The organism is Lentzea kristufekii, assembly GCF_033949925.1.
In the GTDB taxonomy this organism is placed as follows: Bacteria; Actinomycetota; Actinomycetes; order Mycobacteriales; family Pseudonocardiaceae; genus Lentzea; species Lentzea kristufekii.
The window spans coordinates 282076-378264 of record NZ_JAXAVV010000008.1; the positions used below are offsets into that span (position 1 = coordinate 282076).

The 96189-nt window shown below is 68.7% G+C and carries 94 protein-coding genes, 1 tRNA gene and 2 pseudogenes (1 of these 97 only partly in view); 39 read left to right on the top strand and 58 right to left on the bottom strand.

Annotated features, from left to right (window positions below):
- Positions 1-1760, top strand: partial view of a DEAD/DEAH box helicase gene (locus SK571_RS18720; protein WP_319985352.1) — the 3' portion only. 538 nt of this gene lie to the left of the window's left edge; only the last 1760 of its 2298 coding nucleotides appear in the window; the start codon falls outside the window, past its left edge; it ends in the stop codon at positions 1758-1760.
- A gap of 145 nt (positions 1761-1905) precedes the next feature.
- Positions 1906-2679 carry an aminoglycoside adenylyltransferase domain-containing protein gene (locus SK571_RS18725; RefSeq protein ID WP_319985353.1) on the top strand — a complete coding sequence of 258 codons (774 nt, stop codon included), beginning with the start codon at positions 1906-1908 and terminating at the stop codon, positions 2677-2679.
- 457 nt (positions 2680-3136) lie between these two features.
- Here the strand turns inward: SK571_RS18725 and SK571_RS18730 are convergent, their stop codons facing one another.
- From SK571_RS18730 to ssd, 8 genes are all read right to left on the bottom strand, one after another.
- Positions 3137-3757, bottom strand: a complete 621-nt coding sequence (locus SK571_RS18730) for a bifunctional DNA primase/polymerase (RefSeq protein WP_090069862.1) — start codon at positions 3755-3757, stop codon at positions 3137-3139.
- 197 nt (positions 3758-3954) lie between these two features.
- The gene (locus SK571_RS18735; RefSeq protein ID WP_319985354.1) at positions 3955-4380 is read right to left on the bottom strand and encodes an Rv3654c family TadE-like protein; all 426 of its coding nucleotides are present in this window, start codon (positions 4378-4380) and stop codon (positions 3955-3957) included.
- Complete coding sequence (locus SK571_RS18740; protein ID WP_319985355.1) at positions 4377-4676, bottom strand: TadE family type IV pilus minor pilin; 300 nt, start codon at positions 4674-4676, stop codon at positions 4377-4379. The genes SK571_RS18735 and SK571_RS18740 overlap by 4 nt, the downstream gene beginning before the upstream one ends.
- 10 nt (positions 4677-4686) lie before the next feature.
- Entirely contained in the window at positions 4687-4848 is a 162-nt protein-coding gene (locus SK571_RS18745) for a DUF4244 domain-containing protein (RefSeq protein ID WP_084402016.1), read from the bottom strand.
- Positions 4849-4857: 9 nt separating this feature from the next.
- On the bottom strand, positions 4858-5385 hold the full coding sequence (locus SK571_RS18750) for a type II secretion system F family protein (RefSeq protein WP_319985356.1): 528 nt from the start codon (positions 5383-5385) through the stop codon (positions 4858-4860).
- Positions 5382-6149, bottom strand: a complete 768-nt coding sequence (locus SK571_RS18755) for a type II secretion system F family protein (RefSeq protein WP_319985357.1) — start codon at positions 6147-6149, stop codon at positions 5382-5384. Before SK571_RS18755 ends, SK571_RS18750 begins: the two co-directional genes overlap by 4 nt.
- Complete coding sequence (locus SK571_RS18760) at positions 6146-7255, bottom strand: TadA family conjugal transfer-associated ATPase (RefSeq protein ID WP_319985358.1); 1110 nt, start codon at positions 7253-7255, stop codon at positions 6146-6148. The genes SK571_RS18755 and SK571_RS18760 overlap by 4 nt, the downstream gene beginning before the upstream one ends.
- A gap of 698 nt (positions 7256-7953) precedes the next feature.
- A complete protein-coding gene (gene ssd / locus SK571_RS18765; RefSeq protein WP_319985359.1) occupies positions 7954-8988 on the bottom strand; it encodes a septum site-determining protein Ssd in 1035 nt (344 codons plus the stop codon).
- A 447-nt stretch (positions 8989-9435) separates the two neighbouring features.
- Between ssd and SK571_RS18770 the strand changes: the two genes are divergently transcribed.
- The 4 genes from SK571_RS18770 to SK571_RS18785 all read left to right on the top strand — a co-directional run bounded on the left by SK571_RS18770 (position 9436) and on the right by SK571_RS18785 (position 15248).
- Positions 9436-10230, top strand: a complete 795-nt coding sequence (locus SK571_RS18770; protein WP_319985360.1) for an HAD-IB family hydrolase — start codon at positions 9436-9438, stop codon at positions 10228-10230.
- A gap of 629 nt (positions 10231-10859) precedes the next feature.
- The gene (locus SK571_RS18775) at positions 10860-12515 is read left to right on the top strand and encodes a glycoside hydrolase family 3 protein (RefSeq protein ID WP_319985447.1); all 1656 of its coding nucleotides are present in this window, start codon (positions 10860-10862) and stop codon (positions 12513-12515) included.
- Positions 12512-13717: an exo-beta-N-acetylmuramidase NamZ family protein gene (locus SK571_RS18780; RefSeq protein ID WP_319985361.1), complete on the top strand. Its 1206-nt coding sequence runs from the start codon at positions 12512-12514 to the stop codon at positions 13715-13717. The genes SK571_RS18775 and SK571_RS18780 overlap by 4 nt, the downstream gene beginning before the upstream one ends.
- Before the next feature lie 7 nt (positions 13718-13724).
- Positions 13725-15248 carry a serine hydrolase domain-containing protein gene (locus SK571_RS18785; protein WP_319985362.1) on the top strand — a complete coding sequence of 508 codons (1524 nt, stop codon included), beginning with the start codon at positions 13725-13727 and terminating at the stop codon, positions 15246-15248.
- Here SK571_RS18785 and pdxR read toward each other — a convergent pair.
- A complete protein-coding gene (gene pdxR / locus SK571_RS18790; RefSeq protein ID WP_319985363.1) occupies positions 15231-16568 on the bottom strand; it encodes a MocR-like pyridoxine biosynthesis transcription factor PdxR in 1338 nt (445 codons plus the stop codon). The two genes, SK571_RS18785 and pdxR, sit on opposite strands and share 18 nt — an antisense overlap.
- Before the next feature lie 49 nt (positions 16569-16617).
- Here pdxR and SK571_RS18795 point away from each other — a divergent pair, with 49 nt between their 5' ends.
- The 3 genes from SK571_RS18795 (at position 16618) to SK571_RS18805 (ending at position 18963) form a co-directional block, all read left to right on the top strand.
- Positions 16618-17064 carry a carboxymuconolactone decarboxylase family protein gene (locus SK571_RS18795; RefSeq protein ID WP_319985364.1) on the top strand — a complete coding sequence of 149 codons (447 nt, stop codon included), beginning with the start codon at positions 16618-16620 and terminating at the stop codon, positions 17062-17064.
- Between the two features lie 70 nt (positions 17065-17134).
- Complete coding sequence (locus SK571_RS18800) at positions 17135-18055, top strand: MurR/RpiR family transcriptional regulator (RefSeq protein ID WP_319985365.1); 921 nt, start codon at positions 17135-17137, stop codon at positions 18053-18055.
- A complete protein-coding gene (locus SK571_RS18805; RefSeq protein WP_319985366.1) occupies positions 18052-18963 on the top strand; it encodes an N-acetylmuramic acid 6-phosphate etherase in 912 nt (303 codons plus the stop codon). The genes SK571_RS18800 and SK571_RS18805 overlap by 4 nt, the downstream gene beginning before the upstream one ends.
- Here the strand turns inward: SK571_RS18805 and SK571_RS18810 are convergent.
- Together SK571_RS18810 and SK571_RS18815 are read right to left on the bottom strand one after the other, a co-directional pair.
- Complete coding sequence (locus SK571_RS18810) at positions 18952-20076, bottom strand: globin domain-containing protein (RefSeq protein WP_319985367.1); 1125 nt, start codon at positions 20074-20076, stop codon at positions 18952-18954. The genes SK571_RS18805 and SK571_RS18810 overlap by 12 nt on opposite strands.
- Before the next feature lie 95 nt (positions 20077-20171).
- Positions 20172-20612: an Lrp/AsnC family transcriptional regulator gene (locus tag SK571_RS18815; protein WP_229905139.1), complete on the bottom strand. Its 441-nt coding sequence runs from the start codon at positions 20610-20612 to the stop codon at positions 20172-20174.
- Between the two features lie 105 nt (positions 20613-20717).
- Between SK571_RS18815 and SK571_RS18820 the strand changes: the two genes are divergently transcribed.
- Complete coding sequence (locus SK571_RS18820) at positions 20718-21533, top strand: tryptophan 2,3-dioxygenase (RefSeq protein WP_319985368.1); 816 nt, start codon at positions 20718-20720, stop codon at positions 21531-21533.
- On the top strand, positions 21530-22630 hold the full coding sequence (gene kynU / locus SK571_RS18825) for a kynureninase (protein ID WP_319985369.1): 1101 nt from the start codon (positions 21530-21532) through the stop codon (positions 22628-22630). Before SK571_RS18820 ends, kynU begins: the two co-directional genes overlap by 4 nt.
- Here kynU and SK571_RS18830 read toward each other — a convergent pair.
- Positions 22620-23348 (bottom strand): oxidoreductase, encoded by a 729-nt coding sequence (locus SK571_RS18830; RefSeq protein WP_319985370.1) that lies wholly within the window; start codon positions 23346-23348, stop codon positions 22620-22622. The two genes, kynU and SK571_RS18830, sit on opposite strands and share 11 nt — an antisense overlap.
- A 259-nt stretch (positions 23349-23607) precedes the next feature.
- Here SK571_RS18830 and acs point away from each other — a divergent pair, with 259 nt between their 5' ends.
- From acs to SK571_RS18850, 4 genes are all read left to right on the top strand, one after another.
- On the top strand, positions 23608-25590 hold the full coding sequence (gene acs / locus SK571_RS18835) for an acetate--CoA ligase (RefSeq protein ID WP_319985371.1): 1983 nt from the start codon (positions 23608-23610) through the stop codon (positions 25588-25590).
- 150 nt (positions 25591-25740) lie between these two features.
- Entirely contained in the window at positions 25741-26907 is a 1167-nt protein-coding gene (nhaA, locus tag SK571_RS18840) for a Na+/H+ antiporter NhaA (protein ID WP_319985372.1), read from the top strand.
- Positions 26904-27344, top strand: a complete 441-nt coding sequence (locus SK571_RS18845; protein WP_319985373.1) for a phage holin family protein — start codon at positions 26904-26906, stop codon at positions 27342-27344. The genes nhaA and SK571_RS18845 overlap by 4 nt, the downstream gene beginning before the upstream one ends.
- Entirely contained in the window at positions 27341-28258 is a 918-nt protein-coding gene (locus SK571_RS18850) for an alpha/beta fold hydrolase (RefSeq protein WP_319985448.1), read from the top strand. Before SK571_RS18845 ends, SK571_RS18850 begins: the two co-directional genes overlap by 4 nt.
- Here SK571_RS18850 and SK571_RS18855 read toward each other — a convergent pair.
- Positions 28230-29714, bottom strand: coding sequence for an FAD-dependent oxidoreductase (locus tag SK571_RS18855; RefSeq protein WP_319985374.1), 1485 nt, complete (start codon positions 29712-29714; stop codon positions 28230-28232). The two genes, SK571_RS18850 and SK571_RS18855, sit on opposite strands and share 29 nt — an antisense overlap.
- Positions 29715-29785: 71 nt before the next feature.
- On the opposite strand from SK571_RS18855, the gene SK571_RS18860 reads away from it, so the two are divergent.
- Complete coding sequence (locus SK571_RS18860; RefSeq protein WP_319985375.1) at positions 29786-30481, top strand: TetR/AcrR family transcriptional regulator; 696 nt, start codon at positions 29786-29788, stop codon at positions 30479-30481.
- Between the two features lie 424 nt (positions 30482-30905).
- Here the strand turns inward: SK571_RS18860 and SK571_RS18865 are convergent, their stop codons facing one another.
- From SK571_RS18865 to nth, 4 genes are read right to left on the bottom strand one after another with little or no spacing between them, the layout of a single operon-like run.
- A complete protein-coding gene (locus SK571_RS18865; protein WP_319985376.1) occupies positions 30906-32093 on the bottom strand; it encodes a MarP family serine protease in 1188 nt (395 codons plus the stop codon).
- Between the two features lie 15 nt (positions 32094-32108).
- On the bottom strand, positions 32109-32768 hold the full coding sequence (locus SK571_RS18870) for an NUDIX hydrolase (protein ID WP_319985377.1): 660 nt from the start codon (positions 32766-32768) through the stop codon (positions 32109-32111).
- Complete coding sequence (locus SK571_RS18875; protein WP_319985378.1) at positions 32765-33328, bottom strand: TlpA family protein disulfide reductase; 564 nt, start codon at positions 33326-33328, stop codon at positions 32765-32767. The genes SK571_RS18870 and SK571_RS18875 overlap by 4 nt, the downstream gene beginning before the upstream one ends.
- On the bottom strand, positions 33325-34089 hold the full coding sequence (nth, locus tag SK571_RS18880) for an endonuclease III (RefSeq protein ID WP_319985379.1): 765 nt from the start codon (positions 34087-34089) through the stop codon (positions 33325-33327). Before nth ends, SK571_RS18875 begins: the two co-directional genes overlap by 4 nt.
- A gap of 79 nt (positions 34090-34168) precedes the next feature.
- On the opposite strand from nth, the gene SK571_RS18885 reads away from it, so the two are divergent.
- The 3 genes from SK571_RS18885 to SK571_RS18895 all read left to right on the top strand — a co-directional run bounded on the left by SK571_RS18885 (position 34169) and on the right by SK571_RS18895 (position 37345).
- Positions 34169-34408 (top strand): hypothetical protein, encoded by a 240-nt coding sequence (locus SK571_RS18885; RefSeq protein WP_030477588.1) that lies wholly within the window; start codon positions 34169-34171, stop codon positions 34406-34408.
- Positions 34409-34620: 212 nt separating this feature from the next.
- On the top strand, positions 34621-35295 hold the full coding sequence (locus SK571_RS18890) for a Crp/Fnr family transcriptional regulator (protein WP_030477589.1): 675 nt from the start codon (positions 34621-34623) through the stop codon (positions 35293-35295).
- Between the two features lie 802 nt (positions 35296-36097).
- Positions 36098-37345, top strand: a complete 1248-nt coding sequence (locus SK571_RS18895; protein ID WP_319985380.1) for an MFS transporter — start codon at positions 36098-36100, stop codon at positions 37343-37345.
- A gap of 47 nt (positions 37346-37392) precedes the next feature.
- Here SK571_RS18895 and dnaN read toward each other — a convergent pair whose 3' ends face one another.
- The 3 genes from dnaN to SK571_RS18910 are packed head-to-tail and all read right to left on the bottom strand — an operon-like array spanning position 37393 to position 39806.
- Positions 37393-38484: a DNA polymerase III subunit beta gene (gene dnaN / locus SK571_RS18900; protein ID WP_319985381.1), complete on the bottom strand. Its 1092-nt coding sequence runs from the start codon at positions 38482-38484 to the stop codon at positions 37393-37395.
- A 60-nt stretch (positions 38485-38544) separates the two neighbouring features.
- Positions 38545-39435, bottom strand: coding sequence for a Gfo/Idh/MocA family protein (locus tag SK571_RS18905; RefSeq protein WP_319985382.1), 891 nt, complete (start codon positions 39433-39435; stop codon positions 38545-38547).
- 14 nt (positions 39436-39449) lie between these two features.
- Positions 39450-39806: a hypothetical protein gene (locus tag SK571_RS18910; RefSeq protein ID WP_319985383.1), complete on the bottom strand. Its 357-nt coding sequence runs from the start codon at positions 39804-39806 to the stop codon at positions 39450-39452.
- Between the two features lie 39 nt (positions 39807-39845).
- On the opposite strand from SK571_RS18910, the gene SK571_RS18915 reads away from it, so the two are divergent.
- Entirely contained in the window at positions 39846-40640 is a 795-nt protein-coding gene (locus SK571_RS18915; protein ID WP_406602002.1) for an NUDIX hydrolase, read from the top strand.
- Complete coding sequence (locus SK571_RS18920) at positions 40637-41446, top strand: MBL fold metallo-hydrolase (protein ID WP_319985384.1); 810 nt, start codon at positions 40637-40639, stop codon at positions 41444-41446. The genes SK571_RS18915 and SK571_RS18920 overlap by 4 nt, the downstream gene beginning before the upstream one ends.
- On the opposite strand, the gene SK571_RS18925 is transcribed toward SK571_RS18920, so the two are convergent.
- From SK571_RS18925 to SK571_RS18940, 4 genes are read right to left on the bottom strand one after another with little or no spacing between them, the layout of a single operon-like run.
- On the bottom strand, positions 41440-42567 hold the full coding sequence (locus SK571_RS18925) for a hypothetical protein (protein ID WP_319985385.1): 1128 nt from the start codon (positions 42565-42567) through the stop codon (positions 41440-41442). The genes SK571_RS18920 and SK571_RS18925 overlap by 7 nt on opposite strands.
- An 11-nt stretch (positions 42568-42578) precedes the next feature.
- Positions 42579-43181, bottom strand: coding sequence for a hypothetical protein (locus SK571_RS18930; RefSeq protein ID WP_319985386.1), 603 nt, complete (start codon positions 43179-43181; stop codon positions 42579-42581).
- 40 nt (positions 43182-43221) lie between these two features.
- Positions 43222-43677 carry a RidA family protein gene (locus SK571_RS18935; protein ID WP_266041203.1) on the bottom strand — a complete coding sequence of 152 codons (456 nt, stop codon included), beginning with the start codon at positions 43675-43677 and terminating at the stop codon, positions 43222-43224.
- Complete coding sequence (locus SK571_RS18940; RefSeq protein WP_266041202.1) at positions 43674-43829, bottom strand: DUF4177 domain-containing protein; 156 nt, start codon at positions 43827-43829, stop codon at positions 43674-43676. Before SK571_RS18940 ends, SK571_RS18935 begins: the two co-directional genes overlap by 4 nt.
- Before the next feature lie 68 nt (positions 43830-43897).
- On the opposite strand from SK571_RS18940, the gene SK571_RS18945 reads away from it, so the two are divergent.
- Genes SK571_RS18945 through SK571_RS18955 form a run of 3 tightly spaced genes read left to right on the top strand, consistent with a single transcriptional unit; the run spans position 43898 to position 46307 of the window.
- Positions 43898-44149, top strand: coding sequence for a hypothetical protein (locus SK571_RS18945; protein WP_090069795.1), 252 nt, complete (start codon positions 43898-43900; stop codon positions 44147-44149).
- A gap of 44 nt (positions 44150-44193) precedes the next feature.
- Positions 44194-45186 carry an ArsA-related P-loop ATPase gene (locus SK571_RS18950; protein ID WP_319985387.1) on the top strand — a complete coding sequence of 331 codons (993 nt, stop codon included), beginning with the start codon at positions 44194-44196 and terminating at the stop codon, positions 45184-45186.
- Positions 45183-46307, top strand: coding sequence for an ArsA family ATPase (locus SK571_RS18955; RefSeq protein ID WP_319985388.1), 1125 nt, complete (start codon positions 45183-45185; stop codon positions 46305-46307). The genes SK571_RS18950 and SK571_RS18955 overlap by 4 nt, the downstream gene beginning before the upstream one ends.
- 13 nt (positions 46308-46320) lie before the next feature.
- Here the strand turns inward: SK571_RS18955 and SK571_RS18960 are convergent, their stop codons facing one another.
- Positions 46321-46611 (bottom strand): WhiB family transcriptional regulator, encoded by a 291-nt coding sequence (locus SK571_RS18960; protein WP_266041199.1) that lies wholly within the window; start codon positions 46609-46611, stop codon positions 46321-46323.
- A 237-nt stretch (positions 46612-46848) separates the two neighbouring features.
- On the opposite strand from SK571_RS18960, the gene SK571_RS18965 reads away from it, so the two are divergent.
- A complete protein-coding gene (locus tag SK571_RS18965; RefSeq protein WP_319985389.1) occupies positions 46849-49275 on the top strand; it encodes a transglycosylase domain-containing protein in 2427 nt (808 codons plus the stop codon).
- A gap of 3 nt (positions 49276-49278) precedes the next feature.
- Here SK571_RS18965 and SK571_RS18970 read toward each other — a convergent pair whose 3' ends face one another.
- Entirely contained in the window at positions 49279-49929 is a 651-nt protein-coding gene (locus SK571_RS18970; RefSeq protein WP_319985390.1) for a GntR family transcriptional regulator, read from the bottom strand.
- Between the two features lie 53 nt (positions 49930-49982).
- On the opposite strand from SK571_RS18970, the gene SK571_RS18975 reads away from it, so the two are divergent.
- The gene (locus tag SK571_RS18975) at positions 49983-50696 is read left to right on the top strand and encodes a haloacid dehalogenase type II (protein ID WP_319985391.1); all 714 of its coding nucleotides are present in this window, start codon (positions 49983-49985) and stop codon (positions 50694-50696) included.
- A 42-nt stretch (positions 50697-50738) separates the two neighbouring features.
- Here SK571_RS18975 and SK571_RS18980 read toward each other — a convergent pair whose 3' ends face one another.
- Positions 50739-51209, bottom strand: coding sequence for a GatB/YqeY domain-containing protein (locus tag SK571_RS18980; RefSeq protein ID WP_319985392.1), 471 nt, complete (start codon positions 51207-51209; stop codon positions 50739-50741).
- 68 nt (positions 51210-51277) lie between these two features.
- On the opposite strand from SK571_RS18980, the gene SK571_RS18985 reads away from it, so the two are divergent.
- Together SK571_RS18985 and SK571_RS18990 are read left to right on the top strand one after the other, a co-directional pair.
- Entirely contained in the window at positions 51278-52231 is a 954-nt protein-coding gene (locus SK571_RS18985) for a metallophosphoesterase (RefSeq protein WP_319985393.1), read from the top strand.
- 19 nt (positions 52232-52250) lie between these two features.
- Positions 52251-52324 (top strand) — tRNA-Pro (locus SK571_RS18990).
- Positions 52325-52574: 250 nt separating this feature from the next.
- Here SK571_RS18990 and SK571_RS18995 read toward each other — a convergent pair.
- The 4 genes from SK571_RS18995 to SK571_RS19010 form a co-directional block, all read right to left on the bottom strand.
- Complete coding sequence (locus SK571_RS18995) at positions 52575-53027, bottom strand: type II toxin-antitoxin system VapC family toxin (protein WP_319985394.1); 453 nt, start codon at positions 53025-53027, stop codon at positions 52575-52577.
- Positions 53028-53043: 16 nt separating this feature from the next.
- The gene (locus SK571_RS19000) at positions 53044-53772 is read right to left on the bottom strand and encodes a hypothetical protein (RefSeq protein ID WP_319985395.1); all 729 of its coding nucleotides are present in this window, start codon (positions 53770-53772) and stop codon (positions 53044-53046) included.
- 889 nt (positions 53773-54661) lie between these two features.
- On the bottom strand, positions 54662-55021 hold the full coding sequence (locus SK571_RS19005; protein ID WP_319985450.1) for a hypothetical protein: 360 nt from the start codon (positions 55019-55021) through the stop codon (positions 54662-54664).
- Positions 55022-55275: 254 nt separating this feature from the next.
- On the bottom strand, positions 55276-56169 hold the full coding sequence (locus SK571_RS19010) for an IS982 family transposase (RefSeq protein ID WP_319985396.1): 894 nt from the start codon (positions 56167-56169) through the stop codon (positions 55276-55278).
- 100 nt (positions 56170-56269) lie between these two features.
- Here SK571_RS19010 and SK571_RS19015 point away from each other — a divergent pair, with 100 nt between their 5' ends.
- From SK571_RS19015 to SK571_RS19025, 3 genes are all read left to right on the top strand, one after another.
- On the top strand, positions 56270-57424 hold the full coding sequence (locus tag SK571_RS19015) for a pentapeptide repeat-containing protein (protein ID WP_319985397.1): 1155 nt from the start codon (positions 56270-56272) through the stop codon (positions 57422-57424).
- Positions 57425-58121: 697 nt separating this feature from the next.
- A complete protein-coding gene (locus SK571_RS19020) occupies positions 58122-58253 on the top strand; it encodes a hypothetical protein (RefSeq protein ID WP_319985398.1) in 132 nt (43 codons plus the stop codon).
- 10 nt (positions 58254-58263) lie between these two features.
- The gene (locus SK571_RS19025; protein ID WP_319985399.1) at positions 58264-58560 is read left to right on the top strand and encodes an antibiotic biosynthesis monooxygenase family protein; all 297 of its coding nucleotides are present in this window, start codon (positions 58264-58266) and stop codon (positions 58558-58560) included.
- 1 nt (position 58561) lies between these two features.
- Here SK571_RS19025 and SK571_RS19030 read toward each other — a convergent pair whose 3' ends face one another.
- Both SK571_RS19030 and SK571_RS19035 read right to left on the bottom strand, forming a co-directional pair.
- Positions 58562-59041: a GAF domain-containing protein gene (locus tag SK571_RS19030; RefSeq protein ID WP_319985400.1), complete on the bottom strand. Its 480-nt coding sequence runs from the start codon at positions 59039-59041 to the stop codon at positions 58562-58564.
- Between the two features lie 59 nt (positions 59042-59100).
- Positions 59101-59814, bottom strand: a complete 714-nt coding sequence (locus tag SK571_RS19035) for a hypothetical protein (RefSeq protein ID WP_319985401.1) — start codon at positions 59812-59814, stop codon at positions 59101-59103.
- A gap of 43 nt (positions 59815-59857) precedes the next feature.
- Here SK571_RS19035 and SK571_RS19040 point away from each other — a divergent pair, with 43 nt between their 5' ends.
- Positions 59858-61669, top strand: a complete 1812-nt coding sequence (locus SK571_RS19040) for a prolyl oligopeptidase family serine peptidase (protein ID WP_319985402.1) — start codon at positions 59858-59860, stop codon at positions 61667-61669.
- 189 nt (positions 61670-61858) lie between these two features.
- Positions 61859-62812: a DUF4872 domain-containing protein gene (locus tag SK571_RS19045; protein WP_319985403.1), complete on the top strand. Its 954-nt coding sequence runs from the start codon at positions 61859-61861 to the stop codon at positions 62810-62812.
- Here SK571_RS19045 and SK571_RS19050 read toward each other — a convergent pair.
- From SK571_RS19050 to SK571_RS19060, 3 genes are all read right to left on the bottom strand, one after another.
- Complete coding sequence (locus tag SK571_RS19050) at positions 62809-63285, bottom strand: Dps family protein (protein WP_266041187.1); 477 nt, start codon at positions 63283-63285, stop codon at positions 62809-62811. The genes SK571_RS19045 and SK571_RS19050 overlap by 4 nt on opposite strands.
- A gap of 16 nt (positions 63286-63301) precedes the next feature.
- Positions 63302-63724 (bottom strand): organic hydroperoxide resistance protein, encoded by a 423-nt coding sequence (locus tag SK571_RS19055; RefSeq protein ID WP_319985404.1) that lies wholly within the window; start codon positions 63722-63724, stop codon positions 63302-63304.
- An 81-nt stretch (positions 63725-63805) separates the two neighbouring features.
- A complete protein-coding gene (locus tag SK571_RS19060) occupies positions 63806-64378 on the bottom strand; it encodes an NADPH-dependent FMN reductase (RefSeq protein ID WP_319985405.1) in 573 nt (190 codons plus the stop codon).
- A 65-nt stretch (positions 64379-64443) separates the two neighbouring features.
- Here SK571_RS19060 and SK571_RS19065 point away from each other — a divergent pair, with 65 nt between their 5' ends.
- A complete protein-coding gene (locus SK571_RS19065) occupies positions 64444-65496 on the top strand; it encodes an alpha/beta hydrolase (protein ID WP_319985406.1) in 1053 nt (350 codons plus the stop codon).
- Here SK571_RS19065 and SK571_RS19070 read toward each other — a convergent pair.
- The 8 genes from SK571_RS19070 to SK571_RS19105 form a co-directional block, all read right to left on the bottom strand.
- Positions 65472-66647, bottom strand: coding sequence for an MFS transporter (locus SK571_RS19070; RefSeq protein ID WP_319985407.1), 1176 nt, complete (start codon positions 66645-66647; stop codon positions 65472-65474). The genes SK571_RS19065 and SK571_RS19070 overlap by 25 nt on opposite strands.
- Entirely contained in the window at positions 66644-67834 is a 1191-nt protein-coding gene (locus tag SK571_RS19075; protein WP_319985408.1) for an MFS transporter, read from the bottom strand. Before SK571_RS19075 ends, SK571_RS19070 begins: the two co-directional genes overlap by 4 nt.
- Positions 67835-67872: 38 nt before the next feature.
- Positions 67873-69279: a gluconokinase gene (locus tag SK571_RS19080; RefSeq protein WP_319985409.1), complete on the bottom strand. Its 1407-nt coding sequence runs from the start codon at positions 69277-69279 to the stop codon at positions 67873-67875.
- Complete coding sequence (locus SK571_RS19085) at positions 69276-70013, bottom strand: class I SAM-dependent methyltransferase (protein ID WP_319985410.1); 738 nt, start codon at positions 70011-70013, stop codon at positions 69276-69278. The genes SK571_RS19080 and SK571_RS19085 overlap by 4 nt, the downstream gene beginning before the upstream one ends.
- 177 nt (positions 70014-70190) lie before the next feature.
- Positions 70191-71663, bottom strand: coding sequence for an ADP-ribosylglycohydrolase family protein (locus tag SK571_RS19090; protein ID WP_319985411.1), 1473 nt, complete (start codon positions 71661-71663; stop codon positions 70191-70193).
- Entirely contained in the window at positions 71660-72223 is a 564-nt protein-coding gene (locus SK571_RS19095) for a hypothetical protein (protein WP_319985412.1), read from the bottom strand. The genes SK571_RS19090 and SK571_RS19095 overlap by 4 nt, the downstream gene beginning before the upstream one ends.
- A gap of 43 nt (positions 72224-72266) precedes the next feature.
- On the bottom strand, positions 72267-73331 hold the full coding sequence (locus SK571_RS19100) for an aspartate-semialdehyde dehydrogenase (protein WP_319985413.1): 1065 nt from the start codon (positions 73329-73331) through the stop codon (positions 72267-72269).
- Positions 73328-74593, bottom strand: a complete 1266-nt coding sequence (locus SK571_RS19105) for an aspartate kinase (RefSeq protein ID WP_319985414.1) — start codon at positions 74591-74593, stop codon at positions 73328-73330. Before SK571_RS19105 ends, SK571_RS19100 begins: the two co-directional genes overlap by 4 nt.
- Before the next feature lie 104 nt (positions 74594-74697).
- Here SK571_RS19105 and SK571_RS19110 point away from each other — a divergent pair, with 104 nt between their 5' ends.
- Both SK571_RS19110 and SK571_RS19115 read left to right on the top strand, forming a co-directional pair.
- A complete protein-coding gene (locus SK571_RS19110) occupies positions 74698-75921 on the top strand; it encodes a hypothetical protein (RefSeq protein WP_319985415.1) in 1224 nt (407 codons plus the stop codon).
- Complete coding sequence (locus SK571_RS19115; protein WP_319985416.1) at positions 75921-76481, top strand: nitroreductase family protein; 561 nt, start codon at positions 75921-75923, stop codon at positions 76479-76481. Before SK571_RS19110 ends, SK571_RS19115 begins: the two co-directional genes overlap by 1 nt.
- Here SK571_RS19115 and SK571_RS19120 read toward each other — a convergent pair.
- The 3 genes from SK571_RS19120 to SK571_RS19130 are packed head-to-tail and all read right to left on the bottom strand — an operon-like array spanning position 76467 to position 77580.
- Positions 76467-76967, bottom strand: a complete 501-nt coding sequence (locus tag SK571_RS19120) for an NUDIX domain-containing protein (RefSeq protein WP_319985417.1) — start codon at positions 76965-76967, stop codon at positions 76467-76469. The genes SK571_RS19115 and SK571_RS19120 overlap by 15 nt on opposite strands.
- Positions 76968-76977: 10 nt before the next feature.
- A complete protein-coding gene (locus SK571_RS19125; RefSeq protein WP_319985418.1) occupies positions 76978-77265 on the bottom strand; it encodes a hypothetical protein in 288 nt (95 codons plus the stop codon).
- A gap of 18 nt (positions 77266-77283) precedes the next feature.
- The gene (locus SK571_RS19130) at positions 77284-77580 is read right to left on the bottom strand and encodes a hypothetical protein (protein ID WP_319985419.1); all 297 of its coding nucleotides are present in this window, start codon (positions 77578-77580) and stop codon (positions 77284-77286) included.
- A gap of 379 nt (positions 77581-77959) precedes the next feature.
- Here SK571_RS19130 and leuA point away from each other — a divergent pair, with 379 nt between their 5' ends.
- The gene (gene leuA, locus SK571_RS19135; RefSeq protein ID WP_319985420.1) at positions 77960-79783 is read left to right on the top strand and encodes a 2-isopropylmalate synthase; all 1824 of its coding nucleotides are present in this window, start codon (positions 77960-77962) and stop codon (positions 79781-79783) included.
- Between the two features lie 873 nt (positions 79784-80656).
- On the opposite strand, the pseudogene SK571_RS19145 reads toward leuA, so the two are convergent.
- Together SK571_RS19145 and SK571_RS19150 are read right to left on the bottom strand one after the other, a co-directional pair.
- Positions 80657-81861, bottom strand: a pseudogene (locus SK571_RS19145) (MFS transporter); the annotation flags it as partial.
- A gap of 29 nt (positions 81862-81890) precedes the next feature.
- Complete coding sequence (locus tag SK571_RS19150) at positions 81891-83459, bottom strand: discoidin domain-containing protein (protein ID WP_319985422.1); 1569 nt, start codon at positions 83457-83459, stop codon at positions 81891-81893.
- 431 nt (positions 83460-83890) lie between these two features.
- Between SK571_RS19150 and SK571_RS19155 the strand changes: the two are divergent.
- Positions 83891-84310, top strand: a pseudogene (locus tag SK571_RS19155) (DedA family protein); the annotation flags it as partial.
- A gap of 20 nt (positions 84311-84330) precedes the next feature.
- On the opposite strand, the gene SK571_RS19160 reads toward SK571_RS19155, so the two are convergent.
- The 6 genes from SK571_RS19160 to SK571_RS19185 all read right to left on the bottom strand — a co-directional run bounded on the left by SK571_RS19160 (position 84331) and on the right by SK571_RS19185 (position 90755).
- On the bottom strand, positions 84331-84912 hold the full coding sequence (locus tag SK571_RS19160) for a TetR/AcrR family transcriptional regulator (protein ID WP_319985423.1): 582 nt from the start codon (positions 84910-84912) through the stop codon (positions 84331-84333).
- A 79-nt stretch (positions 84913-84991) separates the two neighbouring features.
- Complete coding sequence (locus SK571_RS19165; RefSeq protein WP_319985424.1) at positions 84992-86098, bottom strand: ABC transporter ATP-binding protein; 1107 nt, start codon at positions 86096-86098, stop codon at positions 84992-84994.
- On the bottom strand, positions 86095-87093 hold the full coding sequence (locus SK571_RS19170; RefSeq protein ID WP_319985425.1) for an ABC transporter ATP-binding protein: 999 nt from the start codon (positions 87091-87093) through the stop codon (positions 86095-86097). The genes SK571_RS19165 and SK571_RS19170 overlap by 4 nt, the downstream gene beginning before the upstream one ends.
- Before the next feature lie 6 nt (positions 87094-87099).
- The gene (locus SK571_RS19175; RefSeq protein WP_319985426.1) at positions 87100-88023 is read right to left on the bottom strand and encodes an ABC transporter permease; all 924 of its coding nucleotides are present in this window, start codon (positions 88021-88023) and stop codon (positions 87100-87102) included.
- A gap of 5 nt (positions 88024-88028) precedes the next feature.
- The gene (locus SK571_RS19180; protein ID WP_319985427.1) at positions 88029-89033 is read right to left on the bottom strand and encodes an ABC transporter permease; all 1005 of its coding nucleotides are present in this window, start codon (positions 89031-89033) and stop codon (positions 88029-88031) included.
- A gap of 42 nt (positions 89034-89075) precedes the next feature.
- The gene (locus SK571_RS19185) at positions 89076-90755 is read right to left on the bottom strand and encodes an ABC transporter substrate-binding protein (protein ID WP_319985428.1); all 1680 of its coding nucleotides are present in this window, start codon (positions 90753-90755) and stop codon (positions 89076-89078) included.
- A 216-nt stretch (positions 90756-90971) separates the two neighbouring features.
- Between SK571_RS19185 and SK571_RS19190 the strand changes: the two genes are divergently transcribed.
- Positions 90972-94247 (top strand): AfsR/SARP family transcriptional regulator, encoded by a 3276-nt coding sequence (locus tag SK571_RS19190; protein ID WP_319985429.1) that lies wholly within the window; start codon positions 90972-90974, stop codon positions 94245-94247.
- Here SK571_RS19190 and SK571_RS19195 read toward each other — a convergent pair.
- The 3 genes from SK571_RS19195 to SK571_RS19205 are packed head-to-tail and all read right to left on the bottom strand — an operon-like array spanning position 94223 to position 95657.
- Positions 94223-94699 carry a uridine kinase family protein gene (locus tag SK571_RS19195; protein ID WP_319985430.1) on the bottom strand — a complete coding sequence of 159 codons (477 nt, stop codon included), beginning with the start codon at positions 94697-94699 and terminating at the stop codon, positions 94223-94225. The two genes, SK571_RS19190 and SK571_RS19195, sit on opposite strands and share 25 nt — an antisense overlap.
- 41 nt (positions 94700-94740) lie before the next feature.
- Positions 94741-95349 (bottom strand): recombination mediator RecR, encoded by a 609-nt coding sequence (gene recR / locus SK571_RS19200; protein ID WP_319985431.1) that lies wholly within the window; start codon positions 95347-95349, stop codon positions 94741-94743.
- A gap of 5 nt (positions 95350-95354) precedes the next feature.
- Positions 95355-95657, bottom strand: coding sequence for a YbaB/EbfC family nucleoid-associated protein (locus SK571_RS19205; RefSeq protein ID WP_258947624.1), 303 nt, complete (start codon positions 95655-95657; stop codon positions 95355-95357).
- Positions 95658-96189: the final 532 nt, after the last annotated feature.

Genomic DNA, 96189 nt, shown 5'->3' on the forward strand with positions numbered 1-96189 from the left:
TGAAGTACGTGGTGATCGACGAGTGCCATTCCTACCGAGGCGTTTTCGGCTCGCACGTGGCGTTGTTGATGCGACGGCTGAGGAGGGTCGCGCGGAAATACGGCGCGGATCCGATCTTCGTTTTGGCATCGGCCACTGTGGCTGATCCTTCTGGATCCGCGCAGCGATTGCTGGGCGTCCCCGTTTCCGCTGTCGTGGAGGACTTTTCGCCGCGTGCGTCGCGCACGGTCGCGTTGTGGGAGCCGCCACTGACCTCTCTGGAGGGTGAGAACGGCGCACCCGTCCGCCGCTCGGCGGGCGCGGAGACGTCGCGCATCCTGGCCGACCTGGTCGTCGAGGGCGCACGGTCGCTCGCCTTCGTGCGCTCGCGCCGCGGCGCCGAGCTGACGGCGCTGGGCACCCAGCGGATTCTGTCCGAAGTGGACGATGAGCTGCCTCCCCGCGTGGCCGCGTACCGGGGCGGGTTCCTGCCGGAGGAGCGGCGGGCGCTGGAGAAGGCGTTGTCCACGGGCGACCTGCTCGGCGTCGCGACCACGAACGCGCTGGAGCTCGGCGTCGACATCGCCGGGCTGGACGCCGTGGTGGTCGCCGGCTTCCCCGGCACCCTGGCGTCGTTCTGGCAGCAGGCGGGCCGTGCGGGCAGGTCAGGCGACAGTGCTCTGGTCGTGTTCGTCGCGCGCGACGACCCGTTGGACACGTACCTGGTGCACAACCCGGCCGCGGTGCTGGACAGACCGGTCGAGGCGACGGTGCTGGACCCGCTGAACCCGTACGTGCTGGGTCCTCAGCTGGCGTGCGCGGCGTCCGAGATGCCGTTGACGCCGGCCTGCCTGGACGACTTCGGCGGACCTCTCGCCGAGGCCGTTCTCGCCGAGCTGGTGGCGGAGAAACTGCTGCGCAAGCGCCCTGCCGGGTGGTACTGGGCGTCGCACGACCGGCCGCACGCAGGCGTCGACATCCGCGGTTCCGGCAGTGATCAGGTGGCCGTCGTGGAGTCGGACTCGGGCCGGATGCTCGGCACGGTCGACCCGGGATCCGCCTGCTGGCAGGTGCATCCCGGCGCCGTGTACCTGCACCAGGGGCGGGCGTACGTCGTCGACGAGCTCGACCTCGACAGCGGTCTCGCGATGGTCCACCGCGAGGACCCGGAGTGGACGACGCAGCCGCGTGACTGCGTGGACATCACCGTCGTGCACGAGGTCGAACGCACCGACTTCGGCGGGGTGTCGGTCTGCCTGGGCGAGGTGGAGGTGACGACCCAGGTCGTCGGTTATCTGCGCCGGCTGCCGTCCGGCGTGGTGCTCGACCAGATCCCGCTCGACCTGCCGGAACAGTCGCTGCGGACCCGCGCCGTCTGGTACACCGTCGACGAGTCGCTGCTGTTCGACGCCGGTGTGGAGGCGAAGCGCGTCCCCGGTGCCCTGCACGCCGCCGAGCACGCGGCGATCGGTCTGCTGCCGCTGTTCGCGACGTGCGACAGGTGGGACATCGGTGGCGTGTCGACGGCCGCCCACCCGGACACGGGGATGCCGACGGTGTTCGTGCACGACGGCCACCCCGGCGGGGCGGGCTTCGCTGATCGAGGTCACTCGGCTCTGCGGGCCTGGCTGTCGGCGACCCGGGCCGCGATCAGTGCCTGCGGGTGCCCGATGGGCTGCCCGTCGTGCGTGCAGTCCCCCAAGTGCGGCAACGGCAACGACCCGCTGGACAAGGCCGGAGCGGTGCTCGTGCTGGACGTGGTGCTGGGCAAAATCGCCTGACCGGGTGACTGCTCCTTGGCTACCGTGGCGCTGTGAACGCCTGCAGCTGCAACGCCACTGACCGGACCCGTCGCGCCTAGGCGCGGCTGGGTCCGATGCTCCGCCGCGCCGGTCCTACCTGGTCACGGGTTCATGGGAGTCGGCCTTGTTCACCCCTTTTGCTGATCTGAACGCACTTCTCGCCGACCTCGTCGCGTCCGTGCGCGAGATCCTCGGCCCCACCTACGTCGGCACGTACGTGCAGGGCTCGTTCGCCCTGGGCGCCGGTGACATCCACAGCGACTGCGACTTCATCGTCGCCTGCACCGAGCTGCCGTCCGGTGATCGCGAAGCCGGGCTTCGCGCGCTGCACAACGAGATCCCGACCCGTCCCGGCCACTGGTCGACGGAGATCGAGGGTTCGTACGCCGACGTGGAGTCACTGCGCTCAGTGGCGGGCCTCGGAGTTCCGTGGCTGTTCAACGACCACGGCACGCGGACCCTGAAGTGGGACCTGCACTGCAACAACCCGCACGCCCGCTGGATCCTGCGCCACCACGGCATCGTGCTGGACGGCCCGCCGATCACCTCGCTCGTCGACGAGGTACCGGCTTCCGTGTTGCGCGCGTCGATGCTGGCCGAGCTGCCGCACGTGCTCGACGGCATTCGCGAGTGGGCGCCGATGGGCAACGCGTGGTCGCAGCGCTACATCGTCTCGACCTACTGCCGCACGCTCTACACCATCCACACGGGAGAGGTGGAGTCCAAGCGCGGCGCCTTGGTGTGGGCAAAGAAAATGCTCGATCAGCGGTGGCACCCGCTGATCGAGCAGGTCTTGCAGGACCGGAACCTCGGCTGGGACGCCGACGCGGTTCCGCGGCCCGGATCCATGGAGGAGACCTTCGCTTTCGCTTCCTACGCGGAAACTCTCCAGCTCTAGGTCTACCACTTTTCCGTAGGGCGCGGCGGGGGCTCACGGGTACCCCCGCCGCGCTCTCCACGTGCCGAACACTGTTTTCCCGCCTGCTACCGCTTCGTGACCGGATCCCTTGGAACATCGGTGGAATCTGGTTCGTTCGTCTCGACAGGACACGCGGGAGGCGACGGTGTCGACTGTCTTCTGACGAACTCCGGGGAGGAGCCGGCTTCACCGACCGCGGCAGAGCTGGTGCTCTGCCACTAACGTTCCTCGGCCCGGTCACTGGTGCGGGAGGCTGTCCTTCGGGGTGCGTGTTCGGCTTTTTCGCCCGTTCCTCTGCCGGCCCCCGACGTGCGGGGTGCGGAGGCCGATCATCGAACCGGGCTTGGTGGAACGGCCGTGCAGGGCATCGCCTTCGGGGTTGTCGGGGAGAGTCCACGACGACACCCAGCACGGCCGGGCTTCGGATTCAGTTGTGTCAGACGGCTTCGAGCTCGTAGCGCGCCGGGGCGTGCACGGCCTCGACGAGCGCGTCCTGCACGACGTGTGCGTCCGGCAGGTTCCAGCCGCAGACCTGCGGCTTGACCCGCCAGTGCACGACACCGTGCGCCATGGTGGTGGGCGGCAGCGGGATGTACTCCCCCTTGCCGTAGAGGTGCACGTCCGGGTTGTTGGCCAGCTCGGCGTTGAGCGTCGAGCCGGACTTCACGAGGAACATCCAGCGGCCGGACGGGGTCGCGGCGATCGGCACGGGGACGCCGATCGACCGCAGTGCGACGGCCGCGCGACGGCCGAGGCCGGTGCCGACCTCGATCGCGTCCACGACGTGACCGGTGGCGACGAGAAGGCTGTACGAGCGGCCCGCCCACCACGTGGCGACCTGGTCGGGACTGGTCCCGACGCGGTCCACCCAGTCGCGGTGCACGGGGATCGGGCCGTGGAGCTCGAGGCCGCTGCGGCCCGCCCACTTCGTGACGCCGTCCTCCGTACCGGCCGGATAGGTGCCGGGCAGTACGGGCCAACCGCGGTACGCGAGGCTCACGGCCTCGGCACGCAGTTCGATGCGGAAGGCCCCGCGCCAGCTATCCGACCAATCCATCTTCCGTCGCCTTCTTCCTAGGTTCTGACTCGACATCGGCAAGGTGTCGGTGTTCGTAGGGACACCGCGTCGGTGCCGCCACTACAACTAACGACACCGGCACCGGCCTCCGTAACCCCCGCGCGACAACTGGTAGCTACGGGACGGCGAACGTCCTTTGCTTGACCGGGCAACTGAACTCCGCGCGTTTGGTTCGATCACCGTTCAGCATGTCCGGGCGGCAGTGTGAGTCCGCTCACCGCTGTGAGCCGACCGCTCGTCGTGCTCCAAACGGCCCGATCTTCGGCCGGACCTGCCCTGGCTCGTGCGCTCGCCGGGCCGAACGGCGTAGTCGCGGACACCTCCACAACCACCTCCCATCCGTTCACCGCGCAGCTCGTCAGCTCGGCCCGGTTTTCCGAAGCCACGCGTTTTGCCTGCTCACAAGCACTTTCGTCGCCGTCCACCAGACGAGTGGCCGCCGCGAGCGCCGCCAGATCGGCCGCACCGGTCACCCGGTGCCGGGCGACGACCGCCGAACCGACCCACGCACCTGCCACCACGACGATGATCAGCGACAACATCGCCACCACGCCGCTCACCGCAGCCGCACCTCGCTCGCAGCCGGACCGTTCGCCGTTCATCGCGGCTCCGGCACGGCGAACGCCCGTGCGCTGAGCGGCAGGCCCAACGGTCCGCGCTTGCTGACCACTACCTTGATCGCGTCGCCTTGGCTGTCGATCAAGACGTTGGCATTGGCCACGATCCGCCCGGCCGCTTCTTCGCCGCGCTGCCGTTCGCCCCGCGCGGTGAGCCGCGCCGCCTCTCTCGCCGCGTCGGTGCACCGCATCTGTTCGGTGACCGCGGTCAGCCCGTTCGCTCCCAGCCACATGGCCACCAGCAACGCGGACACGGCGATCGCCGCCTCGACCGTGACCATGCCCCGGTCGTCAGACCGAAGACAGCGCACGCTGTATCAGCCCTTCCATCAGTTTTCGCATGAAGTCGCTGGTGAGCAGCACGTACAGCAGGCCGCCGAACGCGGCCGCCGCGAGCGTCCCGATCGCGTACTCCACCGTGCTCATACCGCTGTCGTCCTTCAGCAGTTCCATCTGCTTCTCCTAGTTGAGGAATTGATCGGCCAGTCCCAGCACCACCGGCGCGACGCCGAGGCACAGGAACGCCGGGAGGAAACACAGTGCGAGCGGCGCCGCGACCGCGACCGCGGCCTGCTGCGCCTTGGCCTCGGCGTCGTCACGTGCCTCGGCCCTGGTCCGTTCGGCGAGTTCGGTGGTCTGCCGGGCCAGTGCCGCACCGGACCGCGCGGTCCGCCGCGCAGCCCTGGCGAGCTGTGCCGTCGCGGGCTGGTCGAGCGCGGACGCCCACGCCGTGACCGGATCAGCGCCGAGCCTGAGCAACTCGGCGACCTGGCCCAGTTCCTTCATCTCGACCGCCTGGATCGCCGTGGGTACCGGCAACCCGGCTTTCAGGCACGCGGCCAGCAGATCCCAGCGCGCAGCCCGTTCGAACGGACCGTCCGGCTTCGTCGTGCCGTGCGGCGGGTCGTGGGCCCTGGGCTTCAAACGATCAATCGATCGTCGTGGCGCCGGAGCCAGCAGGACTGCCAGCGCGAGCAGGAGGAACGTCACGGCTTCACCTCCGTGATCCGCTGTGTCCACCACACCCCTGCCGCCCCGAGCACCGCACCCAGCGCCAGCAGGAACTGCCCCGCCGTCGTGCTCGTGAGGACGTGGAACGGTCTGGCACCGCTGAACTCGCCCAGCAGCACTCCCACCACCGGCAGCACCGCCAGCACCATCGCGCTGGCCCGCGGCCCGGCCATCCGCGCGTGCACCTGCCGTGCGAACGCCGCCCGCTGATCGAGATCGCGCCTGGTCGCGTCGAGCACGTCCGCCAACGCCACACCGTGTTTCGCCGACACGTGCCACGCCTTGGCCAGCTGGTCCACGGCCTTGCCGAGCAACGGCTGCTTCATCTCGCGCAACGTCCGCTCCACATCGCCACCCAGCCTCGACGCGGCCGCCGCCGCTTTCAGCACTTCCTTCGCCGGAGCCGGGGTGTCCTCCGCCGCGTTCTCGGCCGCCTGGGCCGGGTGTGCGCCAGCCCGCAGCTCGTCGATCACGCCGCCCAGGCCGTTGCTCAACGCTTCCGCGGCTTGCCGGAGCGCCTTGTTCCGCCTGCTCTGCTTGAGGATTCGCCGACCGGTCACCGCCAGCACCGCTCCGGCGACCAGTCCGCCGACGCCCGCCACGAGGTAGGTGACCATCGCCGCGACCGCCAGCCAGATGTACGGCGGCACAACGACTTCTCGCTTGCCGCGCGGCCTGAGTCTTCGGATCGGCTTGAGCTGCGGCCAGACGATCAGTGCCGTTGCCAGCAGAAGCAGGCTCACCACAGCAGCTCCTTCGCCAGCCACCCGCTTTCGCGCGTCCAGACCGGACGGACCGCGAGCTCCGGTTTCCGCTCGAACACCCCGATCTCGTTGAGGTACCTGCTGTTGCCGGCCCGGCGCATGTGCAGCACTACCCGGACCGCCGCCGCGGCCTGACTGCGCAACGCTTCGGGCGACAGCCCGCCCAACGCACCCAGCGCTTCGAGCCGCGCGGGCACCTCCGCCGGAGAGTTGGCGTGCAACGTCCCGGCGCCACCTTCGTGCCCGGTGTTGAGCGAGGTCAGCAACTCCCTCACCTCGGCGCCGCGCACCTCCCCGACCACGATCCGGTCGGGCCGCATCCGCAAGGCCTCCCGCACCAGTTGCCTGGTGGTGACCTCACCGGCCCCCTCGACGTTCGCCGGCCGGGCGGTGAGCCGCACGAACTGCGGATGGTCAGGACTCAGCTCGCCCGCATCTTCAACACACACGATGCGTTCCACCGGCGACACACACCCCAGCAGCGCCGACAACAACGACGTCTTGCCCGACCCGGTCCCACCGATCACCAGGAACGCCAGGCGCCGCTGGACGATCGTCCGCAACGCCTCCGCGATCTCCGCGTCGAACGTCCCGAGCTCCTGCAACGCCGGCAGGTCGTGCGTCGCGGGCCTGAGGACGCGCAGCGACAGACACGTGCGATCCGCGATGGGCGGCAACACCGCGTGCAGCCGGACCCCGCTGCCCGGCAGCCACCCGTCGACGCACGGCGAGGCGTCGTCGAGCCGCCGGCCCGCCGCCACCGCCAGCCGTTGGGCGAGGCGCCGCACGGAGTCCTCGTCGGGGAAGGTGACGCCGGTCCGGCGCAGGCCCGTCGTGCCGTCGACCCACACCTGGTCCGGAGCGGTGACGAGGACGTCGGTGGTGCCGGGATCGTCCAGCAGCGGGTCGAGAGGGCCGGCACCGCTGAACTCCTGGCGGAGCACCTGGAGTGCTTCGAGGACGTCCGAGTCGGCCAGGACGCCGCCGGCCTCGGAGCGGACCGCGTGGGCCACGACGGCCGCGGTCATCTCCATGTCGGTGCCGGCGAGGCGGTGGCGGACCCGGTCGATCAGGGCAGAGGTCATGTCGCTGCCTCCGGGCGGTGGGCGTGGCGGCCATAGGTGATCTCGCGGCCCGTGAGGCGGAGCCAGGTTTCCTGGCACCAGATGAGGAAGCGGTTCACTTCGGCTCCTCCTTGAAGATGTAGCGGGGCGGGTAGAGGCGGCCGTAAACGACGAGGTTGCGCAGCATCCGGCCGAGGATGCGGAGGAGGGTCACGGCTGGAACTCCTTCGGTGGCAACGAGATCCGAGGGCTGAGGACCGGCGGGACGGTCACCCGGCAGAGGTCTCCTGGCGGAGGCTGCGAAGCGGCGGAGGGCGTCGCAGTGGCCGTGCGCCCGCAAGATCAGGGGCGGGTGGCGACGGCTGCGGACTTCGAGGCGGAGGCGGTGAGTCCCGCAGGGACAGGAACGTGGAGCGAAAGCTGCGGAACGGCCGCAGACGGTGACGCAGAGGCGGTGCGTCTCATCGGGACTGGGGCAAGTGGTGGAGGCGCGCTCGCCTGAGCCAGAACCCCCTCTTCCGCAAGGAAGTGGCCGGGAGGACGGGGGTGCGGGACCTTCGCCTCGTCCCCGCGCAGAACCGGGATGCACCCGCATCCGAAGGAGTCTGCCGACGCGATCTCGACGTCTCCCACGGCAAGCGCGACGTACTCGGCCTCATCGGCCACCGCGGCATCCGCGGTGACGGCCGGCGCGACGTCCGCAGCGACCTGCGGGGCGCTCACGGGCGGAGCTCCTTCAGCACCACGCGGGCGGTGGTGGCGAGAGGACCCTTGGGGTTGCGGGGGAAGCGGCCCCGTTCCAGCACCTCGGCCAGGCCCGGCTCCGGGCGCATCGACGTCAGGAGGGGGACGCCGATCACGTCGGCCATCTCGGCCGGTTGGAGGTTGCCCGGGGACGGGCCGCGGACCACCAGGCGGAGGTTGCGGCCGTGGGTCAGGAGGGTGGTGGCCACTCGGCTGGCGGCCGCGGTGGCGCGGACTTCGGCCGGGACGACGAGGATCGTCAGGTCGGTGCGGTCCAGGGCTGCCGAGGCCGCGGCCGTCGGGAAGCGCGGGAGGTCGCAGATCACCGTGCAGCCCGCTCTGCGGCCCGCGTCCAGGACCGCCGCCACCGCTGCCGGTTCCGGGTCGGGTGCCGATCGGTCGCATGCCAGGACGCTCAGGTTGCCCGTCGCCGGCAGGGCGGCTCGCAGGGCCGACATCGGGACCCTTCCGCCGGTGGCGTGCACGCCCGGCCAGCGGGCGCCCTGATCGGATTCGGTGCCCAGGGCCAGGTCTATGCCTCCGCCCAGGGGGTCGCAGTCGACGAGCATCGCTTCGCCGCCCAGGGCCACCGCCTCGCGGCCGCAGGCTATGGCGAGGGTCGAGGCTCCCGCGCCTCCTCGGCCGCCGATGAACGACACCACGCGGCCCCGGTCCGAGGGCGGGCCCTCACCCAGGTCGGTCAGCGCCGTCACCAGGGAGCGGCCCTCCACCGGCAGTTCCAGGACTCCGTCCGCGCCCAGGGCCACGGCCGGGGCCCACGGCGGGTCGCCTCCGTGGACCACGAGGACGCCGGTGCGGCGGGGGAGGCCCGCGTCCAGGCAGGCGGAGACCGCGGCGGGGTCGAGCAGGACCAAGGGGGCGGTGTGCCACTGCGAGCGCAACGACGTGATGTCGGGGGCGCAGGAGAGCGGGCAGTCGGCCGCGGCGGCCACGCGGAGGACCTCGTCGAGGAGGTCCTGGTCCGTGAGCAGGGCGATGGGGTGGGTCATGGGTTCGACCGTGGCCGGTCGTGATGAACGACACAACGGGTGAAGATCCACCTGTGGACAGAACAGCGGCTGTGGACAAGTCGCGATCTTGGATGCCTTGCCGGGCCTGAACTGTCGGGCCCGTGTGCGACGCTGGAGGGTTGGGCACACGGCGCTCGGACAAGAGCGGCAGAGGTCCAGTCGCACTCAGGCGGAAACGGGTCCGGATATGGGACGACCCCCGCCAGGGGGGAGGGACGGGGGTCGTCAATGGTTCAGTCCCGGGGGGTCGGACTGAACCCGTCCGTCGAACCGGACTCTCCTACTGTATCCCCATGCGCCAGTGCTGCGCGCAACTTCCGCAACAGCTGAGGGCCAAGTTTCGGTAACCGTGGTGCACAAGGATTTCGTACACGAACGAAATGCCGCCCGAACGGCCTACTGACGAGTACACCTAAGCTGAGCCACATGAGCCGGATCGCCGCCTTCTTCGACCTCGACAAGACCGTGATCGCGAAGTCGAGCACGCTGGCGTTCAGCCGGCCCTTCTTCCAGGAAGGTCTGATCAACCGCCGCGCGGTGCTGAAGAGCGCTTATGCGCAATTCGTGTTCATGCTCGCCGGCGCGGACGCGGATCAAATGGACCGCATGCGCGCGCACATCACGGCGCTCGCCGCCGGCTGGGACGTCGAGCAGATCCGCGGCATCGTCAACGAGACGCTGCACGACATCGTCGATCCACTCGTCTACAAAGAAGCGACGCAGTTGATCGCCGACCACAAGGCGGAAGGCCACGACGTGGTCATCGTCAGCGCGTCCGGCGAGGAACTGGTCGCCCCCATCGCCCAGATGATCGGGGCGGACTACAGCGTCGGCACGAGGATGGTGGTCCACGACGGCCGCTACACCGGCGCCGTCGACTTCTACTGCGCCGCCGACAACAAGGCGGTCGCGATCAAGCAGCTGGCCGCCGAGCACGGGTACGACCTGACGAAGAGCTACGCGTACTCGGACAGCGTCACGGACCTGCCGATGCTGGAGGTCGTCGGCCACCCGACGGTCGTGAACCCCGACCGGGGCCTGCGCCGCATCGCCGTCGAGAAGGACTGGCCGGTGCAGCAGTTCGTCGACCCGGTGAGCCTGCGCTCCCGCATCCCCACCCCCTCGGGCAGGGCGGTCGCGGTCACCGCCATCGGCATCGGTGCGGTCGCGGCGGCCGGAGCGGCCTGGTACGGCCTGCGCCGCAAGCGGTCCCGCGACTGAAGTCAAGCCCCGGCGGCCACAATGCACCGAGAAGAGACGGGTACCGGCCAGTAGCGGCAACGCGCCGCACACGTGGTGCCCCGGTGAGTGCACGGCACCGCCCTCCCGGCGGTACCCGAACACGAACAAAACCTCACAAATCCAGAAACCCCAGGGCTTTCACTACTGAACGTGGCTTGACCGGTGCACCCGTCCGAGCCCTTGCTGTGACCGGGCCCACGCACTTAAATGGGTGGTGCGGACCTCGGGTCGGCCAGGGGCCAGACGAAGAGAAGTCAGGATCCACCCCGGCCAAGCTCCGTGCGCGGACTTCGAGTACCCACGCGCAGCACGCCGCGGGAGGCTTGTCGTCTAGGGCCTGCGTACCGGGACGCCGGACGCCGAGGCCAGGGTTGTACGACTGGAGTTGCACGCTTGGTAACTCGCAAGCCCGCGCTGAAGACGGGGCACCCTTTCGGGGGTGCCCCGTCTGCTTGTGCGTGAAAAGTTGGCACCGAACGGCAGAATGTGCGCCCGTTGACCCACCACGTCCTCGTGAGTAACTTGCGAAATACGCCAGTTACCTGTGGGAACATCACCGGGAGGCACGGACAGTGCGGAAGTTCGCCGCGTTGACGCTGGTCACAGCCATGGTCGCCCTCACGCCGGTGGCGAGAGCGGACGCCTCGGTGACCACACTGCGCGGGATGTCGCTGGAACAGAAGGTCGGCCAGCTCTTCGTCACGTACGTCAACGGCCAGGCCGCCGACGTCCCGCACCCCAAGAACCAGACCGACTTCGGAGTGGCGACGGCCGCGGACATGGTGCGCAAGTACCAGCCCGGCGGTGTCATCTACTTCAACAACTCGAGCCGCGACAACGTCGACACGCCCAAGCAGATCGCGCAGCTCTCCAACGGTCTGCAGAAGGCCAGCAAGGTCCCGCTGCTCATCTCGATCGACCAGGAGATGGGCGTCGTCACGCGAATCGGCCCGCCGGCCACCCAGCTGCCGGGCAACATGGCCCTCGGCGCGGGCCGCAGCACCAAGGACGCCGAAGAGGCCGCGCGCATCACGGGCCAGGAGCTCCGCGCGATGGGCATCAACCAGAACTTCGCGCCGGACGCCGACGTCAACTCCAACCCGGCGAACCCCATCATCGGCGTGCGCAGCTTCTCGAGCGACCCGAAGCTCGCCGCCGACATGGTCGCCGCCCAGGTGCAGGGCTACGAGGGCCGCCGCTGGTTCGACATGACCTCGGTGACCTCGACCGCCAAGCACTTCCCCGGCCACGGCGACACGTCCGAGGACAGCCACACCGCCCTGCCGGTCTCGAACCGCAGCCTCGACCAGTGGCGCCAGATCGACGCGCCGCCGTTCTCCGCCGCCATCGCCGCCAAGATCGACTCGATCATGACCGCGCACATCCAGGTGCCGCAGATCGACCCGTCGGGCAACCCGGCCACGCTCAGCCCGAAGATCATCACCGGGCTGCTGCGCGACGAGCTGAAGTACGACGGCGTGGTCGTCACCGACTCGCTGGAGATGGCGGGCGTCCGCAAGCTGCACTCCGACGCCGAGATCCCGGTGCTGGCCATCAAGGCGGGCGTCGACCAGCTGCTGATGCCGCCGAACCTCGGTGCCGCGATCGACAGCGTCGTCAAGGCCGTCCGCAGCGGTGAGATCACCGAGCAGCGCATCGACCAGAGCGTCCTGCGCATCCTGAAGATGAAGCTCCTGCGCGGTGTCATGCTCACCTCCGAGGTCGACGTGAACAAGGTCGACCAGATCGTCGGTTCCAGCACGCAGCAGGCCCAGGCCATCGCCGACCGCAGCATCACGGTCGTCCGCAACGACGGCCAGGCGATCCCGCTGAACGCCACCGCTCCCCTGGTCGTCGGCACCAGCGACGCGACCACCTCACCGCTCGCGACCAGGCTCAAGGGCACCAAGTTCGTCACCGCGACGAGCCCCACGGCCGCGCAGATCCAGCAGGCGGTGGCAGCGGCGGCAGGCGCGGACAAGATCGTGGTGCTGACCAACAACGCGAGCACCAGGCCAGCCCAGGTCGACCTGATCAACCAGCTCGTCGCCACCGGCAAGCCCGTCGTCGCGGTCGCCACCGCCAACCCGTACGACGTCGCCCACAGCGGCGCCAAGACGTGGCTCGCCACCTACTCGACCACGACGGTCTCGATGGAGGCGCTGGCCAGGGTTCTGCTCGGCGAGGTCAAGCCGCAGGGCAAGCTCCCGGTCGACGTGCCGGGCCCGACCCCCTACCCGTTCGGACACGGAGTGACCTGGTGAGAAGGCGGAGCTTCCTCGCGGCGAGCGCCCTGTCCGTCCCCCTCGTCAGCACCGCGACCGCCGACGCGACCCCGAAGCTCGCCACCGCGGCCGAACAGCTCGCGCAGGACGGCTGGCGCAAGCTCAAAGGCCGCAAGGTCGGCGTGCTGACGAACCCGACGGGCGTCCTCAGGGACCAGACCCACATCGTCGACTCGATGGTCGCCCACGGCGCCAAGCCGACTGCCGTCTTCGGACCGGAACACGGCTTCCGCGGCACGGCGCAGGCAGGCGGCTCTGAAGGCGACTACGCGGACCCGCGCACCGGTATCCCGGTGTACGACACGTATCAAGCCAGCCCCACGAAGATCCAGGCGATGTTCACGAAGGCGGGCATCGACACGGTCGTGTTCGACATCGCGGACGTGGGCGCGCGCTTCTACACCTACATCTGGTCGCTGTACCAGGCGATGGAAGCGGCCGAGGACCTGGACTTCATCGTCCTGGACCGCCCGAACCCCATCGGCGGCACCGCGAACGGCCCGCAGCTCGACCCCGCCTACGCGACCTTCGTCGGGCTGAAACCGATCGTGCAGCAACACGGCATGACGGTCGGCGAACTGGCGCGCTACTTCAAGGGCGAGTTCGGCCTGGCCACCAAGCTCGACGTGGTCAACGTCCGGGGCTGGCGCAGGAACCAGCTCGACACGGGCCTGCCGTGGGTCCCGCCGAGCCCGAACATGCCCACCCAGGACACCGCGCTGGTCTACCCCGGCACGTGCCTGTTCGAGGGCACGGTCCTGTCCGAGGGCCGCGGCACCACCCGCCCGTTCGAGACCGTCGGCGCGCCCGGCATCGACTGGCGGTGGGCCGAGGCGCTGAACGCCCTGGACCTCGGGGGCGTCCGGTTCCGCGAGACCTACTTCTCGCCCACGTTCAACAAGTTCCAGGGCAAGACCTGCGGCGGTGTCACCCTGCACGTCACCGACCCGCGGAGGTTCGACGCCATCAGGGCCGCCGTGGCCATGCTGATCACCGCGAAGTCGTTGTACCCCGGCGTGTTCGCGTGGCGCCCGGACAACTGGATCGACAAGCTCAGCGGCTCCGACCGGCTGCGCAGGATGATCGACGCCCAGGCACCCCTGGCCGAGGTCGTCGGCGCGTGGCAGCAGGAGCTCCAGCAGTTCCGCCGCACCCGCCTGCCCTACCTGCGCTACCGGTGAGGACGCCATGCTCATCCCTGCCCTGGCCACCGCACTCGTGACGACCCTGGTCCCCGGCCACTACGACCAGCCCCAGGACGGCTTCGCGCACCAGTGGACGACGCTGCGCGAGTCGAACCCGTTCTGGGCCGGTCTCGACCCGGAGCCGGTCAACACGGCCCTGCGCCAGCTCCGCGACTTCACGAAACCCCAGGCCAACGGCAAGCCGCTGTACGCCGGGGCGGTCACGATGTACGTGCACGACGGCAAGATCGTCACGCACGACCGCACGGGCTACGCGGTCCTCTACAAGGACCAGCAGACCCAGCTGCCAGAAGCCGAACGCGTCCAGATGAAGAAGGACACGATCTTCGACTTCGCCTCCATCTCCAAGCTGTTCACGTCGATCGCGGTGATCCAGCAGGTCGAGCAGGGCCGGGTGAGCATCGACGAGAAGGTCGCCACCTACCTGCCCGAGTTCGGCGTGAACGGCAAGGAGAACATCACCGTCAAGCAGCTCCTCACCCACACGAGCGGCCTCGAACCGTTCATCCCGTTGTGGCAGAGGTACCCGGACATCCCGTCACGCCTCAAAGCCGTGATGGACGTGAAGCCGAAGTCCACGCCCGGCACCACGTACGTCTACTCCGACCTGAACCTGATCACGCTCGGCGAGCTGGTCTTCAAGGTCAGCGGCAAGAAGCTCGACCAGGCGGTGAGCGACGGCATCACCAAGCCGCTCAACATGAAGGACACCGGCTACAACCCGAAGGCCAAGGACCGCACGGCCGCGACGGAGTTCCAGTCGACACCGCCACGCGGCATCGTCCGCGGCGAGGTGCACGACGAGAACGCGTGGTCCTTCGGAGGAGTAGCAGGCCACGCCGGTGTGTTCGGCACGGCCAAAGACCTCGCCGTCCTCGGCCAGACGATCCTCAACGGCGGCACCTACCAAGGCCGCCGGATCCTCAGCGAGCACTCCGTCGAGCTGATGCTGACGAACTTCAACCAGCAGTTCCCGGACAACGCCCACGGCCTCGGCTTCGAGCTCGACCAACGCTGGTACATGGGTGCCCTGAGCGGCCAGGGAGCCGCGGGGCACACCGGCTACACCGGCACGTCATTCGTGATCGACAAGGCCTCGCGCTCGATCGCGATCCTGCTGACCAACCGCGTGCACCCGAGCCGTGACTGGGGCAGCGTCAACCCGGCCCGCCGCGCCGCCGCCGACGGCCTGGCCGGCGCTCTCGCCGTCAAGTCACACGGAAAGCAGTGGCGCGCAACGACTTCCGGCGGCACTCTCACCGCAGAGCGTCCGGTCGAGGTCTTCGTGGACGTCGACAAGGGCGACAAGCTGACCGTCCAGCACTGGAACGGCACGGACTGGCAGGACGCGCGCACCATCACGACGACCGGTCGCCGTTGGGTGTCAACGGAATCCGTGAAGACCAGGTTCGTCTACACCAAGGCGGGCCAGTACAACGGCCGCGGCGCCTACGTGCACGCACGCGGCGACGTCACGGCCGAAGGCTGGTCAGTGGCACGCCGCTAGAACCTGGGTGAACAGCGGGAGCGCCCGTGGGAACGCGGGCGCTCCGAAGCTCAGCACGATCCCCGTGCGGTCGTCGTCGCTCAGCTCGTGCCGGAACCACGAGAGAGGGCTGACCTCGATCCCGCGTTCACGCGCGGTCCGCACGATCTCCGCTTCGTGAGGCGTGTCGAGCACCGCGTGCATCCCGGCCGCGATGCCGGACACCGACGCGTACGGCGAGACAGCCTCCACCAGCCGGTCACGGCGCCGTTGGTACTTCAACCGCATCCGGCGCACGTGGCTGTCGTAAGCCCCGGACTCCAGGAAGTCCGCCAGCGTCAGCTGGTCGAGCATGCTGATGTGCTGTTCGCGATCGGTCTTCAACGCCAGCACGGGGTCCACGAACCGGTCCGGCAGCACCATCCACGCGATCCGCAGCGCCGGTGACAACGCCTTGCTGGACGTGCCCAGGTACACGACGTGCTCGGGATCGAGCCCCTGCACAGCGCCGACGGGCTGCCGGTCGTAGCGGAACTCCCCGTCGTAGTCGTCTTCCAGCACGAGGCCGTCCACGCGCCGTGCCCACTCCACGGCCGACGCACGCCGCCGTGGGTGCAACGGGCCGCCCAACGGGAACTGGTGCGCGGGAGTCAGCACACACGTCCGCAGGTCGTCCGGCAGTTGCTCGGTGTTCGCGCCGTGGTCGTCCACCGCCAACGGCACCGTCGAGGTCCACATTGACCGGTGGAAGCCCAGCCCGTACTCCTCGACGACGACCGGCGGTGTCAGCAGCCGGTCGAACATCTGCACCGCACCACCGAAACCCGAGCACACCACGATCCGCTCGGGATCGGCACGCACTCCCCGCGCCCGCGCCAGGTACTCGGCCAGCGCCGTCCGCAGTTCGATCCGGCCCTGCGGATCTCCCGGCCCGAACGCCTCCGAGGGCGCCGCCGTCAGCGCCCGCCGCGTCGAGCGGATCCACTCCGCGCGCGGGAACTCGGTGACGTCCGGCGTGGAGACCCTGAGGTCGAAGCGCACCTCGGCGTCCACGGTCCGGCGGGTGACCGGAGGAGGAGGCGCGACTCTTTGCGCGACAACGGTTCCCGACCCTTGACGCGCCGTCAGCCAGCCCTCCGCGACCAGTTCCGCATAGGCCTCGGCGACGGTGTTGCGCGCGATCCCGAGGTCGAGCGCGAGCGACCGCGAGGCCGGCAGGCGAGTGCCGGGTGGCAACCGCGCCGACCGGACCGCCTCCCGCAACGACGCCGTCAACCGGTGCCGCAGACCACCCGGCCCGGACAGGTCCAGGTGGAAGTCAAGATTGGCCCACGATTCCACGATCAGATTGCACCATGCCCAGGTCCAATCAGCGCCATAGGTTTTAGCCATGACGAACCGCATCGACCTCGCCAAGAAGGCACCGAAGGTCTACCGCGCCATGATCGCCCTCGACGCCGCCGCCCGTGAGGGTCTCGACGAGCAGCTCGCCGAGCTCGTGCGCATCCGCGCCTCCCAGCTCAACCACTGCGCCTACTGCCTCAACATGCACACGGTCGACGCCCGGAAGGGTGGTGAGTCCGAGGCCCGCATCTACCTGCTCAACGCGTGGGAGGAGGCCGGCGACCTCTACACCGAGAAGGAGCGGGCGGCGCTGCGGCTCACCGAGGCCATCACCGTCCTGAGCAGCCACGAGTACGTCAGCGACGAGGTCTACGAGCAGGCCGCGGAGCACTTCGGCGACGAGGAGCTCGCGCAGCTCATCGCGTTGATCTTCACCATCAACTCGTGGAACCGGATCGCCGTCTCCACCCGGAAGGTGCCTGACGTCCACTAGAACCTGCCGACAGAGTGACTTTCGGACACACTCCGTTGACCCTCGCAGTGGCGGTTAGTAAGTTTCCCACGTGTCCACTGAAAGCACTGCCGAGTCCAGTCCACTGGTGAAGATCCGGTCGTTGCTGCCCGGTCTCGCGCGCGCCGAGCAGCGCGTCGCGAAGGTGGTGCTGGAGAACCCGGGAACCGTCGCTCACCGCAGCATCACCGAGGTCGCCGAACAGGCGGGCACCAGTGAGACGACGGTGACGCGGTTCTGCAAGGCGATCGGCGTCGGTGGCTACCCGGAGCTGCGCATCGCGCTCGCCGCCGACACGGCCCGCAGCCAGGCCAGGGCCAACCACGACATGGGTGGCGACATCGGACCGGGCGACGACCTCAAGCAGGTCGTCGGCAAGGTCGCGTTCGCCGACGCCCGCGCCGTCGAGGAGACCGCGGAGCAGCTCGACATCGAGTCGCTCGACAAGGTCGTCCAAGCGGTCGCGGGCGCCCGCCGTGTGGACGTCTACGGCTTCGGCGCTTCGGCGTTCGTCGCGTTCGACCTGCAGCAGAAGCTGCACCGCATAGGGCTCACCTGCTTCGCGTGGAACGACACGCACATCGCGCTGACGTCGGCCGCCGTGCTGACCGGCGCGGACGTCGCCGTGGGCATCTCGCACACCGGCTCGACCGCGGAGACCGTCGAGGCCCTGCGCGTCGCCCGCGAGACCGGCGCCACCACCGTCGCGCTGACGAACTTCCCGCGCTCGCCCATCACCGAGATCGCCGACCACGTGCTGACCACGGCCGCACGCGAGACCACGTTCCGGTCCGGCGCGATGGCGAGCCGCATCGCCCAGCTCACGGTGATCGACTGCCTGTTCATCGGCGTCGCCCAGCACCACGTGGACACGGCGAAGACGGCGCTGGAGGCGACCTACGAAGCCGTGTCCGGCCATCGGCTCGGTGCCAGACCAGATGGCCGGCGACGGCCGCGGGAGACGACTAAATGATCTCCCCCCGGAACGGTGTGGTGGTGCACGTGGAATCTCCGACCGAGCAACGGAACCCCCGCACCACGGACATCGACCGGGTATCCACGATCGACGTGCTGCGCATGATCAACGAGGAGGACCGCACGGTCCCCGCCGCGGTCGCGCAGGCACTGCCGGAACTGGCCGTCGCCGTCGACCTCGGCGTCGCGGCGATCATGTCCGGCGGCCGGGTGCACTACGTCGGCGCGGGCACCTCAGGACGTCTGGCAACGCTGGACGCGGCTGAGCTCGTACCGACGTTCAACGCACCGGCGGACTGGTTCGTCGCCCACCACGCCGGCGGTTCGGAAGCCCTCGTCCGCGCCGTCGAAGAGGTGGAGGACCACTCGGGCGCCGCCCAGATCCGCCGCCACGCCACCGCGAAAGACCTGGTCGTGGGCGTGACGGCGTCCGGGCGCACGCCGTTCGTGATCGGCGCGCTGCAGGAGGCGCAAGCGCTTGGCGCCCACACCGTGCTGGTGTCGAACAACGCGTCCGTGCCGTTCACGCCCGACGTCCTCGTCGCGCTGAACACCGGCCCAGAAGCCATCGCCGGCTCCACGCGGATGAAGGCGGGATCGGCCCAGAAACTGGTCCTGACGTCGTTCTCCACGGCGGTGATGATCAAGCTCGGCCGCACCTACTCGAACCTGATGATCAGCATGCGCGCCACCAACGCGAAGTTGCGCGGCCGGACGATCCGGATCCTGCACGAGGCCACCGGGCAGCCGGAGAACGCGTGCGAGCGGGCGCTGGCGGACGCGGACGGCGACCTCAAGGTGGCGCTGGTCCACCTGCTGTCCGGCGCACCGACCGATCGTGCGGCCGCCGCTCTGGAGGACACCAAGGGCCATGTCCGCAACGCCCTGGACCGGCTAGCCGGCTGACACGACGTCCGGCCCGAACACCTCGTAGTGGATGTCGGTGACGCCCGCGGCGAGCAGCTGGGCCCGCATCGCGCGCAGGAACGGCACCGGCCCGCAGAGGTACGCGGTGGTGTTCGCGGGAACGGGAACGCCGCGGAGGTCGGCCAGCCCGGTCCGCCCGGCCGGCCACTCGCCGACGGGCAGCTCGTAGAAGACGTGCGCCTGCGCGTCCTCGATCTTGGCCACGAGCTGGGCGAGCTCGGCGCGGAACGGGTGGCTGAACTGGTCGCGGTCACCGTGCACCACGATGACCTGACGCGGTGAGCCGATGGCGGCGAGCTCGGCGAGCATCGAGATCATCGGCGTGCAGCCGATCCCCGCCGACGCGAACAGCACAGGGCCGTCACCGGGCCGCAGGGTCACGTCCCCGGCCGGACGGCTGAGCCTCAGCGTGCTGCCCACCGGCGCGCAGTCGTGCAGGTACCGGGACACCTCGCCGTCGCGCTTCACCGAGAACTGCAGTGCGTCGTCGGTCCGCCCGGACAGGCTGTACTGGCGGATCTGCCGGGCGCCGTCGGACAGCGGGACCTGCACCGACACGTACTGGCCGGGCGTGTTCAGCGGCACCGGGCCGGTGACCGGCCTGACGACGAACGTCACCACGTCCTCCGTCTCCTGGAACCGGGCGATCACCTTGTAGTCCTGCTGTCCCCTGGGCAGGAACCGCTCCAGTCCGATCAGCGTGTCGGCCATCAGCCAGTAGACCTCGCTCCAGGCCGCCGCGATCTCCGGCGTGACGTGCAGAACGTCGCCGACAGCGGCGAGCAGGTGCTCGTGCACGACCGCGTACTGCCCGGCCGTGACGCCGACCGAGACGTGCTTGTGCGCGATGCGGCGCAGCATCGCGTCGGGCTGCTGCCCCGCGAGCAGTCCGGACGCGAAGGCCGCGACCGAGCCGGCCAGCGCCCTGGCCTGCGTGCCGTCGGCCTGGTTGCCGCGGTTGAACAGGACCCGCAGCAGGACCGGGTGCTCGGCGAACAGGCGCTGGTAGAACAGCCGGCTGATCTCGCCGATGGCGGCCCCCACAGCGGGCAGCGTCGCCTCGACCAGCTCAGCGGACTTCGGGGACAGCATCGAAGGCTCCTCGGGTCAGCACCGGCCTGAGCACCGGAGCAGTGGTTGAGCGATGAGGTCCCCGACGGACAACGGATCCAAATGAGGCCCAGAGGCTATCCCGGTAGCACCGGACGCCACGGGATCGGTGTCGACAGCACCATCGCGCTGGACGTCTCCCCGTGCGCGGCCAGCCGGACCAGCAGCCGTTCCAGCTCGATGATGGACGTGGTGACGACCTTCACGACCGAGCAGATGTCTCCGGTCAGCCGGACGACCTCGACCACCTCGGGGAGGTCGTCGAGCAGCTCGGGGTGCACGGTGATGCACCGCGGGCCGTAGCACTTCATGCGCACCAACGCGACGACCGGACGCCCGACGACGGTGGGATCGACCACGGCGCGATAGCCGGTGATCGCGCCCATGTTCTCGAGCCGGCGGACCCGCTGGGCGACCGTCGGCGGTGAGACGTGGACCCGGCGGGCCAGCTCGTTGTACGACAGCCGCGCATCCTCTTGGAGCGCCTCCAACAGGGCCTTGTCCACCTCGTCCAACATGAACGCAAAGCTACTCGGCGATCTGTTTTGCGATCAGAAGAAGTTCGAGCCGAACGCCTTTCATCGCCCATTCAGGTGACGGGCCGTTCCGGCGACGATTGACCCATGAGCTGCCCCGTGTCCCCCAAGCTGGATTTCGGCGGCACCACGCCGTACGAGGACTACGTGCACGCGTCGGTGCTGCACACCCTTCAACAGCAGTGGTCCAAAGATCCCCGTGAGATGTCGTTCCTGGTCATCACGCAGGTGATGGAGCTGTACTTCGGCCTGCTCTGCTTCGAGTGGCGGCAGGCCCAGACCGAACTGCGCGCCGACGACCTCCGCGCGGCCGTGCGCACGCTGCGGCGTTCCGACCTGCACCTCCAGGCGCTGTCCGCGGCCTGGAGGCCGATCGCGCGCATGACGCCGACCGAGTTCAACTCGTTCCGCGACGCGCTCGGCGAGGGCTCCGGGTTCCAGTCGGGCATGTACCGCGAGATGGAGTTCCTGCTCGGCGAGAAGTCCAGGTCGATGCTCGTGCCGCACCGCGCCGTGCCCGCGATGCACGACCAGCTGGAGAAGTCGCTGGGCGAGCCGTCGCTCTACGACGACGTGCTGGCCGCGTTGCAGCGCAGGGGTTTCGACATCCCGCAGAGCGTGCTGGACCGCGACCTGACCAAGGCCTACGAGCCGTCGGCCGAGGTCGAGCAGGTGTGGGCGGCGATCTACCGCGGCAACGACCGCGACCTGCTGGAACTGGGCGAGGCGCTGACCGACATCGCCGAGGAGTTCGCCCGCTGGCGCTACGACCACCTGCTGGCGACCCGGCGTTCGATGGGCTCGAAGGTCGGCACCGGCGGCTCCGCTGGTGTCGCGTGGCTCGAGAAGCGCACCCAGCGAGCCGTGTTCCCCGAGCTGTGGACCGCGAGGAGTTACGTGTGAGGCGCGAGCTGTTCGACGTTCCCGAAGGGATCATCTACCTCGACGGCAACTCGCTCGGCGCACCTCCGAAGCACGTGGCCGAACGCGTGCAGGAGGTCGTGAAGCACCAGTGGGGCACACGGCTGATCAGGTCGTGGAGCGAAGGCTGGTGGGAGGCGCCGCAACGGATCGGCGACCGGATCGGCCGGCTGATCGGGGCGGCTCCCGGTCAGGTGGTGGTGGGCGACTCGACGTCGGTCAACGTCTACAAGGCGTTGATGGGCGCGGTGAAGGGCACCGAACGCACCGAGATCGTGTGCGACGAGTCGACGTTCCCGACCGACGGCTACATCGCGCAGTCGGTGGCTTCGCTGACGGGGCTGAAGATCCGTGCCGCACATCCGTCCTCTTTGGACCTGAGCGAGGACACCGCCGTGGTGCTGCTCAACCAGGTCGACTACCGGACCGGTGCGCTGCACGACATGAAGGCGCTCACCGAGCAGGCCCATGCCGTCGGCGCGCAGGTGGTCTGGGACCTCTGCCACAGCGCCGGCGTGCTGCCCATCGAGCTGGACGCCCTCGGAGTCGACTTCGCGGTCGGCTGCACCTACAAGTTCCTCAACGGCGGACCGGGCTCGCCGGCGTTCATCTACGTGCCGAAGCACCGGCAGGCGACGTTCGAGAACCCGCTGTCGGGCTGGAACGGCCACCGCGAGCCGTTCGGCATGAAGCCGTCCTACGAGCCCGATCCCGGCATCATGCGCGCACGGGTCGGCACGCCGGACATCCTGTCCATGCTCGCGCTCGACGCGTCGCTGGACGTGTGGGACGACGTCGACCTGGCCGAGCTGAGGCAGCGCGGCCTGGCGCTGACCGCGTTGTTCCGCGAGCACGTCGAGAAGCTCACGAGCCTCGAAGTGATCACGCCGGAGCGGCGGGGCAACCAGATCTCGGTGCGCTGCCCGGACGCCAAGGCCGTGATGGACGAGCTGATCGCGCGCGGAGTCATCGGCGACCACCGGCCGCCGGACATCCTCCGCTTCGGCTTCGCCCCGCTCTACGTGACCGACGAGGACGCCGTCAGGGCCGCCGAGGTCCTGGCGGACATCACCCGGTGAGTGCGGCGTCCGCGATGCTCTTCGCCTCGCGGGCGCCCGCCTCCAGCGCCGAGCAGACGAACAGGATCCACTGGGCGAGGCCCTCCAGGGACCCCGACGCGAACGCCACGGACGCGGCCTCGTACTCCGCCGAACGACGCAGGCACGCCACCTCCGGCACGCCGAGGCCCTTCGGGTCCAGGCCGGTGGAGATCGACGTCATCCGCGCGGCCGCACGGGCGACCACCCCGTTGGCGACGTCGAACGGCGCCAGCCCGAGCAGTTCGCCGTGCACCACCGCGACGACGATCGGCGCCGGCACGGACGTGCCGCCGGTGACCAGCGAGCCGAGCATGTCGAGCCGCTGCGACACGTCCTCGGAGACGCGAGGCCGTCCGACGTCGGTCGTGAGGTCGGCGGCGGCGAGAACGTGCAACCGCGCGAGGGCCTGCAACGGCGCGCGCTGCCACGTGGCGACGAGCCCGCCCAGCGCCTCCGCGATCCGCAGAGACCCCGCCAGCACGGGGTCGGAGACCTCGCCGGACTCCGGGATCTCGGTCGGACCGCCTTCCAGAGCCGCCGACGCACGGGCCGCGCGAACGGACGCTTCCGCCGCCGTCGTGGCCCAGCCGCGCAGGTTCACCCGATGGCGGTGGACCTGGAAGACGGCGTCCTTGGCGGCGTTCGCGGCGTCTGCCACGCCGGGCAAGGAAAGCAGCGGTGCGAGAGGATCGGTCACGGTCGCGCAGAGTACCTGACCAGGTGAAACGGGTGACCCAGCTCACTGGCTCAACCGTTGAGCGCGCAACTGCGCCCGTTCAACGCGCCACACGTGCCTGGACCAGACAAAACGGGTTACACAATGACAGCCGTGTAACCGACCTCCCCAGATTGGTCTGAACCTTTTTGGGGAGGAACCTGTTGGAAGTGAACTGGCTCGCACTACGGTCAGTACCCGCATCCCCAACCGGTCTGGACTTTCCAGGAGGTCTCGCACCATGACGCAGTCGCCAGGCCAGGGCAACGCTCTGGACAACCTGCTCACGGAGAGCAGGACGTTCCCGCCTTCCGACGAGTTCGCAGCACAGGCGAACGCACAGCCCGCGCTGTACGAGGAGGCGAAGGCCGACCGCGAGGCGTTCTGGGCGAAGCAGGCGGAACGGCTGCACTGGGAAACCAAGTGGGACCAGGTGCTCGACTGGTCGGACGCCCCCTTCGCCAAGTGGTTCGTCGGCGGCAAGCTCAACGTCGCCTACAACTGCGTGGACCGCCACGTCGAGTCGGGTCACGGCGACCAGGTCGCCATCCACTGGGAGGGCGAGCCCGGCGACTCCCGCGCCATCACCTACGCCGAGCTGCAGCGCGAGGTCTCCAAGGCCGCGAACGCGTTGACCTCGCTGGGGATCGGCGCCGAGGACCGCGTCGCGATCTACATGCCGATGGTCCCCGAGGCGATCTTCGCGATGCTGGCGTGCGCCCGCGTCGGCGCGATGCACAGCGTCGTGTTCGGCGGGTTCTCCGCCGAGGCGCTGCGCACCCGCATCGAGGACTCCGCGTGCCGCCTCGTGATCACGACCGACGGCCAGTACCGCCGCGGCAACCCGGCTCCGCTCAAGCCCGCCGTGGACGAGGCCGTCGCCGGCGCGCCGTCCGTGGAGAAGGTCATCGTCGTCAAGCGCACCGACACCGAGGTCGCGTGGACGGACAAGGACGTGTGGTGGCACGAGCTGGTGGACTCGCAGTCCGACCAGCACACCCCCGAGGCGTTCGACTCGGAGCACCCGCTCTTCATCCTCTACACCTCGGGCACCACGGGTAAGCCGAAGGGCATCCTGCACACGTCCGGCGGCTACCTCACGCAGGCGTCGTACACGCACAACTACGTGTTCGACCTCAAGCCGGACACCGACGTGTACTGGTGCACCGCGGACATCGGCTGGGTCACCGGCCACAGCTACATCGTCTACGGCCCGCTGTCGAACCGCGTGACGCAGGTCGTCTACGAAGGCACGCCGAACACCCCGCACGAGGGCCGCCACTGGGAGATCGTGCAGAAGTACGGCGTCTCGATCTACTACACGGCGCCGACGCTGATCCGCACCTTCATGAAGTGGGGCGCGGACATCCCGGCCAAGTACGACCTCAGCTCGTTGCGCGTGCTGGGTTCGGTCGGCGAGCCGATCAACCCCGAGGCGTGGATCTGGTACCGCGAGAACGTCGGCGGCGGCAAGGCCCCGATCGTCGACACGTGGTGGCAGACCGAGACCGGCGCGATCATGATCTCGCCGCTGCCCGGTGTCATCTCGACCAAGCCCGGCTCGGCGCAGCGCCCGCTGCCCGGCATCGGCGCGAAGGTGGTCAACGACGAGGGCGTCGAGGTCGAGCACGGCGGCGGTGGCTACCTCGTGCTGGACGAGCCGTGGCCGTCGATGCTGCGCGGCATCTGGGGCGACGAGGAGCGCTACCGCGACACGTACTGGTCGCGCTTCGGCGAGCAGGGCTTCTACTTCGCCGGTGACGGCGCCAAGTACGACGCCGACGGCGACATCTGGCTGCTCGGCCGCGTCGACGACGTGATGAACGTGTCCGGTCACCGCATCTCGACCACCGAGGTCGAGTCGGCGCTCGTGTCGCACCCGACCGTGGCCGAGGCCGCCGTCGTCGGCGCGTCCGACGACACGACCGGCCAGGGCATCGTGGCATTCGTGATCCTCCGCGGTGGCGCGGGTGCGGACGCCGGTGGCGCGGAGGCGATCAAGGCGCTGCGCGACCACGTGGCCAAGGAGATCGGCCCGATCGCGAAGCCGCGGCAGATCATGGTCGTGCCGGAGCTGCCGAAGACGCGTTCGGGCAAGATCATGCGCCGCCTGCTGCGCGACGTGGCGGAGAACCGCACGGTCGGCGACGTGACGACGCTGGCCGACTCGTCGGTCATGGACCTGATCTCGGCGGGTCTGCAGTCGGGCAAGGCCGAGGACTGATCTGCTCCAAACGTGACGGGCGTCCTCTGAGGAGGGCGCCCGTTCGCGTTAAGATCGCGGAAAGTGCTGTGTCGCCACAGCACTCGGTGAGCCGGGAAGTCTGGTCGGCACGAGTATTCGTGTACCTGCTGATCCGCCCTGGGAGCCGTTTTGTCGCGCAAGAAGGCCGCAGTCGCCGAGTTCGCCCGCTACCTCCGCACGGAAACCGTCGGCGGCATGGTGCTGCTCGGAGCCACGGCCATAGCGCTGATCTGGGCCAATTCACCGCTGTCCCCCGCCTACTTCGGGCTGCGGGACCTCCACCTGGGACCGCTGTCGGTCGGTGACTGGGCGAAGGACGGCCTGCTCGCGATCTTCTTCTTCGTCGCCGGGCTCGAGCTGAAGCGCGAGCTCGTCGTCGGGGAGCTGTCGAACTTCAAGGCCGCCGTTCTGCCCATCGTCGCGGCGATCGGCGGGATGATCGTGCCCGCGCTGGTCGCGCTGGCGATCGGCTGGGGAGAGCCGGGGATCGAGAAGGCGTGGGCGATTCCCGTCGCGACGGACATCGCGTTCGCGCTCGGAGTGCTGGCGCTGACGGCATCGGGGCTGCCGTCGAGTCTGCGGGTGTTCCTGCTGTCGTTGGCCGTTGTGGACGACCTGGGCGCGATCATCGTGATCGCGATCCTGTTCACGGCGAAGTTCAACCTGCTCGCCGCGGGTGCGGTCGTGCTGCTGCTGGCGCTGTACTGGTTCCTGCAGCACAAGAGGATCACCAGCCCCTGGATCTACGTGCCGATCGCGCTGGCGACGTGGTGGTTCATGCACGAGTCGGGCATCCACGCCACGATCGCGGGCGTCGCGCTGGCGTTGCTGACGCGGGTGCGGCGCGACCCGTACGAGCAGGAGGCGCCGGCGGTGCGGCTGGAGCACCGGCTGCAGCCGTGGTCGGCCGGGGTGGCCGTGCCGGTGTTCGCGCTGTTCGCGGCGGGTGTGCCGGTGGGCGCGGAGGCGTTGGGGAAGCTCTTCGAGGACAAGATCGCGATCGGCGTGATGGCAGGGCTGATCGTCGGCAAGGTGGTCGGCATCGTGGGGGCCTCGGCGCTCGCGGTGTGGTTCAAGGCGGCGGTGTGGCCGTCCGGCGCGGGGCCGCGGGACGTCATCGCGGTGGCCGTGCTCGGCGGCGTCGGGTTCACGGTCAGTCTCCTGATCGCGGACCTCTCACTCGACGAGCCGGAGACCGCGAAGGCCGCTGTGTTGATCGCCTCGATGATCGCGTCGCTGCTCGCCGCGGTGTTGCTCATTCGTCGCAGCCGGGCTCATGGCACCATGTCCGAGTGACCACCAGGGAGCACATCGCGTCGATTCCGCTGACCGCAGACGACCCGACGGCCGAGGCGTCGATCGGCGGTCTTGTCCGTGATGCGACGGCCCACGTGTCGACTTTGGTCAGAGCAGAGGTCGAGCTCGCCAAGGGCGAGATCACGGCCGAGATCAAGAAGGGCGTGAAGGGCAGCGTCTTCTTCATCGTCGCCCTGACGATCCTCTGCTTCAGCCTGTTCTTCCTGTTCATGGCGCTCGGCTTCGGTTTCGCGCACTGGTTCGGCTGGCCCACTTGGGCGGGCTTCGGGCTCGTGTTCCTCGTGATGCTGCTGTCCGCCGTCGCCTTCGCCTTCCTCGGCTACCGCAAGGTCAAGAAGATCAGGGCGCCGGAGAAGTCGATCGCGGCCGCGAAGGACACCGTCGCGGCCCTCACGCGCAGGGGCGACGACAACTGAGCCGCAAACCCGACCCGTCCGTTGTGCGGGTCGCGGGTCCGTGGACGCACCGCGACGTCTCGGCCAACGGCATCCGCCTGCACGTCGCCGAACTCGGCGACGGCCCGCTCGTGCTGCTGCTGCACGGGTTCCCCGAGTTCTGGTGGGCGTGGCGGCACCAGCTGACCGCACTGGCCGAGGCCGGCTATCGCGCCGTGGCCGTGGACCTGCGCGGCTACGGCGACTCGGACAAACCTCCGCGCGGCTACGACGGTTTCACCCTCGCGGGTGACATCGCGGGACTGGTCAAGGCGCTCGGTGCCCCGCGCGCGCACCTCGTGGGTCACGCGTGGGGCGGCGCCACGGCGTGGACGGTCGGCGCCATGCACCCGCGCGTGGTCTCGTCGATCTCCGTGCTGTCCGCACCGCACCCCCTGGTGACGCGCCGGACGTTCCGCAGGCATCCCCGGACGAACTCGCACGTGCTGCGCTTCCAGCTGCCGATCCACCCGGAACGCTGGCTGACCGCCGAGAACGGGCTGCAGGTCGCCAAGCTGCTGTCCGCGTGGTCCGGCCCGAAGTGGCGGTCGGCGCCCGAGTTCGACGAGGTCATCCGCCGCTGCCGGCAGGCCATGACGGTGCCGGGCGTGGCCCACAGCGCGTTGGAGTACTACCGCTGGGCGGTGCGCTCGCAGCTGCGCAGCGACGGCCGCCGGTTCGCCGAGGCCGTCGACAAGCCGGTGCAGGTGCCGGTGCTGCAGATCCACGGCGCGCTGGACCCGATCGTCCTGGAGTCCTCCGCGCGCGACTCGCTGCCGTGGCTCGGGCCCGAGTCGGAGTTCCGCTACCTGCCGGAGGTGGGGCACTTCCCGAACCAGGAGGCACCCCACACCACGAGCAGGCTGATCACCGAGTTCCTGCAGAAGCTGAGCTGAACGCGGTCGCGAGTTCCGCGGCCGGGTCGTCCGGCAGGTCCACCGACCGCCATGCGACGTAGCCGTCGGGCCTGACCAGCGACGCCCCCTTGGCCGACAGCCCGAACACGTCCAGCCGCTCGACTCGTTCGTACCGGACGGCCAGGCCCACCGCGGCCTCCTCCCACTGCGGGTGGTCGGCGACGAGCACCCAGCCGCGCCCGAACAGGTCCACAGTGGACCTGCCCGGCTCGATCCACGCGTGCGGTGCCCTGGTGCCCGGCTGGCCGTTCCACTGCTCGGGGAGCTGGGCAGGCGGGAGCTCCGGGCCCGCGCCGAGCACCGCGTCCGAGCGGTACAGGACGCCGAAGTGCATGGCGTTGTTGTCGTACAGCGGCGCGTCGTCCGGCTCTCCGTCGCGGTTGTGGCCGTCGTTGCGCGCGAAGATCTGCTGGTGGCAGAGGGTCGCGACCGGACGCCGTTCCGCGTCGTAGGTGTCCAGGAGGGACGGTCGCGACTCGCCGTTCAGCACCGCGGCGATCTTCCACGCGAGGTTGTGCGCGTCCTCGATGCCGACGTTCGCCCCGAACCCGCCGCGGCTCGGCGGCAACGTGTGCGCGGCGTCGCCCGCCAGGAAGATCCGGCCCTGGGAGAACCGGTCGGCGACGGCCGCGCTGATCGTCCAGCGACCGGTGGTGATGATCTCGACGTCGAGGTCGTCGCGGCCGATGGCCTCGAAGATCTTCTGCCGCAGCTCGGGCTCGTCGTACTCGCGGTCGTCGAGCATCAGGACCCAGCGGCCGTCGCCGTAGGTGGTCAGGAAGCCCACGCCGTCGATGACGAACTGGCCGATCCCGTCCTTCAGGTACTCCTGCAGCGGCGCGCGGAACAGCACGCTGCGGGAGGTGTGCATGTACCCGCGTCCGGTGCGGCCGATGCCGAGCTGTTCACGGATCGGGCTGCGGTGGCCGTCGGCCGCGATCAGGTAGTCGGCGCGGATCTCGTACGGCTCGCCGTCGCCCTGGACGATCGCGGTGACGCCCTCGTCGTCCTGCGTGAACTCCAGCATCCTGGTGCTCATGCGGATGTCCGCGCCGAGTTCGCGGGCCTTGTCACGCAGGATCGGCTCCATCCGGTCCTGCGCCACACCGACGCCCGCGGCCGGCGAGTGCTCGACGTCGGAGAGCTCGGCCGGCGGTGACCAGAACGTCTCGTCGAACTTCTTCCCGACCAGGCTCTCGGCCCTGACCCGCCGGACGCCGAAGCCCTTCGCCATCCTGCTCGGCGGCAGCTCGTCCTCCAGCCCGACCGCCCGCAGCAACTCGCCCACCCGAGCGTTGAAACCGACCGCTCGCGGGTGCGCCGAACTGCCCGGATGCTTCTCCACCAACGTCACGGGCACCCCGCGCCACGCGAGGAACAACGCGGCCGACGTTCCCGCCAGGCCTCCCCCGACCACCAACACCGAAGTCTTCACGACATCCCCTCTCGATACGCTGTATCGCTCAATACACTGTATCGCGATGAGACGCTGTATTGTCCAGCCCGATGTCGAACGAACCCGTGTGGGACCGCCCAGAGCCGCCCAGCAAGCCCTCACCGACCCCGTTGAGCAGGGAACTGATCGTGAACGCCGCGATCAGGCTCGCCGACGAGGGCGGGCTCGACGACGTGTCGTTCCGCAAGGTGGCCGCCGCGCTGAACGCGGGCCCGATGCGCCTGTACGGCTACGTCGAGACCAAGGACGAGCTGCTGGACCTGATGGTCGACGAGGTCTACGGCGAGATCACGCCGCCACCGGCGAAGTCGGGCTGGCGCTCCGGGCTGAAGCACGTCGCGCACGAGATGCGGGACGCGGCGAAGCGGCACGAGTGGTTCATCGACCTGCTCAGCGGCCGCCCGCACCAGGGCCCGCACTCGCTCGCGCACATCGAGTCGACACTCGCCACGGTCCGGCTCGCGGACATCGACCAGGTGCTCGGCGTGGTCAGCGCCGTGATGGCCTACGTGTTCGGCGCGGTCCGCAGCGAGATCACGGAGCTGCGCGCCGAACGAGCCACCGGCATGACCGAGGAGCAGTGGCAGCGGGCGTCCGGCCCGTACATGGCACGGATGCTCGCCACCGGCCGCTTCCCGCTGCTGGGCAGGGTCATGCACGAGTCCACCGACCGCGACCACGCCGAGGTCTTCGACACCGGTCTCGACTACGTCCTGGACGGCATCGCCGTCCGGCATGGTCTCTAGTAGAGCGTCGCGGCTTAGCTGTGCTGCGTTGAGTCGCGCACGGGGCTGGGCGGCCTGGTCGGTCGTTACCGAAGCCCGGATGGTCGCGCGCTCACGCACGTCGCCGCCGAGTTGGCGGCAGAAAACTGCCGGCGCAAACGTTTGCTGATCACCCCAACTACCGCCAACCGCGCAGGTGACAGCCATGAGAGCGCGATCTTCATGATCGAAAATCAGCAACCTGCCGCCATCGCTATCCCAAGAGATAGCCGCGACGCTCTACTAGTGGTGTGGCCCAGAAAGTTGCCGGGCGAATTCGCGGTCAGACGGGCGCATCGCGGCGCCGCCCCCACGTCCTCGTACTGGTTGTACGGGGGCGTGGGGGCGGCGTCGTGAGGTGTCCTGCTGAGCGTGAATTACCCAGCCGACGTTCTGGGCCACGCCACTAGCTGGCGCAGCCCTGGGTCGAGGCGCGCTTGGTCAGCGTCGGCGCCTTCTGCACCATCGCCTGCACCTGCTGGGCGGTGAGCACGAAGCCCGTCTCCGGGTCGTCGACCGCGGCGCCGAAGACCACGCCCATCACCCGGCCGTTCGGGTCGACCAGCGGGCCGCCGGAGTTGCCGGAGCGGACCTCGGCACGAACCGTGTAGACGTCGCGCGTGACCGTCTGGGCGTCGTAGATGTCCGGGCCGCGCAGCAGCGGGATCCGCTCCCGCACACGGGCCGGCGAGGCCTTGTACGGACCGTCGAGCGGGTAGCCGAGCACGATGCCGTCCTCGCCCGGCTGGACCTCGTCCGAGCGGAACTGCAGCGGCGTGGCCTCCAGGTCCGGCACCGCGAGCACGGCGATGTCCGTGCGCGGGTCGTAGGAGACGACCGTCGCGTCGAACTGGCCGCGACCGACCTCGACCGTCACCTCGTTCGTGCCGGCGACCACGTGCGCGTTGGTCATGACGCGTTCCGGCGCGATGACGAAGCCGGTGCCCTCCAGCGCACGGGAGCACGACGGCGCACGGCCGCGGACCTTGAGCACGGACGCCTTCAGCCTGCCCGCCACCGGCGAGCTCGCCAGCTGGTTGTCCGGCGGTTCGACGTCCTTGAGCGGCGTGCGGTTGAACGGGTCCATCGCCTGCGGGAAGCCCGAGACGTCGAAGAGCTTCTGCAGGTCGCCGGACAGCACGCGGGCGGCCTGCGGCATGGTCTGGTCGACCTTGCCGAGGATCACCGACTGCTTGAGCGACGAGGTGAGGTCCGGCAGGCCGACGACCGAGGTCAGCGGCAGCGCGATCATCCAGGCCACGATGAAGACGACGAAGCCCTGCACGATCGCGCCCAGCGCGTTGTCCGCGCCGCGCAACGGCGACGCGTTGACCCGCGCCTTGATCGTCCGGCCGATGTAGACGCCGATCGTCTCGCCCAGCGCCACGAGCAGCACGACGATGCCGACCGCGAACACGACCTTGGTGACGACGTTCTCGAACTGGGAGACCAGCAGCGGTGCGATCTGTGTGCCGAGGATCAGGCCGACGAGCACGCCGACGAAAGCGGGCAGCGCGACGACCATGCCTTGCCTGGCCCCGGAGACCGCGGCGATCGCGGCAAGGCCCAGCACGAGCAGGTCAACCCAGTTCAACCCGAAACCTCCGCCTCACTGTGTAGCGCGCAACGCTAGTTCAAGGTCACGCACATCGGTCGCATCCCACGGCTGTTCCCAGCCGCCGAGTGCGATCAGGCCGTTGATCAACCCCGCGGTGAAACCCCACACCAGCATGCCCGGCGCGGAGAAGGCCGCTCCGACGTAACCCGCGGGGTGACGCACCCGGAACCTGTTGGCAGGATCGGCGAGGTGCGCGACCGGCACCCGCGCGACCGCGGCGGTCTCCGCCGGGTCGACAGGTGCGACGGGGCTCGGCTGTTCCCAGTAGGCGAGCACGGGCGTGACCACGAACCCGGACACCGGCACGTACAGCTCCGGCAGCGTCGCCAGTGGTCTCACTCCTGACTCAAGTACACCTGTCTCCTCGTAAGCCTCGCGTAATGCCGTGCCCACCGGCCCGTCGTCGATCTCGTCGGACGCACCGCCGGGGAACGCGACCTGGCCGGGATGCGAGCCCAGCGTGTCCGAACGGCGCAGCAGCAGCACGTCCGGCCCGTGCTCCTCGGACTCGCCGAACAGCATGAGCACGGCCGCCTTGCGCACGCCCTGCTCCGGCGCCCGCGGGACCCGCATGAACGTCTGCGCGTCGATCTCCTCGGTGGCCTTGGCCAGGCGCTGCATCCAGTCGGGTGGCTCTGTCGCCTCCGTCATCGAACCGCCTTCTCCACCTGTTCCGGAGCCTTGAAGTACGGCGGATCGGTGATCTGCCGGACCTGACCGTCCGCTGCTACGTAATACGTGGCGGGAAGCGTCATCGGCGCCTTGAATTGCTTGCGCAGCTGATCCGCCTCGTCGTGGACCGAGGGCAGCCGCACGCCGAGCCGGGCGAGCAACTCCAGGCCGTCCGCCTCCCTGCTCTCCACGAGAACTGGGACGACCGGGACGGCACCTGGTTGCTTCGCGTACGTGTCCAGCACCGGCAGCTCCTCCTGGCACGGCTGGCACCAGGTCGCCCAAAAGTTGATCAGGAGCGGGCCTTTGAGCGCGAGGGCCGTCCGAGTGCCGTCGCCCAGGCACGTCACGCCGACGCCGCCCTCCGCCCCCGGCACGCACGGCCGGAGCTGGGCCTGCGCGCGCAACGCGGCCATGTCCTGGGTGGGGCGGGTGGACGTGGGCTGCGGCCCCGGCGCTTCGTCACGGGGCCACAACGCCACGACACCCGCCACACCGAGGACGAGCACCACGACGAGCCAGCGCGTGCGGTTGTTCACGCTCCTAGCTTCTCACCGGCCCGTACCCGCTCGGCGAGCTCGATCAGGTGTGGCTTCTCGTCGCCCTTCACGAGCTTGGCCGCCTTGTCCGGGTCTTCCGGACCGAGGCCGTACGACGGGCAGTCGTTCATCAGCAGGCAGGCGCCGCACGCCGGCGTTTTGGCGTGGCAGACGCGGCGGCCGTGGAAGACGATCCAGTGCGAGGCCATCGTCCAGTCGCGCTTCTCGATCAGCTCGCCGATGGCGTGCTCGACCTTGACCGCGTCCTCCAGGTCGGTCCAGCCCCAGCGGCGCACGAGACGCCCGAAGTGGGTGTCGACTGTGAGCCCGGGCACATCGAACGCGTTGCCGAGAACCACGTTGGCCGTCTTGCGTCCTACACCAGGGAGCTTGACCAGCTCCTCCATGTTGCCCGGCACCACACCGTCGTGCTGCTCCACAAGAGCGGCACCGAGACCCAGCAGAGACGTCGCCTTGTTCCGGAAGAAACCGGTGGGGCGGAGCATCTCTTCGAGTTCCGCCCGGTCGGCACCGGCGTAGTCGGCGGCCGTCGGGTACTTCGCGAAGAGCGCGGGAGTGACCTCGTTGACCTTCTTGTCGGTGCACTGCGCGGACAGGATGACCGCCACGACGAGCTCGAGCGGAGTGGTGAAGTCCAGCTCGCAGTGCGCGTCCGGGTATCCCTGGGCCAGCACGCGCACCATCCGGTGGGCCCTGCGGGTCAGGCCGAGTTTGGTTTCCGGTTTCTTGGTTGCGGGCACTGATCCAGAGTAGTCAACACGCCGGAACCCACCCCTAGATCCGCACTCGAATCCCTCATGCGCCACACTTCGGAGCATCATGACTGCCTGGCTTGTGATCGTCGTTCCGATCGTGATCATGTTCTTCGCGCTCTTCATGGAGCGCGTCGAAGCGAAGCTCCGGCACGTTGCCGTGCAGGAGAACGAGGTCGAGGAGTTCCTGGAGTCCGCCAGGCCTGAAGAGGTCAAGGCGCTCTACGGACACGGCATCGGTCGCGCCCTTGACATGTTCCGGCTCCGTCGCCGTGGCCGCGGGGGTGCGCGCAAGCGCGTCCGTTAGGACCCAGGGCCCTGCGTTGACCGGCACCCGAATGGCGTAGACTGGTTCGTTGGGCTCTGGATCGAGTCAGTCTTGTTCTGCCTAGTAAGACGGCGAGCCGAGCGGCGATCCACAAGAGAGCCCTTAGACTGCAACGCAGTGATCGGCGGCACGGCGCTGACTCCACCAAAGATGGTGGTAGGCGTGCCGTCGCGTCGATTAGGAGGGACGAGGTGGACGAGACCCTGGCGCGAGCGGGCATCTTCCAGGGGGTGGACCCGGCGGCCGCAGAGGCGCTGGCGACGACCCTGGAAACGGTGGAGTTCCCGCGTGGCCATGTGATCTTCGCGGAGGGTGAGCCGGGCGATCGCCTGTACATCATCCAGTCCGGCAAGGTGAAGATCGGCCGCAAGTCGCCGGACGGCCGCGAGAACCTGTTGGGGATCTTCGGGCCCTCCGACATGTTCGGCGAACTGTCCATTTTCGATCCCGGCCCCCGCACGTCGACTGCGACGACGGTGACCGAGGTGCGCGCGGTGTCCATGGACCGCCCCGCGCTCCGTCAGTGGATCACCAACCGGCCGGAGATCGCCGAGCAGCTGCTGAGGGCCCTGGCCCGCAGGCTGCGCAGGACGAACTCGATGCTGGCCGACCTGATCTTCACGGACGTGCCCGGCCGCGTCGCCAAGGCGTTGCTGCAGCTCGCACAGCGCTTCGGCTCGCAGGAGGCCGGCCTGCTCCGCGTCACGCACGACTTGACGCAGGAGGAGATCGCGCAGTTCGTCGGCGCGTCCCGCGAGACCGTGAACAAGGCCCTGGCCGACTTCGCGCACCGCGGCTGGCTACGACTCGAAGGCAAGAGCGTGCTGATCCTGGACCCGGAGCGCCTGGCGCGCCGAGCCCGCTAATTCAGAACGCAAAGCACCAACGCAGCGGAGCCCCGGGCACTCGACGGGGCTCCGTTGCGTTGAGGCCCGAGCAAGCGACCGACCTCGGGCTCAGCACGGCAGGCATCCCGAGCCCGCAACAGAGCTCCAGCCAGCACGGCAGGCATCCCGAGTCCGCAACAGAGCTCCAGCCAGCACGGCAGGCTTCCCGAGTCCGCAACAGAGCTCCAGCCAGCACGGCAGGCATCCCGAGCCCGCAACAGAGCTCCAGCCAGCACGGCAGGCATCCCGAGTCCGCGGCAACACTCCGACCGACACGGCAAGCATCGCGAGTCCGCGGCGGCGCTCCGACCGGGCGAGGAGTTTCGCGAGTTCGCGCTGGTCATCCGTTCGCCTCTTCGTCTCGATTCGGCGAAGCCCAATCGGGGCGAAGCGGCGGACGGATGACCAGCTTCCCGGCGAACTCGCCGCCGCGCCGGAGGCGCGGCCAACAAGCACAGCAAACACAAAGGACCGGGCGCCACCCCCGACGTGGCGCACCGGTCCTTTGTGTTCGCGCGGCCCATCCCCCGACGAACCACGCCTTCCATCCTCTGGCGCGCAGGCCCCGACCCTCTGGCCAGAGGTTGGTCTCGGTCGGCGAGTCAACTTTCGCACGTCGACACCCCGACCGCTCAAGCCCTTTCACCCTCAAGGACCTCGTGTGTGGCCGATTCGTTGCATGTTTCACCCGGTCATCCCATTCCTGTGACCCAATCGCAACCACCGTGACCCTGCGCACCCGATCTGGTACATCCGTACCAACTTTGGCATACTGGTACACATGTCCCACTCCGCCCGTCTCTCCGACTACCGCGCTGCCCTGACGACCCCCGGCATGCGCGGCCCCGTGGTCGCGTCTCTGCTCGCCCGCCTGCCCATCGCGATGGTCGGGCTCTCGCTGCTGCTCTACGTCGAGCGCGCGACGGGATCGTTCGCGGTCGCCGGCCTGGTCTCGGCAGCGGCGCTGACGGGTGTGGCACTCGGTTCCGTCGTCCAGGGCCGGCTGATGGACCGCTTCGGCCCCACCCGCCCCCTGCTCTGGGTGACCGGGATGTTCGCCGTCTTCGTCACCGTCTCCGTGCTCGCCGTCGAGGCGGCCGCGTCGGTGTTCGTGCTGGTCCCGCTGGCCCTCGGCGTCGGCGCGACCGAGCCGATGGTGGGCTCGGCGTCGCGTGCGCTGTGGGAGCGGATGGTTCCTGCCGGCCCGACGCGGATGGCGGGTTACGCCTACGAGGCGATCAGCATGGAGGTCTTCTTCATCCTCGGACCGGGTCTCGCCGGTCTGCTGCTGGCCGCGCCGTGGGCGGGCACCGGTGTCGTCGTCGGCGCCGTGCTGATGGTCGTCGGCGCGCTGTGGTTCGCGTTCAACCCCGTCGTGCGCGCCTGGGGCCCCGTCAAGCAGGCACCGCGCCCGTTGCTCGGCGCGTTCGCCTACCCCGGTATGCGCACGGTGGCGCTGGCCGCGCTGGGCTTCGGTGTGACCATCGGCTTCGTCGAGGTGGCCGTGCCGGCGTTCGCGAAGGCCGCGGGTCACGCCTCGATGGGTGGTCTGATGCTGTCGCTGTGGTCGATCAGCTCGGTGGTCTTCGGCGTGCTCTACGGCATGCGCCCGTGGCCGCGCCCGATGCACCTGCGCCTGCCGGTGCTGCTGGGCGGCTTCGCGCTGCTGACGTTCCTGCTCTCGATCCCGGCGACGCTGATCGGTCTCGGGATCGCGCTGTTCCTGGTCGGCACGCTGATCACGCCTCAGTCGACCGCGCACTCCGCGGCGATCGAGCAGGTCACGCCGAACGGCATGGCCGCAGAGGCGTTCGGCTGGGTGATCACCTCGGTGACCGTCGGCCTCGCCATCGGGCAGGGCCTGTCCGGCCAGCTGATCGAGCACTTCGGCACCCGGCCGGCGTTCGTCGCGGCGGGTGTCGCCGGCCTGCTGATCGCGCTGGCGGTCTGGCTGCTGCGCGCCACCGTGCAGCGCGGCGTGCCCGCGGAGGTGCCGGCCCGCTCCGACATGGAACTCGCCTCGCGCTGATCGGTACTCGGAAGGCCGGCCCGGATCGGGCCGGCCTTCTGCGTTCGTCAGGCCACCGAACGCATCGGCACCACGAGGTAGGTGAGCTCGACGCCGTCTTCACCGGGCGGCGACGTCAGCACCGTGGAGCGCAGGCCGTCCTGGATCTTCAGCTCGATCCGGCGGCCGGCGAACGCCTTCAGCGCGTCCGCGAGGTAGCGGGCCTGGAACGTCTTGGTCAGCCGGTCGCCCTCGACCGTCGCCTTGACGAACTCCTCCGACTCGCCCTGCTGCGGGTCGCTGCCCTTGACCCTGACCTCCGAGTCCTCGACCTGGATGGTCACGGCCTGGTGAGGGCCGCCGTAGGGCGTGGCTCTGCGGACGGCGCGCGCCAGCGCGTCGGCGTCCACGAGCACCGTGCTGTCGATGACTGCCTCCAGGAGTCGGCGCGCCCGGTCGTCCGGGAACGGAGCGGCCAAGAGCGCGGTGGAGATCGAGTTGTTGCCCCAGGCGAGGCCGATGCGGTCCTGGTTCGCGTGCAGGGCGACCTCGCCCGTCGCTTGCCGGGCCGCCTCGACGATGGCCTTCGCAGGTACCAACAGGTCGAGTTGACCTTGTTGTTCCCACGGCAGTGTGGCGTAGGCCATGCGATAGCGGTCCGTGGCCATGAAGTGCAGCTTGTGGGCGTCCGACTGGATCCGGATGCCCGTGAAGATCGGCAACGCGTCGTCCTTGCTCGCCGCGCCCGCCACGGCCGCGATGATCCTGAGCTTGGCCGCGTCGATGTGGCCCTGGAGCTCCGGCAGCGCCGGAACACCGGGGTGGTGGGCGAGGTCGAGCAGCGGGAGCGCGAACCTGGACGTGGGCGTGCGGATGGCCAGCCGCTGCCCCTCGACCTTGAGCCGCACCTGCGGCTCGTCGAGCGCCTGCAGCGTCGCGGCCAGCGGCTTCGCGGGCACGAGCACCTCGCCCTCGGTGTGCACCGTCGCGTAGACGCTCAGGCGCACGCCGTGCTCCTGGTCGCTGCCCGCGACCTCCACGTCCGTGCCGGCCTTCAGGCGGAGCCCGGCCAGCACCGGGTCGAGCACGCGGGTCGGCAGCAGCCGCGCCACCTCGGCGGCGGCACCGGCGAGCTCGGCTGTGGTGGCGGTGAGGTCCATGGTTCAGGACGCTAGCGGGCACCCCTGACAATTTCGGGCGCCCTGGTTCCGGCTGGGATCTCAGGCACCGGCCTTGCGGCGCGCCAGGTCGATGATCCGCTGCAGGTGCAGGCCCCGCCGCACGTCGCACTCGTGCGTGGTGGTGCCGCTGTCCACCATCGCCACGAAGTCGTCGAGCAGGTTCGTGAAGCACTCCAGCGCGGGTGTGTCCCGGTTCGTCAGGGTGCGGTGGCCCTCGGTGCCGAAGACGGTGAAGTCCGCGAACGGCGGCTGCATCGGCAGGGAGAGGCACAGCGAGACGGTGCTGGTGGCGCCGCCGGCGTGCTGGAGGATCAGCTGCCACAGGCCGGTGTCCGTGACGTTCGCGGCCAGGACGTCGGTGATCTCGCCCAGGGCGGCGTCGAGCAGGTCGAACGCGTGCGGGCCCACGTCGTCCAGGGCGCCCTTGTCGTGGCGCCACGGGGAGTTCGAGAACGGGCCGTCGAGCAGTGCGCCGGAGATCCAGCGGCTGTCGGCGCCGGTCCAGCCGCCGGTGCGGTGCAGCTGGGCCAGCATCTGCTTGGTCTCGGGGGCGTAGCGGCGGGTCAGCACGACCAGGGACGCGACGCCCGCCTCCTCCACGGCCGCCACGAGCTCCGCGGCCACCTCGGCGGATTCCGCGATCGGCTTCTCCAGGACGAGGTGCTTGCCCGCCTTCGCCGCTTCGATCGCCATCGGGCCCTGCACGCCCGGCGGCACGCAGAACGCCACGGCGTCCACAGTGGACAGCATTGCGGTGTAGTCCTCGAACGGTTCCGCGCCAAGGGAACCGGCGAGCTCGCGCGCCGCTTCCGGACGGCGCGCCCACACGCCGGTCAGCGTGGTGCCGGGGTGGTTCGCGATTCCAGGGCCGTGGATCATCTGGGCCCACGGGCCCGCACCGACAAGTCCTACGCGCAGCTGTTCGTCCACTCGCACATCCTGCCTCAGGAGTAACTGGCCTTGGGGACGAAGATCTCCCCGCCGTTGCCGAACTTCAGGCGCACGCCGTCCTGGCCGGCCTCCCGCTTCGGCTCATGACCCCAGCCGCCGGGCACGGTCACCACGTAACCGCGATCCGCTGACGGCCCGAGCCAGATCTCGTAGTGGTCGCCGCCGACGAGCCGTTCGATCTTCTTCACGTACATGCCTGGCGCGTCGGGGGTCGGTTCGACGCTGCTCATGGTCGTGCTGTCCGGCACGAACATCACCACGCCCGCCACCGCGGTGAGGCCTGTGCCCATCACCGCGCCCAGCAGGAACAGCAGGACCTTCACCAGGCAGCCGGAGACGTTCGTCGCCATCACACCATCCTCGAGTAAGCGCGGTCGTACGCTCGGAGGATGCCCGACGACATGACCTTGCCGGGAAACCTGGTACCCCGAACGCCGGTTTCCCAACCCGCCGAGGCACGGGACGCCGTCACCGTGGTCCTGCTCCGCGACGGCGCCGAGGGCCTCGAGGCCTTCCTGCTGCGCCGCGTGAAGGGCATGGCGTTCGCGGGCGGCATGACCGTCTTCCCCGGTGGGGGTGTGGATCAACGCGACGCCGACACGTCCGTCGCGTGGACCGGTCCGCCGCCGGAGTGGTGGGGCGAGATCTTCGGCGTCGACGCGGCGACGGCCCGTGCGTTCGTGTGCGCGGCCGTGCGCGAGATGTTCGAGGAGTCCGGCGTGCTGCTCGCGGGGCCCGACGCCACGTCGGTCGTCGCGGACACGAAGGACTACGCACAGGCCCGGCAGCAGCTCGTCGACCGAGAGCTCTCCCTCGCGCAGTTCCTGGCGGCCAACAACCTGGTCCTGCGCGCGGATCTCCTGCGACCGTGGGCGAACTGGGTGACCCCGTACGAGGAGCCCCGCCGCTACGACACCCGCTTCTTCGTCGCCGCGCTGCCGTCGGGCCAGAAGGCCGACGGCGAGACGACCGAGGCCTCCGACGCGGCGTGGCAGACCCCCGCCGCCGCCATCCAGGACGCCCAGGAGGGTCGCCGCATGCTCATGCCGCCCACCTGGCGCACCCTCGACGAGGTGGGCGCTCTCGGCAGCGTCGAGAAGGTCATGGCCGAGGAACGCAGCGTCGAGAAGATCATCCCGAAGCTGATCCGCGACGGCGACGTCATCCGGGTGGTGTTCCAGTGAGCGGCTCCCCGCTGATCGGCGCCCGCGCGCAGCACCCCCGGTACGGCGAACTCCGCCAGGTCACCGGACACGCCGCCGTGCTGCTGGCCGACAACCCGTCCCCGATGACGCTCGACGGCACGAACACGTGGCTGCTCAAGGCCCCGGACGCGACGTCGTACGTGGTCGTCGACCCCGGCCCGCTCGACGACGCGCACCTGAAGCGCATCGCGGAGATCGGCCCGGTCGCCGAGATCCTGCTGACCCACGGCCATCCCGACCACTCCGAGGGCGCACGGGAGTTCGCGGAGCTCGTGAAGGCCCCGGTGCGCGCGCTCGACCCGACGTTCACCTACGGGTCAGAGGGCCTCACCGACGGCGATGTGATCACCAGCGCGGGCCTGGAGCTCCGCGTTCTGGGTACGCCCGGCCACACCAGCGACTCGCTGTGCTTCGTGATCGAGGGCGAGGCCGTGCTGACCGGCGACACCGTCCTGGGCCGCGGCACGACGATCGTCGCCCACCCGGACGGCAGGCTCGGCGACTACTTCGAGTCGCTCAAGCTGCTGGCCGAACTGCCGGAGAACACCGCTGTCCTGCCCGGCCACGGCCCGGAGCTCGCGGACGCGGGGGAAGCGGCGCGGATGTACCTCGCCCACCGCGCGCAACGCCTGGAACAGGTCCGCAAGGCCGTCCAGGAACTCGGCGGCGCGCCGACCCCGCGCCAGGTCGTCGAGGTCGTCTACGCGGACGTCGACCGGGTGCTGTGGCCCGCCGCCGAATGGTCGGTGCGGGCCCAGCTGGAGTACCTGCGGACCGGTTACTGAGGCTGGTGGCCGTTGTTCGTGGCCCCGAACGCCGACTGACGCGACGAGGACCGGTCGATCTGCCAGCGGCCGCTGTCGGTGGCCGGCGACCCGGTCTGCTCCCGCTGCGCCAGCTCCTCGTGCAGCTGCTGCAGCAGGGCCCGCTCGCGCTCGCTGAGGTTCGCGTCCACCGACGACGGCTCGGCGGGCTCCGCTAAAGCCGCCTGCAGGGCCGCCAGCTCGTCGGGCTTGAGCTCGGTGGTGATCTCGGCCCGGTTGATCGGCACGGGCTCCGGGAGCGCCTCGATCTCGGGCTCCACGGAGGCCCTCGGGATGCGCTTCACGGGCTTGGGCGGGAAGGGCTGCGAGCCCTCGACCGCCGGCGGTGTGGAACGTGTGCGTCGTGAGCCGGTCTCTTCCAGTTGCTCCGGCGCCGGTGTCGGCTCGGCCACCGGCGCCGGAGCGGGAAGCTCCTCGGCGGGCTGGTCGAACCAGGCTTGCTGTTGCTGCGAGACGTGGTCGGCCATAGGGGCCGGGGCACCGGAGATCGGCACCGCGAGAGACGACGTGACCGCGGCGGCGTGGTACTCGCTGACCTGCACACCGGTCGTCAGGACCTCGACGGCGGCGCGGACGCCCGCCTTGCGCAGCACCGAGTCGACCCGGTAGGCGGTCGCCGGCGCGAAGCCCTGCGGACCGATGTCCACCAGCACCACGCGCTGCGGCAACGGGCCCGGCGTGGAGCCCGTCGGCGAGGAACGCCAGACGCACCGCACCGAGCGGACGTCCGGCAGCACCGACACCGCGCGGGCCAGGTCGCCGGCGATGTCCGAGGCCGGGTCGGTCTCGGAGGTGAAGCGGTGCCTGATGAACGGCAGCATCTCGACCACCGGCAGGCGGTCGGTCAGCGACGCGTCCGAGCGGACCTCGTGGAGGATCCACGTGATGGCGGCGCGCTCGTCCGGCAGCACCGGGATGCTGCCCGCGACGAGCGTGCCGACGAGCAGCTCGATCGATCGGTCCAGTTCTCCGACCGCGAGGAACTCGCGGGCCTGCGACAGAGCGGCGTCGTCCACGCGCCCGGCCATCGACAACAGGAGATCGTGGAGACGGACCGGCAGGCCGACACCGTCGTTCGTCACGTCAACTCTCCTTAGCTGAGCACCAGGTGCTCATCGGACTCGGCGCCGGCGCACACCAGCTCGGATGCCGCCAACGCCGCCCGGTGATAGGGCGGAAGGTCCATTCCGGACGACATGACCTCTACGCACGGGTCGTGCTCGCCCAACGCCCGCAGAACGCGCTGCAACTCACCGGTCAGCCGGGCGTGGCCGGTCGTGGCCGCCACCAGCAGGACGCGGTTGATCCCGGAGGGACCGATGCGCCAGCAGGAGCGAACCTCACCGACCCCGTGCCGGCCTCGCAGCGTGGCACCGAGAACGACGGTCGCGGAATCACCCATCGGCACCCGATCGGGTGATTCCGGGGAAAAGGTGTAGTCGGTGGCGGGCACTTCGTCCAGTCCTTTGACCGAACTGAGGGCACCGGGTTCCGCCCCGTAGGGCACCAGCGCGTCCTGCAAAAGGCGCAGTTCGTGATCGGTCAGAGGGATGCGTCCGTGCAGAAGGGTGCGCGGCAGCGACCGCGCGAGCACCGCGTACGCGTCCGAGGCGGCCCAGTCCCGGTACCGCCACAGCAGGTCGTCCGGGAGGCGCCCGGCGAGCCGCAGCAGCAGTTCGTGGCACGTGTCCGACATGTCACACCCTTCAGCAGAACCCGTAACTCGAACCGGGAACTCAGACCTCGACGATCAGTTCGATCTCCACCGGAGCGCCGATCGGCAGCTCGGCCACGCCCACGGCGGACCGGGCGTGCTTGCCCTCGTCACCGAAGATCTCGCCGAGCAGCTCGGAGGCGCCGTTGATGACACCCGGCTGACCGGTGAAGCCCTCGGCGGAGGCCACGAACCCGACAACTTTCACGACTCGCTTGATCGAGTCAATCCCCACGAGCGCGTGCACGGCCGCGAGAGCGTTGAGGATGCACGTCGCGGAGTACTGCTTGGCCTCCTCCGGGGAGACCTCGGCGCCGACCTTGCCGGTGGCCGGCAGCTTGCCGTCGACGAACGGCAGCTGGCCGGACGTGAACACCCACGAGCCGCTCTGCGTGGCGGGCACGTACGCGGCGAGCGGGGCGGCGACGCCGGGCAGCTCGATGCCGAGCTCCTTCAGGCGGTTGCTCCAGGTGCTCACGGCTTCACCCGCTTCAGGTACGCGACGTGCTGCTCACCGGTCGGATTCGTCAGCACGGTGACCAGCTCCCAGCCGTCCTCGCCCCACTGGTCGAGGATCTGCTTCGTGGCGTGGATCAACAACGGCACGGTCGCGTACTCCCACTTCGTCATGCGCGGAGCCTAACTTGCCACCCGAGCGGGGCCTGCGCGGTCGGCGCGGTTGGAGCTACCTTGATCACATGGAGACCTGGCGGATCATCGCCACCGGCCTGTTCGCGGTGGGCGGGCTGGTGTTGGTTCTCGTCGCCATGGCACAGGTGCGTGACCGCAAGCACAGCCAGCGCGTCGCGGTCGTCCAGGCCGGTCTGATCGGACTGGTGGTCGTGGTCGTCATCACGGCCAGCATCGCGCTGTGGCTGCCGTCGGTCGTGGCCTGGGCCTTGGTCGCCGCCACCGCCATGGCCGTTCTCTTCCTCACCATGGTCGATTGACCGACCGGTCCACGTTCGACCGATTTCACACATAGTCTGGACGTGTGACGTCGTGGACCGAGGAGCTGACCCGAGCCCGTCTGCACGTGGTCTCCGGCAAGGGCGGCACGGGCAAGACGACGGTGGCGGCCGCGCTGGCGCTGGCGCTGGCCACTGGCGGGCGCCGGGTGCTGCTGGTCGAGGTCGAGGGCAGGCAGGGCATCGCCCAGCTCTTCGACCGGGCCCCGCTGCCCTACTCCGAGGAACGGATCGCGTCCGCGCCGGGCGGCGGTGAGGTGCACGCGCTCGCGGTCGACGCGGAGGCCGCGCTCCTCGAGTACCTGGCGATGTTCTACAACCTCGGCTTCGCGGGCCGCACGCTGCGCAAGATGGGCGCGATCGAGTTCGCGACCACGCTCGCCCCCGGCCTGCGCGACGTCCTGCTGACCGGCAAGGTCAAGGAGTGCGTGAACCGCACCGGGCCGGACGGCCGCCACCTCTACGACGCCGTCGTGCTGGACGCGCCGCCCACCGGGCGCGTGGTCAAGTTCCTCGACGTCACCAAGGCCATGGCCGACCTCGCCAAGGTCGGGCCGATCAAGGGGCAGAGCGAGGGCGTCGTGCGGCTGCTGCACTCCGGCGACACGGCGGTGCACCTGGTGGCGCTGCTGGAGGAGATGCCGGTGCGCGAGACCCTGGACGCCGTCGCCGACCTGGACGGCGCCGACCTGCGTCCGGGCGCGGTGCTGGTGAACCGGGTCCAGCCGGTCCGGCTGCCCGCGCGGTCGCTGCCGGTCGCCGCCGAGGGCCGGCTCGACGAGGCACGGGTGCGCGCGGGGCTGCAGACCGCCGGGCTCGACCTCGACGAGTTCACGCTCGAAGGTTTGGTCGACGAGACCGTGGAGCACGCCATCCGGGTGCAGTCACAACAAGAGGCCAAGGAACTGCTCGGCGAGTCGGACCTGCCGACGCTGGAGCTGCCGGACCTGACGGACGGGGTGGACGTGGCCGCGCTCTACGAGCTGGCCGAGGCGCTGGTCGCGGCAGGAGTCCGATGAACAAGCTCGAATTCGACCCGCTGCTCGACGACCTGGGGACGCGCGTCCTCGTGTGCTGCGGCTCCGGCGGCGTGGGCAAGACGACGACGGCGGCGGCGCTGGCGTTGCGCGCGGCCGAACGCGGCAGGCGCGTGGTCGTGCTGACGATCGACCCGGCACGGCGCCTGGCGCAGTCGCTGGGCCTGCGGGAGCTGGACAACCACCCGCGCGAGGTCGTCGTGGAGGGCTTCGAGCCCAAGGGCGAGCTGTTCGCGATGATGCTCGACATGCGTCGCACGTTCGACGACATGGTGTTGACCCACGCGGGCCGCGACCGGGCCGACCAGATCCTGTCGAACCCCTTCTACCAGACCATTTCCTCGTCGTTCTCCGGCACGCAGGAGTACATGGCGATGGAGAAGCTGGGCCAGCTGGTGGCGCAGGACGAGTGGGACCTGATCATCGTCGACACCCCGCCGAGCCGGTCGGCGCTCGACTTCCTGGACGCGCCGCAGCGGCTGTCGACGGTGCTCGACGGCAGGTTCATCCGGATGCTGTCGGCTCCGGCACGGGCGAGCGGGCGCGGTCTGCTCAAGATCGTTGGAACCGGTTTCAGCCTTTTCACGCGCGCCGTGTCGACGATCGTCGGCGGCCAGCTGTTGCAGGACGCGTCAACTTTTGTTCAGGCTTTCGACAGCATGTTCGGAGGATTCCGCGAGCGCGCCCAGCGCACGTACGAACTGCTCCGCTCGCCAGGAACCGGTTTCGTCGTGGTCGCGGCGGCAGAGCCCGACGCATTGCGCGAAGCGAGCTATTTCGTGGAGCGGCTCAGCGCCGAGAACATGCCGTTGTGCGGACTCGTCGCGAACAGGACGCATCCCGTGCTCGCGACCGATCTGCCCGCGGCGAAGGCGGTCGCCGCAGCGGACGACCTCGACCGCTCCGGTGACGCGCCGCTCGCCGCGGCAGTGCTCCGGCTGCACGCGGACCGGGTGGCAGTCGCCGATCGTGAGAAGCGGCTGCTGGCCCGGTTCACGCGTGCCCACCCCGGCGTTTCGCTGGTCGGCGTGCCCGCATTGCCTGCTGACGTGCACGACCTCGACGGCCTACGGGAGATAGGTCGCCGGCTCGCCGGCGAGTAGACGCCGGCTGCGCTCAGCCGACCCTCGTGTCCTCGACGTGTTCCTGACGTGCGTTGTCGAGAAGTTCGAGCCATGAGTCGACATCCGGACGGCGGCGCAGCAGAGCGCGGCGTTCGCGCTCGGTCATGCCTCCCCAGACCCCGAACTCGATCTTGTTGTCCAGCGCTTCGGCCAGGCATTCCATGCGCACCGGGCAACCCAGGCACACGAGCTTCGCCTTGCGCTGCTCCGCACCTCGGACGAAGAGCTGATCCGGCTCCTCGTCACGGCACGAAGCGTTGATACGCCAATCCCCCTGGTTCATATCCCCCACTCCTCAGTGCTGTCCAAATGTGGAAATCCGCCACACCCCTGCCACGGATGCCGTAGCGTTCGAGCCACGGCTGCATTCCTTGGACGTTGACGGACTGTAGTGCCGTTCGGTTCCCTCTCCAAGCCTGGGTCACCCGACTGTTACCTGTCTTGCGTATGTCTACTCATGCTGAGTAACGGCACTTACTGATCACCTTCACCCGTTCGTGTACGGCGTACGCTGACCTGCGTGCGAGTCAGGAATGGCGTGCTCAAGATGCTCGGCCTGTGCCTGCTGGCTGGGGTTCTCCTCGCCGGCATGCTGTTCCCAGTCGTGGGTGCGACAGGTCTCGTCTCGAACAGAGCCAGCGACACGGTGGACAGCATCTCGGCAGACCTGGTGACGACGGATCCTCCGTTGATCACCACGGTCACGGACAAGGACGGGGCCCCGATCGCCTACCTGTTCGACCAGTACAGAGTGCTGACACCTCCCGAGAAGATCTCGCCGACCATGAAGGCGGCGCTGATCTCGGTCGAGGACCGCCGGTTCTACGAGCACCAGGGCGTCGACTGGAAGGGCACGATCCGTGCCGGTCTGACGAACCAGGTCAGCGGCTCGGTCTCGCAGGGCGCGTCCACGCTGACCCAGCAGTACGTCAAGAACTACCTGGTCCACGTCGTGGCGCGGAACAACAAGCTGGAGCAGGCCAAGGCCCAGGAGCAGACCATCGCGCGCAAGATGCGCGAGGCCCGGATCTCGTTGCAGCTGGAGCGCAAGCTCGGCAAGGAGGAGATCCTCGCCCGCTACCTGAACGTCGTTCCTTTTGGTTCGACCATTTACGGCATCGCGGCGGCGGCTCAGGCTTACTTCAACACGACTCCCGACAAGTTGACGGTTCCACAAGCCGCGATGCTCGCGGGAATGGTGAACAGTCCGTCAGCACTCGACCCCGAAGCGTATCCGGACAAAGCTTTGGACCGGCGCAACAAAGTGATCGACAGGATGGTCGAGAACGACAAGCTGTCGCGCGACGCGGGTGAGGCGGCGAAGAAGGAAGGCCTGGGTCTCGCGACTCCGGTGCGCACCCCGCCGAACGGTTGTGTCGGCGCCGGTCCGGAAAACGGTTTCTTCTGCTCGTACGTCGTGAACTACTTGCAGCGCGCGGGTTTCAGCGAGGAACAGCTGCGCACCGGCGGCTACACCATTCAGACCACTTTGGACAGAGCAGCCACCTCGCAGGCGAAGGCCGCGGCGGAGGCCGGCGTTCCCAAGGGCACCGAGGGCATCGCGAACACGATGGCGATCGTGAAGCCCGGCAAGGAACGCCACGACGTGCTCGCGCTGGTCGCGAACCGCGACTACGGGCTGAAGTCCGACCTGCGCCAGACCACGTACGACCTGCCCAGCGGCGTGGAGAACAAGTTCGGCGCCGGCTCGATCTACAAGGTGTTCACGGCCGCGGCGGCGCTGGAGAAGGGTCTCGGCATCGAGAACGTCATCCCGACGCCGACGTCGCACACCTCCAGGGTCTTCAAGGGCGGCGCCCAGCGCTGCCCGAGCACCGGTGAGCCCGGTACGCGCTGGTACTGCCTGTCGAACTTCGACTCGAGCTACCCGTCCTCGATGACGCTGCAGCAGGCCCTCGCGACGTCGCCGAACACCGGCTTCGTGATCCTGGAGGAGCAGACGGGCATGGACGCGGTCGTCGACATGGCCTCGCGGCTGGGCATGCGCGAGACGATGGCGACGAACCTGCAGGGCACCAGGCCCGACCCGAAGGCCAAGGACAAGCAGAACCGCATCTCGCAGACGGAGTTCTACAAGCAGAACGGCGGCAACGCGTCGTTCACGCTCTCCCCTGCGCCGGTGTCCACTCTGGAGCTCGCGAACGTCGTCGCGACCATCGTGAGCGGCGGCAAGTGGTGCCCGCCCACGCCGATCGCGAAGGTCCTGGACCGCAACGGCAAGGCCGTCCCCGTCAACGAGGCCCCGTGCGAGCAGGTCGTCGCCGAGGGTCTCGCGAACGGCCTGGCCGTCGGCATGAGCAAGGACGACGTCGGCAACGGCACCGCCGCGGCCGCCGCCCGTGCCGCCAAGTGGTCCCGTCCGATGATCGCCAAGACGGGCACCACCGAGGAGTACAAGTCGGCGGCGTTCATCGGCGCGACCCCGGACTTCGCGGGCGCCGTGCAGACGTTCAACGACGGCACCAACCCGCGTCCGATCTGCATCGGCGCCGCACCGCGGTTGTGCGGCAACGGCAACATCTTCGGCGGCACGATCCCGGCCAAGACGTGGTTCGAGACGATGACGAAGGTGCACGGCTCGATCCCGGCGTCGCCGCTGCCGCAGGTGGAGCAGCGCTACCTCAAGGGCGGCCGCGAGATCCAGATCCCCGACGTGGTGGGCAAGCAGATCAACGACGCCACGCGGATCCTGGACCAGGCCGGCTACAAGGTGAGCCAGCAGTCGGTGAACTCCGAGCAGCCGAAGGGCACGGTCGTCAGCCAGACGCCGCGTGGCAACGCGTTGCGCGGCACGGTGATCACGCTGTCGGTGAGCTCGGGGTACGTGCCACCGCCGGTGGCCACGGAGCCGTCGCAGCCGCCGCCCAGCCCGGGCAACCCGAACGAGCCGCCACCGATCACGCTGCCGACCGAACCGGGCAGGTAGCTCTCAGCCGAGCAGCTGCTTGAGCTGCTGCACGCTCACGTCGATGTGCGCCCGGATCTCGGCGACCGCCTTGTCGTGGTCGCCGAGCAGGATCGCGTCGAGGATGACCCGGTGCTGCGCCACGACCTCCTCCGGCGTCTCGGACTTCGAGAGCACCGTGAGGTAGAAGCGCAGTTCCTTGGTCAGCGCGGTGAAGAACTCGTCCAGCCTCGTGCTGTCGAGCAGCGCCACGATCGCCTGGTGGAAGGCCAGGTCCCGATCGACGATCCTGCCCGTGTCGCCTTCGGCGGCGGCGTCGGTGAGCTCGTCGAACGCCCTGGTGATCGCTTCGAGCTGCTCGGGGCGCGGCGCGCGGATCGCCGCCGCCGTTTCGAGGCGTTCGCGGGCGGTGTAGAGCGCCTCGATCTTCTCCGGGGTGGGCGCGATGACGACGGCGCCGCGGTTGACCTCGTAGCGGACCAGGCCGGTGAGCTCCAGGATGCGGACGGCCTCGCGGATGGTGTTGCGCGCGACGCCCAGCTCGGCCGCGATCGCGCTCTCCCTGAGCCTGTGACCAGGGCCGAAGGCACCGGCCATGATCCGTTCGGAGAGGCCGTCGGCGAGCTGCTGAGCCGTGGTCGTGCGGCGCACTTCGAGGCCGTCGAGGGCTGACATGTGGCCAGTTTAACCAGTTGCCCTACAGTTGAACTGTACTACAGTTAGTCGGCATGGACCTGACGACGTTCAAGGCGCTCAGCTTCGACTGCTACGGCACGCTCATCGACTGGGAGGCCGGGCTCATCGCGGTGCTCTCGCCGTGGGCGCGGGAACAGGGACTGTCACTGTCCGACGAGGAACTGCTGCTCGCCTACGCCTCGGCCGAAGCCGAGGTGGGGACGGCCGAGTTCGCGTTGTACCCGGACGTGCTGGCCGCCGCGTTCCGGCAGGCCGGTTCCGACCTGGGCCGCGAGGTGAGTGACGAGTGGGCGCGGCGACTGGGCTCGTCCGTTCCGGACTGGCCGGCGTTCCCGGATTCAGCGGACGCGTTGGCGCGCCTGGCTTCCCACTACAAGTTGATCATTCTGTCCAACGTGCACCGCGAAGGCTTCGCCGGGAGCAACCGGCAGCTGCGCGGGGACTTCGCGGCGATCATCACCGCGGAGGACGTCGGCGCGTACAAGCCCGCCGAGAACCACTTCCGCGCGCTCGACACCACGCTCGAGTCGTTGGGGATCGAGCGTTCGGAACTGCTGCACGTGGCGCAGAGCCTGTTCCACGACCACGTGCCGGCCAAGCGCGAGGGGCTGCGATCCGTGTGGATCAACCGGCGGCACGACCGGCCGGGCTGGGGCGCGACGCCGAAGCCGACCGAGGACTTCAGCTACGACCTGGAGTTCGGGTCGATGGGCGAGTTCGCGGACGCGGTCGACAAGGCGTTCTGAGTCGGGGTGCCGCAGCGGCCGGGCCGCTGCGGCACACTCGTGTCAGCCGGCCAGCTTGGCCTTCACCGCGGCGGCCACCCGGCCACCCTCGGCGCGGCCGGCGACCTCGGCGTTGACGGCCTTCATGACCTGGCCCATCTGCTTCTGCCCCGGCGCCTCACCGAGCTGCGCGGCCACGGCGTCGAACGCCTTGTCCACAATGGACGCCAGCTCGGCGTCGTCGAGCTGCTTGGGGAGGTAGACCTCCAGCACGGCGAGCTCCTGGCGCTCCAGCTCGGCCTTCTCGGTCCGGCCGGCACCGTCGAAGGCCTCCGCGGCCTCCTTGCGCTTCTTCGCCTCGCGCGAGAGGACCTTCACGACCTCGTCGTCACTGAGCTCACGGGCCTGCTTGCCCGAGACCTCCTCGTTCGTGACGGCCGTGAGCGCCATCCGCAGCGCACCGGCCGTGACCGTCTCCCTGGCCTTCATCGCCACGGTCAGGTCGTTCTGCAGTCGCGTCTTCAACTCCGCCATGAGGCAGAACGGTACCGCCCGCCGGATGCCGCGCCGATCGAGTTACCGCCCTTCCGTACCCTTGACGCGTGAACAAGCTGGGCCGCGCCCTCCTCGCCACGACCGCTCTCGGCGCCGCGACCGTCGCGTACGCGGCGGGAATCGAGAGAAGGCACTGGACTCTGCGCACCGCCACGGTGCCGGTCCTGTCCCCCGGCGCCAAGCCGATCCGCGTGCTGCACATCTCGGACCTGCACATGACGCCGAACCAGGTGTCGAAGCAGCGCTGGGTCGCCGCCCTGGCCGACCTGAACCCGGACTTCGTGGTCAACACGGGCGACAACCTCGCGCACAAGGACGCCGTCCCCGGCACCCTGCGCGCGCTCGGCCCGTTGCTCGACAAGCCGGGCGTGTTCGTGTTCGGCAGCAACGACTACTACGCGCCCAAGCTCAAGAACCCGGTGCGCTACCTGCTGCCGTCCTCCAAGACCAAGCGCATCCACGGCGTGACGCTCCCGTGGCGCGACCTGCGCGCAGGCATGATCGAACGAGGCTGGGAAGACCTCACGCACCTGCGCAAGACCATCATGGTGAACGGCCAGGCCATCTTCTGCGCGGGCCTCGACGACCCGCACCTGAAGCGCGACCGCTACGCCGACATCGCCGGCACCCCGGACCCGTCCGCGGCACTGAGGCTGGGCGTCACGCACTCCCCCGAACCGCGCGTCCTGGACCCGTTCGCGGCCGACGGCTACGACTTCGTGATGGCCGGCCACACCCACGGCGGCCAGCTGCGCATCCCGTTCTACGGCGCCGTTGTGACGAACTGCGAATTGGACCGCGGCCGAGCCCGTGGCGTTTCGCGCTGGGGTTCGCACATGTGGATGAACGTGTCCGCCGGCATGGGCACTTCGCCGTACGCGCCGGTGCGCTTCTGCTGCCCTCCGGAGGCTTCCCTGCTGACCCTCGTTCCGAGGCCCGTTACGCCTGGTCAGGGGCGGAATGAGGGGGTCCGATTCGGAGCTGGCGCGGACATGATGTAGAGTTCTACATGTTCCCAGCCGGGGTGTGGCGCAGCTTGGTAGCGCGCTTCGTTCGGGACGAAGAGGTCGCAGGTTCAAATCCTGTCACCCCGATGTGAAATAGATGCAAATCAGCCCCTGTCCACAGTAGATGTGGACAGGGGCTGATTTGTGTTTCAGGGTCTTTCTGGGCCGGTTTGGGAGAAATTTGGGAGAACAACTCCCCAGAAGGTCACTTCAGCAGCGCGCGGAGCACCCCGAGAAGCCCGCTAAGCGTCGTTAACGGCAAGGCTCGTCATAGTTGTGCAGGTAGCTCGCCAGCGGGCCGTATGGCCGCGCCAGGGATCCACGGCGCGGGACGCGGCTAGAAGATCGCTCCCTGGCCGTGCGCTGACGGTTGCTCGACCGAAAGCCCTGGGATCGTGTCAGCGATCTTCAAGATTCCGCCATCCCACGTGTAGAGCTTGGGGCACTTCCACGCCAGAGCCACCGCAACAACGCAGGCATCGGCGCCCTTCAGGTTGTGATCCGTCGCCAGACGTGCGGCTTGTCCTGCGACGCGCTCAGTGATGTCAGCAACGAGGTACTCGCTGTCCTTGATCCACTGGTGCGCAAACGCGATCCTCCGCTTGCGCTCGGCGGCTCCGCCCTCATCACCTCGTATCTGGCCAGCTCCTGCGATCTCAGCGATCACCAGAGCTGGCAGCAGAACACGGTGCTGCTGGCCGTCGAGACGAAGGAGCTGAACGGACCTGGCGTGCCGATCCGTGTCGGTTGGAGCAAGCACATCGACGATCACGCAGCTGTCGACCACCACGAGCGGTGGTGGTGGTTTAGCCACGCTGCCGCCTAACCCAGTCCACGGAGTCCATTCCTTCTGTCCAGTCAGAACCGAACAAGCCGATCACGTCGTCCAGCGACACCCGTGACTCGGGGGTCTCCACCGAAGTCAGACCCTCGAGCTCAATGGACTCGACCTGATCGTAAATGTTTCGCGTGAGTCGACCCCAGGCTTCGATTTCCTGGTCCAACGCGCCCCGCACGTCGGCCGCCAGCGCAGTCGGGAAGGTAACGGTCACGATCCCTTTGGTTCGGTAGTCACGAAGTGCGGCTGTGTGTTGGTGGCCGTTGTATCGGTACAACTCACCACGCACAGAGCCCAGTGAAGGCGCCGGAGGTTTGATGCTGTCTCGTGCATGCGAAGCGAGTTGCTCATCAAGCGGCGCAAGCGCGTCATCGATCCGTAGCCAGATCCCTTCAACGCCTGCACGCTTGCGCACCTGATCGAGCTCCAAAAGGCTAGCCACGGTCTCGACCGACCAGCCTCGTGGAACCAAAGCCTCGTGGAACAAGTCCCGAAGCCCATCGCGCATCACGCCAGCAACGCGCTCCGTAGCACGGATTCCGATCTTGGCACTGCCTACGGAGAGGCTGCTAATGGCCAACGGTGTCGGCTCATCTTGCGGAAGGCTCCGGAGGACCTTGTCCAACGCAACTATCGCTTCGGCGACCGCACGAGGGTCGATCTGTCCGTGCGGACCTTTCAATTCCACATTGATCACAGCTAGGTCTTCTGCTGCCTCTGATCCCACGTTGACCTCCCCTCGGCTTCTGCATCCCTCACGTCCAGGATGGCACCACCACCGACCGGTGAACCTATCGATACGTGCAGGCACGTCTGTTACTTCGGCCACCGGATCACTCAGACGGGCTATCTACTGCGGTCCTGGCCACAGTGTCGTCCGCCCAGCCTGGTTAAACAACCTCCCCTTCATGATCAAAAGTGAGCCCTATGGCCGCGATGGCGTGCCATAGGGCGCCAACGGCACTGGCCTTTCAAAGCGAGCGTTCCAGCAGGTCAGGGCCATCATGATGCGTCCCACATCAGCACGCGCCCTACCTCCGCAGAAAATCTTGTCGATTCCCCCGGAGGCGTGAGGCCACGGCCTCGAGCGGACCTGAGAAGCCTGTCGAGCGCCACGACCGGCGACCCTGGGCTCATCGCCCGCCGCAACTCCAGCGCTTGCTCCCAGACCTCCTCCAGGTCTGACATGAGCCGATCCCGCATCGTCTGTGTCACGTGCGAGTAGCGACCCTGCACGGTGCCGTCCAGGTGCCCCAGTCGCTCATCCTGAAGCGGCCTTGCTACGCCCAGTTCGACAAGCAGCGTCTTGTGCGTGTGACGGAGACCGTGCGGCGTGAGGCCAGCCGCCACCGGCAGCCAACTTGCGTCCGCGCGAGCAGCGGCACCTCGTCCTCGTGCTGGCACCCCTGGGAACGGGTTGCCAAGGATCGGCACCGGTTATGCCGCGCGCGGCGCTTTCGCCGGATACCAACCAGTCGCAGCAGGCTTGAAAAGCCACGTCGCGAACCCGTTTCGACGCCAGTGCGCGGCGAGCTGCATCGGCACACCACCGCGGATTACCCGCACGGCGCGCTGTGCATCCCGAATCAGGCCATGAAGAAGCAGACCGGCTGCGTGCGGTGATCGGGGCTCGCGTGCCGCACCTGCCATGCCTGTTCAAGGCGTACCGCGAGGTGCGCGACACTCGGCGGCGGGGCGTCGCCAAGCAGGTGGTAGTCAGTCAGCGCGGCCTGTACGGCGGTGAGCGCCATGTGCCGCTCTCCCGCGAACACGGAGACCGGCACGGCATGGCCGTTGCCGGTGAGGTCAGCGAGATCCTGCACACCAAAGGCGTGCGCGATGCGGAGCAGCATCGGCAGGCGCGGTGCTTGCAGTCGGCCGTTCTCGACCGCCTTCACCCACTCTGTGCTCCTGTCGATCAGACCACCGAGGATTGGGCGGGACATGCCGGCACGTCCACGCGCCCGCTTGATGCGCTGCCCGATCGTGGTGTGTGCAGGGTCTGGAAAACCCGACGTCACCGTAGGTCCACCTCATCGCCGGATGTGTCCCCGCCGATGCCCCCCGGTGGCCAAACCGGAGGCCAGCATCCGGCGAGGATGTCGAACCCCAGCGTAGCGGTGGGTTGTGTCCCTCTGAAGAGATCATGAGCCGTGCGGCGGGCACCAGACATCGCCTAGACGAGTAAGTCCTAAACTGATCAGTGGTCGTAGGCGATCAGGGATCGGGTGGTGGGCTGGCCGGTGGCGCGGTTGTGCCAGATCGCGGCGGTCAGTGCGAGCAGGCGTTGGGCGATGCGGGCGGTGACGCCGTCGATGGTGCGGCCGCCGTGCAGTTCGAGGTCGAGCTGGCCTTTGAGGGTGTCGTTGACCGACTCGATGAGTTGGCGGACGGGTTTGAGCAGGTGCTGGGCCGGGTGTGGGGTGCGGTTGCGATAGGACGGGCGTAGCAGCCGGACTCCGCGTTCGGCCAGGAACGCGTCCAGTTCGCGGGAGACGTAGCCCTTGTCCGCGATGATCAGCAGACCGGGCCGGTTGGCCAGCACGGACGGGTCGTGGTCCAGGATCGCCATCAGTACCTGGCGTTCGTCGAGTTTCGGGTTGGCCAGGGCCCAGGTGATCGGCAACCCGGCCGGGGTGCAGACCAGGTGCAGGCGCAGGCCCCAGAAGAACCGTGAATGCGACGAGCAGTAGCCGTAGCCGGCCCAGCCGGCCAGTTCGGAGCGTTTCGCCGCTTCGCGGGAGCGGGCGCACTCGACCGGGGTCGAGTCGACCACCCAGGTCGCGTCGGTCCACAGATCGGTGTCGAGCGCGAGCACACGGATGATGTGCTTGAGCAGCGGGACCGCGGTGCGCAGGCGCTTGTTGTAGCCGGATTGCTGTGGCAGGTAAGTGAAAGCGCCAGGCAGATGACGAGGTAGAAACCGTAGCCAGCGGGCCTCGGAACGGATACCGAGCATGGCCTGGGCGACGGCGAGGGTGAGCAGTTCGGCGTCGGTCAGCCGTGGTGGCCGACCGGTCCGGGCGGCCCTGCCCAAGTGGTCATCGATCTTGACGTAAAGTGCGGTCAGAAGGGTGTTCAGGTCTGTCGTCACAAACGGATCTTGAACACCCTTCGTCCGTCTTCAGACACCGCCCAGACTTAGGACTTACTCGTCTAGGTAACGAGGACCGATCATGGTTCGACCTTGTGGCGTGGCCGAAACTCTCCGCCGTCCTGTTCAGCTCGCTCGAACTGGAGCACTGGTACTAGGTGGCTTAGGTGTTCTCGCCCTGTACGTGCTCGCGATATGGCGCGCGCCTGAGTTTCTGGTCAACCAGGACCTCTTGACCAAAGCAGCCCCGGAACAGCGTCTGCCTGCTGAACACAACGCGCGCTTGATTGTGATCTCCATTGGTGGTGCTCTGGTTGTCGGTACAGGTTTGCTCTACACCGCGCGGAACTACCGCCTCGCGCACCGTGGACAGGTCACTGAGCGGTTCACCAAGGCGCTTGAACGGCTCGGCTCAGACGAGTTGTACGTCCGTATCGGCGGAGTTCACGCGTTGGAGCACGTCATGCGTGACTCACCCGATCATAACGGAGACGTAGTGGAGGTCCTGATCGCCTTCATTCGCGATCAAGCGCCCCGCCGGATTGTGGAGTCGACGGAGGAGCCACAGTGGATGCACCCACCGATCGGGTCAGACAATCCAGAGCTGCCGCGCGAGCCTGCGCCGGACGTACAGGCCGCGCTTACCGCGCTCGGTAAGCGCCCAAACCGCTCCAGGTGTGAGCCGAATTCGATCAATTTCCGAGACCTGCACCTCAAGCGCGCACACCTCGAAGACGCTCGGCTCGAGAACGCCGAACTGTTAGGAGCACAGTTTGAGGGCGCGAACCTGTCAGGGGCACAACTGCAAAACGCGGACCTGAGGGGCGCAGGCCTTCAACGTGCGCGCCTGCTGAGGGCGCAACTCGATAGTGCGGACCTGTGGATGGCGCAGCTCCAGCACGCGGACCTGACGCGGGCGCGACTCCAGCACACGGACCTGCGGGCAGCACAACTCCAGGGAGCAAAGCTGCGACGAGCAGACCTTCAGCACGCGGATCTGTCGGACGCACAGCTCCAAAGCGCGAATCTGACGATGGCGCAGCTTCAGAGCGCGAATCTGACAGGAGCACAACTGCAAGGTGCAGATTTAACAAGGGCCGTGGTGACACCGGGCCAGCTTCGCAGGGCCGAGTTGAGCGAGGACACGATCTTACCCAGGAGGCTCATCCGAGATCCCTCGGGAGAAATCTGGGAGAGATACCCACGATCGGACGCCTCAGACACTGACATAGACCAACAGGAACCTACGCCTTGACCAGCAAAGATGAGTAGACCTGCAGGCCACAACGACTAGTGGACTTAGTTCAGGACGAAGAGGTCGCAGGTTCAAATCCTGTCACCCCGACTGAATAAAACAAATCAGCCTCTGCCGCAGAAATGCGGACAGGGGCTGATTTGTTTTTGCAGCCGTTTCGGGAGAAATCCGGGGAGAGCCGCCGCGCCCCGGCAGCCGTTGGCCGGAGGACGCCCACCGAGGCCGTAACGCCGCTCGCACGACGAGACTAGAGATTCCATCGGATCGTGAATTTGTCTCAGCTTTTGTCTGCCTAGATCGCTCAGGTGGAGGCCCGCCTCCTCTAGGGCCGAAGGTCCCTCCCGGTGACGGAAAAAGACATCAACATTCCCGATAAGCCACCCGATCGTGTGACGGGCCTCGACACGGGCGGCCGCAGAAGGGACCGTTCTTCCATGACGCAGTGCCATCATTCTGCGCCAAACCTTACGAAACCTGCATGTGGCGTTAACCCTTACGAGTGAAGGTTGACGGTTCAACTCACGGTGCGTAACGGCTGTCTTGATCCAAACGACGAAGGCAGTGGTTCAGCCACCGTGGAATATGTCGGGAGATGTTTGTGATGGACTCCGCCTCCGCCGCCCATCCGTCTCACAGGTCGTGGATCGTCATTGCGGCCAAGGCAGTTGTGGTGCTGCAGTCCTTAGGGATCGTTTACATGCTCACTTCGGCCTGGGTGACGGCCGTCGTGGCCGTCGGCTTCATCGTGGTCTTCTTCGCGATCAGGGCGCTGTCGCGCGCCTCGCGCAAGGTCGACCAGATCTTCGACGAGGAGCTCGGCCGCCAATAGGCTTGGCGCCATGCTGACGCGGGTGTCCGAGGCCCTGGTGAAGCCGGGCCGGGAGCAGGAGTTCGTCGCACGGGTGCGAGACCTCGTGAAGGGGTTTCCCGAGATCTACGACGGGCTCTTGGGGCACGAGGTGCTCGTCGACGTCGACGACCCGCTGCGCGTGCGGTACGTGAGCCGGTGGCGCGATGAGCAGGCGTTGGAGAGCTACGCGGGTCCTGGGTGGCGCACCGATCCGGTGACGTTCCCGGACGAGGACTCATACCTGCAGCAGCCGTTGGCGCTGCGGCACTTCCGGCACGTGAGCTGACTCAGCTGATGAAGCCCCGCGCGGGCAGGCCTTCCGGGAACCGTTCGAGGGCCTCGCCGGCGGCCAGGGCCAGCGACTCCAGCGTTTCGGTCTCTGCGGGGGTCGCGGTGTGCGGGACGGCCCAGTAGCAGCCGATGGCGCCGATCGGTTCCGGGCGCAGGATCGGAACCATCAGCAGGCTCCGCACAAAGGTCGGCCGATACGCTTCTTGAGGAATCCTCGAATCGACGCGGATGTCCCTGATCGCCACGGTTTGACGATTCAACATCGCCCACCCGCTGATGCAGTTCACGGCGGGAAAGCGCTGGCCCTTCCACAGCGGACTCATCGAGTCCTCGTCCGCGTAGTAGCAGAGGTCGCCGTCGAGCAGCACCAACGTCGCACCGTGCGCTACCAGCGAAGACCTGGCCGTTGTGCGGACGAACCGTTGCACTTCCTCCAACGTCGCGGCTCCGGCGAGGCGCTCCATCGTGTCGGACATGCCATCACGTTAACTCTCGCCGGACCGCGCACCTAGAATTTCTGGCTCGATTCAACTGATCAGCGGCGGTTTCGCGGTCTGTGACCTTGTGACAAAGAGTGCTGGTGCTTTGCCACAATCCACCGCTTCACGGCCGGGCGGGTCGCCAGCACGAGGCTCAGCACGCACAGCGCCAGCAGGATGGCCGACGCCGTCGAAGGCACCAGTTCGGCAACGCCGCGGCGGACCGAGCGGACCAGCGCCACCAGCAGCACCAGCCCCGTGAAGCCGCCGGCCATCTGCGAGGCGACCGTGTTCGGGAAGTGCGGGTGGTTGATCGACATCGCGCCCAGCGCGTTCAGCAGGCCGAAGCCCGCGATGACGGCGGCGAGCAGGATGCCGATCAGCAGCGTGCCGCCGGACATCAGGAAACTCATGATCACGAAGGCCGCGATCACCAGCATGCCGACGGCCAGGATCCAGTTCAGCACCGCGAGCAGGGTGAGCTGCGACGGTTTCGGCGGCAGCCAGCCGGGCGGCGGGCCGGGCTGGAACGGCGGGCCTTGCTGCGGCCACTGCTGTGGCGGCTGGAAGTGCGGGCCTTGCTGTGGTGGCTGGAAGTGCGGGCCTTGCTGTGGTGGCTGGAAGTGCGGGCCCTGTTGCGGCGGCTGGAAGTGCGGGCCCTGTTGCGGCGGCGGGCCCTGCTGGGGCCAGTGCTGCTGCGGCGGCTGGTGGTACCCGTGACCAGGTGCCGGACGGTGTGGTGGCGCACCCCACTGTGGTGGTTGTGTCATCTGCGATCCCCCTAGAAGCAGGCTCTGACTCTAGTGTTGAACCGTGACCACGCACCCTTCTCCCACCATTCCGGAACAGCTCTTCGAAGACCCGGCCGCCGAGACCCGGTGGCGTGAGCGGTTCACCGCTCCGCGGATGAGCCTGCCCGGCTGGGCCGACGACGCTCCGGACCGCACCCTGTACGTCTCCAACGCCAGTGGCGTGTGGGAGATCTACGCCTGGGACCGCGCGACGGACGAGCACCGCAAGGTCACCGACCGCCCGAACGGCACGTCGCACGCCACGCTGAACCCGGACGGCACCGAGATCTGGTGGTTCGACGACCACGACGGCGACGAGTTCGGCGTCTGGGTCCGTGAGCCGTTCAAGGCCGACGGCAGCAAGGCCGAGCCCGCGGTCGCGGACGTGACGGCCGGTTACCCGGCGGGTCTGGAGATCGGCCGCACCGTCACGGCCGTGGCCGCGTCGACGGACGACGGCACCACGGTCTGGCTGACGCGCGACGGCCGGAGCGAGGTGCTCTACCAGCACGTCAACGACGCCGGCGTCACCGCGATGGCCAAGGACGAGTCGATCGTCGTGATCGCGCACTCCGAGCACGGCGACAACCGGCACATGGCCCTGCGCGCGCTCAACGCGGAGACCGGCGAGACGATCGCCGAGAAGTGGGACGGCAAGGGCAAGGGCCTCGACGCCATCTCGTTCAGCCCGGTGCGCGGCGACCAGCGACTGCTGGTGCTGCACGAGCGCCGCGGCCGCGAGGAGCTGCTGATCTGGGACGTCGCCGCCGGCACCGAGCAGGAGATCGTCCTCGACCTGCCGGGCGAGGTCGCCGCCGACTGGTACCCGGACGCGTCCGCACTGCTGGTCGTGCACACGCACCACGCCCGCAACACCGTGCACCGCTACGACCTCGCGACCGGCGAGCTGTCCACTCTGGACACCGCGCCCGGCGTGATCGGCTCGGCGGGCGTGCGGCCGGACGGCACGATCGAGTACTCCTGGTCGTCCGCCGAGAGGTCCACGGTCATCCGCGCACTGGCCACCGACGGCACCGAGCGCGTGCTGGTCGAGCCGCAGGGCGCCGTGCCCGCGACGTCGCACAAGCTGGAGGACGTGTTCGTCGGCGACGTGCACGCGCTGGTCTCGAAGCCCGAGGGCGAGGGCCCGTTCCCGACCGTCTTCCTGATCCACGGCGGCCCGCACTCGTCCGACGAGGACCGCTTCTCCGCCTACCGCGCGGTCTGGCTGGACGCCGGGTTCGCCACCGTGCACGTGAACTACCGCGGTTCCAGCGGCTACGGCTCGAAGTGGCGCGACGCCATCGAGGGCAGGCCGGGCCTCACCGAACTCGAGGACATCGCCGCAGTCCACGACTGGGCAGTCGAGTCCGGACTCACCGACCCGGCGAAGTCGGTGCTCAACGGCGCCTCGTGGGGCGGCTACCTGACCCTGCTCGGCATCGGCACCCAGCCGGAACGCTGGGCCGTCGGCGTCGCGGGCGTCCCCGTCGCGGACTACTTCGCCGCCTACGAGGACGAGATGGAACCGCTGCGCGCGTTCGACCGCGCGTTGTTCGGCGGCTCCCCGGAGGAGCTGCCCGAGCTGTACGAGGAGTGCTCGCCGCTCACGTACGTGGACCAGGTCACCGCTCCGGTGCTGATCCTCGCCGGCGAGAACGACCCGCGCTGCCCGATCCGGCAGATCGACAACTACCTCGACGCCCTCGCGGCTCGCGGCCACACCTACGAGATGTACCGCTACGACGCAGGCCACGGCTCGCTGGTCGTCGCCGAGACGATCCGGCAGACGGCGGCCGAGGTGGACTTCGCAAGGCGGCATCTCTCGAAGTAATCTGGGTGACGGCGCTGCCGAGCGCCTCACCTCCTGATCGGTCACCCACGCTGACCGGCGTTGCGGAGGCAAAGGGGACTCCTGTCCTCCCGGCGCCGGTCAGTCGTGTCCGTCGTGTGCACGAACGCAGCCCGGACGAGCAGAGCCAGGCGTGGGGAACGGCTTGTGCGCGTCCGCGGAAGGCACGCCATGACCGAGCAGAAGTCGTTCAAGCGCCTGGTTCGCGCCCGGATGGAGCGCACCGGCGAGTCCTACACCACCGCGCGCAGGCACGTTCTCAAGGACGCGCGGCCCGCTGGGCAGATGCACGACTCCTGGTTGTTGCGGGAGGTGCTCGACGACGAGTGGTCCGAGGCGATGCTGGCCGGGCTCGCCGGTGGCATCGGGTTCATGTACTTCGTGTTCGAGTACAAGGGGCACACGCCCACGATGACGATCGTCGCGCGGCACCATCCTGCGCCGTTCATCCCGACCGCGCTCATGCATGCCGGCATCGCGCACGAAGTCACGAGCACCTCCTCGGCGCGCAAGGCCGAGCAGCAGTTGCGGTCAGCTGACGGGCCGGTGATCTGCCTGCTGGGCAAGGCGAAGCACCCGGTCGGGGTGCTCGGCACGGACGGCGACACCGTCGCCGTGCACAACCGCGGCACGCACGTGCAGCCGCTCGCCGAGTTCATGACGAGCTGGGGACAGGGCAAGCACGAGATGATCAGCATCGGTGAGCGGCGGGGTGAGCCGGACGTCGCCGCGGCCGTGCGGATGACGTGCGAGCACCTGACGGGGCCGGTGCTCGGCAACAACTTCGACGTGAACTTCGGCTTCTCCGGTATGCGCAAGCTCGCGGAGCAGTTGCGCGACAAGGGGAAGAAGGGCTGGGCCCAGCGGTGGGCCGACGATCCCGGGTTCGCAGCGCAGCGGCTGCACGACTGTCTGGAGGTCGAGTACACGGCGCCGGGTGCCACGCGGCCGCTGTACGCGGAGTTCCTGATTGAGACCGGGCTTCCTGGTGCACAGGAGTTCCGGGAGTCCGGCAGGCTTTGGTCGGAGATCGCCAGGGGTGGTGACTACGACGAACTGGCCCGGAAAGTCGACGAGGCCCGTTCCGTCGAGGAACGGGCCATCCGTCTGCTTATGTCGAGCTAGGCCGCCTGGGCCTGCCACATCCAGTGCGCCTGCTCCAGTTCCTGCGTGATGCCGATCAGCAGGTCCTGGGTGACGAGGTCGGGCTTGTCGGTCTCGTCGATGCGGGAGCGCATGCGGGAGATCAGCGACGCCAGTGAAGACGTGATCGACGTGACGACCTGGTCCTCCTTCAGCCAGCCGGACTCGATCTCGGGCACGCCGGACGACGCGGCGATGGTCTTCGCCGTGCCGTTCGGCGTGACGCCGAGAGCTGCCGCGCGTTCGGCGACCTGGTCGGCGGCGTTGCGCGCCAGGACGACCAGTTCGTCGAGCTGAAGGTGGACGCTGCGGAAGTTCTTGCCGATCACGTTCCAGTGCGCCTGCTTCCCGATCAGGGAGAGGTCGACGAGGTCGACCAGGGTCGCCTGCAGGATGGCTCCTACCGCGTCGCGGTCGGCGTCAGCGAGCGGGCTGGTGATCGGGTTCTTGGCCATGGTGAAACGCGCCTCCTCAGACGGTGACGGTGAGCGCCACCTCGATGTTGCCGCGCGTCGCGTTCGAGTACGGGCAGACCTGGTGGGCCTGCTCGACGAGCTTTTCCGCGACCGCCTGGTCGAGTCCGGGGATCTTCACCGCGAGCTCGACGGCCAGTTGGAAGCCGCCGGTGCCGTTGGAGCCGATCCCCACCTTGGCGGTTACCTCAGAAGAAGCGACCTGAATCTTCCCTGCGCGCGCGACTGCTGCGATAGCGGAGTTGAAGCACGCCGAGTAACCGGCTGCGAAGAGCTGCTCGGGGTTGGTCGCGTCGCCGCCGGGGCCGCCCATCTCCTTCGGGACCGACAGGATCTCGTCGATCACACCGTCGGAGGAACGCACCTCGCCGTTGCGGCCTTCGCCATAAGCAGTCGCCTCAGCCGTGTACAGCGCTTCCATTCCGCTCTCCCTTGAGTCAGTGGTCAAAGCCTTTCACTGAGGGAGAACGCATCGTGCGCGACTCAAATGCCCCTTCGTGACTCAGTTCACGTCCGAGATGGGACGACGCAGCGCGAACTCGGCCACCTGGCGGCCGATCATCCGCAGGTTGCGGTCGACGTCGGCGTCCGAGCAGGCGCCGTCGCCGTCGAACTTGACCTGCGCGGAGTTGATCGCGGAGCCCAGCGGCGTCGGCCAGCCCCGCAGCGCGTGCACGATCGAGCGAACCGCCGCGAGCGTGTTCACCGCGGCCTGCCAGCCGTACGCGGCGGTGATGGTGCCGACCGCGCGCCCGTCGAGGTACGGGCGGTCGTCGTCGCGCAGGTCCTCGATGTAGTCGAGGGCGTTCTTGACCAGGCCGGACACGGTGCCGTGGTAGCCGGGCGACACGACGATCACGCCGTCGCACCGCCGCAGGTCCTCGACCATCCGGAGAGCCACGTCCGTGCGGTCCGGGACCGACGGGTCGTAGAACGGGAGCACCAGGTCGGGTCCGCTGTACTGGATCGTCTGCGCACCGAGCTCACGAGCGCCCTCCAGAGCCACTCGCAGCGCCCGTTCGGACTGCGAGTCGGACCTGATCGAGCCGCCGATGCCCACCACCGTCACCGTCATGCCAACGATCCTTCCACCTCCAGCTACCTGGAGATCCAGCACTACTCGCGAGTAACCTGCACCACATGTCGAACTTCCAGGCGGCCGTGATGGCCGGTGCTCTGCGCTTCGCGTTCGGTCTTCCCGGCCCTGTGCGCCGCCTCATCGCCGGTGCCCCGATCCGTCTGGACGGCCAGGACCTGCATCCGGAGGCTCAGTTGCTGCTCAGGCTGCAGCAGCTGACCGGGACGGAGTGGCGCACGAGGACAGCATCCGAGAGCCGACTGGACCTGGAGTTGAGTTCGAAGCTCGTCTCCGGTCCGAAGATCACCGGAGTGGGTTCACGCGATCTCACGATCGGGGAGATCGCCGGGCGCCTCTACACGCCGGACGGCCTCGCAGAAGGCTCCTCTTTGCTGATCTTCTACCACGGTGGCGGCTGGGTGACCGGCAGCCTGGAGAGCCACGACAACCTCTGCCGGTTCCTCGCGAGGGAAGCCGGCATCCGGGTGCTCGCGGCCGACTACCGGCTCGCCCCGGAGGCCCCGTTCCCCACCGCGGCCGACGACGCCGCCGAGGTGCTGCGCTACGCCGTCGCGAAGGCGGAGGACCTGGGCATCGACCCGAAGCGGATCGCGCTCGGCGGCGACAGCGCGGGTGGCAACCTGGCCGCCGTCACGGCTCACAACGCTGAGATCGACCTCGCGTTCCTGCTGCTCTTCTACCCCGGCGTGGACGCGTCGGTGCGCCGCCGGTCGCGTGAGATCTTCGGCAACGGGTTCTTCCTGACCGACGAGAAGATGGACTGGTTCCTCGACCAGTACACGCCCGGCGGCAAGGACCGGCACGACCCGCGTCTGTCGATCCTGCTGGCCGAGGACCTGTCGAACCTGCCGCCGACCTACATCGCGACCGCGGGCTACGACCCGTTGCGCGACGAGGGTGAGGCCTTCGCGGAACGCCTGGCCGCCGACGGCGTGCCGGTCGTGCTGCGCCGGCACGAAGGCCTGTTCCACGGCTTCGCGAACGTGCTCGGCGTCGGCGGGATCTTCCGCGAGGCGGTGTCCGAAGCCGTCGGTGCGCTGCGGACCGGTTTCGCGCTGGCCAACTCCGCTCAGGACGTGGAGGAGACCGCCTGACGCTGGCGTGACAGCACCCAGCCGACGCCGGCGACCAGCAGGCCGGCCACGCCCGCGACGACGAAGCCGAGCGGGGGTCCGCTGTGGTCCACGGCGATCCCCGCGAGCGGCTGGCCGGCCGCGACGCCGAACGTGAAGGCGGAGCCCTGCAGTCCCAGCGCGAGCCCGCGGGCCGTGGGTGGGGCGTTCTTGGCGATCTGCTCGGACGACGCCGTGATCGTCGGGGCGCAGGCGAGGTTCATCGGGATCAACGCGAGCGCCAGCAACCACACGTTGCCGTCGCCGACGCCGACCGGTATCTCCAGCAAAGCCATGCACGCCAACAGGAACACACCGCTCGGCACCCGTTTGAGGCTGCCGTAGAAGAGCCCGCCGAGGGCCGAGGCCGCGCACATCACCACGAAGACCAGGCCGAGCCAGCTCTGCTGCCCCGAGCGCTCCAGCGAGGCGATGGCCGAGATCTCCATGCCGGACAACACCATCGTGGCGCCGAACGGAATGATCAACGCCGCGATCATCGGCCCGCGCAGCCACTGCCGCAACGGAGGCGGCGGGCCCTCGGCCACGTCGTCCTCGTGCAGCAGCACCGGGTTCACGAGGAACAGCACCGCGCTCGCGGTCAGGATCGCCACGCCGATCGTGATCAGCGCCGTCCCGGTCGAGAACTTCGTCGCGATCAGCACGCCCGCGGCGGGCCCGACCATGAACGACAGCTCGACCGAGATCGAGTCGAGTGAGAACGCGGGCCTGCGCTGCGGTTCGGGCACGATCGCGGTGAGCGCCTGCCGTCCGATCGACATCACCGGCACCGCCACGAGCCCGTTGGCGAACGCGAGCACGAGCAGCACGTAGTAGTCCATCAGCGGCGCCGTCACCCAGAAGGCACCCTCGAGCAGGCTCAGTGCCAGCACGAACCGCAGACCCTTGGTGTCGACCAGCTTGCCCATCAACGGCGACCCGAGCCCGAGGCCGATCATGGTCGCGAAGCCGACCGTGCCGGCCGCCGCGTAGCCCTTGTCGAGCGTGGTGACGACGTGCAGCGTCACCGTGACGCCCGCCGCCGTCGGGGGAATCCTGGCGAACAGCATCAGCAGCATCAGGGGACGAACCCCCGGCAGCGCCAGGACCGACTTGAACGGGGCGAGGTTCACGAGGACATCGTCACCTGGCTGGCAACGGGTTTGTTCTGCCGCGAGAGCACCCAGGCGACACCCGCGACCAGCAGTCCGATCACGCCGACGATCGCGAACCCCGCAGGCGCTCCCGCTCGGTCGATCGCGACGCCGGCGATCGGTGCGCCGATCGCGTTGCCGACGGTGAACGCCGACCCCTGCAGGCCGATTGCCAGGCCACGGGCCGTGGGCGGCGCAAGCCTGCTGATGTGTTCACCGGAGGCTGCGATCAACGGCGCGCACATGAGATTCATCGGCACGAGGAGCAGGCACAGCAGCAGCACGTTGCCATCGCCCAGGCCCACCGGGATCTCCAGAGCGGCCATCAAGACGAGCAGCACCAGCACGCTGGGCACCCTCTTGACGCCGCCGTAGACCACGCCACCGACGATCGACGCCGCGCACATCGCGAAGAACACCGCGCCGAGCCAGCTCTGCTTGCCGATGTGCTCCAGCGAGGCGATCGCCGAGACCTCCATGCCCGCGAGGCACACCGTCGCCCCGGCGCACACGACCAGCACGCCGACGATCCGTCCGCGCATCCACTCGAACACGCGGGGCTGCGGGCCGTCGACGACCTCGTCCTCGTGCACCATCGGCGGGTTCGCCCAGTACAGGAGCACCCCGGCGACCAGGATCGAGCCGCCGATGAACCACAGCGCGGCGTTCGTGGAGAACTTCGTCGCGACGAACACGCCGAGCGCCGGCCCGCCCATGAACGACAGCTCGACCGAGATCGAGTCGACGGACAGCGCGACGCGGCGCCGGCTCTCCGGCACGAGCGCGGTGATGACCTGCCGTCCGATCGACATCATCGGCACGCCGAGCAGCCCGACCAGGAACGACGTCACCAGCAACGTCCAGTAGCCCATCAGCGGCGCCGTGAGCCAGAACGCCGCCGAGGCCGTGATGCTCACGCCCAGCATCGGCCTCAGGCCGCGCGCGTCGACCAGCCTGCCCATCAGCGGGGCGCCGAGCCCCATGCCGATCGTGCCCGCCGCGCCGACCAGTCCCGCCGCGCCGTAGCCGCGGTCCAGGGTGACCGCGACGTGCAGCGTCAGGATCACGCCCGTGGCCGCCGGAGGCATCCTCGCGAAGAGCATCAACAGTGCGAACGGACGGACTCTGGGCAGCATCAGGACGTGTTTGAAGGGGGCGAGGTCCACACCGCCATCCTCACGTGGATGGCAAAAGGTTTTCTTTGCTAACGATGTGATTCGCCGTACAGCTCTTCCAGTGCGCGGTAGGCCTTCACGACGAACGGACGTGCGTTCGCGTACCTCTCGACCAGCCCTTCGTCCGGCGTGATCGTCTGCGTCGGCCGCACGAGGTCGACCGTCAGCGACTCGATCTCGCCCAGCGCCCGCCACGCCAGCAGCGCCGCACCCACGGCCGAACCGCCGCTGTCCTCGGTGAGGTGCAACGGCATGCCGAGCGTGTTCGCCAGGGTCTGGGCCCAGATCGGAGCGCGGAACGCACCACCGGTGATTCGCAACGACTCGACGTGAGGCACCGCGTCCAGCACGAGCGCCAGCTGCTGACACACACCCTCGACCAGAGCTTTGGTGATCTGCTGAGGGGTGTGTTCGCGCCGGAGGCCGAGCAACGCCGCGTGCGCGGTCGGGTCCCACCACGGTGCCCGTTCGCCCAGCAGGTACGGCAGCGCCACGAGCCCGTCGGAGTCGGCGTCCGCGGCCTGGGCGAGCAGGTCACCGACCGGGATGCCGAACGTCTCCGCGGCCCACTGGGCGACCACACCACCGTTGCTGATCGCGCCGCCGCGCACCCAGAGGCCCTCGCCGATGGCGTAGCTGAACGTGCGTCCTTCGTCGTCGACGCCTGGCCCCAGCTGCGCCACGCGGAGTGCGCCCGACGTGCCGAGCGAGACCGCGCCCGCACCGGGGCTGGCCGCGCCGACGCCGAGGTTGCCCAGCGGCCCGTCGCCACCGCCGACGATCACCGGGATGCCGGGTCGCAGTCCGGGGATCAAGGCCGTCAACGGCGTCGAGTGGGTGGGCTCGACCAGCGGCGGCAGCTGGTCCGCGGTGACGCCGGCGAACTCCAGCGACGGCTCGTGCCACTGCAGGGTGTGGACGTTCATCAGGCCCGTGCCGGAGCCGGACGAGTGCTCGTTGATCAGTGCGCCGGTCAGGTGCAGGTGCACGAAGTCCTTGATCTCGCACCACTTCGCGGCCCGGACACCGTTCTCGTGGAACCACGCGAGCTTCATCAGCGGGGTGAACGAGTGGATCGGCGCGCCGGTCGCCTGGTGCAGCGCACGGCCTTCCTCGGTGCCCCGCAAGCGTTCGGTCTGCTCGATCGCGCGGTTGTCGGCCCAGCTCAGGGCGTCCGTGATCGGGCTCAGGTCCGCGTCCAGACCCATGATCGAGTGCATCGCACCGGTCAGCGCGATGGCCCGCACGTCCTCGCTCGCCAGTTCACGGAGAGCGTCGAGCGCGGCGTCGAGCACCTGCCGCGGGTCGTGCGTGGCCTCAAGACCGCTGGTGCGCATGGGATAGCCGCGTTCGGTCGAGGCGACGACACGGGCCTGCGCGTCGACCGCGACGACCTTGGTCGCCGTGGTGCCGAGGTCTACGGCGAGAACGATCACCGCTCGCCTCGCACGGCGGAGAAGACAGCGAAGCTCGGGGACTTCCGCAGCGGTCCCCAGAACTCCTCGCCTCGTTCGTCGTCCGGCGTCACGGCAGGCTGCCGCGTGACGTCGAGACCCGCTCGGGTCAGCGCTGCGTCGAACACGCCGCGTTCCCAGTAGAACGAGTCGAAGTCGAACGGCGGGTCACCCAGCACGTGCACGTTGACCGGCTGTTTCACGTTCATCGGGCCGGTGCGGGTGATCTCGTAGCCGTAGCGGCCGTACTGCCCGAGCAGGTCCCAGTCGGCGTCCGGGTTCGGCACCAGCACGACGAGCCGGCCGTCGGGAGCGAGGTTCGCGGTCAGGTTCGCGATCATGGCGTCGAGCGCGGACTCGTCGTCCGCGTAGCCCAGCAGCCACACGGCCGTCACGACGTCGAACTCGCCGAGCACCGGCAGATCCGTCGCGTCGTGCTGCTCGTAGGTGATGCCACGCGGTTCGCGTTCCTCGACGTGGCGGGCGTAGCCGATCATCTCGCCGGCCGAGTCGACGCCCACGACCCTCGTCGCGCCGAGGTCGTGGAAGAGCCGGGCGTAGAACCCGGTACCGCAGGCCACGTCCAGCACCGAGCGGCCCAGCAGGTCGCCGACCGCGGACAGCAGCGTCGCGCGCTCGGCCAGTCCTGTCGGGATGTGCTTGGCGCGCTCGTAGATCGCGCCCAACGCGTCGTACTGATCGTCGCTCTCCGCCATGGATCACACCTTAGGGTCTGTTTCACAGGTCTCGTTCGATGAGAGTCGAGCCTGAGGTGGTTCCTGGTGGTGCGGCCGAACGGGCCGCATACCGGTGTTGTATGTGGCCCGTTCGGCCGTGCCGCCAGGAACCACCTCAGGCCCGGCTATCGCGAACACGGACCTGTGAAACAGACCCTAGGACGGCGGATACCGGACGAACCACTCCTGATCCACCGGCGCGGCCACGCTCTTCTCCAACTCCCAGTCCGCGACCATCCGGTCGATGACGGGCCGGAACTGCACGCGCTCGACCCAGTCCGGGCGGATCTTCTCGACGCCGTGCAGGGCGCCGGCGAGGTTGCCGGCCATGGACGCCGTCGAGTCGTTGTCACCGCCGTGGTTGACCGAGATCAGCAGCGCCTGGTTCGGGTCGTCGGTGGCCAGCACCGAGTACAGCGCGATGGCGAGCGCCGTGTCGCCGACGCCGCCGCGGCCCAGCTCCTCGACGCGCGCCACGCTCGGTTCGCCGAGAGCCGCGAGTTCGAGAGCGTGCTCGATGCCCGCGACGACCTCCTCGTGGCCTTCGCGGCGGACCAGGGAGTCGACGGCGACGTCCAGCGCGTCGAGCACGTCCTTGCCGCGCAACAGTTGGTGCACCAGCACGGCGAACACGCCCGCCGAGAGGTAGCCGCTCGGGTGGCCGTGCGTCAGTGCCGCGTTGGCCGCCGCCAGTGCGAACACCTCGGCAGGATCGTCGTCGGCGAGGGCGACCGGCGCGACCCGCATGGCGCCGCCGCAGCCCTTGGAGTTGTTGACGGGCTTGGTGATCGTCGCCTGCTCGCCGGTGCGGGCGTACTCCTGCAACGCGCTCGTGCACGTGAGGCCGGGGGCCCTCATCCGGAAGAGGTCGCGGTGGGTGACCAGCCAGCCGTCCGGCTCGTCCAGAGTGGAGTGGATGCCGCGTGCCTTGTCCCACGGCGTTTTCTGGGTGTGCAGCCAGCGCTGGTACGCGTTCTGCGTGATGCCGGTGATGTCGCGCTCGCCGCTGATCCGCTCCCGCACGTGCGCCCTGATGATCGCCTCGAACGTGAACAGCGTCATCTGGGTGTCGTCGGTGATGTCCGGCTTCTCGGGCAGGTCGGTGATGCCGTCCGGCCCGTGGCGTTCGTAGACGACCTCCATCGGCAGGTTCTCGGTGTTCGCACCGAGCGCGTCACCGATCGCGCCCCCGATCAGGCACCCGCGCAGCCGCGAGCTGTCCTTGTGCGGCACCACGAAGAACCGATGGCCCTCGGAGTCGGCCCACCTGCCGGCCTCGCGCGTGGCGGACGGCCGGTCGCCGCACCCGCAGCTCCGCATGTGCTCCGCGGCGGCTTCGGCCAGTTCCACGAAGTCGAACTCGGCCTCGTACGGCAGACCGGGGTTGACGTGCAGGCGCGGCTTGGTGGCGACGAGCCTGCTCAGCACGGTGTGCAGCGGAACGCGGATCCACTGCTCGACGCCCGCCGGCAGCCGCGACTCCTCGGTGTAGACGCGGAGGACGGCGGCCTCGGTCATCAAGATCTCGCCGGGGATGAGCAGCTCGGCGTGCGCGGCGTGGTGCCCGAAGCCGTTCACGTCGTCTTCGTACTCGTGCAGGAGTTGCTCCACGGGAGCCAACGCCCTCACCACGACCTCCGGTACAGCTCTTCCGCCACGAGCCGGACGTCGTGCTCGGGCCCGCCCTCCAGCGCACCCGCGATGGCCCGCGCGACACCACGACCCTCACCGCGAACGGCCTGCGCCAGCGCACCCGCGGCGGTGAAGACATCGGCGTCCGGCGGCTCGAGCTTGGACGGCGTGAAGAGGTGCGAGGCCAGCATGATCACGACCTCGGCGGCCGCGGAGTCCGGGCCGTGGGTGAGCTCGACCAGCTCACGGATCCGATCGGCGTCGAGCCGTCGCACAGCGGCGGGCAGCGCCCAGATCAACGCGCCGGACCCCTGCGACCTGATCTTGCCGCGATACCTGTTCTTGACCAGGTCGCGGGCGCTCTGCCAGGACACCAGGTCGGGCTGAACGCCAGGCTCCGACGCCCACTGCGCCAGTGCGGCGGCCGGGTCCTCCGCCGAACACGCGGCCAACTGGCCGACCAGTCCTGTTCGGACACCCGCGCCGAAAGCGAAACCCTGATAGGCGGCCACGACCTCGCTGAGGTGGGGCGGCCTGATCCACTCGATCTCCCCCATCGCCGTCAGACCCTACCGGGCCTGACGGCGACGGAAGTGACGATCAGAGGCGCTTCGCGAGTTCTTCCGCGACCTCGTAGGTGTTCAGCGCGGCACCCTTGCGCAGGTTGTCACCGCACACGAAGAAGTCCAGCGTGTTCGGGAAGTCCAGCGCCTGGCGCACGCGACCGACGTACGTCGGGTCCTCGCCCACCGTGTCCGCGGGCGTCGGGAACTTCTGCGCGGCCGGGTCGTCGACCAGCACGATCGTCGGCTGCGACTCGAAGATCTTGTGCGCGGCCTCGACCGTGATCTCGCGGGCGAACGTCGCGTGGACCGACAGCGAGTGGGTCGTGACGACCGGGACGCGGACGCACGTCGCGGAGACCTTCAGGTCCGGGATGCCGAGGATCTTGCGGGCCTCGTTGCGGACCTTCAGCTCCTCGGACGACCAGCCGCCGTCCTTGAGCGAACCGGCCCACGGCACCACGTTCAGCACCAGCGGAGCCGGGAACGGCGAGTCCTCGGAGGACAGACCGGCCGCGGCCAGCGCCTCGGCCACGTCGCCCGCCGACACACCCGCCTCCTTGCCCGCCAGCGCCGCGATCTCGGCGTACAGGCGGTCGATGCCGGACTGGCCGGCGCCGGAAGCGGCCTGGTAGGAGGCCACGACGAGTTCCTTGAGCTCGAACTCGCGGTGCAGCGCGCCCAGCGACGCCATCATCGACAGCGTCGTGCAGTTCGGGTTCGAGATGATGCCGCGCGGACGCTCGTTGATCTTGTCCGCGTTCACCTCGGGCACGACCAGCGGCACGTCGGCGTCCATCCGGAACGCACCGGAGTTGTCGATCGCGACGGCGCCGCGCTCGACGGCGATCGGCGCCCACTCGGCGCTGACCTCGTCCGGCACGTCGAACATCGCGATGTCGACGCCGTCGAACGCCTCGGCCGAGAGAGCGACGACCGTGACGTCCTGGCCGCGCACGTTGATCTTCTTGCCCGCCGAGCGCGGCGACGCGATCAGCCTGATCTCGCCCCACGGCACGGACGAGCGGGTGTTGATGATGTCGATCATCACGGTGCCGACGGCACCGGTCGCGCCGACCAGCGCGAGAGTGGGGGCGGTCATCGTCCAGTCCCTGCGTAAACGACGGCCTCTTCGTCGGTACCCAGGTCGAACGCGTCGTGCAGGGCACGGACGGCGTCGTCGAGCTGGGTGTCGCGGCAGATGACCGAGATGCGGATCTCCGAGGTGGAGATGATGTCGATGTTGACGCCGGCCGTGGCCAGCGCCTCGCAGAACGTCGCCGTGACACCGGGGTGCGAGCGCATGCCCGCGCCGATCAGCGACACCTTGCCGACGTGCTCGTCGTAGAGCACCTGGTCGAACCCGATCTCGCCGCGGGCCTTCTCCAGGGCCGCCACCGCGCGCGGGCCGTCGACCTTGGCCAGCGTGAACGTGATGTCCGTGCGGCCGGACGCCGCCTGCGACACGTTCTGCACGACCATGTCGATGTCGAGCTCCGCCTGCGCGACGACGCGGAAGATCTTGGCCGCGATGCCGGGGTGGTCGGGGACGGCGGTAACGGTGATTTTGGCTTCGGACCGGTCGTGCGCGACGCCGGTGATCATCGCCTGTTCCACGTGAAGGTCCTCCACTGAACCGGACACGATGGTTCCGGTCTTGTTGCTGAACGACGAACGGACATGCACGGGCACGTTGTAGCGGCGGGCGTACTCCACGCAGCGGAGCATCAGCACCTTGGCGCCACACGCGGCCATCTCGAGCATTTCCTCATACGTGATCGTGTCGAGTTTCTTCGCGTTCGGCACGATGCGCGGGTCGGCGGTGTAGACGCCGTCCACGTCGGTGTAGATCTCGCACACGTCGGCTTGGGTCGCGGCCGCGAGCGCCACCGCGGTGGTGTCGCTGCCGCCACGGCCGAGCGTGGTGATCTCCTTCGAGTCCTGGGAGACGCCCTGGAAGCCCGCGACGATCGCGATGGCCCCCTCGGACGTCGCGTCCTGGATGCGGCTCGGCGTCACGTCGATGATCCGCGCTTTGCCGTGCACCGAAGTCGTGATCACGCCGGCCTGCGAGCCCGTGTAGGAGCGCGCCTCGGCACCGAGCGAGTTGATCGCCATCGCGAGCAGCGACATGGAGATCCGCTCACCGGAGGTGAGGAGCATGTCGAGTTCACGGGCGGGCGGCACCGGCGAGACCTGGCGCGCGAGATCGAGCAGCTCATCCGTCGTGTCACCCATGGCGGACACCACGACGACGACGTCGTTCCCCGCCTTTTTGGTCGCGACGATGCGCTCGGCCACGCGTTTGATCCGCTCGGCGCTTCCAACCGATGAACCGCCGTACTTCTGGACGACGAGCGCCACCGACCTGACCTCCTTCGCGCGACTAAAACCCCACGTCGAAGGCAGCCTACCCGGACCACCTGGTGAGACTCTGGAGCCGTGATGCGCGTGACTACTCTGTCCGGGTGTCGTCGAGCGCCGATGTCGTGGAGGCCCCAGCAGCCGTGCATGAGAGCAGTGCGCGCTCGCGGATGGCCGAAGCGCTCAGACACCCGGCCGCGCTCTGGACCGCTCCCGCGCTCATCTACCTGATCGTCCGGCAGATCGGTCTCTTCGTCCTGCAGCTCGTCGTGGAGTACCAGAACAAGCTGACCGGCAAGGCCGACACCTCGGTCGACAACCTGAGGTCGTGGGACGGCGACTGGTTCCTCGGCATCGCGTCGGGCGGCTACAACGGCGTCCCGTCGCCCCCGTACGACGCGTTCGGCCGTCGCACCGCCGAGACCCCGCTCGCCTTCTTCCCCGGCTACCCGGCGTTGATCAGGTGGGTGGACGGGCTGCCGGGCGTGGACGTGGTCGGCGCGGCCTTCGCGGTCAGCCTGATCAGCGGCATCTTCTGCGCGTACGGCCTGTTCGTCCTGGGCCGGGTCGTCCGCGACGGCTCGAACCGCGCGGGCCTGATCTTCGTGACGCTGTTCGCCGCGTCCCCGATGGCCGTCGTGCTCTCGATGACGTACTCCGAGGCCACGTTCTGCGCGTTCGCCGTCTGGGCACTGGTCGGCGTGGTGAAGAAGCGCTGGATCCTCGCCGGCGTCTGCTGCGCGGCGGCGGGCCTGGTGCGCCCGACCGCGGCGGCCCTGATCGTGGCGGTCGGCCTGGCCGCGCTGGTCGCCGTGCTGGCCGACAGCAGGGACTGGCGGGCCTGGGTGGGCGGCGCCATCGCCCCGCTCGGCCTGCTCGGCTACCTGGGCTGGGTGGCCGTCCGCACCGGCGACCTCATGGGCTGGTTCGGCGTGCAGCAACGGGGCTGGGGCTCGAAGTTCGACGGCGGCGCGGCCACCTGGGAGTTCGCCTGGGCCCACCTCGGCAACCCGCGCTCGGTGCTGGAGACCGGCACCGTCTGGCTGCTGGCCCTCGCGATCGTCCTGGTCTTCTACGCCTTCCAGCGCCGCCTGGAGTGGCCGCTGGTCGTCTACGGCCTCGGCGTCCTGGTCATGGACCTGGGCTCGAACGGCCTGATGAACTCGAAGGCCCGCCTGCTCCTCCCGGCCTTCACGCTGCTGCTCCCCCTGGCCCTGGTCCTCGCGCGCCGCCGCCCGGCCACCGTCCTCACGGTCCTGGGCATGGTGACGCTGTTCAGCGCGTGGTTCGGCGCCTACTCGCTGGCCGTTTGGCAGTATGCGATCTGATGAACGAGCTGATCTCGAAGCGCTGGAGCCCTCGCGCCTTCTCCGCTGACGCGACGGTGTCCGACGACGAACTCCGCACCGTCCTGGAGGCGGGCCGCTGGGCCCCGTCCCACGGCAACAGCCAACCGGCCCGCTTCATCGCGGGCCACCGGGGCACCGAGACGTTCGACGCGATCTTCGAAACCCTGACCCGCGGCAACAGGACCTGGGCCTTGCGCGCCTCGGTCCTGCTGATCGGCTGCGTGCTCACCACCGACGACCGGGGCGACATCCCGAACGTGGAGTTCGGCCTGGGCCTGGCGATGGAGAACATGGCCCTGCAGGCCGTCGACCTGGGCCTGATCGCACACATGATGGGCGGCTTCGACAAGGAAGCAGCGCACAGGACGTTCGCGATGCCCGCCGACGTCCGCCCGCTGGTGGCCATGGCGCTGGGCAGGCACGGCGACGTGTCGGACCTCCCCGAGGACCTCCAGGCCCGTGAGCAGCGCGAACGCAAACGCCTGCCGCTCTCCGAGACCGTCTTCACCGGCACCTGGGGCCAGTCACAGTTCAGTTGAGAAGTACTTCGTCGCGACGTCGTTGTGCAGCGGGAACGCCAACGGCACGCAGTCGAAGATGACCTTGCGCTCGGAAGCCTCGTCGTTGGGCACGAACGGCGGCATGTCCTCGGCGTTGATAGCGGGCGCGGTGGCGAACATCAGCACCGTCCCACCGTCCGGCGTGGACACGAAGTGCAACGGCCGCAGGTCCTCCGGCGCGATGCGCACGTTCGCTTCTTCCTCGAGCTCCCGCACGGCACTCTGCTGCCAGGACTCACCGCGGTCCATGAACCCGCTGACGAACGCCAGCTCGCCAACAGGCGGAATCGCCCGGCGCACGGTCAACAACCCCGTCCGGGGCCCGTCCTTCACCGGCACGAGCAACACCACGACAGGCGAGGGGTTGGCCCACACCATGTGCCCGCACCTGACGCACCTGCGCGGGTACGCGGACGTGTCGGAGTACTGAGTGCCACAGCTGCTGCAGAAGTCGTCGCGCGCCATGAACAGGAACCTAGTTCAGCCGCCTAACGAGCTTAAGGACGATCGCTCGAACGCCAAGCCAGAACAAGGCGGCCAACCCGAAGTTGACGATCACGCGCAACTTGGCGTCTTCGGGCCCGAAGAGGTCCTTGAACGCCAAAGCCACCGGCTCGGCCACAGACTTGACCGTGCTGGTGATGGGGTTGCCGGGGTTGGCCCCGCCGACGGTGAGCACGACGTGAACGACGAGCACGACCGCCAGCGCGAGGCCGACCCAACTGATGACTCCGGCGGCGATACCGACCACACGCGTCCGCATACCGCCGGAATCTACTACTCAGTAGCGCGACACCGCACGCGCAAGCAAACCGGTCACGACCAGCCAGAACACGGCAGCGAGACCGTAGTTGAGGAAGACGTCGAGGTTGTAGTTGCCGGTTGCGAAGAGCCCCGGGAAGAACAGGGCGAGGGGCTCGGCGAGGGACTGGACGAACTTGAAGAACGCGTTCCCCTGGTTCGCGCCCAACACGATCATCAGGATGTACAGCACTTCGATGAAGGCGAAGAGCGCACCGATGCCGCTGATCACGCGTGAAGCCGTGCCGCGGCCGCTGGAGGTACGTAATCTGGACATACGTGAACGATTCCCAGGTCTGACCTCGCCAAAACTTGCTAGATGACCTGCTTCCCGCGCGCGCCCACCCCCACGCGATGCCGAAGGCGAGCCGTCCTCCCCGAGCGACAAGGGTGCGTCTCGAGCCAGTTGGTAGCGGAGAAGTGCCTGTTGACTTTGAGTTGGCGGTACTTGCAGACGCCATCAGCGACACGCGGGATGTCCCACGATCCGGTCGCCAAGTTCCATCGACCCCAGATCTGTGGCTACTCTGTCCGACGTGTGGCGTTCCCTCCTGCTTCGCTGCCGTGACGGGGTCTGATCAGACCGGCCCCCCGTCGCGGGATTCAGCGTTGCCGCCGGTCGTTCCCGTAAAACGACCCGCAGGAGCACAAATCCCATGACCTCGAACGAGGCCTTCACCACCACGAGCGTCGACTCGGCGGACGCCTACACCTCGGGCACCAGCCGAATCCGCAAGCCCTCCCGCCCGGCCCCGGACACCCAGCAGTCCTGGAACCGCCAACTGGGCAGCAGCATGCCGTTCCACCGCTACCGCCCGTTCCACGAGCTGGTAGAGGTCATCGACGTACCGGACCGCACCTGGCCGACGAAGAAGGTCACGAAGGCCCCGCTGTGGTGCGCGGTCGACCTGCGGGACGGCAACCAGGCCCTGATCGACCCGATGTCGCCGGCGCGCAAGCGCAAGATGTTCGACCTGCTGGTGCGGATGGGCTTCAAGGAGATCGAGGTCGGCTTCCCGGCTGCGAGCCAGACCGACTTCGACTTCGTGCGCGAGATCATCGAGGACGGCGCCGTCCCGGACGACGTCACGATCCAGGTGCTGACCCAGTGCCGCGAGGAGCTGATCGCCCGCACGTTCGAGTCCCTCAGGGGCGCGAACAAGGCGATCGTCCACTTCTACAACTCGACGTCGATCCTGCAGCGCCGCGTGGTGTTCCGCAGTGACAGGGACGGCATCAAGAAGATCGCGGTCGAGGCGGCGAAGTTCGCCAAGCAGCAGGAGAAGGACTACCCGGAGACCGACTTCCGCTACGAGTACAGCCCGGAGTCCTACACGGGCACCGAGCTGTCGTACGCGCTGGAGGTCTGCAACGCCGTCCAGGACGTCATCCAGCCGACGCCCGAGAAGCCGTTGATCATCAACCTGCCGGCGACCGTCGAGATGGCCACCCCGAACGTCTACGCCGACTCGATCGAGTGGATGTCGCGCAACCTCGCCAACCGCGAGGCGATCATCCTGAGCCTGCACCCGCACAACGACCGCGGCACCGGTGTCGCCGCCGCCGAGCTGGGTTACCTGGCCGGTGCGGACCGCATCGAGGGCTGCCTGTTCGGCAACGGCGAGCGCACCGGCAACGTCTGCCTGGTCACGCTGGCGATGAACATGTTCAGCCAGGGCATCGACCCGCAGATCGACTTCAGCGACATCGACGAGGTGCGCCGCACCGTCGAGTACTGCAACCAGCTGCCGGTGCCCGAGCGCCACCCGTACGGCGGTGACCTGGTCTTCACCGCGTTCTCGGGCTCGCACCAGGACGCGATCAAGAAGGGCTTCGAGGCTCTGGAGGCCGACGCCAAGGAGGCCGGCCAGCACGTCGACGACTTCCTGTGGGAGGTCCCGTACCTGCCGATCGACCCGAAGGACGTCGGCCGCAACTACGAGGCCGTCATCCGGGTCAACTCGCAGTCCGGCAAGGGCGGCGTGGCGTACCTGATGAAGCAGGAGCACCACCTGGACCTGCCGCGGCGCCTGCAGATCGAGTTCTCGAAGGTGATCCAGGAGGTCACCGACACGCAGGGCGGCGAGATCGGCCCGAAGGAGATGTGGGACGCCTTCGCCGAGGAGTACCTGCACGGCCGGGTGCCGCTGTACCTGCTGAAGCACAGGGCGTCGTCGGACGGCAGTGGCCGCGAGGAGATCACCGCGACCCTGCTGATCGACGGCGACGAGCAGGAGATCACGGGCTCGGGCAACGGTCCGATCGCGGCGTTCGTCGACGCGCTCGCGTCGGTGGGCTACGACGTGCGGGTGCTGGACTACGCCGAGCACGCGCTGTCCGCCGGTGACGACGCCCGCGCGGCCGCCTACGTCGAATGCGCCGTGGGCGACCGCGTGCTGTGGGGCGTGGGCATCGACTCCTCCACGGTCGCGGCGTCGTTCCGCGCGATCGTGTCGGCGATCAACCGCGCGAACCGCTAGCTAACCGACGACAACGGACGGGGAGGACGCGTGCGGCACCAGTTGCCGCGGCGCGCCCTCCCCGTTCGCTTGCACGGCCCAGATGCCCTCACCCGGCAGGCCGTAGGCGATGGTGTCGTTGTCGAGCCACACGACCTGGTCGTCGATCCCGCGGGTCTCGGCCAGGGGTGTCTCCACCATCGTGGTCAGGTCCAGCACGTGCTGGCGCCACGGCCGCGCGCCGTCGCCGGGCACGCGCTTCTTGAACGCCACGCGCTTGCCGTCCGGGGAGAGCGACGGGCATTCGGCGTTCTCCCGCACCGTCTTCGCCGACTCGTGGACCGCGTCGCCCTGGATCAGGTACGTCTTCCCGGCCGTGCTGAGGGTCGCGTAGTACGTGCGGTCGTCCGAGGCGAACGTGACACCCCAGAAGTTCATGTCGTTGACGGTCTTCATGCCCTCGACGTGGGTGCCCTCGATGTTGCTGGCGTAGACCTCGGTCTGCTGGTCGAAGATCGCGGTGCGGGTGGAGAACGTGCCTGCCTGCGCGTACGAGTCACCGGTGACGAACGTCGTCCACGACGCCATCCGCCCGTCCGCCGACAGCTTGGCGCGGTTCGGCACGCCCGCCACCTCCACGCGGCGGCGTTCCTGAAGGCCCCGGTCGACGAAGACGGCCGTCGAGCCCGGCAGCGGTCCCGAGGCGTCCGCGAGGCACAGCCCCTGTCCCCCGGCGGTGTAGAAGCGCTTGCAGGACAACGAACTCACCCGCCTCGGCCGGGAGGTGTCCGACAGCGGCACCGAGGCCACCCTGCCGCTCGCGTCGTCCACGAACATCAGCCGGCCTGACGTCAACTCGACCGGACCTGCCTCAGTGGCAACGGAAACCTGCTCCGGAGCGCGCAGGGCGTAGGCGGTGGCGCCCGCGCCCAGCGCGATCACGGCGGCGATGACGATCAGGATCCTCACCAAGCGAACCACGTCCAAAGAGCACCGAAGAGAACAGAAGAAGCGGCACGGGCGAGCACCTGACCGGTCTGGAGCAGGGCCAGCCCGGACGTGCGCAGCTCGTCGGGGATCATCGGCCCGGCGACGGCCATCAGCACGCCGTCGGTGCACGCGTAGAACAACCCGTGCAGCACCAGAACGCCGACCAGCAGGGAGATCCCGGAAACACCGGCGAGCAGCACGTACGCGCCGAGCAGCGCGAGGTGGCCGAAGAGGAAGATCTTCCACCGGCCCACGCGATCGGCCAGCGACCCCAGCGGCACGGCGGCGAGCAGGTACACGCCGGCCGTGCCGAGGGGCAGCAACGCGATGTAGGCGAGCTCGACGTCGAGCTTCTTCTGCAGCAACAGGTAGATGAACCCGTCGCCGAGCGTCAGGAACCCGAGCCCGCACGCGACCAGGCAGACCCGCCGGAACGGCCTGGACCGCAACAACCCGAAAGCCGATCGCAGCGACACCGCGACGCGTGGCAGCACGTCCCGGTGATCACGCACGAACAGCACCAGAACCAGAAAACCCAATGCCGCGAAGCAGAAGCTCACGACGAACACCACGTCGTAGCGAGCGGGCAGCGTCCACAGCAGACAGAACGCCAGCAGCGGGCCGAGGAACGCGCCCACGGTGTCCATCGCGCGGTGGACACCGAAGGCCCGTCCGAGCGCCGAAGGTTCGCTGCTCAACGTGATCAGCGCGTCCCTCGGCGCGGTGCGCAAGCCCTTGCCGGTCCGGTCCCCGGCCAGCACGAGCCCCATCGCGGTGGCCGAGGTCCCGGCGGCGAGCAGGCCGAGCTTGCCCAGCGCCGAGATCCCGTACCCGAGTCCGGCCACGAACTTGCGCCGTTGCCAGCGGTCCGCAGCGTGACCGCCCGCAACGCGAACCAGTGCCGTCACACCGGTGTAGATGCCGTCGAGCACACCGAACTGCAGCGGGGAGAACCCCAGTCCCAGCACCAGGTACAGCGGCAGGATGGCGGTGACCATCTCGGACGAGACGTCCGTGAGCAGGGACACCGCGCCCAACGCGAGAACGTTCCCCGCGATCCTGCCGGTGCCACCAGAAGCCGGAGCTTGCCTAGCGGTTGCGATGTACACGACGGCCTCCGATCAACAGCCAGATCCGACTAGCGACAGGTGTAAGGACCGGCCTTGTCGCGCACCCTGCCCGCCGTGTCGATGACCTCCCACGAGTAGGAGCGACCGGACAGGGTGAACTTCACGACGCCGTGGGTGTCCGCGAACCAGTTCTCGACGCCCGCGCGCGGCTTGACGTCCTTGTAGAGGTAGTCACCGCCGATGCCGATGATCGCCGAGCGCAGACCGTTGGTCTCGTCGATCGAACCGCTCTTGTTCAGCGGCTTGAGGCGCTCGTAGTGGTGGTCGTGACCCGAGAGCACCAGGTCGGCCTTGGCGTCCGCGAACGCGTTCCACAGCGGCGCCATCTTGGACTTGTCGCCGTAGTTGCCGGAGTTGAACCGCGGGTGGTGCCAGTAGCCGACGACGCACGGCTTGGTGTTCGCGGCCAGGTCGGCCTTCAGCCAGTTCAGCTGCGTCGAGTCGCTGCCCGTGTCGTACATCAGCTGGGAGTCGAAGGAGACGAAGTGGAACTCGCCGGCTTCCCAGCTGTAGTACGGCTTGCCGGCCGGGTAGGCCTGGGCGCCGAAGTACGACTTGTAGCCGTTGAGGTTGTCCTCCCACTCGTGGTTGCCGGTCGCCGGGTGGGTGATGCTCTTGTACCTGCCCCACGACTTGTCGTAGTGGTTCCTGAACTCCGTGATCGTGCCGCTGTCGTACTGGTTGTCGCCGACCGTGAGGATGTGGTTGGGCTTGATCTGGTCGATGAGCTTCGCGGTCTCGTAGTGCTCGGTGTTCGTCAGCGACGCGATGTCGCCGGCGGCGACGACCGTGATGCTGTCGCCGGGGCCGGCGGGCAGGGTCGTCGCCTGCACCGCGTTGCTGACCGCCGACACGTTGCCCGCCAGGTCACGCGCGCGGACCGTGTAGGTGAACGCGGTGCCGGACGCGAGGCCCGAGTCGGTGAACGTGGTGCCGGTCGGGGTGCCGACGACGTTGCCGTTGCGCAGGACCTCGTAGCCGGTGACACCGACGTTGTCGGTCGAGGCCGTCCACTGCAGACCGACCGAGCTCGACGTGGTCCCCGTGCTGGCGAGACCGGACGGTGCGGTCGGCGCGACGGTGTCGCCGTTGGAGACGCTGCCCCAGACCTCCAGGTCCCACAGCGAGTAGCCGTAGGTCGTGCCGCGCTTGGTGCCGTAGATCCGCACGTAGCGGCCGCTAGTCGAGATGGCGATGTCGTCGATGCCACCGTTCTGACCGGTGAGGGTATTCTTGGTGCTCCACGACGAGCCGTCGCTCGAGGTCTGGATCTTGTACTCGGAGGCGTACGCGACCTCCCAGTTGAGCTTGACCCTGGAGATGGTGGCGGCACCGCCGAGGTCGACGGCGATCCACTGCGGATCGACGCCTTCGAGGCTCGCCCACCGGGTGGTCGAGTTTCCGTCGACGGCGTTGGCGCCGCCGAAGGTCTCGGCCTCGACGGACGAGACGGTGGTGGGTTTGTTGGCGGACAGCAGGGAATCAGCCGCGTTGGCCGTGCCCGACGCGGCGATCTGGGGGACCACCAACGCGAACAGGGCTATCGCGACACCAGCTCTGGTGTGCTTTTTGATCACTTCGTTCCTCCTGGGCAAAGGCGGCGGCTCGAAGGATTGGTAAACAAGCTTTCCAATTGAGTTCGGACGTTAACGGCGGCCGAACACGCAGGTCAACGGCAGAAGTACTGGATGAATGGATGACAGATCGGAGGTCTGCAGGCAGAACCGAGCGGTCATCGGAAGTCACGACGTGACCGCCCGGCGCATATGTCCTGGATCACACCAGGCACGCTGGCATGTGCGGCCTTCGACGGGCCGGCGTGCACGTCCGACGGGCAGGCCGGCGGCGACCGGGATTCGTGCCGGGACACCTTCCCCGGTCACACCCAGTCATGCCCTTTCGGTCAGCGGACAGGGCCGTTCGGACGAGCCGGTCGTGGTACCTGTGGGCACGCTGAAGAAACACCCAGGTCGGGATTGTTCACCTGGGTCACGTACGTTCACCGATCATGAGCACAGCAGCGAGCCTCGTAGTGCTGTTCCTGGTCGCCGTCGTGCCGTTGGCACCGACGGAGGCCGTGCTCATCGGTGCCGGCGTCCTAGCCGCGTCCGGCGAGGTGCCGCTCTACCTGGTCGTGCTCGTCGCCGCGGCCGGCTGCCTGCTCAGCGACATGATCAACTTTACCGCGGGGCGCCGGATGGGGATGCGGGCCCTCGACAAGGTCAACAAGAACGCCAAGGCGCGGTCGATGGTCGTGTGGACGGCCGACCAGCTCGCGACCAAGGGCGAGACGATCCTCATCGCGGCGCGGTTCCTGCCCGCGGGCGGCATCGTCGGGGCGCTGCTGACGGGGGCGCTGAAGTGGCCGCTGCGCCGGTTCTTGCCGGTCGCGGCGCTCGGGTCGGCGCTGTGGAGCCTCTACCCCGCCACCGTGGGGTACATCGGCGGTCAGCTCGTCGACGAGGCCTGGCTCGCGATGCTGTTGTCGTTCGGCGTGGCCACGCTCATCTCCATCCCGGTCGGCATGGCGATCCGTGCGCGCAACGCCAACCGCACTCTCTCGTACGCCGAGGCGTCGTCGTAGAGCACCGCGAACCGGTCCGCGGCCGCCAGCAGGGCGTCCACCTCGAACGCCATCTGGGCGTCGCCGCACAGCCGTTCCAGCAGTGAGATCCAGCGCAGGTTGAAGAGCATCAACGCGTCGCGCACGCGGCCCGGCCTGGCGGCGAACTCCGAGCGGGTCACGACGAAGAAGCAGCCGCCGGGGAACACGCGGCGCTTCGAGTAATCGAGCCAGCGTTCGCTCAGGTCCAGGAGCGTTCCACCCGCCATCACGACCTCGCGCGCGAAGATCTCCGCGGCCGCGTGCACGGCGCAGATCTGCAGTTCTTCCTTGGCGCCGAAGTGCGAGAACACCCCGCTCTTGCTCATGCCGAGCTCGACCGCGAGCCGCCCGATGGTGACGCCCTCCAGGCCGTCGACCGAGGCGATCTCCGCCGCGCGCAGGAGGATCGAGCCACGACTGTCCATCCACCGAGGACAACGCAGAGCCCTGGAGAAACGAACGGGGCCACCTCGAAGTGAGGTGGCCCCGGCCGGAGAACACGAACTACGGGTTGAGCGCTTCGGTCACCGAAGCCGGTCCCACGAGCGGGACGTCGGGCGACAGGCCGTCGCCCTCCTCCACCAGGATCGGCTTCACCTCGTGCGGCTGGATCTCGCCGGACTGGATCTGCTCGGCCCAGTGGCACGCCACCTTGTGGCCCGGCTTGAGCTCCCGCAGGGCCGGCCGGTCGGTGTCGCACTTGGTCTCCTGCCGCCAGGGGCACCGGGTGTGGAACCGGCAGCCGCTGGGCGGGTTCGCCGGCGACGGGAGGTCGCCCGCGAGCAGGATGCGTTCGCGCCGGTCCTCGACCACGGGGTCGGGCACCGGGATCGCCGACAGCAGCGCCCGTGTGTACGGGTGCAGCGGCTCGGCGTAGAGGTCCACGGAGGAGGCCTCCTCGACCAGGCCGCCGAGGTACATCACGCCCACGCGGTCGGAGATGTGCTTCACGACCGCGAGGTCGTGCGCGATCACCAGGTAGGTCAGGCCGAACTGCTCCTGGAGCTGCTCCATGAGGTTCACGACCTGCGCCTGCACCGACACGTCCAGCGCGGACACCGGCTCGTCGGCGACGATCAGGTCCGGCTCCAGCGCCAGCGCCCGCGCGATGCCGATGCGCTGCCGCTGACCGCCCGAGAACTCGTGCGGGTACTTGCGCAGCGCCGTGGTCGGCAGGCCGACGGCCGTGAGCAGGTCGCGGAGCCGCTTGTTGGTCGACTCCTTGCCCTTGTCCAGGCCGTGCGCCCGCAGGCCCTCGATCAGGATCGACTCCACGGACTGGCGCGGGTCGAGCGAGGACAGCGGGTCCTGGAACACCATCTGGATCCGGCGCCGCATCTTGCGGAGCTCCTCGCCCTTGAGGGCGGAGAAGTCCTCACCGTCGAACACCATCTTGCCCGCGGTCGGCTCGTTGAGCCGCAGCATCGCCCGCCCGAGGGTGGACTTGCCGCAGCCGGACTCGCCGACCAGGCCGTAGGTCTCGCCGCGCTTGATCTCCAGGTCGACACCGTCGACCGCGTAGACGTAGCCGACGGTGCGGTCCATGAACACGCCCCGCTTGATCGGGAAGTGCACCTTCATGTCCTGCACGGAAACCAGGGTCTCGCTCATACCGGCACCTCCTCGGCGGCGGGAGTTCCCGGCACCACCGGGTTGTGGCAGCGGAGCAGGCGACCCAGCTGGTCTTCTTCCGCGGGCGTGACCTGAACGCAGACGTCCAGCGCGTTCGGGCACCGGGGCGCGAACGCGCAGCCCTGCGACCACGGGATGTTGTCCGCGACGGAACCCCTGATCGGCGTCAGCTTCTCGCCGGGCGCCGCGTCGAGGCGCGGGATCGAGGCCAGCAGACCGTGCGTGTACGGGTGGCGCGGCTCCGCGAAGAGCGGGTGCCGGTTGGCCTTCTCGACCACCTTGCCGCCGTACAGCACGTTGACCTCGTCGCACAGGCCCGCGACGACACCCAGGTCGTGGGTGATCATCACGAGCGCGGTGCCGAGGTCCTGCACCAGTTCCTTCATCAGCGACAGGATCTGGGCCTGGATGGTCACGTCCAGCGCCGTCGTCGGCTCGTCCGCGATCAGCAGCTTCGGCCGGCACGCCAGCGCGATCGCGATGAGCGCGCGCTGCCGCATACCGCCGGAGAGCTGGTGCGGGTACTCCTTGAGCCGGCGGTTCGGGTCCGGGATGCCGACCTTGTCGAGCAGGTCCTTCGCCTCGGTCATGGCTTCCTTGCGGGCCAGGCCGCGGTGCCGTTCGAGCACCTCGGTGACCTGGATGCCGATCGGGACGACCGGGTTGAGCGACGACAGCGGGTCCTGGAAGACCATGCCGAGCTCGCTGCCGCGCTTGTCGCGCATCTGCCGGTCCGACAGCTTCAGCAGATCCGTGCCGTCGTAGGTCACGCTGCCGGTGACCGTGGCGCCGCGCTTGGGCAGCAGACCCATGATCGCCAACGATGTCACCGACTTGCCGCAGCCCGACTCGCCGACGAGGCCGACGGTCTGGCCCGGCTCGACGTCGAAGCTGACGCCGTCGACCGCGCGGAACGGTTCCTCGCCACGACGCTGGAACACGACGGTGAGGTCACGAACTTCGAGCAGTGCCACGACGACTCACCGCCTGTTCTTCGGGTCGAGGGCTTCACGCAGGGTCTCGCCCATGAGCGTGAAACCGAGCGCGACGATGATGATGCAGACCGCGGGCCACGCGGCGAGGTGCGGATGCGTGTCGAAGACGTTCTGCACGTCGCCGAGCATCTGCCCCCACTCCGGGATCCGGTCGTCCGGGTTGCCGAGGCCGAGGAACGACAGCGCCGCCGCCTCGATGATCGCGGTGGCGAGCACGAGCGTCGACTGCACGATCACCGGGCTGAGCGAGTTCGGCAACATGTGCCGGAACACGATCGCGCCCTTCTTCACGCCGAGCGCCGTCGCCGCGAGCACGTGATCGCTGTGCCGTTGCGCGAGCATCGACCCTCTGAGCAATCGGGCGAACACCGGGATCTGCACGATCGCGACCGCGAGGATCACGGTGAACTGGCTCGGCCGCGCGAACATCGCCGCGATCGAGAACGCCAGCAGCAGCGACGGCAGCGACAGCATGACGTCGACCAGGCGCATGACCATCGAGTCGACCCAGCCGCCGATGGCGCCCGCGAGCGTGCCGAGGATCAGGCCGCCGGTGAGTCCGATCAGCGTCGCACCGACACCGACGATCAGCGTCTGCTGCGAGCCGACCAGCAGGCGCGAGAAGAAGTCGCGGCCCTGCAGGTCACCACCGAGCGGGTAGCCTGGCTGGGCGGGCGGGATCTCGTTGCGCGCCTTGACGACCTGGTCGATCAGCATCTTGTCGGACGGGTCGTGCGGGGCGAGCCACGGCGAGAGCAGCGAGACCACGATGAAGATGCCGATGATCACCGCGCCGATGATGAACACCGGGCTGCGCTTGAGCCGCTTCCACGCGCTCGCCGCGAGCGAGACGCCCGCGCTCTCGGCGAGGTCGTCGATCTTTTCCTTCTTGGAGACTCCGAGTGCCACTGCGCTCACCTCGTCCTGATGCGCGGGTCGATGAGCGCGTACGAGAGGTCGACCAACAGGTTGACCACGACGTAGACGATCGTGGCCATGATGATCAACAGCAGCAGCACCGGGTAGTCACGCCTTTCGAACCCGATGGCGAGCGCCTGACCGACACCGGGGATCGAGAACACCTTCTCGGTGAGCACCGCGCCGGAGAGCAGTGCACCGGTCTGCAGGCCGATCGTCGTGACGACCGGCAGCATCGCGTTGCGCATCACGTGCCGGCGGCGGATCAACGGTGCGGTGAGGCCCTTCGACTCGGCGGTGCGGACGAAGTCCTCGTCGAGCACGTCGAGCACGGCCGCCCTGGTGATGCGGAAGATCACCGCGAACGGGATCGTGGCGAGCGCGATGGACGGCAGGATCAGGTGTTCCAGCGCGTCGAGCGTCGCGTCGAACTCACCGGTGAGGATGCCGTCCAGCGTGAAGAATCCGGTGACGCGGGTGGCGTTGATGTCGCCCTGCCTGCCCTGCGACGGCAGGCCGAGCCCGACCGATGCCGCGTCCTTGAGCACGTAGGCGAGGAAGAACACCGGCACCGCGACGCCGATGAGCGAGCCGATGACGCTGAGGTTGTCGAACCAGCCGCCGCGGCGCTTCGCGGCGAGGTAACCGAGCGGAACGCCGATCACGATCGCGATGACGATCGCGAAGAAGCTGAGCTCGATGGTCGCGGGGAACCGCTGGATGAAGATCTCGAGCGCCGAGTCACCGGGCTGGACACCGGTGGAGACGCCGAAGTCACCGCTCGCGGCGCGACCGAGGAACTTGAAGTACTGCACGATGATCGGCTGATCGAGGCCGAGCTGCTTGGTGAGGGCTTCGCGCGACTCCGGCGTAGCGCGTTCTCCCAGGAGGGCCGAAACCGGCCCTCCTGGGAGGAGTCGCATCCACGCGAAGAGCAGCAGCGAGAGCACCAGCACCACGCCGACCAGCTGGACCAGCCGTCGAATGGTGTAGCGGAGCACTTGAGCTACCCCGTTGTTCTCTTGTGGTGGGAGCTAGTCAGCTCAGCCCTTGGAGGCCGGGCCGAACTTCTCGTCGGTCAACGGGCTCGGGACGACACCCTTGATGTCCGACTTCAACACCAGAGCGGGCGGGGAGTGCGAGATCGGGATCGCGGGCAGGTACTCGTCCATGATCTTCTTGTTGATCTCTTCGTACAGCTTGGTGCGCTTGGCCTCGTCCGGCTCGGAGTTGGCCTTCGCCAGGTCGTCCTTCAGCGCGTTGCCCCACGCCGACACACCGGTGTTGAAGCGGTTGTCGGTGCGGCCGAAGAAGGTGCCGACCCAGTTGTGCGCGGTGCCGTTGTCACCGGTCCAGCCGAGCAGGAACAGGTCCGGGATGCCCTGGTCGACGTCGGTCAGGTAACCACCGTTCCACGGCTTGGTGACGACGTCGATCTTGATGCCGGCGGCCTGCAGGTCGGTCGAGATCGCGCCGAACAGGTCCTTCGGGGACGGCATGTACGGACGCGTGACCTCGGACGGCCAGTAGAACTTCAGCGTCAGGTCGGAGGCACCGGCCTCGGCCAGCAGCGACTTGGCCTTGGCGGCGTCGTAGCCGACGGCCTTGATGTCCTTGTTGTAGCCGTTGACGGTGTCCGGCATGAACTGCGTCGCGACCTTGGCGCCCTCGGGCAGCTGCGACTTGACCAGCTGCTCGCGGTTGATCGCGTACATCAGGGCCTGGCGGACCTTGAGGTCGGCGAGCTTCGGGTTGTTCTTCTGGTTGATGCCCAGGTAGAACACGTTGAACGCCGGGCGGATCGCGACGTTGAAGCCGTCGGACTTCAGGCCGGCCCAGTCAGCCGCGTTCGGCAGGTCGTACCCGTCGATGTCGCCGGCCTTGAGCGCCTGCTTGCGGGCGGTCTCGTCCGGGATGATCTTGAAGATGATCTTGTCCAGCTTGGCCTTGGAGCCGTGGTAGGCGTCGTTGCGCACGAGCTCCACGGTGTTGTTGGCCTTGTCGTACTTGCCGAACTTGAACGGGCCCGTGCCGGTCGGGTGCTCGTTCGCGTAGGCCGGGTAGGTGAACGCGTCACCGGCGGCCTGGACGTTGTCCGCGTCGTACTTCTTCAGCGCGTCGGGGCTGGAGATCGAGAACGACGTGAAGCCGAGGACCGACGGGAACTGCGAGGTGACCTCGTTCAGTTCGACCACCGCGGTCTTGGCGTCCTTGGCCGTGCAGGCCTTGAACAGCGAGGGCTTGTCCGGCGTGGTCGCGAACCCGCCGAAGTTGTCCAGCCAGTACTGCGAGACGGCGTCGGACTGGCCGGCGCCCTTCTGGTTGTACCAGCGGTTGAAGTTGAAGCACACGGCCTCGGCGTTGAAGTCCGTGCCGTCGTGGAACTTCACGCCCTCCTTGAGGGTGAACGTCCACGTCTTGCCATCGGCACTCGGCTCGTACTTCGTGGCCAGCGCGGGCTCGACCTCGGCGGTACCCGGCTTGAAGCCGACCAGACCCTCGAACATCTGGCGGGAGACCCGGAAGGTCTCACCGTCGGTCGCGTAGAACGGGTCGAAGAGCTTCGGCGCGCCGGCAGCGCCGAAGGTCAGCGTGCCGCCTTCCTTGCCGCCGCCGCCAGAGTCGCGCTGGGATTGCGCGCAACCGGACAGGGCGAGCGCGCTGACGCTGAGGAAGCCGATCGCGGCAACCCAACGGCGGCGAGCCGTTACTGAGTGGACCATCAAACACCCCTTGGACAATCCGCACATCTCACGGTGTGGTCGCCGACCATAACCGTTGTAGATACCCCGTCCGGGGTTACTCAGGTCACGATCCGGCCACTAGACCAGGCATTCTGATACGTCCGGCGCACGGCCGCTGACCCAACGTGAGCACGGCAGATGCGTCGGACGCTCTCTTAGGCTGTAGAAACAACACCGACACGCGGAGGAGGTCACATGAGCAGAATGGTCGAGTTCCGCGTGCTCGGCCCTCTCCAAGTCCTCCTCGACGGTGAGCCTCTGCTGGTCAGGGCAGGCCGGCAGCGCGCTCTGCTCGTGTCGCTGCTGCTGCGTGCGGGCACGTCGGTGTCCGTGGACGAACTCGCCGGCAACGTGTGGGGTGAAGATCCACCCGCACGTGCGCGGGCGACGCTGCAGACCTATGTGATGCGTCTCAGACAGCTGCTCGGGCCGTCCGTGCCGATCAAGACCGTGCCCGACGGGTACCTGATCGACGTCGACGAGAAGACCATCGACCTGATGCGCTTCGAACCCCTGATCGAACAGGGCGAGCAGGAGCGCGCCGCCGGAAACCTGCAGGCCGCGTCGGCCGCGTTCGCCGCCGCGCTGGGCCTCTGGCGGGGTCCGGCCCTGGTCGACGTGCCGTCGGAGATCCTGCACCGCGACGAGGTGCCGCGGCTCAACGAGCGCCGCCTGCACGTGCTGGAACGCCGGGTCGAGATCGATCTCGAACTGGGCCGCCACGGCGAGCTGGTCGCGGAGCTGTCCCGGCTGACCAGCGAACACCCGTTGCGCGAGCGGTTCTGGGCGCAGCTGATGGTCGCGCTGTACCGGTCCGGGCGACAGAGCGAGGCACTGGCCGCCTACCAGCGCGTTTCGCGGTTGCTGGGCGACGAGCTGGGCATCGATCCCGGCGATGAGCTGCGGCGCGTGCACGGCCAGGTGCTGTCCGGGTCGATCAACGCGGTGGCGGCCTCGACCGGTGCGCCGGTGGTCGCGAAGCCGGAACGGGTCGTGCCGTCGCAGCTGCCCGCGGACATCCCCGATTTCGTCGGCCGCGACGAGGCCGTGTCGTTGATCGTGGCCCTGCTGCGGACCGCGCAGGGCGTGCCGGTCGTGACGCTGGCCGGGCCGCCGGGTGTGGGCAAGACGGCGTTGGCCGTGCACGCGGCGCACCGGATGCGTGCCGACTTCGCGGACGGTCAGCTGTACGTCAACCTGCGCGGATACGCCCCCGGACCGCCGTTGAGCGCGGTGGACGTGCTCCCCCGGTTCCTGCGGGCGCTGGGCACCGAGCCCGACCAGGTGCCACTGGACCAGGACGAGCAGGAGGCGATGTTCCGGTCCACGTTGACCGGTCAGCGGGTCCTGTTGCTGCTGGACAACGCGTCTTCCGCCGAGCAGATCCGTCCTCTGCTGCCCGGTTCGCCGGGGTGCGCGGTGCTGGTGACCTCGCGCGACACGTTGCGCGGCCTGGCCGTCTCGCACGCGGCGTCGAACGTGCGGCTCGACGTGCTCGACTGGCACGAGACGAAGTCACTCCTCGCAGGCATCCTGGGCGCGGACGAGGTGGCGTCCCAGGAGGACGCGGCGCTGGAGCTGGCGGCCCTCTGCGCGCATCTGCCATTGGCTTTGCGTATCGCAGCCGCGAACCTCGTGTCGCGCCCGGAGCTGTCCATTGCGGACTACGTGGAGGAGCTGCGGGCGGGCAACAGGCTCGCGGCCCTGGCCGTCGAGGGCGACGAACGGGTCGCGGTGCACGCGGCGTTCGACCTCTCCTACACGGCGCTGAAGCCCGAGCTCGCGCAGATGTTCCGGGTGCTGTCGCTGGTTCCCGGCACCGACTTCACCCCCGAGATGGCCGCCGCGCTGAGCGGGCTGACCACTCAGGACGCCCGCCGGCGGCTGGACCGCCTGGCCACCGCGAACCTGATCTCGAACCACGCGCCGTCCCGCTACCAGTTCCACGACCTCCTGCGCGACTACGCGGCCGAGCGCCTGGCGTTCGAGGAGGGCCGTGCGGACGCGCGGCTCGCGTTGCGGCGGCTGCTGGACTGGGCGGTGCGCTCGGTCGACAACGCCACCTCGGCGATGAAGTCGACGCTGTTCCGCTTCCCGCGACCGGCCCCGCTGGACAGCGTGGTGCCGCGGACGTTCAGCACCTCCACCGAGGCCCTGACCTGGCTGGACGTCGAACGTGCGAACCTGGTCGCGCTGGTGGCGCACTCCGTCGAACGCGATCCCGAGAACTCGCCGTGGCAGCTGGCCGACGCCCTGCGCGGCTACTTCTACACGCAGGGCCTCGCCGCCGAGTGGCGCGAGACCGCGAAGGCCGGCCTCCTGGGCGCTCGTGCGCCGCGTGACGAGCTCGGCCAGCTCGCGATGCTGTCGTCGCTGGGCACGCTGTACTGGGTGACCGGGCAGCACCGCAACGCACTGGGCCACTACCAGCAGGCCATCGCGTTGCAGGAACACATCGACCTGCCCGAGGCCGAGGCCGCCGTGCTGTCCAACGCCGGCAGCGTCTACATCGACCTCGGCGAGCTCGAACACGCCGCCGACCACCTCGAACGCGCCCTGGTGATCGCCCGCCGGGTGGGCGCGCCCCAGCTGCTCGCGAACGCGCTGTTCAACCTCGGCGGCGTCTACATGCAGCTCGGCCAGCTCGACCGCGCGGCGTCTACGTTCGAGGAAGCACTGGAGGCCGGCACGCGCATCGACTCGTGGATCACCCAAGCGAACTCGATGCGCGCACTGGGCGAGGTCTACGCATCACGCGGTGAGCCCGAACTCGGCGCCACCTACTTCGTGCGCGCGAGCGAGCTCTACGAACGTGCGGCGGCCCGCAACTTCGGCCACACCATGCACGAGGGCATGGCCATCACGCTGATCATGCGCGGCCGTTACGAGGAAGCCGCCCTGGAAGCGTCCGCCGCCATGCAGATCGCCCAGGACCTGGAGAACGTCAAGAGCGTCTGTGACGCGCAGAACCTGCTCGGCCGCGCCCTGGAGGGCTCCGGACGTGTCGAGGAGGCGCTGGAGCAGTTCTCGTCGGCGTTGGCGATCGCGGTCGAGACCGGTTACTCGTGGGGCATCTGCTCGGCGCGCCGCGGCCTGGCTTCCTCGTACCGCTCGGCAGGCCGTTTCGAGGAGGCGCTGTCGATGGCAACCTCGGCGCTGGTCGAGGCGGGCCGGTCGCAGTTCCGGCTGGCCGAGATGGAGGTGCTGCTCGTGCTCGGGCGCACCCACCTCGACACGTCCGACGCCACCGGCGCCTTGGAATGCGCTCTGCGGGCGGCCTCGGTCGGTTTGGACTCCGGTCACCGCTGGGTGTACGGACGCGCTTTGCAGCTGGCGGGCGATGCCGCCTTCGCTCTGGGCGACTCCGACTCCGCGCGGGCGCACTGGTCTTCCTCGCTGGAGGTCTTCAGCGCGATCGGGACGCCCGAGGCCTCCGTCGTCCAGGCTCAACTGCTCGACGTGACAACGTAGTCAGCTCTGAACCTGGTCTCGTCGACCGCGAACCAGCCTCTTTCGTACTGCTGCCAACGGATGAAGTGTGCTCGTTGGTGCTCGCCGTCGCGCTTCACCGCGCGTTCCAGCCTCGCTCGTTCGTCCTCGTGGTCCACGAAGATCGCGAGGCTCAGGCGGGTGTTCGCTTTCCTGGCCGAGGAGAAGCCCTCGAAGACTATGGTCCTTTGTGGAGTGATGACGACCTCGTCGCCTTCACCGATGCACGGAAACCCTTGGGACCAATCGGTTCTGCGGTAGCGGCCCTCGCGGTTCCGCGCCACTTCGTCGAGTGCTCGTTGCAGCCGCGGCCACCACTGCGTCGTGGGGTCGTCCCACGTGGCGAAGTGGTCGGTGCTGATCAGCTGGGCGTCGAGCTCGTCCGCCAGGCTCCTCGCGAACGTCGACTTGCCCGCACCCGACGGGCCGTCCACCGCGACCAGGCGGGTGTCGCCCAGCCGCGGTGGAGTTCTGGCTACATGCTCCGGCGACCAGATAGCGCACGTCCCAGCGTCAGCTCGTCCGCGAACTCCAGGTCGCCGCCCATCGGCAGCCCGCTGGCGAGCCGCGTGACGGTCAGGCCCGGGAAGTCCCTGAGCATCCGGACGAGATAGGTGGCCGTGGCCTCGCCCTCGGTGTTCGGGTCCGTGGCGATGATGACCTCGGAGATGTCGACACCGTTGACGGCCGTGCCGATGCGGTTGAGCAGCTGCCTGATCCGGAGCTGGTCCGGCCCGACACCGCTCAGCGGGTCGAGCGCGCCACCCAGGACGTGGTAGCGGCCCTTGAACTCCCTGGTGCGCTCGATCGCCTGGACGTCCTTGGGCTCCTCGACCACGCAGACCAGGCTCAGGTCCCGCTTGGGGTCGCGGCAGATGCGGCACGTCGTCTCCGCGCTCACGTTGCCGCAGACGTCGCAGAAGACGACGCCTTCCTTGACCTTCTGGAGTGCCTGCTGGAGCCGCTCGATGTCAGCGGGTTCCGTTGCCAGCAGGTGGAAGGCGATGCGCTGAGCGCTCTTCGGACCAACACCCGGGAGTCTGCCCAGTTCGTCGATGAGGTCCTGTACCGGGCCTTCGTACATCGGTGTTAGCCGAGCAATCCGCCGAGGCCGCCCTGGGCGAGCGGTCCGAGCTTCTGCTCCACCAGCTCCTGCGCCTTGGCGTTGGCGTCCTTGATCGCGGCGATCACCAGGTCCTGGAGGGTGTCCACGTCCTCCGGGTCCACGATCTTCGGGTCGATGGCGAGGTTGACCAGTTCGCCGCCGCCGGTGACCGTCGCGGTGACCAGGCCGTTGCCCGCGTTGCCGGTGACCTGCGTTTCGGCCAGCTGCTGCTGGGCGTCCGCCATCTGCTGCTGCATGTTCTGGGCCTGCTGGAGAAGGGCCTGCATGTCGAACTGACCGGGTTGCACCGCTGGTCCTCTCGGTGGGGTTTGTTGTGGTCCAGCGTACGGGTGGTGGGTGCGTCGGTTGGGCCGTCCCCTCTGTCTGCTGATTCCTGGGGCTCCGCCCCAGACCCCGCCAATCTGATCCGAAGCCGGGGTCCACGCCGTGCGTGGGTAGATGGCACGCCTGTTGCTTTGGGCGCAGGCGCGTTGCTTAGAGGGGCGCGTCGGTGGGGTGGCTTCGTCACGAGCCGCACCAAGAGCGGGCCACATCAGAGGAGGGGTGTCAAACGGACGAAAAGCGTGTCCGTTTGACACCCCTCCTCTGATGCAGCAAGTGCTGTGGCACGACTCGTGACGAAGCCACCCCACCCAGACCGTTTGGTAAAGACGGCTCGCCTTCGGCATCGCTGGAGTGTCAGACCCCGTCGCTATGTTGGGTCGCGGGGGACCCGAATCCGGAGGGGACCCCTGCGAGAGCGTGCGTTGGGGCGTCGCTCTTGGCTGCGGCTTGGCCCCTTTACGGGGCGGCTAGGCC

Bases quoted from the DNA above. Each gene is read 5' to 3' on its own strand.
- SK571_RS18860 (WP_319985375.1), top strand. From the start codon at position 29,786: ATGTCGAACGAACCCGTGTGGGACCGCCCAGAGCCGCCCAGCAAGCCC.
- SK571_RS18745 (WP_084402016.1), bottom strand. From the start codon at position 4,848: ATGGAACTGCTGAAGGACGACAGCGGTATGAGCACGGTGGAGTACGCG.
- SK571_RS19100 (WP_319985413.1), bottom strand. From the start codon at position 73,331: ATGACCGCCCCCACTCTCGCGCTGGTCGGCGCGACCGGTGCCGTCGGC.
- SK571_RS18970 (WP_319985390.1), bottom strand. From the start codon at position 49,929: ATGTCAGCCCTCGACGGCCTCGAAGTGCGCCGCACGACCACGGCTCAG.
- SK571_RS18740 (WP_319985355.1), bottom strand. From the start codon at position 4,676: ATGGTCACGGTCGAGGCGGCGATCGCCGTGTCCGCGTTGCTGGTGGCC.
- SK571_RS18980 (WP_319985392.1), bottom strand. From the start codon at position 51,209: ATGGCGGAGTTGAAGACGCGACTGCAGAACGACCTGACCGTGGCGATG.
- SK571_RS18945 (WP_090069795.1), top strand. From the start codon at position 43,898: ATGGAGACCTGGCGGATCATCGCCACCGGCCTGTTCGCGGTGGGCGGG.
- SK571_RS18775 (WP_319985447.1), top strand. From the start codon at position 10,860: ATGGTCGCCCTCACGCCGGTGGCGAGAGCGGACGCCTCGGTGACCACA.
- SK571_RS18810 (WP_319985367.1), bottom strand. From the start codon at position 20,076: ATGCTGTCCCCGAAGTCCGCTGAGCTGGTCGAGGCGACGCTGCCCGCT.
- SK571_RS19125 (WP_319985418.1), bottom strand. From the start codon at position 77,265: ATGCGGACGCGTGTGGTCGGTATCGCCGCCGGAGTCATCAGTTGGGTC.
- SK571_RS18940 (WP_266041202.1), bottom strand. From the start codon at position 43,829: ATGACGAAGTGGGAGTACGCGACCGTGCCGTTGTTGATCCACGCCACG.
- SK571_RS19005 (WP_319985450.1), bottom strand. From the start codon at position 55,021: ATGTCCCGCCCAATCCTCGGTGGTCTGATCGACAGGAGCACAGAGTGG.
- SK571_RS18815 (WP_229905139.1), bottom strand. From the start codon at position 20,612: ATGTTGGACGAGGTGGACAAGGCCCTGTTGGAGGCGCTCCAAGAGGAT.
- SK571_RS18735 (WP_319985354.1), bottom strand. From the start codon at position 4,380: ATGAACGGCGAACGGTCCGGCTGCGAGCGAGGTGCGGCTGCGGTGAGC.
- SK571_RS18895 (WP_319985380.1), top strand. From the start codon at position 36,098: ATGTCCCACTCCGCCCGTCTCTCCGACTACCGCGCTGCCCTGACGACC.
- SK571_RS18760 (WP_319985358.1), bottom strand. From the start codon at position 7,255: ATGACCTCTGCCCTGATCGACCGGGTCCGCCACCGCCTCGCCGGCACC.
- SK571_RS18820 (WP_319985368.1), top strand. From the start codon at position 20,718: ATGAGCTGCCCCGTGTCCCCCAAGCTGGATTTCGGCGGCACCACGCCG.
- SK571_RS18955 (WP_319985388.1), top strand. From the start codon at position 45,183: ATGAACAAGCTCGAATTCGACCCGCTGCTCGACGACCTGGGGACGCGC.
- SK571_RS19085 (WP_319985410.1), bottom strand. From the start codon at position 70,013: ATGGCGGAGAGCGACGATCAGTACGACGCGTTGGGCGCGATCTACGAG.
- SK571_RS19025 (WP_319985399.1), top strand. From the start codon at position 58,264: ATGCTGACGCGGGTGTCCGAGGCCCTGGTGAAGCCGGGCCGGGAGCAG.
- SK571_RS19050 (WP_266041187.1), bottom strand. From the start codon at position 63,285: ATGGCCAAGAACCCGATCACCAGCCCGCTCGCTGACGCCGACCGCGAC.
- SK571_RS18975 (WP_319985391.1), top strand. From the start codon at position 49,983: ATGGACCTGACGACGTTCAAGGCGCTCAGCTTCGACTGCTACGGCACG.
- recR (WP_319985431.1), bottom strand. From the start codon at position 95,349: ATGTACGAAGGCCCGGTACAGGACCTCATCGACGAACTGGGCAGACTC.
- SK571_RS18770 (WP_319985360.1), top strand. From the start codon at position 9,436: ATGAGCCGGATCGCCGCCTTCTTCGACCTCGACAAGACCGTGATCGCG.
- SK571_RS19205 (WP_258947624.1), bottom strand. From the start codon at position 95,657: ATGCAGGCCCTTCTCCAGCAGGCCCAGAACATGCAGCAGCAGATGGCG.
- SK571_RS18795 (WP_319985364.1), top strand. From the start codon at position 16,618: ATGACGAACCGCATCGACCTCGCCAAGAAGGCACCGAAGGTCTACCGC.
- SK571_RS18870 (WP_319985377.1), bottom strand. From the start codon at position 32,768: ATGACGGAGGCGACAGAGCCACCCGACTGGATGCAGCGCCTGGCCAAG.
- SK571_RS18960 (WP_266041199.1), bottom strand. From the start codon at position 46,611: ATGAACCAGGGGGATTGGCGTATCAACGCTTCGTGCCGTGACGAGGAG.
- SK571_RS19065 (WP_319985406.1), top strand. From the start codon at position 64,444: ATGTCGAACTTCCAGGCGGCCGTGATGGCCGGTGCTCTGCGCTTCGCG.
- ssd (WP_319985359.1), bottom strand. From the start codon at position 8,988: ATGACCCACCCCATCGCCCTGCTCACGGACCAGGACCTCCTCGACGAG.
- SK571_RS18785 (WP_319985362.1), top strand. From the start codon at position 13,725: ATGCTCATCCCTGCCCTGGCCACCGCACTCGTGACGACCCTGGTCCCC.
- SK571_RS19115 (WP_319985416.1), top strand. From the start codon at position 75,921: ATGAACGAGCTGATCTCGAAGCGCTGGAGCCCTCGCGCCTTCTCCGCT.
- SK571_RS18730 (WP_090069862.1), bottom strand. From the start codon at position 3,757: ATGGATTGGTCGGATAGCTGGCGCGGGGCCTTCCGCATCGAACTGCGT.
- dnaN (WP_319985381.1), bottom strand. From the start codon at position 38,484: ATGGACCTCACCGCCACCACAGCCGAGCTCGCCGGTGCCGCCGCCGAG.
- SK571_RS19055 (WP_319985404.1), bottom strand. From the start codon at position 63,724: ATGGAAGCGCTGTACACGGCTGAGGCGACTGCTTATGGCGAAGGCCGC.
- SK571_RS19035 (WP_319985401.1), bottom strand. From the start codon at position 59,814: ATGACACAACCACCACAGTGGGGTGCGCCACCACACCGTCCGGCACCT.
- SK571_RS19190 (WP_319985429.1), top strand. From the start codon at position 90,972: ATGAGCAGAATGGTCGAGTTCCGCGTGCTCGGCCCTCTCCAAGTCCTC.
- SK571_RS19060 (WP_319985405.1), bottom strand. From the start codon at position 64,378: ATGACGGTGACGGTGGTGGGCATCGGCGGCTCGATCAGGTCCGACTCG.
- acs (WP_319985371.1), top strand. From the start codon at position 23,608: ATGACGCAGTCGCCAGGCCAGGGCAACGCTCTGGACAACCTGCTCACG.
- SK571_RS19165 (WP_319985424.1), bottom strand. From the start codon at position 86,098: ATGAGCGAGACCCTGGTTTCCGTGCAGGACATGAAGGTGCACTTCCCG.
- SK571_RS19030 (WP_319985400.1), bottom strand. From the start codon at position 59,041: ATGTCCGACACGATGGAGCGCCTCGCCGGAGCCGCGACGTTGGAGGAA.
- SK571_RS18915 (WP_406602002.1), top strand. From the start codon at position 39,846: ATGCCCGACGACATGACCTTGCCGGGAAACCTGGTACCCCGAACGCCG.
- SK571_RS19120 (WP_319985417.1), bottom strand. From the start codon at position 76,967: ATGGCGCGCGACGACTTCTGCAGCAGCTGTGGCACTCAGTACTCCGAC.
- SK571_RS19045 (WP_319985403.1), top strand. From the start codon at position 61,859: ATGACCGAGCAGAAGTCGTTCAAGCGCCTGGTTCGCGCCCGGATGGAG.
- SK571_RS19020 (WP_319985398.1), top strand. From the start codon at position 58,122: ATGCTCACTTCGGCCTGGGTGACGGCCGTCGTGGCCGTCGGCTTCATC.
- SK571_RS19160 (WP_319985423.1), bottom strand. From the start codon at position 84,912: ATGGACAGTCGTGGCTCGATCCTCCTGCGCGCGGCGGAGATCGCCTCG.
- SK571_RS19130 (WP_319985419.1), bottom strand. From the start codon at position 77,580: ATGTCCAGATTACGTACCTCCAGCGGCCGCGGCACGGCTTCACGCGTG.
- SK571_RS18930 (WP_319985386.1), bottom strand. From the start codon at position 43,181: ATGTCGGACACGTGCCACGAACTGCTGCTGCGGCTCGCCGGGCGCCTC.
- SK571_RS18910 (WP_319985383.1), bottom strand. From the start codon at position 39,806: ATGGCGACGAACGTCTCCGGCTGCCTGGTGAAGGTCCTGCTGTTCCTG.
- leuA (WP_319985420.1), top strand. From the start codon at position 77,960: ATGACCTCGAACGAGGCCTTCACCACCACGAGCGTCGACTCGGCGGAC.
- SK571_RS18885 (WP_030477588.1), top strand. From the start codon at position 34,169: ATGACTGCCTGGCTTGTGATCGTCGTTCCGATCGTGATCATGTTCTTC.
- SK571_RS19095 (WP_319985412.1), bottom strand. From the start codon at position 72,223: ATGGGGGAGATCGAGTGGATCAGGCCGCCCCACCTCAGCGAGGTCGTG.
- SK571_RS19185 (WP_319985428.1), bottom strand. From the start codon at position 90,755: ATGGTCCACTCAGTAACGGCTCGCCGCCGTTGGGTTGCCGCGATCGGC.
- SK571_RS18805 (WP_319985366.1), top strand. From the start codon at position 18,052: ATGATCTCCCCCCGGAACGGTGTGGTGGTGCACGTGGAATCTCCGACC.